The sequence below is a fragment of the Micromonospora sp. DT233 genome, assembly GCF_049841815.1.
Lineage (GTDB): Bacteria > Actinomycetota > Actinomycetes > Mycobacteriales > Micromonosporaceae > Micromonospora.
In genome coordinates this window covers 154018-266921 of record NZ_JBNCLB010000007.1, presented here as the reverse complement: position 1 = coordinate 266921, position 112904 = coordinate 154018, and the positions used below count along the sequence as shown (strand labels likewise).

At 74.4% G+C, this 112904-nt stretch carries 101 protein-coding genes and 1 pseudogene (1 of these 102 running past the window's edge); 42 read left to right on the top strand and 60 right to left on the bottom strand.

Annotated features, from left to right (window positions below):
- A protein-coding gene (locus ACLQ2V_RS18205) for an SGNH/GDSL hydrolase family protein (protein ID WP_425719690.1) crosses the window boundary here: on the top strand, window positions 1-107 show its final stretch. 592 nt of this gene lie to the left of the window's left edge; 107 of the gene's 699 nt are visible here — the last part of the coding sequence; its start codon lies beyond the left edge, outside the window; it ends in the stop codon at window positions 105-107.
- Window positions 108-120: 13 nt separating this feature from the next.
- Here the strand turns inward: ACLQ2V_RS18205 and ACLQ2V_RS18200 are convergent, their stop codons facing one another.
- Together ACLQ2V_RS18200 and ACLQ2V_RS18195 are read right to left on the bottom strand one after the other, a co-directional pair.
- Entirely contained in the window at window positions 121-864 is a 744-nt protein-coding gene (locus ACLQ2V_RS18200) for an ABC transporter permease (RefSeq protein WP_425719689.1), read from the bottom strand.
- Between the two features lie 77 nt (window positions 865-941).
- Window positions 942-1595: pseudogene (locus ACLQ2V_RS18195) on the bottom strand (ABC transporter ATP-binding protein); the annotation flags it as partial.
- A gap of 130 nt (window positions 1596-1725) precedes the next feature.
- Here ACLQ2V_RS18195 and ACLQ2V_RS18190 point away from each other — a divergent pair.
- Window positions 1726-3651 carry a sensor histidine kinase gene (locus ACLQ2V_RS18190; RefSeq protein WP_425719688.1) on the top strand — a complete coding sequence of 642 codons (1926 nt, stop codon included), beginning with the start codon at window positions 1726-1728 and terminating at the stop codon, window positions 3649-3651.
- The gene (locus ACLQ2V_RS18185; protein WP_425719687.1) at window positions 3615-4262 is read left to right on the top strand and encodes a response regulator; all 648 of its coding nucleotides are present in this window, start codon (window positions 3615-3617) and stop codon (window positions 4260-4262) included. The genes ACLQ2V_RS18190 and ACLQ2V_RS18185 overlap by 37 nt, the downstream gene beginning before the upstream one ends.
- Window positions 4263-4322: 60 nt before the next feature.
- Here ACLQ2V_RS18185 and ACLQ2V_RS18180 read toward each other — a convergent pair whose 3' ends face one another.
- The 12 genes from ACLQ2V_RS18180 to ACLQ2V_RS18125 form a co-directional block, all read right to left on the bottom strand.
- Window positions 4323-5681: a hypothetical protein gene (locus ACLQ2V_RS18180; protein ID WP_425719686.1), complete on the bottom strand. Its 1359-nt coding sequence runs from the start codon at window positions 5679-5681 to the stop codon at window positions 4323-4325.
- Entirely contained in the window at window positions 5681-6652 is a 972-nt protein-coding gene (locus tag ACLQ2V_RS18175) for an alpha-ketoacid dehydrogenase subunit beta (RefSeq protein ID WP_425719685.1), read from the bottom strand. Before ACLQ2V_RS18175 ends, ACLQ2V_RS18180 begins: the two co-directional genes overlap by 1 nt.
- Window positions 6652-7623, bottom strand: coding sequence for a thiamine pyrophosphate-dependent dehydrogenase E1 component subunit alpha (locus ACLQ2V_RS18170; protein WP_425719684.1), 972 nt, complete (start codon window positions 7621-7623; stop codon window positions 6652-6654). The genes ACLQ2V_RS18175 and ACLQ2V_RS18170 overlap by 1 nt, the downstream gene beginning before the upstream one ends.
- A complete protein-coding gene (locus ACLQ2V_RS18165) occupies window positions 7620-8417 on the bottom strand; it encodes a DUF3050 domain-containing protein (RefSeq protein WP_425719683.1) in 798 nt (265 codons plus the stop codon). Before ACLQ2V_RS18165 ends, ACLQ2V_RS18170 begins: the two co-directional genes overlap by 4 nt.
- 5 nt (window positions 8418-8422) lie before the next feature.
- Window positions 8423-9352, bottom strand: a complete 930-nt coding sequence (locus ACLQ2V_RS18160) for a phytanoyl-CoA dioxygenase family protein (RefSeq protein ID WP_425719682.1) — start codon at window positions 9350-9352, stop codon at window positions 8423-8425.
- Complete coding sequence (hppD, locus tag ACLQ2V_RS18155; RefSeq protein WP_425719681.1) at window positions 9349-10461, bottom strand: 4-hydroxyphenylpyruvate dioxygenase; 1113 nt, start codon at window positions 10459-10461, stop codon at window positions 9349-9351. The genes ACLQ2V_RS18160 and hppD overlap by 4 nt, the downstream gene beginning before the upstream one ends.
- A 65-nt stretch (window positions 10462-10526) precedes the next feature.
- Complete coding sequence (locus ACLQ2V_RS18150; protein WP_425719680.1) at window positions 10527-11786, bottom strand: beta-ketoacyl-[acyl-carrier-protein] synthase family protein; 1260 nt, start codon at window positions 11784-11786, stop codon at window positions 10527-10529.
- Entirely contained in the window at window positions 11783-13399 is a 1617-nt protein-coding gene (locus ACLQ2V_RS18145; RefSeq protein WP_425719679.1) for a class I adenylate-forming enzyme family protein, read from the bottom strand. The genes ACLQ2V_RS18150 and ACLQ2V_RS18145 overlap by 4 nt, the downstream gene beginning before the upstream one ends.
- Complete coding sequence (locus tag ACLQ2V_RS18140; RefSeq protein WP_425719678.1) at window positions 13396-13929, bottom strand: beta-ketoacyl synthase chain length factor; 534 nt, start codon at window positions 13927-13929, stop codon at window positions 13396-13398. Before ACLQ2V_RS18140 ends, ACLQ2V_RS18145 begins: the two co-directional genes overlap by 4 nt.
- Window positions 13926-15020, bottom strand: a complete 1095-nt coding sequence (locus ACLQ2V_RS18135; protein ID WP_425719677.1) for a beta-ketoacyl synthase N-terminal-like domain-containing protein — start codon at window positions 15018-15020, stop codon at window positions 13926-13928. The genes ACLQ2V_RS18140 and ACLQ2V_RS18135 overlap by 4 nt, the downstream gene beginning before the upstream one ends.
- Window positions 15013-15258 (bottom strand): acyl carrier protein, encoded by a 246-nt coding sequence (locus ACLQ2V_RS18130; protein WP_425719676.1) that lies wholly within the window; start codon window positions 15256-15258, stop codon window positions 15013-15015. Before ACLQ2V_RS18130 ends, ACLQ2V_RS18135 begins: the two co-directional genes overlap by 8 nt.
- Complete coding sequence (locus tag ACLQ2V_RS18125) at window positions 15258-15524, bottom strand: phosphopantetheine-binding protein (RefSeq protein ID WP_425719675.1); 267 nt, start codon at window positions 15522-15524, stop codon at window positions 15258-15260. Before ACLQ2V_RS18125 ends, ACLQ2V_RS18130 begins: the two co-directional genes overlap by 1 nt.
- Window positions 15525-15539: 15 nt before the next feature.
- Between ACLQ2V_RS18125 and ACLQ2V_RS18120 the strand changes: the two genes are divergently transcribed.
- The gene (locus ACLQ2V_RS18120; protein WP_425719674.1) at window positions 15540-16145 is read left to right on the top strand and encodes a 4'-phosphopantetheinyl transferase family protein; all 606 of its coding nucleotides are present in this window, start codon (window positions 15540-15542) and stop codon (window positions 16143-16145) included.
- A 50-nt stretch (window positions 16146-16195) separates the two neighbouring features.
- Here the strand turns inward: ACLQ2V_RS18120 and ACLQ2V_RS18115 are convergent, their stop codons facing one another.
- From ACLQ2V_RS18115 to ACLQ2V_RS18080, 8 genes are all read right to left on the bottom strand, one after another.
- Window positions 16196-17590, bottom strand: a complete 1395-nt coding sequence (locus ACLQ2V_RS18115) for a class I adenylate-forming enzyme family protein (protein WP_425719735.1) — start codon at window positions 17588-17590, stop codon at window positions 16196-16198.
- 314 nt (window positions 17591-17904) lie between these two features.
- Complete coding sequence (locus ACLQ2V_RS18110; protein ID WP_425719673.1) at window positions 17905-18225, bottom strand: antibiotic biosynthesis monooxygenase family protein; 321 nt, start codon at window positions 18223-18225, stop codon at window positions 17905-17907.
- A complete protein-coding gene (locus ACLQ2V_RS18105) occupies window positions 18222-19499 on the bottom strand; it encodes a beta-ketoacyl synthase N-terminal-like domain-containing protein (RefSeq protein WP_425719734.1) in 1278 nt (425 codons plus the stop codon). Before ACLQ2V_RS18105 ends, ACLQ2V_RS18110 begins: the two co-directional genes overlap by 4 nt.
- 83 nt (window positions 19500-19582) lie before the next feature.
- Complete coding sequence (locus tag ACLQ2V_RS18100; RefSeq protein ID WP_425719672.1) at window positions 19583-20857, bottom strand: beta-ketoacyl-[acyl-carrier-protein] synthase family protein; 1275 nt, start codon at window positions 20855-20857, stop codon at window positions 19583-19585.
- Window positions 20854-21288, bottom strand: coding sequence for a cupin domain-containing protein (locus tag ACLQ2V_RS18095; RefSeq protein WP_425719671.1), 435 nt, complete (start codon window positions 21286-21288; stop codon window positions 20854-20856). The genes ACLQ2V_RS18100 and ACLQ2V_RS18095 overlap by 4 nt, the downstream gene beginning before the upstream one ends.
- Window positions 21281-22006: an SRPBCC family protein gene (locus ACLQ2V_RS18090; protein WP_425719670.1), complete on the bottom strand. Its 726-nt coding sequence runs from the start codon at window positions 22004-22006 to the stop codon at window positions 21281-21283. Before ACLQ2V_RS18090 ends, ACLQ2V_RS18095 begins: the two co-directional genes overlap by 8 nt.
- On the bottom strand, window positions 22006-23946 hold the full coding sequence (gene accA, locus ACLQ2V_RS18085; RefSeq protein ID WP_425719669.1) for an acetyl-CoA carboxylase carboxyl transferase subunit alpha: 1941 nt from the start codon (window positions 23944-23946) through the stop codon (window positions 22006-22008). The genes ACLQ2V_RS18090 and accA overlap by 1 nt, the downstream gene beginning before the upstream one ends.
- Window positions 23943-24167, bottom strand: a complete 225-nt coding sequence (locus tag ACLQ2V_RS18080) for a hypothetical protein (protein ID WP_425719668.1) — start codon at window positions 24165-24167, stop codon at window positions 23943-23945. Before ACLQ2V_RS18080 ends, accA begins: the two co-directional genes overlap by 4 nt.
- A 427-nt stretch (window positions 24168-24594) precedes the next feature.
- Here ACLQ2V_RS18080 and ACLQ2V_RS18075 point away from each other — a divergent pair, with 427 nt between their 5' ends.
- The 5 genes from ACLQ2V_RS18075 to ACLQ2V_RS18055 all read left to right on the top strand — a co-directional run bounded on the left by ACLQ2V_RS18075 (window position 24595) and on the right by ACLQ2V_RS18055 (window position 29542).
- Window positions 24595-25407 carry an AfsR/SARP family transcriptional regulator gene (locus ACLQ2V_RS18075; protein ID WP_425719667.1) on the top strand — a complete coding sequence of 271 codons (813 nt, stop codon included), beginning with the start codon at window positions 24595-24597 and terminating at the stop codon, window positions 25405-25407.
- A 241-nt stretch (window positions 25408-25648) separates the two neighbouring features.
- Window positions 25649-25999 carry a TcmI family type II polyketide cyclase gene (locus tag ACLQ2V_RS18070; protein WP_425719666.1) on the top strand — a complete coding sequence of 117 codons (351 nt, stop codon included), beginning with the start codon at window positions 25649-25651 and terminating at the stop codon, window positions 25997-25999.
- 12 nt (window positions 26000-26011) lie between these two features.
- Entirely contained in the window at window positions 26012-27361 is a 1350-nt protein-coding gene (locus tag ACLQ2V_RS18065; RefSeq protein ID WP_425719665.1) for an FAD-dependent oxidoreductase, read from the top strand.
- 233 nt (window positions 27362-27594) lie between these two features.
- Complete coding sequence (locus ACLQ2V_RS18060; RefSeq protein WP_425719664.1) at window positions 27595-28845, top strand: helix-hairpin-helix domain-containing protein; 1251 nt, start codon at window positions 27595-27597, stop codon at window positions 28843-28845.
- A gap of 487 nt (window positions 28846-29332) precedes the next feature.
- Window positions 29333-29542 carry a hypothetical protein gene (locus tag ACLQ2V_RS18055; RefSeq protein WP_425719663.1) on the top strand — a complete coding sequence of 70 codons (210 nt, stop codon included), beginning with the start codon at window positions 29333-29335 and terminating at the stop codon, window positions 29540-29542.
- A gap of 199 nt (window positions 29543-29741) precedes the next feature.
- Here ACLQ2V_RS18055 and ACLQ2V_RS18050 read toward each other — a convergent pair whose 3' ends face one another.
- The 4 genes from ACLQ2V_RS18050 to ACLQ2V_RS18035 all read right to left on the bottom strand — a co-directional run bounded on the left by ACLQ2V_RS18050 (window position 29742) and on the right by ACLQ2V_RS18035 (window position 34731).
- On the bottom strand, window positions 29742-30431 hold the full coding sequence (locus ACLQ2V_RS18050) for a DUF4394 domain-containing protein (protein ID WP_425719662.1): 690 nt from the start codon (window positions 30429-30431) through the stop codon (window positions 29742-29744).
- A gap of 145 nt (window positions 30432-30576) precedes the next feature.
- Complete coding sequence (locus tag ACLQ2V_RS18045) at window positions 30577-30705, bottom strand: hypothetical protein (protein WP_425719661.1); 129 nt, start codon at window positions 30703-30705, stop codon at window positions 30577-30579.
- Between the two features lie 208 nt (window positions 30706-30913).
- Window positions 30914-31684, bottom strand: a complete 771-nt coding sequence (locus ACLQ2V_RS18040; RefSeq protein WP_425719660.1) for a DUF5995 family protein — start codon at window positions 31682-31684, stop codon at window positions 30914-30916.
- Between the two features lie 125 nt (window positions 31685-31809).
- Complete coding sequence (locus ACLQ2V_RS18035; RefSeq protein ID WP_425719659.1) at window positions 31810-34731, bottom strand: helix-turn-helix transcriptional regulator; 2922 nt, start codon at window positions 34729-34731, stop codon at window positions 31810-31812.
- 189 nt (window positions 34732-34920) lie between these two features.
- Between ACLQ2V_RS18035 and ACLQ2V_RS18030 the strand changes: the two genes are divergently transcribed.
- The gene (locus tag ACLQ2V_RS18030) at window positions 34921-37413 is read left to right on the top strand and encodes an AAA family ATPase (RefSeq protein WP_425719658.1); all 2493 of its coding nucleotides are present in this window, start codon (window positions 34921-34923) and stop codon (window positions 37411-37413) included.
- Window positions 37414-37573: 160 nt separating this feature from the next.
- Here the strand turns inward: ACLQ2V_RS18030 and ACLQ2V_RS18025 are convergent, their stop codons facing one another.
- Window positions 37574-38140, bottom strand: a complete 567-nt coding sequence (locus ACLQ2V_RS18025) for a dienelactone hydrolase family protein (RefSeq protein WP_425719657.1) — start codon at window positions 38138-38140, stop codon at window positions 37574-37576.
- A 194-nt stretch (window positions 38141-38334) separates the two neighbouring features.
- Between ACLQ2V_RS18025 and ACLQ2V_RS18020 the strand changes: the two genes are divergently transcribed.
- Window positions 38335-39501, top strand: coding sequence for a hypothetical protein (locus ACLQ2V_RS18020; protein ID WP_425719656.1), 1167 nt, complete (start codon window positions 38335-38337; stop codon window positions 39499-39501).
- Between the two features lie 80 nt (window positions 39502-39581).
- Here ACLQ2V_RS18020 and ACLQ2V_RS18015 read toward each other — a convergent pair whose 3' ends face one another.
- Both ACLQ2V_RS18015 and ACLQ2V_RS18010 read right to left on the bottom strand, forming a co-directional pair.
- Window positions 39582-40553: a zinc-binding dehydrogenase gene (locus tag ACLQ2V_RS18015; protein ID WP_425719655.1), complete on the bottom strand. Its 972-nt coding sequence runs from the start codon at window positions 40551-40553 to the stop codon at window positions 39582-39584.
- 85 nt (window positions 40554-40638) lie between these two features.
- Window positions 40639-41082 carry a DUF6766 family protein gene (locus ACLQ2V_RS18010; RefSeq protein ID WP_425719654.1) on the bottom strand — a complete coding sequence of 148 codons (444 nt, stop codon included), beginning with the start codon at window positions 41080-41082 and terminating at the stop codon, window positions 40639-40641.
- 136 nt (window positions 41083-41218) lie between these two features.
- Here ACLQ2V_RS18010 and crcB (ACLQ2V_RS18005) point away from each other — a divergent pair, with 136 nt between their 5' ends.
- Genes crcB (ACLQ2V_RS18005) through ACLQ2V_RS17995 form a run of 3 tightly spaced genes read left to right on the top strand, consistent with a single transcriptional unit; the run spans window position 41219 to window position 42911 of the window.
- On the top strand, window positions 41219-41758 hold the full coding sequence (gene crcB / locus ACLQ2V_RS18005) for a fluoride efflux transporter CrcB (RefSeq protein ID WP_425719653.1): 540 nt from the start codon (window positions 41219-41221) through the stop codon (window positions 41756-41758).
- Complete coding sequence (gene crcB, locus ACLQ2V_RS18000; RefSeq protein WP_425719652.1) at window positions 41755-42117, top strand: fluoride efflux transporter CrcB; 363 nt, start codon at window positions 41755-41757, stop codon at window positions 42115-42117. The genes crcB (ACLQ2V_RS18005) and crcB (ACLQ2V_RS18000) overlap by 4 nt, the downstream gene beginning before the upstream one ends.
- Window positions 42118-42164: 47 nt before the next feature.
- Window positions 42165-42911, top strand: coding sequence for a hypothetical protein (locus tag ACLQ2V_RS17995; protein ID WP_425719651.1), 747 nt, complete (start codon window positions 42165-42167; stop codon window positions 42909-42911).
- 43 nt (window positions 42912-42954) lie between these two features.
- Here the strand turns inward: ACLQ2V_RS17995 and ACLQ2V_RS17990 are convergent, their stop codons facing one another.
- The 5 genes from ACLQ2V_RS17990 to ACLQ2V_RS17970 all read right to left on the bottom strand — a co-directional run bounded on the left by ACLQ2V_RS17990 (window position 42955) and on the right by ACLQ2V_RS17970 (window position 47984).
- Window positions 42955-44208, bottom strand: a complete 1254-nt coding sequence (locus ACLQ2V_RS17990; RefSeq protein WP_425719650.1) for an MFS transporter — start codon at window positions 44206-44208, stop codon at window positions 42955-42957.
- Window positions 44209-44409: 201 nt separating this feature from the next.
- Window positions 44410-44844 carry an NUDIX hydrolase gene (locus ACLQ2V_RS17985; protein ID WP_425719649.1) on the bottom strand — a complete coding sequence of 145 codons (435 nt, stop codon included), beginning with the start codon at window positions 44842-44844 and terminating at the stop codon, window positions 44410-44412.
- A gap of 13 nt (window positions 44845-44857) precedes the next feature.
- Entirely contained in the window at window positions 44858-45688 is an 831-nt protein-coding gene (locus ACLQ2V_RS17980; protein WP_425719648.1) for a sugar phosphate isomerase/epimerase family protein, read from the bottom strand.
- A complete protein-coding gene (locus ACLQ2V_RS17975) occupies window positions 45685-46836 on the bottom strand; it encodes a dihydrodipicolinate synthase family protein (RefSeq protein WP_425719647.1) in 1152 nt (383 codons plus the stop codon). Before ACLQ2V_RS17975 ends, ACLQ2V_RS17980 begins: the two co-directional genes overlap by 4 nt.
- Window positions 46833-47984: a Gfo/Idh/MocA family protein gene (locus ACLQ2V_RS17970; RefSeq protein ID WP_425719646.1), complete on the bottom strand. Its 1152-nt coding sequence runs from the start codon at window positions 47982-47984 to the stop codon at window positions 46833-46835. Before ACLQ2V_RS17970 ends, ACLQ2V_RS17975 begins: the two co-directional genes overlap by 4 nt.
- Before the next feature lie 199 nt (window positions 47985-48183).
- On the opposite strand from ACLQ2V_RS17970, the gene ACLQ2V_RS17965 reads away from it, so the two are divergent.
- On the top strand, window positions 48184-49200 hold the full coding sequence (locus ACLQ2V_RS17965; RefSeq protein WP_425719645.1) for a LacI family DNA-binding transcriptional regulator: 1017 nt from the start codon (window positions 48184-48186) through the stop codon (window positions 49198-49200).
- Window positions 49201-49476: 276 nt separating this feature from the next.
- Here ACLQ2V_RS17965 and ACLQ2V_RS17960 read toward each other — a convergent pair whose 3' ends face one another.
- The 7 genes from ACLQ2V_RS17960 to ACLQ2V_RS17930 all read right to left on the bottom strand — a co-directional run bounded on the left by ACLQ2V_RS17960 (window position 49477) and on the right by ACLQ2V_RS17930 (window position 56599).
- Window positions 49477-50490, bottom strand: coding sequence for a sugar kinase (locus ACLQ2V_RS17960; protein WP_425719644.1), 1014 nt, complete (start codon window positions 50488-50490; stop codon window positions 49477-49479).
- Window positions 50487-51611, bottom strand: a complete 1125-nt coding sequence (locus tag ACLQ2V_RS17955; RefSeq protein WP_425719643.1) for a PmoA family protein — start codon at window positions 51609-51611, stop codon at window positions 50487-50489. Before ACLQ2V_RS17955 ends, ACLQ2V_RS17960 begins: the two co-directional genes overlap by 4 nt.
- On the bottom strand, window positions 51608-52216 hold the full coding sequence (locus ACLQ2V_RS17950) for a hypothetical protein (RefSeq protein ID WP_425719642.1): 609 nt from the start codon (window positions 52214-52216) through the stop codon (window positions 51608-51610). Before ACLQ2V_RS17950 ends, ACLQ2V_RS17955 begins: the two co-directional genes overlap by 4 nt.
- Before the next feature lie 4 nt (window positions 52217-52220).
- Window positions 52221-52982 (bottom strand): carbohydrate ABC transporter permease, encoded by a 762-nt coding sequence (locus ACLQ2V_RS17945; RefSeq protein ID WP_425719733.1) that lies wholly within the window; start codon window positions 52980-52982, stop codon window positions 52221-52223.
- A 119-nt stretch (window positions 52983-53101) separates the two neighbouring features.
- Window positions 53102-54085, bottom strand: a complete 984-nt coding sequence (locus ACLQ2V_RS17940) for a carbohydrate ABC transporter permease (RefSeq protein ID WP_425719641.1) — start codon at window positions 54083-54085, stop codon at window positions 53102-53104.
- Between the two features lie 32 nt (window positions 54086-54117).
- A complete protein-coding gene (locus ACLQ2V_RS17935) occupies window positions 54118-55455 on the bottom strand; it encodes an ABC transporter substrate-binding protein (protein WP_425719640.1) in 1338 nt (445 codons plus the stop codon).
- A 19-nt stretch (window positions 55456-55474) separates the two neighbouring features.
- Window positions 55475-56599: a LacI family DNA-binding transcriptional regulator gene (locus ACLQ2V_RS17930; RefSeq protein WP_425719639.1), complete on the bottom strand. Its 1125-nt coding sequence runs from the start codon at window positions 56597-56599 to the stop codon at window positions 55475-55477.
- 247 nt (window positions 56600-56846) lie between these two features.
- Between ACLQ2V_RS17930 and ACLQ2V_RS17925 the strand changes: the two genes are divergently transcribed.
- From ACLQ2V_RS17925 to ACLQ2V_RS17905, 5 genes are all read left to right on the top strand, one after another.
- Window positions 56847-58175 carry a Gfo/Idh/MocA family protein gene (locus ACLQ2V_RS17925; protein ID WP_425719638.1) on the top strand — a complete coding sequence of 443 codons (1329 nt, stop codon included), beginning with the start codon at window positions 56847-56849 and terminating at the stop codon, window positions 58173-58175.
- 80 nt (window positions 58176-58255) lie between these two features.
- Window positions 58256-59686, top strand: coding sequence for a glucuronate isomerase (gene uxaC / locus ACLQ2V_RS17920; RefSeq protein ID WP_425719637.1), 1431 nt, complete (start codon window positions 58256-58258; stop codon window positions 59684-59686).
- A 37-nt stretch (window positions 59687-59723) separates the two neighbouring features.
- Window positions 59724-61028, top strand: a complete 1305-nt coding sequence (locus ACLQ2V_RS17915; protein WP_425719636.1) for an enolase C-terminal domain-like protein — start codon at window positions 59724-59726, stop codon at window positions 61026-61028.
- Complete coding sequence (locus ACLQ2V_RS17910; RefSeq protein WP_425719635.1) at window positions 61019-62509, top strand: mannitol dehydrogenase family protein; 1491 nt, start codon at window positions 61019-61021, stop codon at window positions 62507-62509. Before ACLQ2V_RS17915 ends, ACLQ2V_RS17910 begins: the two co-directional genes overlap by 10 nt.
- A complete protein-coding gene (locus tag ACLQ2V_RS17905) occupies window positions 62506-63717 on the top strand; it encodes a Gfo/Idh/MocA family protein (protein WP_425719634.1) in 1212 nt (403 codons plus the stop codon). The genes ACLQ2V_RS17910 and ACLQ2V_RS17905 overlap by 4 nt, the downstream gene beginning before the upstream one ends.
- A gap of 21 nt (window positions 63718-63738) precedes the next feature.
- On the opposite strand, the gene coaD is transcribed toward ACLQ2V_RS17905, so the two are convergent.
- Window positions 63739-64161, bottom strand: coding sequence for a pantetheine-phosphate adenylyltransferase (gene coaD, locus ACLQ2V_RS17900; protein WP_425719633.1), 423 nt, complete (start codon window positions 64159-64161; stop codon window positions 63739-63741).
- 207 nt (window positions 64162-64368) lie between these two features.
- Between coaD and ACLQ2V_RS17895 the strand changes: the two genes are divergently transcribed.
- Window positions 64369-64830 (top strand): ricin-type beta-trefoil lectin domain protein, encoded by a 462-nt coding sequence (locus ACLQ2V_RS17895; RefSeq protein ID WP_425719632.1) that lies wholly within the window; start codon window positions 64369-64371, stop codon window positions 64828-64830.
- A 141-nt stretch (window positions 64831-64971) separates the two neighbouring features.
- On the top strand, window positions 64972-65709 hold the full coding sequence (locus ACLQ2V_RS17890; protein WP_425719631.1) for an HD domain-containing protein: 738 nt from the start codon (window positions 64972-64974) through the stop codon (window positions 65707-65709).
- Between the two features lie 55 nt (window positions 65710-65764).
- Here ACLQ2V_RS17890 and ACLQ2V_RS17885 read toward each other — a convergent pair whose 3' ends face one another.
- The 3 genes from ACLQ2V_RS17885 to ACLQ2V_RS17875 all read right to left on the bottom strand — a co-directional run bounded on the left by ACLQ2V_RS17885 (window position 65765) and on the right by ACLQ2V_RS17875 (window position 68222).
- Window positions 65765-66250 carry a barstar family protein gene (locus ACLQ2V_RS17885; protein WP_425719630.1) on the bottom strand — a complete coding sequence of 162 codons (486 nt, stop codon included), beginning with the start codon at window positions 66248-66250 and terminating at the stop codon, window positions 65765-65767.
- 68 nt (window positions 66251-66318) lie between these two features.
- Window positions 66319-66690 carry a ribonuclease domain-containing protein gene (locus ACLQ2V_RS17880; protein ID WP_425719732.1) on the bottom strand — a complete coding sequence of 124 codons (372 nt, stop codon included), beginning with the start codon at window positions 66688-66690 and terminating at the stop codon, window positions 66319-66321.
- A gap of 290 nt (window positions 66691-66980) precedes the next feature.
- Window positions 66981-68222 carry a cellulose-binding domain-containing protein gene (locus ACLQ2V_RS17875; RefSeq protein WP_425719629.1) on the bottom strand — a complete coding sequence of 414 codons (1242 nt, stop codon included), beginning with the start codon at window positions 68220-68222 and terminating at the stop codon, window positions 66981-66983.
- A gap of 246 nt (window positions 68223-68468) precedes the next feature.
- Here ACLQ2V_RS17875 and ACLQ2V_RS17870 point away from each other — a divergent pair, with 246 nt between their 5' ends.
- A complete protein-coding gene (locus tag ACLQ2V_RS17870; protein WP_425719628.1) occupies window positions 68469-69482 on the top strand; it encodes a nitronate monooxygenase in 1014 nt (337 codons plus the stop codon).
- Window positions 69483-69567: 85 nt separating this feature from the next.
- Here ACLQ2V_RS17870 and ACLQ2V_RS17865 read toward each other — a convergent pair whose 3' ends face one another.
- Together ACLQ2V_RS17865 and ACLQ2V_RS17860 are read right to left on the bottom strand one after the other, a co-directional pair.
- The gene (locus ACLQ2V_RS17865) at window positions 69568-71706 is read right to left on the bottom strand and encodes an EAL domain-containing protein (RefSeq protein WP_425719627.1); all 2139 of its coding nucleotides are present in this window, start codon (window positions 71704-71706) and stop codon (window positions 69568-69570) included.
- A 227-nt stretch (window positions 71707-71933) separates the two neighbouring features.
- Window positions 71934-73766 carry an ABC transporter ATP-binding protein gene (locus tag ACLQ2V_RS17860; RefSeq protein ID WP_425719626.1) on the bottom strand — a complete coding sequence of 611 codons (1833 nt, stop codon included), beginning with the start codon at window positions 73764-73766 and terminating at the stop codon, window positions 71934-71936.
- A 55-nt stretch (window positions 73767-73821) separates the two neighbouring features.
- Between ACLQ2V_RS17860 and ACLQ2V_RS17855 the strand changes: the two genes are divergently transcribed.
- The gene (locus ACLQ2V_RS17855; protein ID WP_425719625.1) at window positions 73822-74274 is read left to right on the top strand and encodes a MarR family winged helix-turn-helix transcriptional regulator; all 453 of its coding nucleotides are present in this window, start codon (window positions 73822-73824) and stop codon (window positions 74272-74274) included.
- Between the two features lie 105 nt (window positions 74275-74379).
- Here the strand turns inward: ACLQ2V_RS17855 and ACLQ2V_RS17850 are convergent, their stop codons facing one another.
- Window positions 74380-74961 (bottom strand): peptidoglycan-binding domain-containing protein, encoded by a 582-nt coding sequence (locus ACLQ2V_RS17850; protein ID WP_425719624.1) that lies wholly within the window; start codon window positions 74959-74961, stop codon window positions 74380-74382.
- A gap of 335 nt (window positions 74962-75296) precedes the next feature.
- Here ACLQ2V_RS17850 and ACLQ2V_RS17845 point away from each other — a divergent pair, with 335 nt between their 5' ends.
- Window positions 75297-75674 (top strand): ArsR/SmtB family transcription factor, encoded by a 378-nt coding sequence (locus tag ACLQ2V_RS17845; RefSeq protein WP_425719623.1) that lies wholly within the window; start codon window positions 75297-75299, stop codon window positions 75672-75674.
- Window positions 75671-76321 carry an SRPBCC family protein gene (locus ACLQ2V_RS17840; protein WP_425719622.1) on the top strand — a complete coding sequence of 217 codons (651 nt, stop codon included), beginning with the start codon at window positions 75671-75673 and terminating at the stop codon, window positions 76319-76321. Before ACLQ2V_RS17845 ends, ACLQ2V_RS17840 begins: the two co-directional genes overlap by 4 nt.
- Window positions 76322-76426: 105 nt before the next feature.
- Here ACLQ2V_RS17840 and ACLQ2V_RS17835 read toward each other — a convergent pair whose 3' ends face one another.
- A complete protein-coding gene (locus tag ACLQ2V_RS17835) occupies window positions 76427-77782 on the bottom strand; it encodes a hypothetical protein (RefSeq protein WP_425719621.1) in 1356 nt (451 codons plus the stop codon).
- 501 nt (window positions 77783-78283) lie between these two features.
- On the opposite strand from ACLQ2V_RS17835, the gene ACLQ2V_RS17830 reads away from it, so the two are divergent.
- From ACLQ2V_RS17830 to ACLQ2V_RS17780, 11 genes are all read left to right on the top strand, one after another.
- Window positions 78284-79309 carry a LacI family DNA-binding transcriptional regulator gene (locus tag ACLQ2V_RS17830; RefSeq protein ID WP_425719620.1) on the top strand — a complete coding sequence of 342 codons (1026 nt, stop codon included), beginning with the start codon at window positions 78284-78286 and terminating at the stop codon, window positions 79307-79309.
- Window positions 79310-79346: 37 nt separating this feature from the next.
- Complete coding sequence (locus ACLQ2V_RS17825) at window positions 79347-80945, top strand: FAD-dependent oxidoreductase (protein WP_425719731.1); 1599 nt, start codon at window positions 79347-79349, stop codon at window positions 80943-80945.
- A gap of 30 nt (window positions 80946-80975) precedes the next feature.
- The gene (locus ACLQ2V_RS17820; RefSeq protein ID WP_425719619.1) at window positions 80976-82259 is read left to right on the top strand and encodes an ABC transporter substrate-binding protein; all 1284 of its coding nucleotides are present in this window, start codon (window positions 80976-80978) and stop codon (window positions 82257-82259) included.
- 2 nt (window positions 82260-82261) lie between these two features.
- Entirely contained in the window at window positions 82262-83215 is a 954-nt protein-coding gene (locus ACLQ2V_RS17815) for a carbohydrate ABC transporter permease (RefSeq protein WP_425719618.1), read from the top strand.
- Window positions 83205-84047: a carbohydrate ABC transporter permease gene (locus ACLQ2V_RS17810; RefSeq protein ID WP_425719617.1), complete on the top strand. Its 843-nt coding sequence runs from the start codon at window positions 83205-83207 to the stop codon at window positions 84045-84047. The genes ACLQ2V_RS17815 and ACLQ2V_RS17810 overlap by 11 nt, the downstream gene beginning before the upstream one ends.
- Complete coding sequence (locus ACLQ2V_RS17805) at window positions 84044-84952, top strand: ROK family protein (RefSeq protein ID WP_425719616.1); 909 nt, start codon at window positions 84044-84046, stop codon at window positions 84950-84952. Before ACLQ2V_RS17810 ends, ACLQ2V_RS17805 begins: the two co-directional genes overlap by 4 nt.
- Before the next feature lie 3 nt (window positions 84953-84955).
- Window positions 84956-85654, top strand: a complete 699-nt coding sequence (locus ACLQ2V_RS17800) for an N-acetylmannosamine-6-phosphate 2-epimerase (RefSeq protein ID WP_425719615.1) — start codon at window positions 84956-84958, stop codon at window positions 85652-85654.
- A 10-nt stretch (window positions 85655-85664) separates the two neighbouring features.
- Complete coding sequence (locus ACLQ2V_RS17795) at window positions 85665-86171, top strand: NUDIX domain-containing protein (RefSeq protein WP_425719730.1); 507 nt, start codon at window positions 85665-85667, stop codon at window positions 86169-86171.
- Window positions 86172-86285: 114 nt separating this feature from the next.
- Entirely contained in the window at window positions 86286-87692 is a 1407-nt protein-coding gene (locus ACLQ2V_RS17790) for a selenium-binding family protein (protein ID WP_425719614.1), read from the top strand.
- Window positions 87689-88336 carry a hypothetical protein gene (locus tag ACLQ2V_RS17785; RefSeq protein WP_425719613.1) on the top strand — a complete coding sequence of 216 codons (648 nt, stop codon included), beginning with the start codon at window positions 87689-87691 and terminating at the stop codon, window positions 88334-88336. The genes ACLQ2V_RS17790 and ACLQ2V_RS17785 overlap by 4 nt, the downstream gene beginning before the upstream one ends.
- A gap of 169 nt (window positions 88337-88505) precedes the next feature.
- Window positions 88506-89807, top strand: a complete 1302-nt coding sequence (locus tag ACLQ2V_RS17780) for a sulfite oxidase (protein WP_425719612.1) — start codon at window positions 88506-88508, stop codon at window positions 89805-89807.
- A gap of 85 nt (window positions 89808-89892) precedes the next feature.
- Here ACLQ2V_RS17780 and ACLQ2V_RS17775 read toward each other — a convergent pair whose 3' ends face one another.
- The 4 genes from ACLQ2V_RS17775 to ACLQ2V_RS17760 form a co-directional block, all read right to left on the bottom strand.
- On the bottom strand, window positions 89893-91089 hold the full coding sequence (locus ACLQ2V_RS17775) for a YeiH family protein (RefSeq protein WP_425719611.1): 1197 nt from the start codon (window positions 91087-91089) through the stop codon (window positions 89893-89895).
- Window positions 91089-91232, bottom strand: a complete 144-nt coding sequence (locus ACLQ2V_RS17770; RefSeq protein WP_425719610.1) for a hypothetical protein — start codon at window positions 91230-91232, stop codon at window positions 91089-91091. Before ACLQ2V_RS17770 ends, ACLQ2V_RS17775 begins: the two co-directional genes overlap by 1 nt.
- A 266-nt stretch (window positions 91233-91498) precedes the next feature.
- Window positions 91499-93529, bottom strand: a complete 2031-nt coding sequence (locus ACLQ2V_RS17765) for an ABC transporter ATP-binding protein (protein WP_425719609.1) — start codon at window positions 93527-93529, stop codon at window positions 91499-91501.
- A gap of 368 nt (window positions 93530-93897) precedes the next feature.
- A complete protein-coding gene (locus tag ACLQ2V_RS17760) occupies window positions 93898-95205 on the bottom strand; it encodes a M28 family metallopeptidase (RefSeq protein WP_425719608.1) in 1308 nt (435 codons plus the stop codon).
- Window positions 95206-95561: 356 nt separating this feature from the next.
- On the opposite strand from ACLQ2V_RS17760, the gene ACLQ2V_RS17755 reads away from it, so the two are divergent.
- A complete protein-coding gene (locus tag ACLQ2V_RS17755; RefSeq protein WP_425719607.1) occupies window positions 95562-96845 on the top strand; it encodes an MFS transporter in 1284 nt (427 codons plus the stop codon).
- A gap of 58 nt (window positions 96846-96903) precedes the next feature.
- On the opposite strand, the gene ACLQ2V_RS17750 is transcribed toward ACLQ2V_RS17755, so the two are convergent.
- From ACLQ2V_RS17750 to ACLQ2V_RS17720, 7 genes are all read right to left on the bottom strand, one after another.
- Window positions 96904-98646: a M28 family peptidase gene (locus tag ACLQ2V_RS17750; RefSeq protein ID WP_425719606.1), complete on the bottom strand. Its 1743-nt coding sequence runs from the start codon at window positions 98644-98646 to the stop codon at window positions 96904-96906.
- 294 nt (window positions 98647-98940) lie between these two features.
- Window positions 98941-101796, bottom strand: coding sequence for a hypothetical protein (locus ACLQ2V_RS17745; protein ID WP_425719729.1), 2856 nt, complete (start codon window positions 101794-101796; stop codon window positions 98941-98943).
- Between the two features lie 125 nt (window positions 101797-101921).
- Window positions 101922-103034 (bottom strand): ATP-binding protein, encoded by a 1113-nt coding sequence (locus ACLQ2V_RS17740; RefSeq protein WP_425719605.1) that lies wholly within the window; start codon window positions 103032-103034, stop codon window positions 101922-101924.
- A gap of 12 nt (window positions 103035-103046) precedes the next feature.
- Window positions 103047-104423: a vWA domain-containing protein gene (locus ACLQ2V_RS17735; protein WP_425719604.1), complete on the bottom strand. Its 1377-nt coding sequence runs from the start codon at window positions 104421-104423 to the stop codon at window positions 103047-103049.
- Window positions 104420-105835, bottom strand: a complete 1416-nt coding sequence (locus tag ACLQ2V_RS17730) for a hypothetical protein (RefSeq protein ID WP_425719603.1) — start codon at window positions 105833-105835, stop codon at window positions 104420-104422. Before ACLQ2V_RS17730 ends, ACLQ2V_RS17735 begins: the two co-directional genes overlap by 4 nt.
- Window positions 105835-106341 carry a hypothetical protein gene (locus ACLQ2V_RS17725; protein WP_425719602.1) on the bottom strand — a complete coding sequence of 169 codons (507 nt, stop codon included), beginning with the start codon at window positions 106339-106341 and terminating at the stop codon, window positions 105835-105837. The genes ACLQ2V_RS17730 and ACLQ2V_RS17725 overlap by 1 nt, the downstream gene beginning before the upstream one ends.
- Window positions 106342-106523: 182 nt before the next feature.
- Window positions 106524-107885 (bottom strand): MFS transporter, encoded by a 1362-nt coding sequence (locus ACLQ2V_RS17720; protein WP_425719601.1) that lies wholly within the window; start codon window positions 107883-107885, stop codon window positions 106524-106526.
- A gap of 207 nt (window positions 107886-108092) precedes the next feature.
- Between ACLQ2V_RS17720 and pgi the strand changes: the two genes are divergently transcribed.
- The 4 genes from pgi to ACLQ2V_RS17700 all read left to right on the top strand — a co-directional run.
- Complete coding sequence (pgi, locus tag ACLQ2V_RS17715) at window positions 108093-109736, top strand: glucose-6-phosphate isomerase (protein WP_425719600.1); 1644 nt, start codon at window positions 108093-108095, stop codon at window positions 109734-109736.
- Between the two features lie 240 nt (window positions 109737-109976).
- Entirely contained in the window at window positions 109977-112619 is a 2643-nt protein-coding gene (gene lanKC, locus ACLQ2V_RS17710) for a class III lanthionine synthetase LanKC (RefSeq protein ID WP_425719599.1), read from the top strand.
- 5 nt (window positions 112620-112624) lie between these two features.
- Window positions 112625-112744, top strand: a complete 120-nt coding sequence (locus tag ACLQ2V_RS17705; RefSeq protein WP_425719728.1) for a SapB/AmfS family lanthipeptide — start codon at window positions 112625-112627, stop codon at window positions 112742-112744.
- A gap of 41 nt (window positions 112745-112785) precedes the next feature.
- Window positions 112786-112904 (top strand): SapB/AmfS family lanthipeptide (locus ACLQ2V_RS17700; protein ID WP_425719728.1); only part of this gene is annotated, 119 nt, incomplete at its 3' end.

The window sequence follows — 112904 nt, the reverse complement described above, 5'->3', positions numbered from 1 at the left end:
GCGACGGCCGGCACGGCAGCGCCCGCAGCGACGCCATCGCCGCCGCCGAGACGATCCGCCGGCTGGGCGCCCACCTGGCCGCTCGGGGGCGGGCGGGCACCCCCTGACCGACCCGACCGCTCATTCCCAGCGGAACCAGCGGGCCGCCAGTGCGCCCAGCACCACGGTGAACGCCACCATCACGGCCAGGTGCAGCGGCGAGGGCCAGGAGCCCGCCCAGGCGTCCTGCACGGCCAGGGACGCGGCACCCAGCGGGGTGAAGTCGGCGATGTCGCGCACCACGTCGGGCATCAGCGGCCCCGGCGTCCAGACCCCGGCGAAGAACATCATCGGGAAGTAGATCAGCTGGCCGATCCCCGACGAGGCCCGCGCGCTCGGCGCGACCGCCGCCACGAGCAGCGCGAGGGCGCACATCGCCGCCGACCCGAGGGTGAACGCCAGCACGAAGCCGACCGCGTTGCCGGGCGGCGGGACGTCGAAGACGGTCGCCGACACCAGCCAGGCCAGGGCGCAGCCCACGAGGAGTGCGCCCACGTTCACGGCCACCTGCGCCACGAGCAGCGACGCCGGGGAGACCGGGGTGGTCGAGAGCCGGCGCAGGACGCCCCGCTCGCGGTAGTTGGCCACCACGGTCAACAGCGTCACCATCGTCACGGTCGCGATGGCCAGCGCCATGGTGATCGGCACGTAGATCTCCATGGGCACCAGGCCGTCCAGTTCGTCCACCGGTTCCCGGAACCCGGGCATGGCCAGGCCGAGCACCAGGATCAGCAGGGCCGGGAACGCGATGGCGAAGAAGGCCCCGGTGGGGTCGCGGAGGAACAGCTTCGCCTCGACACGGATGATCTTGGAGAGGGCGGTCATCGGTCGCTCCCGGCGTCGGTGAGGGAGAGGATCGCGTCCTCGAGGGTGGGCCGTGCGACGCCGGGCAGCACCGCGCCGGCGATCAGGTTCTCAGGAGTGTCGACGGCGACGACCTGGCCGGCCACGACGACCGCCAACCGGTCACAGAGGCGCTCCGCCTCGTCCATGAAGTGGGTCACCAGCACGACCGTGACGCCCCGGTCCCGGACCTGCCGGATCAACTCCCAGGTGTCGCGCCGCGCCTGCGGGTCCAGCCCCGTGGTCAGCTCGTCCAGGATCGCCACCTCCGGGTTGCCGACCAGCGCCAGCGCGATCGACAGCCGCTGCTTCTGCCCCCCGGAGAGCTTCGCGAAGACCGTGTTGCGTTTGGGGGTCAGGCCCAGCTCGTCCAGCAGCGCCCGCCAGTCGGCCGGGTGCGGATAGAACGAGCTGTACAGGTCGAGCGCCTCCCACACCTTGATCCGGTCCGGCAGCTGGCTCTCCTGCAGCTGGATGCCCAGCTTCTGCCGCACCGCCGCCCGGTCCCGGCGCGGGTCCAGCCCCAGCACCCGTACCGTTCCGGAGTCCGGGATCCGGAGGCCCTCGACGCACTCCACGGTGGTGGTCTTGCCGGCACCGTTCGGGCCCACGATCCCAAAGATCTCGCCCGGGTCCACGCTGAACGACACGTCGGCGACGGCCACCTGTTCGGCGTACCGCTTGTGGAGGTTGCGCACCTCGATGACTGACATGCCGACAACGCTAGGAATTCCACCGGCGGCGGATAATGGGTCCAGCTGCACAGTGGGGTGCACCCAGCCCCACCCCTGGTCGGTACCCTGCCCCAGTACGGCGGCGGCCGGTAGAGCGGAGACTTCACCCGTGACTCGCTTCGCCCTCGCCGTGCCACGCTGCGCCGCCCTGGTGGTGCTGGGCGCGGCCGGGTTCGCCTACGGGTACGTTCTCGTCGTCGCCGCCATCCTGGTGGTCACCTACCCGCTCGCCGTCGCCGGCCAGTTCCCGCTGACCGCGCTGGGGCGACGACTCGCCCGCGCCTGGGCCGGGGCCGACGTCGGCGACCCCGTCCGGTCGCCGCCGCCGGCACCGCACCGCCGCGAGGACGGCTGGTACGCCCACGACGGCGCGCTGTTCAAGTCGTCCCGGGTGCCGGCGTTCCTGATGAAACTGGACCACCACGCGAAGGATCCGACGCTCAGCCGCGAGTGGCTGTGGCTGATCCTCACCCCGGTCACCGGCGGGCTGCCGGTCCTGGTGCCGCCCGCGCTGGTGGCGGCCGGGGTGTTCCTGCTCGTCTCGCCGCCCGGAGACCCCGCGTGGTCGGTGCCGGCGGGCGTCGGTGCGATCGTGGCCGCGGTCCTGCTGGCGCCGTGGGCGCTGCGGGCGTACGGGCTGTGGGCCGGCCTGCTGCTGGGGGCCGTGCGGGGGCCGCGGACGGCGATCGGCCGGTGGGTCGCCCGGCGGTCGGCCGCGACCTGGCGGGGGGCCGGCCTGGCCGGGCTGTCGCTGACCACGTTCGGCGGCCTGCTGCTCAACGTGCTGGCCGGCGCCCTGTCGTGGGGCGGGCTGCTGCCGCACACCCTGCCGGTCACGCGGTCGCTGGTGCAGCTCTACCGACGTCACGTCGGCCGGGCGACGGGCGTGGACCTGCCCGCGCCGTACCGGCCGTACCCGCCGTCGCCCCGCCCCGGCGAGGACGGCACCTACCGGGTCGGACGGGTCCTGTACACCGGTCTCCCGGCGGCGATCCAGGGCCAACGGCGGGGGTGGCTGCTCGGCGACCCGGCCACCTGGCGCGACCAACTCTGGTCGCTGGGCTCGGTCGTGCTGGCCCCGCTCTCGTTCGTCCCGGCGGTCCTGGTCGGCTTCGGGTTCTTCGGCCTGTTCTGCCAGCCCCTGACGTGGGTGGGCTGGGCGGTGCCCTTCGGCATCGTCACCGGCTACTGGATCACCCCGTTCTACCTCTGGTTCGGCGTCGCGCACGTGCAGCCCGCCGCGGCGGAGGTGCCCGGTTGGGCGAGCCTGCCCGTCGGGCTGGGCCTGGCGCTGCTCGGGCTCGCCCTGGCCGGGCCGCTGATGCGGCTGCGGCTGTGGTGGGACCGGCTCCTGCTCGCCCCCACGGCGGCCACCGTGCTCGCCTCGCGGGTCGCGCACCTCGCCACCACCCGGGCCGACGCCGTCGACGTGCAGGCCGCCGAGCTGCGCCGCATCGAACGCGACCTGCACGACGGCGCCCAGGCCCGACTCATCGCCGTCGGGCTCAGCCTGGCCGCCGTCGAGCGGCTCATGGAGACCGACCCGGCGCGGGCGCGGCGGCTGCTGGAGCAGGCGCGGGAGACCTCCGCCGCCGCGCTGAGCGAGCTACGCGACCTGGTACGCGGCATCCACCCGCCGGTGCTCGCCGAACGCGGGCTCGGCGACGCGATCCGGGCGCTGGCGCTGGACACCCCCCTGTCGGTGGACGTGCGCGTCGACCTGTCCGGGCGGCTCGACGCGCCGGTCGAGTCGGCCGCCTACTTCGTCGTCTGCGAGGCGCTGACCAACGCGGCCCGCTGCGCGTCGCACATCTCGGTCTCGCTGGCGCACCGCGACGGGGTGCTGCGGATGGTGGTGACCGACGACGGCCCGGGTGGGGCCGACCCGGCGGTGGGGACCGGGCTGCGGGGCATCCGGCGGCGGCTCGCTACATTCGACGGGACCCTGACCCTGCACAGTCCGCCCGGCGGACCCACCGTCGTCACCATGGAGATCCCGTGCGCGTCGTCCTCGCCGAGGACCTCCACATCCTGAGGGATGGGTTGGTAATGCTCCTGGAAAGCCACGGCTTCACCATCGCCGAGGCGGTCGGCGACGGGCCGGCGCTGCGCGCCGCCCTGGCCCGGCACCGCCCCGACGTGGCCGTCGTCGACGTGCGGCTGCCGCCGACGTTCACCGACGAGGGCCTGCAGGCCGCGTTGGCCGCCCGGCGGGAGGTGCCCGGCCTGCCGGTGCTGGTGCTCTCCCAGCACGTCGAGCAGCTCTACGCCCGGGAACTGCTGGCCGACGGGGCCGGCGCGGTCGGCTACCTGCTCAAGGACCGGGTCCTCAACGCCGACCAGTTCATCGACGCCGTCCGCCGGGTCGCGGCGGGTGGCACCGCGATGGACCCCGAGGTGATCGCGAAGCTCCTGGCGGCCGGCGGCACCGCCTCGCCGCTGGCCCGCCTCACGCCGCGCGAGCGCGACGTGCTGGAGCTCATGGCCCAGGGGCGGTCCAACGCCGCCATCTCGCAGCGGCTGTACCTCAGCGAGAGCGCCGTGGGCAAGCACACCGCGAGCATCTTCGACAAGCTGCGGTTGCCCCCGTCGGCGGACGACAACCGCCGCGTCCTGGCCGTGCTCGCCTACCTCAACGACACCTGAGTGCCGTCGACCGCGTACCCACGTTGCCTGGCGCGTGATCGACGGCGGGTGCGGTGCGGTTCAGTCGGTGAGCAGGATGCCGGTGAGCAGGACCCCTCGGGCGAGGTTGAGCACGCTCTCGCAGCCGGGGAAGCCCACCCGGGCCAGGGCGCCGGAGCCCTGCCGGCCGAACAGGTACGGGGCGAGGCTGTACGGGACGTCGTCGGTGACGGTCTCCCCCGTCTCCATCCGCACGAAGTCCATCGGCACCCGGTCGGCCTCCATGTACTCCTGGAGGATGTAGCCGCCCTCGTCGAGGGCGGCGCGCAGCCCGGCCTCCCACGCCTGCGCGGAGGTCTCCGGGCCCAGCAGCACCCCGATGCCGGCGGAGCCGCCGGCGGGCTTGGCGACCAGGTCGCGCTGGTCGGCCAGGGCCCGGGGCAGTTCGGCGGCGGTCAGCGCGACCGTACGCGGGACGTAGCGGCGGATCAGCGCCCGGTCGGCCTCGGGCAGGACGTCGAGGTCCTCCCAGAGCCAGGCAAAGTTGATCTTGTTGCCGAGCAGCCAGGCGGCGGAGCTGACGAACATCGGCAGGGTGCCGGCGGCCAGCGCCCCCGCGACGGCGTCCAGGCCGGCGCTGGGGTGCACCCGGTTGGGCACGAAGAGCCGGAACAGCCCGTCGACCGGGGCGCCGTCGACCACGAGCCGGCGCTGCTCGTCCAGCGTGGCCAGCTCGAGCTGGGCGATGACCAGGTCGATGCCGAAGTGCCGGGCCCGGTCCGCCAGCGGGGAGAGGAGCTTGATGAAGAAGGCCGGGGTCTCCAGGCCGGGGTAGTCGGCGTCGAAGTCCAGCAGCAGCGCCACCCGCGCGCCCTCGGCCAGCCCCAGCTCGTCGCGGATCGCCACGAACCGCTGGTCCAGCAGGGACGGGGCGGGTCGCACCGGCAGCCCGTCGAGGATCCCCTGCTCTTCGTAGATCTTGGTGTAGCGGTAGACCACCGTGTCGGCGTCGAAGCCGCCTCCGAGGCTGCTGTCGATGTTGTACTCGACGAACTTCGGCACCCCGCCGGAGATCAGCACGTCCGGCCGGTACGCGGCCAGCAGCGCCTCCGAGAGCTCCTCGTCCTCATCGAGCAGCTTGGTCTCCTCCACCGGCACCCCGAGCAGCCGGGTCAGCTCCCCGGCGGTGCGGGCCCGCCGCCGGCAGGACTCCAGGATGAGCTGGGCGATCCGGTCGCAGACCTCGTTGAGCTCGCGGAACGCGTCCGCCGGCATGACCGGTGGGCGGGCCAGCCGCCACGTCTGGTTGTACGTGGCGCAGCCGTAGAAGACGTTCTCCCAGTTGGCGGCCCCGGCCGCCACCATCGCCGCGCGGGTCGGCGCCGGCAGGGCCTGCCAGGCCTGGTCTGCCCCGGGCCAGGGGTAGTTCGGATCGATCATCATTCGTCCTTGAGGGTGAGTTGGATGGCGGCGGCGAGCTGCTCGCGGCCGGGCTGGACGGCCCGGTCCAGCGCCGGGGCGAAGGGCAGCACCGCGCCGTCGGGGCGGGTGACCCGCCGGGGCGGCGCGAGCAGCCGCACCCGTTCCACCACCGTCGCGATGATCTCCCCGGCGATGCCGCAGGACCGGTTGGAGTCGTCGACCACCACCAGCCGACCGGTGCGGGCCACGGAGGCGACCAGCCCGTCCCAGTCGAACGGGTAGAGCGTGCGGGGGTCGAAGACCTCCACCGACGCCTGACCGGCCAGCTCCTCGGCCACGGCCAGGGCGTCGTGCACCAGGTGCCCGACGGCGACCACGGTGACGTCGTCGCCGGCGCGGTGCACCCGCCCCCGGCCGATCGGCACCGGGGCCAGGGTGGCGAAGTCCACGTCCTCGCGCACGTCCATCGCCCCGGCCGGGGCGAAGAGCACCACCGGGTCGACGTGCCGGATCGCCGAGACCAGCAACCCGTACGCGTCGGCCGGGGTGGCCGGGACCAGGGTGGTCACCCCGACGTGGGCGAAGAGGCTGTACGGGTGGTCGGAGTGCTGCCCGGCCCACCCGGTGCGCGAGCCGGAGCCCGGCACCAGGTAGGTCACCGGCACCGCGCACTGCCCCCCGGTCATCAGCGGGAACTTGTGCGCGTGGTTGACGATCTGCTCGAAGACCAGGAAGAGCAGCGACGGGATCTGGAACTCCACCACCGGGCGCAGCCCGGCCAGGGCCGCGCCGGTGGCGAAGCTGGTGAACGCCTGCTCCGACAGCGGGGTGTCCAGCACCCGCTGCGGCCCGAACCTCTTCAGCAGCCCGGCGGTGACGTTCGAGGCGGCCACCCGGATGTCCTCCCCGAGCAGGAAGACCGACTCGTCGCGGGTCATCTCGTCGGCCAGCGCCCGGGTGAGCGCCTTGCGGTACGACAGCCGTGGCATCAGCCACCTCCCGTCCGGGCGACCAGCCCGCTGGCGTACAGGTGGTCCAGCGCGCCGGCCGGGTCGGGCTCGGGGCTGGCCAGGGCGAACTCCACCGCCGCGGCGAGGGTCGCCTCGACCTCGGCGTCCACGGCGGCCCGGTCGGCCTCGGTCAGCCGCGCGCCGGCGATCCGCACCGGGTCGCGGGACCGGCCGGCGGCCACCTCGACGGGGTCGCGGTAGTCGAGGCGTACCGCGTGTTCGAAGGTGTGGTGGGCGTCGAAGCGGTAGGTGCGGGCCTCGATCAGCTCCGGCCCACCACCGGCGCGCATCCGCGCCACGGCGGCGGCCGTGGCCGCGCGTACCGTCTCGGGGTCCTGGCCGTCGACCACGGCCGCCGGCATGCCGAACGCCTCGGCCCGGCCGGGGATGGTGCCGGCCACCGCGCCGTCGACCGGCATCGTGGTGGCGTAGCCGTTGTTCTCGCAGACGAAGAGCACCGGCACCCGCCAGAGCGCGGCCAGGTTGAACGCCTCCAGCAGCATCCCCTCGTTGACCGCGCCGTCGCCGAAGAACGTCGCGCCCACGATGTCGGCGCCGCCGCGCCGGCGGGCCCACACCGCCCCGGTGAGGATCGCCCCGCCGGCGCCGACGATCGCGTTGGCGCCGAGCACCCCGACGCCGAGGTCGGCGGCGTGCATCGACCCGCCCCGGCCCCGGTTGAGGCCGGTGACCCGGCCCAGCAGCTCGGCGAGCATGCGGGCCGGGTCGGCGCCCTTGGCGAGCACGTGGCCGTGCCCCCGGTGGGTGCCGGTGACCAGGTCGTCGGCGCGCAGCGCCGCGCAGACCCCGGCGGCGATCCCCTCCTGACCGAGGTACGGGTGGATGCCGCCGACGATCGCCCCGGCGCGGACCAGTTCCAGGGCCCGCTCCTCGAAGCGGCGGATCAGCCGCACCGTCCGGTACAGCCGGACGGGATCGCCTCCGGTCACGCCGGCTGCCCCTCCTTGATCGCGGTGAGGATGTCGTCCCAGAGCCGGGCGCGGGCGGTCAGCGCCAGGTTCACCGTGTCGGCGCACTCCTGCCACTTGACGTCGTCGTCGCCGCAGAGGTCGGCGAGCATCTGCATGGCCATCGGGGTGTGCTGCTCCCCGTCGACCTCGATGTGACGCTCCAGGTAGTCGACGAACTTGTTCAGCCGCTGGCTGCGCTCGTTGACGGCGACGACCTGGGTGAACATGTCGGGGATCAGGTCTTCGCGGCCGAAGGCGAACGCCGCCGCCTGGCAGTGCACCGGGGTGGACTCGATGATCTTCCAGGTGGTGGCGGCGAACGCCGCGGACGGGGCGGGCACCCCGGCGGCGGTCAGCGCCTCGGTCACCGGCGTGCCGGCGCGCAGCAGGTCGATCAGCGCGGTCACGGCGGTCGTGTCGGCGCCCGCCTCGACCATGCCCTGCACGTAGAGCTCGAAGTGGCTGATGTAGCCCTCGCCGAGCTCGTCGCTCTCCTCCACCATCACGATGTCGTTGATCAGCCGGCGGCTGCCGGTCGGGCCGGTGGGGATCCACGGCACCGTCACGCAGGTGAGCTGCCGCTGCAACGACTTCAGCAGGGACATGAAGTCCCACACCGCGAAGACGTGGTGCTCCATGAACGTCACCAGCGCCTGGTGGGTGTCCAGGTTGGCGTAGAGCGGGTGGGCGACCACCACCTCGCGGCGGTCGTTGACGGCCTGCTCGAGCCGCTCGATGCCCGGGTGCGTCTTGCCCCAGTCGTACCGTGACATTGGTGTCAGCCTTCCTGCTGGGCGCGCTCGCGCCAGATGACGGGGCAGTAATCGGGGTCGGCGTAGTCCGGCCGACCGTCGTCGGTGCGGCGGACCAGCACGTCGTGGTTGTACGCGGCGACGGTGCCGTCGGAGAGGGGGAACTCCCGCCAGGCGTTCGCGCCGTCCTGCAGGTGCAGCGAGATCGCCCGGCGCGGGCGGTCGCTGACGTTGGCGCCGCTGCCGTGGTAGGTGCGGCAGTGGTGGAAGCTCACGTGTCCCTTGGGGATCACCATGGGGACCTTGCGGATCTCCGCGCCGTTGTGCGCCGCGTTCTCGGCCAGCATCTCCTCGAGCTGGTCGCGGTCGCGCTCGGCGAAGTGCCGCACCACGGTGTCGTCCGCGCCGATCTCCGACCAGCGGTGCGAGCCGTCGACCATGGTGATGGTCCCCATCTCCTCGCCGCAGTCGTGGAAGGGGATGAACGCGGTGAGCATGTTCTCCGACGTCGACGACGACCAGTAGTGCTTGTCGAAGTGCCAGGGCACGATGTTCGACGGCTCGCCGGAGATCGGCGGCTTGTAGATCAGCGTCGACTGGAACACCCGGATCTCCCGCGCGCGGGCCAGCCGGGCGGCGACCGCGCCGAGCAGCGGCTTGCGCAGGATCGCGGCGATGCCGTCGTGCTCGTAGTGGACGTAGTCGTTGTGCCGCTGCACCGGGCCCTTCGACGGGTCCCAGTAGGCCAGCTTCGGCGGCCGCGCCGGCAGGGTGCGGTCGCGCTCGCCGTCGTAGTAGCGGTCGGTGGCCGCCGCCAGGGCGTCCACCTCCTCGTCGGTGAAGATCTTCTTCGACAGGTACCAGCCGTGCTCGGCGTAGAAGCGCACGTCGTCGTCGGAGGGCAGCAGCGCCTCCTCCTGCGCGGTCAGTGCCGGGTGGATCTGCGTGGTGGTCATGCCCCAACCCCCTGTGCCGTGCCGACCACGACGGCGGCGGTGGCCCCCGCCGCGGCCAGCTCCCGCTCCTTGGCCTCGTATAGGGCCTTGATGTTGCCGCTGCCGAACGTCAGCGCCCCGCGTCGCTCGATCAGCTCGAGGAAGAGGGTGCGGCGCACGTGCATCGACTCGGTGAAGATCTGCAGCAGCTGCCCGCCGTGGTCGCGGTCGACCAGGATGCTCAGCTCCCGCAGCCGCTCCAGCGGCGCGTCGACCGGGCCGACCCGCCGCTCCAGCTCGTCGTAGTACGCCCCGGGGGTGCCGCCGGCGAAGCGGACCCCGCGCTGGCGCAGCGCGCCGACGGCGGTGACGATGTCGTCGGTGCGCAGCCCCAGGTGCTGCACCCCGGCGCCGGCGTGTTCGGTGAGGAACGCGTCGATCTGCCCCGGCCGGAGGCTGGTGTCGGGCTCCAGCAGCACCAGGGTGACCCGCCCGGAGACGCTCTGCACCACGGTGGAGTTCATCGCCTGCCCGGCGACCTCCACGTGCTCGGTGAAGATCGCCGCGAAGCCGAAGACCCGCTCGTAGTGGGCCACCGTCCCGGCGAGCTGCCCCGGCGGCACGCAGATGGCCAGGTGGTCGATCTCGGCGAGCAGACCGTCGTCGGCGCCGATCGACGGCTCCATCTCGATCGCCCCGGGCAGGAACTCGCGCCGGTCGCCCCGGCGCTGCACCAACCGGTGCAGCACGTCGCCGAAGCCGCCCACCTCGGCGATCACCACCTCGGCGTCCACGCCGGTGAAGGTCGTCGGCGGTCGCACCGGCGCCGCCCCGCGCGCCACCAGCTCCGCGTACGCCTCGGCGGCGTCGTCGACCTCGAGGGCGACCACGGCGATGCCGTCGCCGTGGCGCTGCACGTACGTCGACGCGGGGTGCTGCGCGCTCAGCCCCGAGGTGAGCACCATCCGGATGTCGGCCTGGCCCAGCAGCAGCGACCGCTGCCCCGCCAGCCCGGTCTCCGGCCCACCCTGGCCGCGCAGCCGGAACCCGACGGCGGTGCCGAAGTAGAAGGCGGCCTGCCGGGCGTCACCCACGTAGAGTTCGATGTGATCAATAGATCGGATGTCCATACCAGCCCTTCCCCATGTCCCCCGTGACTGCGACCCGGGCGCACCGCCCGGGGTGGAACGAGCCTTCATGTCCCCGGCCGGGCGGCCCGCGCGGCCGAGCCGGCGGTGCGCCGCAGCAGCAGGCTGACGTTCTGCCCGCCGAAGCCGAACGAGTTCGTCAACGCGTGCTCCACGGCGGCGGCCCTCGGCTCCTTGCGCACGTGGTCGGCGGGGCAGGCCGGGTCCGGATCGTCGAGGTTCCCCGTCGGCGGCAGCAGCCCCGAGCCCAGCGTCAGCGCGGTGGCCGCCGCCTCCAGCACCCCGGACGCGCCGAGCAGGTGCCCGGTGAGCGCCTTGGTGGAGCTGACCGGCACCCCGCCGACGCCGAAGACCGCCCCCAGGGCGGTGGTCTCGGCGATGTCGCCCAGCTTGGTGGCGGTGCCGTGGGCGTTGACGTAGCCGACGTCGCCGGCGGTCACCCCCGCGTCGGCCAGGGCCCGGCGCATGCACGCCGCCGCCACGGTCCCGTCCGGTCGCGGCGCGGTCGGGTGGTACGCGTCGGTGTTCGCCCCGTACCCGGCGACCTCCGCGTACGCGGCGACGCCCCGGGCGGCGGCGTGCGCGGCGCGTTCCAGCACCAGCAGCGCCGCGCCCTCGGCGAGGACGAAGCCGTTGCGCCGGGCGTCGAAGGGCCGGCTCGCCTCGGTCGGGTCCGCCCAGCCTCGGGCGAGGGCGCGGGCGTTGCCGAAGGTGGCGGCGAAGGTGGGGAAGAGCGGGGCCTCGCTGGCCCCGCAGAGCACCACGTCGGCCTCGCCGGCCCGGATCAGCCGGACCGCGTCGGCGACCGACTGCGCGCCGGAGGCGCAGGCGGTGCCGACCGAGGAGCTGTAGCCGCGGATGTCATGGGCGATGGCGATGCGCGCCGCCGGCATGTTCGGCAGGATGCCGGTGAGCAGGTACGGGCTGACCGCCGCCCGGCCCCGCGCGGCGCGGGCCACCGCCTGCGCCTCCAGGGTGGCCAGGCCGCCGACCCCGCCGACGATCACGCCGATGCGCTCGGGGTCCACGTCGCGGCCGACCTCGATGCCGGCGTCGGTCAGCGCGTCGGCGGCGGCCAGCAGCGCCAGCACCACGGTCCGGTCCAGCACCCGGGCCTGCGGGCCGGAGGCCACGGTGCGCGGGTCGATCTCCGGCAGCAGCCCGGCGGCGTCCAGGGACTCCCGCGCGGGGTGGTCGTCGGCCGGGCGGGTCAGCCCGGAGCGGCCGTGCAGCAGCGCGTCGAGGGTCTCGCCGACGCCCCGCCCGACCGGGGTGAACAGGCCCATCCCGGTGATCACGACGGTCATGACGACGCCTGGGTCAGGTAGCGCTCGCGCAGCGCCACCTTGCGTACCTTGCCGGTGACGGTGACCGGGATGTCCGCCGAGCGCACCGGGACCACCCGGCGCAGGGTCGCCCCGAGGTCCGCGCCGAGCGCCGCGCGCACCGCCTCGGTGCGGTCGGCGGCCGGGTCCGCCCCGGCGGCCAGCTCCAGCAGCACGTCGGTGCCGACGGCGTCGTCCTCGGCGACGATCACCACGGTGCAGTCGGTGACGTCGGGGCAGGCGGCGAGGATCCGCTCCTCCGACAGCGCGGTGAAGTACCGCCTGCCGTCGCCGGTGGTGACGGAGTCGACGGCCCGGTCCAGGTGGTAGTAGCGGCCCTCGTCGTCGGCGTGGACCAGGTCGCCGGTGAGGTACCAGCCCCGCAGCCGGAACCGGTAGGTCGTCACCGAGTCGTTCCAGTAGCCCTTGAACAGCGACGGCGAGTCGATGCCGAGGAAGCCGACCTGCCCCGGGGGCAGCTCGTTGCCCTCGGCGTCGAGCACCGCGACCCGGGCGAAGCGGTAGGGGCGGCCCACGCAGCGGCCGTACCGGTCGGTCTCGGTGGTGTGGGTGATGTGGAACATCGAGTGGCCCATCTCGCTGGAGCCCAGCCCGTCGATGAAGACGGAGCCGGGCACCCGGACCCTCCCCTGCCGGGTGACGGTGTCGCGGCTGCCGACCGCGACGAGCCGGCGTACGTGCGGCTCGTGGGAGCAGTCGCCGGTGTTGAACCACAGCCGCACCGAGTCCAGGTCGTAGCCGGACAGGTCGAACCGGGCCAGCTCCGCCCAGGTCACGGAGAAGCCGAAGACCCCGTCGGGCCGCCAGCGTTGGATGGCGTCGAGCACCCGCTCGCCGCCCTGGTCGGAGAGGAGGAACATCTCCGCGCGGTTGCCCAGCGCCTGGTTGACCATGAGCACGGTCGCGGTGTGCGGGGCGGGCAGGGCGCTGAGGATCCGGCCGGTGCCCTGGGCCTGCGGCATGGTCAGCAGGTGCCGGGTGGCGGCGAAGAGGCTGCCGTGCGAGTGCAGCACCGCCTTCGGCACGCCGGTGGTGCCGGAGGTGTGGGTGATGACGATCGGGTCGTCGGGGTGGTGGCGGTAGTGGGCCGGCGCGGCGGCCGGGTCGCCGGCGCCGGCCTCGGCGGGGGTGCCGATCAGCGGCACGCCGAGGTCGTGCCCGGCGAGCAGCTCGGCGTGTTCGGCGTCGGCGAGCACCCCGACGCCGCGCAGCCGGCGGATGTACTCGGCGGCGATCTCGGGGCGCAGCCGGCCGTTCATCAGCGCGGGGATCGCGCCGAGGCGGGTCAGCGCCAGGAAGCTGAGCACCATGTCGGCGGCGGCGGTGGCCCAGACGGCGACCGGGTCGCGGGGCTTGACACCCCGGGCGTGCAGCCAGGCCGCGCGGGCGGCCACCCGCTCGTCGAGCTGCCCGAGCGTCAGCGGCTGCTCGCCCGGGTGCCCGTCGACGGGGGTGTCGAAGGTCAGCCCCGGGCCGTCCGGGTCGGCGCCGTGTGCCAGCACCCGGGCCAGCACGTTGCCGGCGCCCAGCTCGGTGTCGGCGGCCAGCGCCCCGCGCAGTCCCCTGGTCCTCATCGTTCGTCCTCTCCGGCGAGCAGCACCGCCACGGCCCGGGTCGCGGGCGCGTCGTCGGGGGCCTGCTCAATCATGATCAACAAGGTCTCGTCGGCGTCGCCGTCGTGGCACAGCAGCTCCGCCTCGGCCGTCCCCTCGACCAGCGGCTCCCCGGTCGGGGCGAGGCAGACCACCGGCCCGCCCAGCCCCCAGCGCGCGGCGACGTGCCCGGCGACGCTGTTGGGCACCGACTGGAAGAAGAACAGCGGGCCGGGCCGGCCGCCGTCGGCGACCGTGGCGTGCACGTGCGCCGCGCTGGCCCGGTCCCCGGCGGCGCTGACCAGCACCACCGCGGTGCGCAGGCCGGTCGGGGCCGGGGCCGGGCGGTCGCCGTGGCGGCGGGTCAGGCAGCGGTCGGCCACGGCCGCCACCACCGGGCTGAACGTCGAGTGCACGAAGCCGGGCAGGGTCGGCGGGGCGGCGTCGCCCGGCTCGGGCCAGCGCGCCTCGGCCAGCACCCGCAGGCCGGTCGCGCCGGTCCGCCCGGTCACGCCGCACCCACCAGCAGCGCGGTGTTCGCCCCGCCGAAGGCGGAGTTCAGGCTCAGCGCGTACGGCGTGGCGGCCGGGCGGGGCGCGTCGCGGATGACGTCCAGCGGGCACGCCTCGTCCGGGCCGAGCCAGCCGGCGTTGACCGGCAGCTTCCCGTGCCGCACCGCGAGCACCGTGATCACCAGTTCCAGCAGCCCGGAGGCCTCCAGCGCGTGCCCGTGCAGCGCCTTGGTGGAGCTGACCGGCACCCGGCCGGCGTGTTCCCCCCAGGCCAGCCGCAGGGCCGCCGCCTCGGCGGCGTCGCTGAAGCCGGTGCCGGTGGCGTTGGCGTTGACGTACCCGATCTGCTCGGCGGTGAGCCCGGCCCGGCGCAGGGCCGCGCCGAGGGCGCGGGCCAGTCCCCGGCCCTGCGGGTCGGGTTGGCAGGGGTGGTGGCCGTCGCCGGCCCGGCCCCAGCCGAGCACCGAGGCCAGGGTCGGCGCGTCGCGCCGCCGGGCCGCCGCGGCGGACTCCAGCACCACGGCGGCCACCCCGTCGCCGAGCAGCAGCCCCCGCCGGCCGGCGCTGAACGGGCGCACCGCCCCGTCGGCGGCCAGCGCCCGGCCCGCGTCGAAGAGCGCGTACTGGTCGGGTTCGACCAGGTAGCCGGCGGCGACCACGATCCGCTCGGCGTCGCCCCGGCCGATCAGCGCGGCGGCGTCGGCCACCGCGCTGGAGGCCGAGACGCAGGCGCTGGTGTAGACCCGCCGCGCCCCGGCCAGCCCGCAACGGCGGGCCAGCCCGGTGGCCAGCGCCGGCACGTCGACGCCGCCGTGCGCGGCCAGCAGCAGCGGCGCGTCGGCCCGGTCGGCCGCGTCGAGGCGGGCCGCCGCGCAGGCGGCGTCCACGGCCTCGGCCAGCTCGTCGGCCAGGCCGCCGACCTGCGCCAGGGTGGCCGCCACGGCGACCCGGCGGGCGCCGGTGTCGAAGCGGTCGACCGGCCGGAAGGCCGGCGCGCCGGCGAGCACCCCGGCCAGCTGCGCCTCGGCCCCCCGGCCGAGGGCGCTGAGCGCGTGCACGCCGGTGATCCGCACCGTGGGTCGCTCAGCCATCGGCGGGAGCGGCCAGGCAGGCGTGGAACACCGCGAGGGCGTCGTCGACGGTGCGAATGCCGGCGAGCTGGTCGTCGGTGAGGTCGAGCCGGGCGTCGTAGCGCTGCTCGACCAGGTGCACCAGCCAGGCCAGCTCCATCGAGCCCACCCGGTCGGTCACCTGCTCGACCGGCTTCCCGGTCATCTCGGCGAGCATGGTCAGCAGGTCAGCTCGCCCCAGGTCGGGCCGACCGGCCATCAGGAGTTGCCGTCGGCGCTCGCCGCGACGCGGTCGGCCACCATGGTGGTGAACTCGCCGACCGTCATCAGGGCCAGCTTCTCGGACTCGTCGTCGGCGAACTTCAGGCCGTAGTGGTCCTCGACCCGCACGGAGAGGTCGGCCAGGGCCAGCGACTCCAGGTCGACGCCGGCCGGGCCGAGCGTGGTGTCGTCGTCGATGTCGTCGACGTCGTAGTTCATGTCGGCGAGCTGGGCGATGACGAAGGCACGTACCTCGTCGCGCATGGTTAACCTCTTTCCGTGAGCCTGTCAGCGGTGCCCGGTCGGGACACCGTGTACGTCTTCTTCGGCCGTAGCACCGGCGGTCGGCCGGCGGCGGCCCGGCGGCTGCTGCGGCGCGCGGGTGGCGCGCTGCTCGGCCGGCCGGAGGCGGAGATCGGGGTGGGTCGCGACGCGGCCGGACGGCCGTTCGTGCGTGCCGGCGACGCGGCCGGGCCGGCGGTCAGCGTGAGCCACGCCGGCGACATCGTCGTGGTCGCGGCCCGCCGCGCCGGGGGCGTCGGGGTCGACGTGGAGACCCGCCGGGAGCTGCCCGCCGTGGCGTTGGCCCGCCGCTGGTACGCCCCGCAGGAGGCCGACTGGGTGGCCGAGCGCCCCGCCGAGCGGCGCGCCGAGGCGTTCCTGGCGCTCTGGACCGCCAAGGAGGCGGTCGGCAAGGTTCTCGGCCGGGGCCTGCGCGACGGCGGCCTGGCCCGGCGGATGCCGGTGCCCGACGGGCCGCTGCTGCCGGTGCCCGACGGGCCGGACGGCCTGCGGGTCGGGCATCCCCTGCTCGGCGGCGACGGGTTGGTGCTGGCGGTGGCGGTCTGCGGGACGGTCGACGGGGTCGAGCTGATCGTCGACTGATCGATCAGGCAGGGCGGCGGGCGCCGCGACGCGCGCCCGGAGCGGGCCGGTCACGGCGCGGCCGCCCGCAGCGCCTCGGTGGAGCGGACCAGCTTGCCGGTGGTGGTGCGGGGCAGCCGGTCGAGCAGGCGCAGGGTGCGGGGCCGCTTGTAGCCGGCCAGCCGCTCGGCCAGCAACCGCTCCAGCGTCTCCGCCGACAGCTCGGCCTCCGGCTGCACGTACGCGGTGATGCCGTCGTCGAAGATGACCACGGCCGCGCCGACCCCGGGCAGCCCGGCGAGGGTCGCCTCCACCTCGGTGAGGTCGACCTTCATCCCGCCCACCGACACCTGGGAGTCGAGCCGGCCGCGCACGGTGACCAGGCCGGTGTCCGGGTCCACGGTGCCCGCGTCGCGGGTGTGCAGCCACCCGTCGGCCCAGCGGTCCGGGTCGGAGAACCCGACGTAGGGCGACTCGGAGCAGCTCACCCAGAGCTCCCCGGCGGCGGACTGGCGCACCTCGATGCCGGGGGCGGGGGCGATCGACGGGCGGTGCCGCCCGTGCAGGTCGGTGCCGATGACGCCGACCTCGGTCATCCCGTACATGTTGCCCAGCGGCACGCCGAAGCGGTCGGTGAAGGCGGCCACGACGGCCGCCGGGACCAGCTCGCCGCCGGTGGTCATCCGCTTGAGCTGCGGCAGCGGGCCGGCCGCGCGGGTGCTGGCCAGCAGCCCGATGTGGAACGGCACCCCCAGCACGGTGGCGGGGCTGTCGTCGGCGGCGATCGACGCGAGCACCGCGTCGCCGCTGAGCCGGGCCGGCGGCACCAGCGTCACCCCCGCGTGCAGGCCGTAGAGCAGGCCGCCGACGAGGCCGAGCACGTGCACCATCGACGGCAGCAGGATGATCCGCTCGCCGGGCAGCGCCACCCCGTCGATGCGGGTGTAGCGGCGCACCTCGGCCACGAGCGAGGCGGCGCTGCGCCCGATCACCTTGGCCGGCCCGGTGGAGCCGGAGCTGAGCTGGATCACCGCATGCGGGCTGCCCGCCGGCCGGTCCGAGTAGGCGGTGACGCCCTCGGTCACGTCCACGAAGATCTTCAGCGCGCCGGTGCCGCGCCGCTGCGGGGCCACCACGACCTGTGGGGTGAGCCGTTCGAGCGCGCCGGCCACCTCGTGGTCGGTGAGCCGGTGGTCGAGCAGGATCGCCTGGGCACCGCTGCGCCAGGCGGCCAGCAGGTTCACCACGTACGCCACCGACGGCGGCAGGCGCAGCGCGACCGCGCCGCCGGGACGCAGCCCGGCGGCGGCGAGCCGGGCCTGGGCCTCGCCGACCAGCCGGCGCAGGGTGCCCCGGTCGAGCGGGTCGGGCAGCCGGAAACAGACGTCGGTCGCCGGGCCCGCCAGGAGGATCTCGTCGACCCAATCCAAATCGTCCGTTAAGGAGTATTGTGCCGCGAAGTCCATCGTCACTGTGGCCATTCCGTCCAACATCGACAAAGCGCGCACCGACTATTTGCGGTGCGTCTTTCTGCGTGCTGAGCGAACAGTACGACAGGCCGTTCGGCCCTCAACAGGTGCGAATGGCTAGATCAAAAAGGTCGGCCGGCCCAATTTCCGATGGGCCGATCCGCGAGGCGGGATCAGGACAACCCGCCTTCGCCTGCCCGGTTTTGTCGATCATGGACATTTGGCGAAAATAAGATCCACTGTGTTCATTGCGCGGAAAACGCCATCACTTCTAGATCGACGGGAATCGATTCGGCCAGGCAGGCGGGCGGTCAGGTCAGGGCGGGGGTCTGGGCGTAGATCAAAAAACGGAGGGAGAGCTCCTCGGCGCTGAAGCACTCGCGCAGGGGTTGGACCAGGTCGCGGTGCTGAGGGCTGCGTTCCCAGGCCTCGAACGCGGCCAGGTCGGACCACTCGCTGGTGATCAACCACTGCTCCGGGTCGGCGGCCGAGCGGCACACCTGGTCCACCAGGTGCCCCGGCGTCCCCTCGGCGACCAGGTGCCGGATCGCCTGGTACGCGCGCAGGAAGTCCCCCGTGCGCTGCTCGGGCACCCGCACCAGGAAGACCACCCGGGCCCGCTGTGACATCATCCGTCCGCTCCTTCCGTCGCGCCGGGCTCGGCCGCCCGGCGGGGCTGCTGCGGCACCGGGCGGGCCGCCGCGCCGCGCAGCACCAACGCGCTGTTGAAGCCGTCGAAGCCCCGGGCGCAGACCAGCGCCACCCGCGAGTCGGGCCGGCGCGGCGCGCGCAGGAAGTCCAGCTCGCAGCCGTCGGCGGGGCGCTGCGGGCCGGCCGAGGCGGGCAGGCTGTCGTGGGCGAACGCCAGCAACGCGGTGGCCACGTCCAGCGCCGCCCCGCCCTGGTGGGCCCGGCCGGTCAGCGGCTTCTGGGTGCTCACCGGCACCGGATGGGCCCCGAAGACCGCGCGCAGCGCGTCGGCCTCGGCCCGGTCGTGGCGTCGGGTGCCCAGCGCGTCGGGCAGCACCACGTCGACGTCGGCCGCGCCGACCCCGGCCCGCTGCAGGGCCAGCCGCATCGCGCGGGCGTACTGCACGGGGTCGCCGGCCGAGTCGGGGCCGGTGTGCGCGGCGTCGTGGGTGGCCCCCCACCCGGTGACCTCACCGTAGATGCGGGCCCCCCGGGCCAGGGCGTGCCCGAACTCCTCCACCACGAAGACCGCCCCACCCTCCGCCGGGACGTAGCCGCCCGCGTCGGCGTCGAAGGGCCGGTACGCCCGCAGCGGGTCGGTCTCCGTGCTGAGCAGCCCGGAGGCGAGCTGACACGCCAGCGCGTACGGGCTCAGTGGGCACTCGGTGGCCCCGGCGATCACCACCGGGGTGCCCCGCCGCACGGTACGCACCGCGTGCGCAAGGCTGTCCAGCCCACCGGCGGCCTCGCTGACCAACACCCCGCTGGGGCCCTTGAACTGGTGGTGGATGGAGAGCTGCCCGACGCTGGCCGCGTAGAACCAGGCGATCGACTGGTACGCCCCGACGGTGCGCGACGGGCCACCCCAGAGCCGTTGCAGCTCCCGCTGGCCGAACAGGTTGCCCCCCGACGAGCTGGCCAGGGTCACCGCGTACTCGTAGGGGTCGGTGGCCTGCTCGGGCAGGCCGGCGTCGGCCAGCGCCAGCGCGGTGGCCGCGAAGCCCAGGTGGGTCCAGCGGTCGGTCTGCACCAGCCGCCGGTTGTCCGCCCACGCCGAGGCGGCGAAGTCGGGCACCTGCCCGGCCAGGCGGGTCGGGTAGGAGGCCGGGTCGAAGAGCGTGATCGGGCCGATGCGCCGCACGCCGCCGGCCACCGTGGCCCAGTGCGCGTCGACGCCCGTGCCGCTGGGGGCGACCACCCCGATGCCGGTGACCACCGCCCGGGTGCTCGCCCGGCCACCGCCGGGGCGGCTCGCCCGGCCACCGTCGGGGCGGCTCGCCCGGCCACCGTCGGGGCGGCTCACGCGGCGCCCGCCGGGGCGAGCCGGCGGAACAGCATCGCCGACTGGAAGCCACCGAAGCCGCTGCCCACCGAGAGCGCCACGTCCACCGGCAGCTCGCGGGCCTCGTTCGGCACGTAGTCCAGGTCGCACTCCGGGTCGCGGGTGACCCAGTTGGCCGTGGGCGGCACCACGCCGAACTCCACGGCCAGGGCGCAGGCCGCCATCTCGATGGAGCCGATCGCGCCGAGCGAGTGCCCCACCATCGACTTGATGGAGCTGATCGGCACCCGTCGGGCGGCCTCGCCGAGGGCCCGCTTGAACGCCGCCGTCTCGTGCCGGTCGTTCTGCCGGGTGCCGGAGCCGTGCGCGCTGACGTAGGAGACCTGCGCGGGGTTCAGCCGGGCCTGGTGCAGGCCGGCCGTGATCGCCAGGGCCATCTCCAGCCCGTCCGGGCGCAGCCCGGTCATGTGGTAGCCGTTGCTGCGGCTGGCGTACCCGGCCACCTCGCAGTAGACGTGCGCGCCCCGGCGGCGGGCGTGCTCGTACTCCTCCAGCACCAGCACCGCCGCGCCCTCGGCGAGGACGAACCCGCGCCGGTCGGCGTCGAACGGGCGGGAGGCGTGCGCCGGGTCGTCGTTGTCCGGGCTGGTCGCCTGGATCGCGTCGAAGGAGGCGACGGTGACCGGCGAGATCGGCGAGTCCGCCGCCCCGGCCAGGACGATGTCGGCCTCGTCGTCGGCGATGAGCTGGTGGGCGTAGCCGATGGCGTCGATGCCGGAGGTGCAGCCGGTGGAGACCACCTGCGCCGGGCCGTGCAGCCCGTGCCGGCAGGCCACGTCGGCGGCCAGGCTGCTGGGGATCAGCGCCTGGTACAGGTACGGCCCACCGCGTGCGTGGTCGACCAGCCAGCGGGTGCCGGCGTCGCTGACGGTGACGTACTCCTGCTCCAGGGCCATGGTGCCGCCCACGGCGGTGCCGAGGACCACCCCGGCGCGGTCGCGCTCGGCGTCGGTCAGCGCCAGCCCGCTGTCGGCGACCGCCTCGATCGAGCAGGCCAGCGCGAACTGCACGTACCGGTCGGCGCGGCGCCGTTCGGCGTCGGTGAGCCCGGCGGCGACCGGGTCGAAGTCGCACTCGGCGGCGATGCGGGAACGAAACGGCGACGGGTCGAAGAAGGTGATCCGCCGGGTCGCCGTGCGCCCCTCGGTGATCGTCTTCCAGAACCGGTCCCGGGTCGCGCCGCCCGGGGCGACCACCCCGATGCCGGTCACCACCGTGCGGCGCGCGGTCACGACGCGCCCCGCTGCCCGGCCGCCGGTTCGGTGTCGACGTGGCCGAGTTCCGGCCGGGGCGCGAGCGGTCCCAGGTGGAAGACCACCTCGGCCGGCTCGACGCCGGTGTTGCGCAGCCGGTGCCGCACGCCGACGGGCACGAAGAGGGCCGCCCCGGCGGCCAGCGGCACCGGGTCGTCGTCCAGGTCGACGGTGATCGCCCCGCGCGCGACGTACAGGAACTCCTCGCTGTAGGGGTGGTAGTGCTCGGCGATGCGCTCCCCCGGCGCCAGGGCCGCCACCCCCAGGAACCCCGAGGTGCTGCCGACGGTCTTCGGGCCGAGCAGCACCCGCAGCTCGCCGCCGCGTCGGCGGTCGGGCGGCACGTCCCGGGCCGCGACGGTGCGCGGGCCCGCGCCGGCCGCCGGCCGCCGATCGGTCGTCTCACTCATCGTCGCCTCCGGCGGCAGCGCGGGTACGGGCGACCCGCTCGACGCGTTCCTTGATCACCGCGAGCTGGACGCGGCTGTTGGCGTTGATCCGCGCGGTCATCCCCGCGTTGTCCAGCGGCGCCTGCGGGCGCATCGCGAAGTCCTGCGTCCAGGTCATCCGGGTGCCCTCGGGCTCGGTGCCGTAACGCCAGTGGATCTTCATGTACTCGAACGGTCCGGTCTCCACCCGGTGCGCCCGCACCTGCCGGTTCTCCCAGTCGGTGGTGCGTTCACTCACCCAGCTCCACACCGTCCCGGTCTCGTCGGGGTGCATGGTCAGCCGGAACCGCACGGTGCGCCCGTCGCGTTCGAGGATCTGCACCGCCGCGTACTCGGTGAACAGCTCCGGCCAGTTCGCCACGTCGTTGGTCAGCTCCCAGACCAACCGCAGCGGCGCGGCGATGACGATGCTGTTCTCGGTGTGCCCCGGCGGGTCGCCCTGGCCGGCGACCAGGTCGGCGACGGCGGCGATGCTGAGCTGGCCCGCGTCGGAGGGGATGCGCACCCGGTAGCGGTCGGCGAGCACGGCGGAGAGTTCGAGCAGGGCCAGCGAGTCCATGCCGAGCTGCTCCAGGGACGCGTCGGGTTCTCGGGCGGCGGCCTCGGCGTCCAGGCCGCAGTGCGCCACCAGGATGTCGGTGATCTCGGCGGTCAACGGTCGGCCGTGGGTGACGGTCATCAGTTCCTCCTCTGGTCGGGGCGCGACGGCGCCGCGCCGACGGCGGTGCCGGGCCCGGGTGGGGGTGTCGTGCCGCCCACGCTCGCGCCGGGGTCACCGGCGGTGCGGGCCGCGCCGTAGCGGCGAAACCGCGCCCGGCGACGACGGACCAGGGTCGCCGGCGGCACGTCCAGCAGCGGGGTCAGGTTCGCCAGCACCGCCGCGCGCAGCAGCTCGGCGGCGGCCGGTGGGTCGGCGTGGGCCCCCGGGCTCGGCTCCGCGACGACGTCGTCGGCGATGCCGAGCGCGCAGAGGTCCACGGCGGTCAGCCGCAGCGCCCGCGCCGCCTGCGGCGCCGCGGCGCGGCCCGACCAGAGGATCGCGGCGCACCCCTCCGGGCTGATCACCGAGTAGACGGCGTGCTGGAGCATCAGCACCCGGTCGGCCACCGCCAGGGCCAACGCCCCACCACCGCCGCCCTCGCCGGTCACCACCGCCACCACCGGGACCGGCAGGCAGCTCAGAGTGAGGATGTTCTCGGCGATGGCCGCCGCCTGTCCCTGCTCCTCGGCGCGCATCCCGGGGTCGGCCCCGGGGGTGTCGACGAGCGTGACGACCGGCAGGCCCAGCCGGGCGGCGAGGCGCAGCAGCCGCAGCGCCTTGCGGTGCCCGGCCGGGCTGGCCATGCCGAAGTTGCGGGCGGCGAGCTCGGCGGCGTGGTGCCCCTTCTGGTGACCGACGACCAGCACCTGCCGGTCACCCAGGCGGGCCAGCCCACCGACCACGGCCGGGCAGTCCGCGCCGAGGCGGTCGCCGTGCAGCTCGGTGAAGCCGTCGAACGCGCTGTCGAGGTAGTCCAGGGTGGTCGGCCGGCCCGGGTGGCGGGCCAGCCGCACCGTCTCCCACGGGTCGACCGCGCCCGCCCGGCCCGCGGCGTCGCGGCCGACCGGGGTGGCGGTCGCCGCGGGGCCGGGCGGGGCCGCTGCGGCGGCGCTGCCGACCGGCGCTACGGCGGCGGGGCGGGACGGCGGCGGCCCGGTCTCCGGCCGGTGCACCCCCGGTCGGCCGGTCCATCGGTCGGCCGACCGGTCCGTCGCCCGCCGGCCCGTCGCGCGGTCCGTCGCCGGCCGGCCCGTCGCCCGGTCCCTCGCCTGCCGGCCCGAGCGGGCCGCTTCCAGCAGCGTGGTCAACCGGTCCCGCAGGTCCCGTCGCCGCACCACCAGGTCGACCAGGCCGTGTCGCAGCAGGAACTCGGCGCTGTGGAACCCGTCGGACAGGGGCCGCCCGGCGACCTGCCGGAGCACCCGGGGGCCGGCGACACCCGACCGGGCACCGCTCTCGGCCAGCAGCACGTCGGTGTCGGGGGCGAACGACGCGGCCCCTGCCCCGTACGCCGGGTCGGTCAGCACGCTCACCGTCAGCAGCCCCGCCTCGCGCAGCGCCCCGATCGCCTGGCTCACCGTGGCCAGCTGCATCAGCGCCAGGGTGCCCTCCTGGATGCGCGCCCCACCCGAGGCGGTGACCAGCACCAGCGCGACGCGGTCGGCCAGCGCCCGCTCGGCGGTGCGGGTGACCAGCTCACCGGCCACGCAGCCGAGGCTGCCGCCGAGGAACCGGAAGTCCACCACCGCCAGCGCCACCGGGTGCCCGCCGATGGTGGCCGTGCCGCAGAGCACCGCCTCCGCCAGGCCGGTGCCGGCGCGGGCGGCGACCAGCCGAAGCGGATACGGCAGCACGTCGACGAAGCCGATCGGGTCCACGTCGTCCGGGCGCTCCGGCAGGGCCACGAAGGAGGACGGGTCCACCAGCTGACGCACTCGCTCCGACGCGGCCAGCCGGGCGTGCGCCCCACACCCCGGGCAGACGTCCAGGTTGCGACGCAGCCGCCGCCGGTAGAGCAGGGCGGCGCACCCGTCGCAGCGCGACCAGAGCTGCTCGTCGCGGCCCACCGTGGCGGTCACGATCGCCGCCCGGTCGCCGGATTGCGGTGGCGGCAGGAGAACGGGTCCCGCCGGGACCGCCCGGTCGGCCTGCGGGCGGGCCCGGCGTACGGCCGGCGCCGCGACCGGTGTCGGGACGGCACCGGCGTCGCACCCGACCCGGCACCGGCGACGGCCCGCTCCCCGCCGCCGAGCACCGGGGCGGCGAGCACCGGGGCGGCGACGCTGGCTGAACGATCCATGGACGGGCCTCCCCAGGGTGCGTGGCGGTCGTGGTGCGCCCCCTCGTCAGGCGGGACGACTGCCGACACGGTGCGCGGGCGGCCGTCACGGCGGCGTCACCACCGGTCGCCCACCGGACACCACATCCGGTGACGCTGCGTTGATGCAACCTGTGAACGATCCATGCCGCGCCTGTGAATCGGGCGGCCGGACCGACAAGTTCTCGCAGATCAACCCCGGTCGCATTGGAGACAGCACGCTTGACGCGTCGAAAAACCATATTGACTCAGAGTAACCATTGTGGTTAGTCTTCGGATGGGTCAGCCCGGCGTCGCGGCGCTCGGTGCGGTGCCGCTCGGCACCACCGACGACAGTGGCGTCCCGGGTACGCCCGCGCGCCGGGACAGACGACAGTCCGGACCCCGGTCCGGTGCAGGGAGTGCCGCCGTGACCGCTGACAGGCCCACGCCGACCAGGAAGGACGGCGCGACACCGAAGGTCTCGCTGCACCTGCTCGGGGGCTTCCGCCTGCTGCACGACGACACCTCGGTGGTCGTACCCCGGGGCCTGCAACGCGTCCTCGCGGTGATCGGGCTGCGCCCCGGCGTCACCCGCAGCCACCTCGCCGGCCTGCTCTGGCCCGAGGCCCCCGAGGAACGCGCCCTGTCCTCCCTGCGGACCGCCCTGTGGCGGCTGCGCCAGGACCCGTGCTGCCCCCTGGTCACCACCGGCGACACCGCACGCCTGCACCCCAGCGTCCGGCTCGACGTCGACGAGCTGACCGCCACCGCCGGGCGGGTCCGCGACGGCGACGACCCGGGCACCACCAGCGCCGCCCTCGGCGCCGGCCGGCACGACCTGCTCCCCGGCTGGTACGACGACTGGGTGCTGCTGGACCGGGAGCGGCTGCGCCAACTGCGGCTGCACATGCTCGAACAGGTGGCCCGCAACCACATCGCGGCGGGCCGCCACGGCGAGGCGCTGGAGGCCGCGCTGGAGGCGATGGCGGCGGAGCCGCTGCGCGAGACGCCGCACCGGCTGGTGGTGCGCATCCACCTCGCCGAGGGCAACGTCTTCGAGGCCGTGCACGCCTTCTACGCCTACCGCGACATGCTCCTGCGGGAGCTGCGCCTGGAGCCCTCCCCGGCGATGTCCGCGCTGCTCCAGGACACCCTGGCACCGATCCGGCGGGCCACCCGGGCGGCCACGCCGCAACCGCGCCGCGAGCCGATCCGCCGTACCGGCCCCCGCCCGCGCTGACCCCGCCCGCGCTGACCCCGCCCGCGCCGATCCCCGCGCGCTCGGCCCGCGCCCCACGGCGATCCGGCCGCAGGGCCACCCGTGGCCGCCACCGGGCCACGTCGTGAGCCCGGCCGAACCCGTCACCAGCACCCCACGTTCGGTGACGGCGACGTGACAGAACGTCGGAGAGGGTGGGCCACAACGGTGCCCGTGGTCCTCCTCGACCACCATCCGGGGCACCACCGGCGGGAGGGGTCCCATGAGTCGTCTACTGATCGTCAGCCGGATCATCCCCGGCGCCGAGGGCCGGGTGGCACAGATCTTCGCCGAGTCCGACGCGACGGAACTGCCGGCCCTCACCGGGGTCCGGCACCGCTCCCTGTACTGCCTGCACGACCTGTGCGTACACCTGATGGAGACCGACGACGTCGATCCGGACACCTTCGCCGCAGCCCGCAGGCACCCGCTGTTCCTGCAGGTCGACGAGCGGCTCGCCGCGCACACCTCGCCCTACCTGCCGACGTGGCGCTCCCCCCGCGACGCCATGGCCGGTTGCTTCTACAGCTGGGACGTCGCGCCCTCGGTCAGCGCCACCGGCGCGGCCGGCTGAACCGGCGATCCCATGTCCGCCAAGGCCCCGCACATCCTGATCATCGGCGCCGGCACCGGCGGCCTCTGCCTGGCCCAGGGGCTACGCCGGGCCGGCCTGGACGTCTCGGTCCACGAACGCGCCACCGACCGCGCCGACGGGCTGCTCGGCTACCGGGTCGGCATCAGCCCCACCGGCAGCCGGGCGCTGCGGGAGTGCCTGCCGCCGGAGCTGTTCGACATCTTCGTCGTCACCTGCGCCCGCTCCCCCCGGTACTTCAACGTTCTCACCGAAGGGCTGCGCCAGACCGCGTCGTTCGCCCTGCGACCCGATGCCGACCCGGTCGACACCGAGCGCTCCGTCGCCCGGATGACCCTGCGCCAGGTGCTGCTGACCGGCCTGGAGGACGTCGTCCACTTCGGCCGGACCTTCATCCGGTACGACCAGCACGACGACGGCACCGTCACCGCCCACTTCGCCGACGGCAGCAGCGCCACCGGTGACCTGCTGGTCGCCGCCGACGGCACGCACTCGGCGGTGCGCCGCCAGTACCTGCCGCACGCCACCAACCGGGCGGCGGGCACCATCAACATCGCCACCCGGATCCCACTGACCGCGCACACCCGCGCGCTGCTGCCCCAGCGGCTGCAACAGGGCATCTCACTGATCTTCGGCGCCGGCGGCACGATGGGCGTGCTGCACGTGATGGAGTTCAAGTGGGACCGCCACGGCGACGTCAAACCCTGGGTCGACGACGCCGACGCCGAACTGTTGCGCCGCTGGCCGGGCCTGCGCCACGACCCCACCCGCGACAACATCAACCTCATCGTGTGGAGCACCGCCCGGCGCTTCCCCGCCGACATCATGGACCGCCGGGGCGCCGACCTGATCCGGATCGCCCTGGACCTGACCCACAACTGGCATCCCCGGCTGCGCGAGCTGCTGGCCCGCTGCGACCCCGGCAGCGCCCTGCCGGTCAAGGTCTCCACCTCCGAGCCGGTCGCGCCGTGGAAGAGCAGCACCGTCACCCTGCTCGGCGACGCGATCCACAGCATGACCCCGGGTCGCGGCGTCGGCGCGAACACCGCGTTGCGCGACGCCGCGCTGCTGTGTCGCCAGATCAGGCTCGCCGCCGCCGGCGACAAGACCCTGGTGCAGGCCGTCGCCGACTACGAGGCGGAGATGATCCCGTACGGCTTCGCCCGCGTCGCCGACTCGTTGCGCAGCAGCGGCACCAGCGGCGGGGACGCCCTGTACCGGCCGGTGCTCGGCCGGCTGGCGCTGCTCGGCGCGCGGACGCACTTCGGCGTCACCAGCCGGGTCCCCGCGCTGCGCCGCAGGTTCGTCGAGGACTTCTACCGCTATCGCGGCGAATCCGACTGAACCGTCCACGCGGGCCCGGCACCTCGAACCGGTGCCGGGCCGGGTGCTGTCCACTGCGCCGACCACCGCGCTGTCGGCACGATCGGTCATCTCACCACCACGAGGAGTGCGAAGCGTCCCACCCGCACCGAGAGCCCCCGGACCTGCCTGTCGTCGACCTGGCGTGTGTGCGAAGCTGCGACGGATTTTTCTCGCGACTATTCACCAACACGCTGACAAGAGGGAGGTTTGCCGTGCCGTCGACTTTCGGGCAATGGCTGATCGTGATCCTGGCTCTACTGCTGGGTGCGGCGGCCGGATGGGCGCTGCGTGGCCGGCAGGACGCGTCGGCCGCCGCCGCGCCCATCGTGGAGGGCGACCCCGTCGCCGGGGTGGCCGTGGCCTCCGGCCAGGACGCATCGGCGACCGTCGACCCGGCCCGCCCGGAGGCCACCGTCGACCCGGCGGTCGTCCCGGCCGCCGTCGTCGACCGCCCCGCCCCGGAGACCGCCGAGGCGACCCCGCCGGGCGCGGTCCTGGGCGACAGCGACCCGCAGGTCTTTCCCAGCACCGACCCCGTCACCCTCGCTGCCCCGACCGGCGAGCCCTCCGCCACCGTCTCGACCTCGGCCGAGGCCACCACGCCCGGCGGCGCGGCGCGCGATGCCGGCGGGTCGATCCCCGAGGGCGACACCGCCGACGCCGGCCCGACCCGGGCGGCGGACCGGGAGCTGACCGACCCCACCGACGACGCACCGCCGGTCGTGCACCTGCCGCAGCAGCCGGCGGCCGACGCGCCCGAATCCGCCCCCGTGCACCTCCCCGCCGACGGGCCGACGACCGCGTCCCAGCCCGAGGCCGCGTCCCAGCCCGAGGCCGCGTCCCAGCCCGAGGCCGCGTCCCAGCCCGAGGCCGCGTCCCAGCCCGAGGCCGTTCCCGCCCAGGCCGGCCCGGCGCGGGACGTTCCCGTCGACGATGGCGCCGACGCGACCGCTGCGGGCGGGGACACTCCTGTCCCGGCCCCGGCAGTCCCCGCACCCGTCGTCCCCGCTCCCCGTGCCGCCGCCGACGACGCCGAGCCCAGCGCAGCCGACGCGCCGGCCACCGACGCCGAGCCGGCCGGCCTGGGCGAGCCTGCCACCGAGGCCGAGCCGGCCGCCCCCGCCGAGCCGGCCACCGAGGCCGCGTCGATCGTCGGCGTTGGAACCGAGGCCGGGGCTGGGACCGAGGCCGGGGCAGAGACCGGGGCAACGGTCACCGACGACTTCCGGCGAATTCAGGGCATCGGGCCGAAGATGGCCACCGCACTTCAGGAGTCCGGGATCCGCACCTACCGGCAGCTGGCCGACATGGCCGTGGCCGACCTGCGCGACGCCATCCGCGCCGCCGGCCTCCGGGCCACGCCGAGCCTGCCCACCTGGCCCCAGCAGGCGAGCGTGCTCGCCGGGGCTCCGGCCGAGGCCGACCGCGCCCTTCCGGCCCCGGCCGGCGACGACCGGTCCTGACCGGTCGACACGGCGTCGCGCGGTTGCGCCGCCCGGCCGGTTGCCCCAGTCTGGGGTCGCCGGCCGGGCGCGGCCTCCCCGAGGGGTGGACGACGCGCCGACCAGCAACAAGATCGACACGAGATCAGTGACGATGCGCCCTCCACGTCCACGACCACCGCATCGTCAGTGACACTGCGATCCAGCAGGCGCTCCAGCAGGGCGCTCCAGCAGGCCCCTAACCGAGCCCGGCGGGCGCCGGACGCTTCCCCGGTCCGGTCGGCCGGCGGCCCGGAGTCGCGTACGTCGAGGGCGCAGGCCATGATCCAGCTCGGACGACGGGCCGCAGCTCGCCGCCGGCGCAGCTCGGCAGGCCAGTCTCCCGGATCACCGCACTGACCGAACTCGGACAACCCGCGTGCCGACTCGCCCGCCGGCGCCGTTTAACCCATCGGCGCGTCTGGGTACAACGGGCTCAGCTCAACCCACCACAACCTCGGAGGAAGCCATGCGGCGCGGCCCGTCGATTTTGGGAATCATCCTTGTCATCTGGCTGGTCATCGGCGCCATCGCCGCAGGCCAGCGCGGCTACTACAAAGGCGAGGACGCCAACTGCGCCGAGGCGGGCACGATCCTGGTGACCATCGTGGCCGGGCCCCTGAACTACATCGGCGCCAACCCGAAGATCGACTGCGAGCTTCCCGAGCCGTCCAAGTAGGTCTGTCCGGCCTGCGGCCCGCGTCCCCGTGTGGGGGACGCGGGCCGCTGCATGTGCGCCGCCTACGGCAACGGTGCCGCACCTCGGCGTTCGATGGGGGTGGCGAGTTCCGGAGGGCCGTCGCCGTGGGGGTCGTCACCGCCCGCAGGGCATCCTAGGAGCCTGGGTGGCCGGCTTGTCGTCGATCGGTGATCGGCGATCAGAGCTGGTTCAGGGGCAACGCCAGGTCCACGACCGTGCGGCCGGAGAAGGTGCCCTGAGCGCCCACCGCGCCGGTCAGCACGTCGACCGCGTAGACGGTGCTGCCGCCACCGACCTGTAGGACGGCGAAGCCCTTCACCTGCGTCGTACGGCCGTCCCGGACCACGCTGTAGATGTCGAAGCCGGCCTGGCTCGCGGCGTCGACGCCGAGCTTGCCGGTGGCGGCCAACTGTCCGCTGTTGGCCGGCGACTGCACCGCGACCTGGTCCAGCGTGGTGTCGATGTCGAACAGGGTCGTCGCGGTCTCGGCGGAGAGATCGTTGTTGGTGTAGGCCGCGCCGGTGACGCCCAGGGCCACGGCGGTCGCCGGCGGGTAGGTGAGGTTGCCGTCCGCGACCGTGGCACCGTCGTTGAGGTTGTGGCGCAGGTTCTGCCCCCGGTCGCTGACGACGCGCAGCCGGTCCGCGGCGGGGTTGAAGTCGACGCCGAAGGACTGGCCGTTGAGGGCGACGCTGAGCTGGCTCACCTTGGAGGCGGAGGCATTGGTCGTGGAGAGAACGTAGACCCCTCCCGCAGCGCCGACTCCGTAGAGCTTGCCGTCCTGCACCCGGTAGTCGATGCCCACCAGCTTCTCGGCGCCGCCGAGCGCGACGGTGCCGATCGTGCAGGCGTCGGTCGGCTTGGTCACGTCGAACTTGACCAGCTTTTGGTCGTCGGTGAGGCCGATGGCGACGAGCTCCCGGTTCCGCCCACCCGGCTGCTGATCGGAGGTGTACTGGCACGGCCGCCCCGTGGGCTGCGGTGGGGCCGACGAGGGGCCGCTCGTCGTGCCACTACGGCCTGGGCTGTGGCGGCGGCCCGTCGTCGGCCGTCGCCGTGTGGGTGACCACGCCGATCATGCCGGCCCCGAGAACGACGGACAGACCAGCGAACAGCAGGCCCTTGTTGAGTGGTTTCTTCATCGTGTGCGCCTTTCGACCGGGGCGGCCCCGCTGGGCAGCCAAGAACAGAAAAGCACCTAATTTCGCGGCAATGGCGTGAATTGCACCATCTACCCGATAACCGCCTGATCGAGGGATCCGGGAGGCTGCCGCCCGGCCGGGCGGCACACAGCCTGGACAGGGGATGTCCCCGCGCTCCCCCCGGTAGCGCGGGGACCCCCCGTTCCGGCTACTGCAGGAACGCCCCGAGGGGCGACAGCAGCAGCCGGCCGAGCGCGGCGGCGTTGTCGTCCAACCGCTCACGCTCACACTCGCGGGCCTCCGGATCGTGCCGGCAGCGCCAGATCTTCTGCGCGTTGCGCCAGGCCACGTTCCGGGTGTACTCCACCAACTCGCCCTGGTACCAGTCGTCGATGTCGCCGTTGAGCATGTCGATCATGAGCTGCCAGTTGTCCAGGTAACCCCGGCGCAGTTCCGGGATCCGCTCGGCGAAGATCTGGTTGATCTCCAGATAGTCGTGGTGCTGATCGCTGCCGTCGACCGGCTCGGACTCCAGGCTCTCCAGCGTCGTCACCAGCGCGAACGGCAGGTCGTAGTTGATGTGCGCGTTCACCCCCGCCGCGGCCGACGGCAGCGGCCGGGCGTCCGGGCCGCGCATCCGCTTGAACAGGCACTTCCAGGCCTGCGGCGTGCTCGGGCTCGACTCGGTCCAGTACCGCAGCGCGTCGAAGTAGCGGGCGGCGAACTCCACGTCGAGCCGGGCCAGGAAGACCGGATCGGCGAAGCGGTCACCGTAGAGGCCGTCGAGCACGGTGCTGGTGATGATCAGGTACAGCTCGTTGAAGTCGGCCAGGGGACAGCTGCGCTCCAGCGGCGGCAGCCGGACCAGCAGGTCCTGGAGCTTGGTGAGATGGTCCACCACCGCCGGCACGTCCGCCGGGTGGTCGGCCAGCAACCCGACGATGTCCTGGTGCACCGGGCCCCAGACCGGCTCGCCCATGTTTCCTCCACTGTGCTCTGCGAGGCACCCCCGTGCCATCGACGTCGGAGCACAGCCTGTCAGCCGCGTCCGGTGCGACGGATCAGTAGAACGACGTATAAACAGTCGACCGACGTACGTCGTGACTACTCAGGACGGTTGCGGAGGAAGATCGCGCTGGCCTGCACCCGGGTGCGGACCTGGAGCTTGTCGAAGATGTGTGACACGTGCACGCCGATGGTCCGCTCGCTGATGAACAGCCGCTGGCCGATCTCCTTGTTGGTCAACCCCTCGGCCACCGCGACGAGCACCTCACGCTCCCGGGCGGTGAGCATCGCCAGCTCGTCACTGGTCGGCTCGGCCCCGGCCACGGAGCTCCCCCGCGACGACGTGCCGGGCTCCTCCAGCCGCACCCGGGCCCGGCCGGCGAGGGTGCGGATCTCGGTGCTCAGCGGCACCGCGCCGAGGCTCTGCGCCACCTGGTACGCCTGGCGCAGCAGCTTGCCGGCGGTCGCGGTGCGACGGCGCCGGGCCAGCAGCGCCTCGGCCTGCCGCAGCCGGGAGTACGCCGCCGGGTAGGGGTGGTGCCGCCGGTCCCACTGCGCCACCGAGCGCGCCCAGAGCGCCGGGTCGCTGCCGTCGAGGCGGCTGACCTCGGCCTCGCAGAGCGCCAGGAAGCCGTCGACGCCGTCACGCACGGGGCGGGCGGCGTGCTCGCTCTTGCGGGCCACCCGTTCGGCCACCTCGCGCAGCCGGCGTACGGCCGTGGCGTCGACCGGCACCGCGCGGGAGGCGTGGGCCTCGGCCTCGGCGCGCAACCCGTGCCAGACCAGGGCGGCGAGGATGCCCATGTCGTCGGAGCGACTCTCGGTCAGGCCGCGCTGCACCGCCTGCCGGGCCAGGTCGTGGCGCCCCTGCCACATCGCCAGCCCGGCGCGCAGGGTAAGCAGCGGGATGACGTGCCGGGCGCCGCCGCCGGCCAGCACCGTGGCGACCGCCTCCAGGTCCCGGTCGGCGGCCTCGATGTCGCCGTAGCCGACGGAGAGTCGACAGCGGGCCAGCAGCAGCTCCACGGCGTCCGCCCCCGACGGCCGGTGCCGCAGCGCCGCCGCGACCACCTTCTCCGCCTCGGCCCACTGCCCCACCCGGAACAGGCCGTTCGTGGCGATCGCCAACAACCGGGTCTCGTACGTGCGCCCCAGCCCCAGCTCGGCGACCCGCTCGGCGCCCCGGCGGGCGACCACCACGCCCTCCTCGAGGATGTTCAGCGGCCCGGTGAGCAGCTCCGCCAGGTGCAGGTACGCGCAGGCCACGTCCTCGGGGCGGCCGGAGCGCTCGGCGGTGTCCAGGGCGTCGCGCAGCACCGCCAGCCCGGCGTCCGGGTCCTCCAGGTACGCCTCGCTGAAGCCCAGCGCCATGCTGGCCAGCACCACCTCGGTGACCGACCCGGGCACCTGCGCGGCCAGCGCCAGGGCCTCCCGGGCCCGGTCCCCGGCGTCGGCGTAGCGGCCCATGTGCAGCAGCAGCTCGGCCAGGTGCGCGGCGGCGCTCGCCCGCTCCGCGGACGTGCAGTCGGCCAGGGCGAGGGCCCGCCGGTACTCCGCCTCCGCCGGGGCGGAGCGGCCGGCGGCGGCCAGGTACCGGGCCCGCCGAATGTGCAGCGCGCAGGCGGCGGTGGTGCCCGTGTCGGCCAGCTCCTCCAGCAGGGCCAGGGCGCGGGCGTGCTCGCCGCAGTGGTGGGCCGCCTCGGCGGCGCGGCCGAGCAGCTCCGCGCGGTCGGCGTCGACCTGCTCGCCGGCCGACGCCGCCCCGGTCACCGGGGCGTCGGCGAGTTGCAGGGCCACCGACCAGTGCCGGTGTGCCTCGGCGTAGCCGTGCAGCCGCTCGGCTTCCCGAGCGGCGGCCACCGCCGCCGGCAGGGCGCGGGCCGGCTCGCCGGCCAACCGCCAGTGGTGCGCCAGCCGGGCCTGGTGCAGCTCCGCCGGGGCAGCCGTCAGCGCCTCGGCGTACCGGCGGTGCAGCACCGACCGCTCGGCGGGCAGCAACTCCCGGGCCACGACCTCCGCGACCAGCCTGTGCCGCAGCCGGTAGCCGTCTTCGTCGCCGACGAGCAGCCGGTGCGCCACGGCCGCACGGACCGCGTCGATCAGCGCTTCCTCCGGCAACCGGGTCGCCTCGGCCAGCAGCCAGTGCGCCACCGGCTCCACCCCGACCGCCACCGCGTGCACGACCGCGTGCGCGGGCTCCGGCAGCGCGTCCACCCGGGCCAGGAACACCTCCCGCAGCGTGTCCGACAGCCCCTCCCGGCCGTCGCGCAGGGCCCGCGCCAGCTCCTCCACCACGAACGGGTTGCCCCCGCTGCGCTGCCAGACCGACTCCGCCGCCTCCGCGCCCAACGGCCGGCCCACGATCTCCGCCGCCAACCGCTCGGTCTCCGCCCGGCCCAGCGGCGCCAGGTCCACCACCCGCACCGACCGCAGCCGCCGCAACTCCGTCAGCACCCGGCGCAACGGGTGCGCGCCCTGCAACGACTCCGCCCGGACCGCCGCCAGCACCGACAGCTGCAGATCACCCAGGCCGGCCAGCAGGTAGAGCAGCAGCTGCCGGGTGCTGCGGTCCACCCACTGCAGATCGTCGAGCACCAGCACCAGCGGGCGCCCCTGCGCCACCAGGTGCAGGCCCCGGGAGACCCGTTCCAGCAGGGTGCCCGCGCCGCCCGGGTCGCCGGCCTCCTCGGTGAACGCCTTGAGCAGCCCGCGCACCGCCGACGAGGTGCCGGCCTGCGAGGCCGTCAGGCCGGTGTCGAGGCGACGCAGCGCCTGCAACAGGGGGTGCAGCGGGGAGGCGTCGCCGATGTCGAGGCAGGCACCGGTGAGCACCAACGCGCCCGCCGTGCGCAGCCGGTTGCCCACCTCGCGCAGCAGCCGGGTCTTACCCACCCCGCTCTCGCCGGTGAGGAAGACCGCTGCGGTCTGCCCCGGCCCGACGTCGTCGAGCAGCGCGGCCCGTAGCGTCGCCACCTGGTCGGCACGGCCGACGAGCGGTGCGGTGTCCACATCGCTGGCCATGGTTCGCAGCCTAGTCACAGGGTCCGGCCCCGTTCTACGGGTTCACGCCGCCATTGGTACCCCTCGCGTCAACAATGCGACTAAATGGTTGCAGTGGGTAGACATACGTCGTTCTGCCGATCCCCCGACCTGCCCCCGGTGGGAGTCTCCTGGAGTCCTCAGGGATCAACCGGGGGGAAGGGCGGTGCGATGCCAATGTCCACGATCGTCAACGAAGCGCTGGGCCGGGCATCGGCGCAATGGCCGGTGCCGGAGGAGCGACGGACCGTCTCCGTGCTCTTCGCCGACATCGTCGGCTCGACCGCACTGGTCGACCGGCTCGACCCGGAGGAGGTGCGGGCCCTGCAACGCGCCTACTTCGACACCGTCGCCGGGGTGCTCGGCCGGTGGGGCGGCATCGTCGAGAAGTACGTCGGCGACGCCGTGATGGCCCTGTTCGGGGCCCGGGACTCCGACGGCTTCGACGCGTACCGGGCGGTGCGGGCCGGGTTGGAGATCCAGCGCGTGCTGGACGGACGGGCGCTGCCCGGGGTCGCGGCCCTGCGTACCCGCGTCGGCGTCGCCACCGGTGAGGCGCTGGTGGACGTCGCCGCGATGCGCGACGGCGCGCACGGCACCGCCAGCGGCGCGATCATCACCGCCGCCGCCCGCCTGCAGGAGCACGCCCCGCCCGGCGCCGTCGTGCTCTGCGCGGCCACCCGCCGGGCCACCGCCGGCCTGATCGACCACCGCGCGCTGGCCCCACTGACCGTCGCGGGCAAGCCGCGGCCGGTGGACGTCTCGGTCGCCGTCGGCGTGGCCCGCCGCGAGCCGGCCGCACACCACGGCCGGCTGGTCGGCCGCCGCCGCCAGTTGGCCTGCGCGCGCGAGCAGGTGCTGCGCGCGGTACGCGAGCGCAGCCCCCGCTGGGTGGCACTGGTCGGGCCCACCGGCAGCGGGCGCAGCCGGATGCTGCACGAGCTGCGCCGCGCCGTCGACGCCGCCACCGACACCCCGACGCCCTGGTACGTGGCGGCCTGCCCGCCCTACCCGGAGCGGCCACTCGGGCCGGTGGCCGACCTGCTGCGCGCCTTCGCCGGGGTGCGCGCCGAGGACCCCCCGGCCGTCGTGCGACGGCGGCTGCTGGCGGAGTTGGGTGCGCTGGTGGCACCGGTACGGGCGCTGTCGGAGGCGGTGGCCCTGGAGGGACTGCTCGACGGTTCGTTCCCGGGCGGGGCGGCGGTCTGGCAGCGGGTGCTGCTGCGCCGGGCCGCCGCGCAGCCCGTGGTGGTGGCGGTGGACGATCTGGACCGGGCCGCCCCCGCGGTGCACCGGTTCCTGCGGACGCTCTTCTCGGCGGCCGTCAGCCGGGGGCTGCCCCTGGCCGTGGTGAGCACCCACGGCACCGGTCGGGCCGACGCCGGCCCCGTCGACCGGCGCACCGAGGTGCCGCTGCCGCCGCTGTCCGCGGTGGAGACCGGGCGGCTGCTGCGCCGGCTGCTGGCCCGCACCGGCCGCCCGGCGGCGTCGGCCGCCCGGCTGCTGCCCCTCGTGGGTGGCCTGCCCGGACATGCCGAGGCGTACGTGCGGCGCGGCGCCGACGGCGCGGACCCGGCGGCCGAGCTGCCGGAGCGGGTGCGCGCGGACGCCGGTGCCCGGCTGGACACCTGCGACGGCCCGGAGCGGGCGGTGACGATGGTGGTCGCCACGCTGGGGCCGGCGGTCGGCGCGGCGCGGGTGGAGCGGGCGCTGGGCTGGGCGCCGGGTCGGGCCGGGCCGCTCCTGCACCGGCTGGCCGATCGCGGCCTGCTGCGTCGCGCCGCCTCGGGCGGGTACGCCGTCGAGGACCCGGCGCTGCGCCGGGTCGCCCACGACCGGCTGCCGCGGTCGGTACGGGCCGACGTCACCCGCCTGGCCGGGCCGGCGACCGTCACCGGGCTGCGCGCCGCCGCCCGAGCGCGCCCGCCGGCCCGGAACAACGTGGACGTCGGCTCGACCGTCGAATCGGCCAGCGCAGCGACCGCCGAGTGGCCCGTCACCTCGACCGCTGCGCGGGCCGTCACCCCGGCCGCCGGCCCGCGCTTCGGCGCGACGCGCGAGACGGCCGCCGGCCCGCGCTTCGGCGCGACCCGCGAGGCGGCCGCCGGGCCACCCGTCGGTGCGACCCGCGAGGCTGCCGTCAGCGCGACCGCCGGCCTGGCCGTCGCGCCCCACCCGGCCATGGATCCGGATGCCGCGCCCAGGTCTGCGCTGCGGCCACGGTCTGCGGGCGACGCGCCGGGCGGGCCGGCCCGGCGGCTCCGTCTCGTGGACGCCGGCTCGGGCGCCACCTCGACGGCCCCACCGCCCCGGGCCGGCTCGTCCGTGTCCTTCCGCCGGGCGACGCCGACCGGCCGGCCGGCGTGGCGTGACCGCGAAGCGGCTGCCCCTGGCCCGGCGTGGCGTGACCGCCCCGGCGGCGACTCGCCCCGGTTTCGGCGCGGCCAGTTGCGGCTCGACGCCCCGCCGCCGCTGGCACTCGTCGACCCCGGTCACGCCCGCGTCGGGATCGAGGCCGGGCCGGGTGACCGGGGGGATCCCGTCCCGCGCGGCGGCGGCGCGCCCCCGGGCGCACGCGGCGGCGGCGCGCCCCCGGGCGCACGCGGCGGCGGACCGGTGGGTGGCACCGGGCCGGTGACCGGCTCCCTGCCCAGGGCGGCCTGAGGGGCACCGGGAACCGCCCGTCACCCCGCCCCGGGCAGAGCATGGGCGAAACCTTGGACGCCTGCTGTCGCCGGGCGACACCAGGCGTCCAAGGTCTGCCGGCCCCCTCCCCGCCACCACCCGCGCCGACGAACGAGGATGCCGACCAGCGAGACGGACCCTAGCGGCCGTCGAGGAAGGCGAGCACGCGCTGCCAGGTCAGCTCGGCGGCGGTCGCGTCGTAGTCGGGCAGGCCCGCGTCGGTGAAGAGGTGGCCGGGGCCGGGATAGCGGTGCACCGACAGGTCGGCCCCGGCGGCGGTCATCGCCCGCTGCCACGCCTCGACCTCGTCCTGCGGCTCGTACTCGTCGGGGTCGGCGAGGTGCACCTGCACCGGCAGGCCCGGCCGGACCACCTCCGGCGCACCGGCGATGCCGTGCAGCAGGAGCAGCGCCGCGGCGTGCGGCCGCTCGGCCAGCAACTCGGCGGCCACCCCCGCGCCGTAGGAGAGACCGGCCAGCACCGTCTCGGGCGGCAGGTCGGCCACGGCGACCCGGGCCCGCTCCAGCGCGGTCTGCCGGCCGACCTTGTCGAGCAGGGCGAACCCCTCGTCGACGGCGTCGACGGCGGGCTCCCCGTACAGGTCGGGGGTGACGACCTGGTGCCCGGCGGCGCGCAGCCGGTCGGTGGCGGCCCGCACGGCCGGGCGTAGCCCGTAGACGGAGTGGAACAGTGCGACATGACTCATTCCGGCAAGCTAGCCCACGGGTCCGACACCGAGGCGCGGCGCGACCGGACGACCACTGCGCTCGCCGTACCCCTTACCGGATTTCGGGCGGGCGGACGCCGCTGAAATCCCTGCCCGGCGGCTCCTGGCCTCCCCCCAACCGGGCACGGGTTGTTGCACAATGACGCTCAGTCACCAGCCGAGGAGAGGCGCCGATGACGAACAGCGCAGTCCGCCCCGCAGCGCCCCCGTCCGGCCCCCGGGTGCCCCCGGCGAGCCGCCGGGAAGACCTGGTCACCGTCCTTCTCGGCGCGTGCCTGGTGGCCGGGGGGATGTCCGACGGTTGGGCGCACAACACCATCGCCGACACGATCGAGGGCTTCTTCACCCCGTGGCACGGCCTGCTCTATGCCGGCTTCGCCGGCACCCTGGCGTGGACCTTCTGGCTGGCCTACCGGCGGCGCGGGGTGGCCCCCCGGTGGTGGCGCGACGGCTGGCCGGCCGGCTACCGGGTCGGGGCGATCGCCTCGCTGGGTTTCCTGGTGGCGGGCCTGGCCGACATGTCCTGGCACGAGATCCTGGGCGTGGAGGTCGGCCTGGACGCGGAGTTCAGCCCGAGTCACCTGCTGCTGGACGTCTCGGCGGTGCTGCTGTTGACCAGCCCGCTGCGCTCCTGGTGGGCCAGCGGGGAGGGCGGCGCGCGGGCGGCGACGGGAGTCGCGTCGCTGGCGCTGGGGGTGATGGCGCCGGCGCTCCTGCTCACCTACGCGTCGTCGTTCCTCACCCTCTCGCCGACCCGCGCCGTCGGCGTGCCGGGGATGCAGCAGTCGGCGGTCGTCGGTGTGGACGCGTACCTGATCAGCACCGTGGTGCTGGTCGCCCCGTTCCTGCTCGTGCACCGGCGACGCGCCGTCGCCGGGACGGCCACCGCCCTGGTCGGCGGGGTGGCGCTGTTCGACATGGTGATGTACGAGTTCCCGACCCCGCTGGTGTGGGGCGCCCTCGGGGCGCTCTGCGCCGCCGGCCTCGCCGACGCGCTGCTGCTGCGGCTGGACGCGACCCGGGGCCGGGACGCCGCGCTGCGGCTGCCGGTGGCCGGCGCGCTGCTGGCCGGCCTGATCGTGGCCGGGCACCTGACGGGCCTCGCCCTGGGCCACGGGCTCCGCTGGTCCCCGGAGGTGACCAGCGGCATCGTGGTCCTCGCGGCGCTCCTCGGCGCCCTGCTCGGCGCGCTGGCCGCCCGCCCCGCCGGGGCACCGGACCCGGCCGTCGCGACCCGGGCCTCGACCCCGGCCGCCCCGACCCAGGCCTCGGCACCGGCCGGCACCGCCCCGGTGGTCGCCGGCTCCGCCCCGTCGACCCCGGCCGGCCCGGTCGGCTGACCGCCGGCCCCGGCCGCCGACCGGGGCCGGCTGGGGACGGGGCCCGGGGCAGAACCGGTCCGGGCCGACGCGGGGTCGGTTCAGACGGCCAGGAGGGTCTTGCCGACCGCCGCCCGCTCCTCGATGGCCCGGTGCGCGTCGGCGGCGCGGGCCAGCGGGAACGTCTGCCCCACCAGCGGGGTCACCCGGCCGGCCGCGACGGCGTCCAGCGCCGTCAGCAGCCGCCGCTGTCCGGCCCGCGCCGTGTCGGCCCGCAGCTCTCCGATGCCGCTCACCGCCACACCCCGGTCCCGGGCCGAGGCCGGGTCCGGGGCGGCGAAGCCGCCGGCCGGCGCGCCGTACGCGCACACCCGTCCGCCGGGTACGACCAGGTCGAACGCGGCCCGGCCGTACGCGCCGCCGGCACCGTCGAGCAGCACGTCGACGCCGCCGAGGACGGCGCGTACCCGCTCGGTCCAGTCCGGGGTCGAGTAGTCCACGGTCTCCTCGATACCGAGCCGGCGCAGGGCGTCCCGCTTGGCCGCGCCGCGCGCCGCCCCGACCACGGTGGCCCCGGCGGCGCGGGCCGCCTGCGCCAGGATCGCGCCCGTGCCCCCGGCGGCTGCGGTGACCAGCACCCGGTCGCCGGGGCGGACGCCGTCGACCAGGTCGAGCACGGTGAACGCGGTGCGCCCGTCGGTGACCAGGGCGGCGGCGTCGCGCATCGGCACCGTCGGAGGCACGGCGACGAGGTCGTCGACGGGCAGCCGGGCCCGGTCCAGGTAGCCGCCGTCCGGCCCGGTCCGGCCGACCACCCGCCGGCCGACCCACCCGGGGTCGAGGCCGTCGCCCACCGAGGTGATCGTCCCGGCCACCCCCGAACCGGGCCGGTACGGGAGCCGCTGCGGGAACCACTGCCCGGCCTGGCCCGCCCGGATCGCCGTGTCGATCCAGAGCACGTTCGCGTACGCCACGTCGATGATCGCCTCACCCGGGCCCGGCGTCGGGTCCGGGGCCTCGGTCAGCGTCAGCACCTCCGGTCCACCGAACCGGGTCACCTCTATCGCCTGCATGCCTACCTCCGTGTCACTCGCCGTCGTCGTTCAGGCTCGGACATGAAGCGGCGTTGAAGTCAATCGGTCGCGGGCACGATCCGGGTCACGGGTTCTCCGGGTCGAGCCCGCGCTCGCGCAGCAGCGCGTCGAGCTTGGCCTCGATCCGCTGGTCGGACTCCCGGGACTGGGACGAGCCCCAGTAGTAGAACAGGGCCAGCCCGGCGGTCTGCCAGACGAGTTGGAGGAACTCCGACTGCCAGTTCTCCATGGTGCTGGCGAGGAACTGCGCCAGGAAGTCGGCCCAGGCGAACGACTGGCCGTGCTGGCTCGCCTCGTTGCGTTGCACCATCAGTTGGAAGAGGAACTGGCCGGCCCAGGAGACAAGGAAGAGCGCGCCGGTGACCAGGGCGAAGGCGTACGCCTTGGGCCAGCGGGGCTTGCGGAACGGCGGGCCGGGCGCGCGGAGACTACGGGGGTCGGAGTCCGCGGCGCCGGGCGCCGCCCCCGACGAGCCGATGTCGGTCGACGACGTGGTGGTGTCCGCCATCTCGATCCTCTTTCGGGAAGAATCCTGGCTCGGGTGGTGCCGGAACGCAGGTTAACAGTAACCAGTCGAAACCCCGACGAAACAGGCCGGCGGCGGGCGGTCTCGGCCGACGCCGACCGGGTGGGAGGAGGGCGAGGTGACAGGTCCGCACCCGCGCCGGGTCGATCCCGACGTCGACGTGGGCGTGCCCGCGGACCGGGGCGAGTTGCGGGCGCGCCCCGCGACGGTGCTCGGGGTGATCGCGGTCGGGGGTGCGCTCGGGGCGCTGGCCCGCGCCGGCCTGCAGGCCGCGTTCCCGCACTCGCCGACCGGGTTCCCGTGGGCGACGTTCGCCGTCAACGTGACCGGCTGCCTGCTGATCGGGGCGCTGATGGCGGTGGTCACCGCCGGCCGGGCCCGGCCGCTGACCCGGCCGTTCCTGGGCGTCGGCGTCCTCGGCGGGTTCACCACCTTCTCCACGTACACGGTCGACGTGCGCCTGGCGCTGGACAGTGGGGCGTTCGGGACGGCGCTGTCGTACCTGTTCGGCACCCTGGTGGGGGCGCTGGTGGCGGTGTGGCTCGGCGACGCCGCCGCCGGCCGGCTCCTGGCCCGCGCCCCGCGCGCGGTGCCGGTGGCCGACGCCCACCCGGGGCCGGCGGCCCCGACCGACCGCGACGTCGGGGAGGCCCGGTGACGGTCCTGCTGATCGTCCTCGGCGCGGCCGTCGGCGCGCCGCTGCGCTACCTCACCGACCGGGCGGTGCAGGCCCGACACGCCTCGCCCCTGCCCTGGGGCACGCTGACCGTCAACGTGTCCGGGTCGCTGTTGCTCGGCGCGCTGGTCGCCGCGCCGGTCGGGCCGACGCTCGGCGCGCTGCTCGGCACCGGATTCTGCGGCGCGCTCACCACCTACTCGACCTTCGGGTACGAGACGCTGCGGCTGGCCCGCGACGGCACCCGGTGGTACGCCCTGGCCAACGCGCTGGTCAGCGTGGCCGCCGGGCTGGCCGCGGCGGCGCTGGGCTACGCGGCGGTCCACGCCGTGTCGGGCTGAGCCGCCGGAGGACGCGCCCCGGCGGGTGGTGGCCGTACGCTCAACCGGTGACAGCGTGGCGGGAGGCGGCGGCGCGGGACAACGCCGCCTGGTGTGATTTGCTGTGCCGGACCCACGGTCTGCCGGGGACGGTCGACGCCGACGCCTGGTCGGTGCCGCGTCGGTCCCCGCCGTGGTACCCGGACGCGGTCACGCTCCGGCCCGGGGTGGACGCCGAGGCGCTGCTGGCCCGAATCGACGCCGGCCCCGGGGCGTCGGTGAAGGACAGCTTCGCCGATCTCGACCTCGCCCCGTACGGCTTCCGGGTTCTCTTCGCCGCCGCCTGGATCCTCCGCCCTGCCGTCCCCGGCAGCCCTCCGCCGCCGCCCGCCCCAGCGGATGCGACCGGGGCGGGGCCGCCGGCCGACGGCCCGGTGTCGACCCCGGTCACGCCGGCCGACGACCCGCTGTTGATCCCGGTCACGGCGGCCGAGGGGTTGGCCGCCTGGGCCGCCGCGCACGGCGGCGGTGACCTGTTCCGCCCCGCGCTGCTCGACGATTCCCGGATCACCGTCCTGGCCCGGCTCGACGCGGCCGGGGCGGTGGTCGGGGGCGCGGTGCTCAGCCGCACGGGGGCGGCGGTCGGGGTGTCCAACGTCTTCGCCCGACCCGCAGCCGTCGCCCAGGTGTGGCACGGCGTCGCCGCCGCCCGCCCCGACCTGCCCCTGGTCGGCTACGAGTCGGGTGACGACCTGCCGCCGGCCGAACGGGCCGGCTTCCGGCGCATCGGGCCGCTGCGGGTCTGGCTACGTTGAACCGCCACCGGACGGGACCGGGGCGTGCCGGGCCCGGCGGCGTTCACCCGGTCGGGCGGGTGCCGGCCGGCGGGCGGGTCACCCCGATCAGGGCGAGCGCGGGCAGCAGCAGCAGCGGCACGACGATCAGGGCGCGCAGCGTGCCGACGTGGTCGCCGAGCAGGCCGAGCAGCGGCGGGCCGCCGAGGAACGCGGTGTAGCCGATCACCCCCACGACGCTGACCCGCGAGGGCGCGTGCTCCTCGTCGTCGGCGGCGGCGCTCATCCCCACCGGGAAGCCGAGCGACGCGCCGATGCCCCAGAGGGCGACGCCGACGACCGCGACCGGCCCGGAGCCGGCGAAGATCGCGAGGGTCGCGCCCACCCCGGCGAGCACGATGGTGGCGAACAGCACCGGCACCCGACCCCAGCGGTCGAGCGCCAGCGTCCCGGCGGTCCGGCCGAGGGTCATGCCGACGACGAAGACGCCGAAGACCGCCGCGCCGGCGGCCTCGCTGAGCCCGTACCCGTCGATGAACGCCACCGCCACCCAGTCGTTGGCGGTCCCCTCGGTGAACGCCATGATCAGCACCAGCAGGCCGATGAGCAGGGTGCGCGGCTCCCGCCAGGCGGCCAGCAGCGACCCGCGCCGGGCGGCCGCGCCATCGCTTGCGGAGACTCCGTCGGCGGCGCGGCCGGCCGGCAGGAAGGACCGGACCGCCACCAGCGTGCCGACACCCACCACCACCGCCAGCACGATCAGGTGTACGGAGGCCGGCACACCGAACCGCGCGGCCCCCGCGCCGAGCCCCGCGCCCGCCACCGAGCCGAGGCTCCAGGCGGCGTGGAACCGGGGCAGGATGGTCCGCCCGAGGCGCCGCTCGACCGTCGTACCCTCGATGTTCATCGCCACGTCGCAGGTGCCGGAGCCGTAGCCGAGGGCGACCAGCCCCACGGCGACGCCGGGCAGGAAGCCGGCCAGCCCGGCCGAGAGCCCGATCACCGTCATCCCGACCGCGACCAGCACCGCGGAGCCGCCGACCGTGCGGGCCGTGCCGAAGCGCTGGGCGACCAGCCCGGCGGTCGGCATCGCCAGCACCGCGCCGAGGGACATGGCCAGCAGCAGCAGCCCGAGCCGCCCGGCGCTGAGGTCCAGCGCCTCGCGGACCGCCGGCACCCGGGAGAACCAGGACGCCACGGCGAGGCCGTTGAGGGTGAACACGACCGCGACGCCGTTGCGGGCGGCCAGCACGGCGCGTGGTACGCCGGCCGGGGCGGCGCCCCGATCGATGGTCGGGGTGTCAGCGGTCCTGCGCACAGGTTGTTTCCTTTCCGGTCGGGCGAGGTGGTTCCCCCATTGGACACCGGAGGCGACAGCACCGCTCGCCGGCCCCGCCCCTTACCCAGGGCGGGGCCAACGGTACGCGGGCCGGTGGGCCCACCGGCCGGTCAGGGGTGGCCCCGGTCGAGCTTGACCCGCACGATCAGGACGGCACCGCGCGGGCGCTGACCCGCACGATCAGGACGGCACGGTGGCCGCCCGGCGCGCCTCGACGTACTCGTCGGCGGCGAGGAAGCGGGCCAGCACCTCGGCGGTGCCCGGGGTGTACGGCCGGCCGTCGAAGACCTCGTCGGGCGGGACGAAGACCATCGCGGCCCCCTCGCCGAGCACCACGTCCTCCTGGGTGGCGCGGGTGCCGCCCCAGTAGTAGTGCAGGATCCGCTCGATCTCCGGCACCGGCTGGGTGAGGAAGTGCCGCAGGTCTTCGTCGGGCGTCAGCCCGGTCTCCTCCCGCAGCTCCCGCAGGGCGGTCTGGTAGATCGTCTCCCCCGGCTCCCGGTGCCCGCCCGGCACCCCCCAGACGTTCGGGTGGTACGGCGCGTGCGGGTCGCGCAGTTGCAGCAGGATCCGGCCGGTCCGGTCGACGAAGAGCACGCAGGCGATCTCCAGCACCCGGCCATCCTAGTCAGGCGACGTGCGTGAGGTAGGCGGTGACGGTGTCGGCGAGGACGGCCGCGCCGGGCCGCGACCAGAGCTCGGCGTCGAAGACCTCCACCTCGATCGGCCCCCGGTAGCCGGCGGCGTCAACCGCGTCGCGCAACCTGCGCAGGTCGACGCAGCCCCGCCCCGGCAGGGCCCGCCCGAGCAGCACGCCCGCCGGCAGCGGGGTGACCCAGTCGGCCACCTGGAAGGCGGCGATCCGGTCGCCCGCGCGGGCGATCTGCCGGTACACGGTGTCGTCCCACCAGAGGTGGTAGGTGTCGACGACCACCCCGACGGTGGCCGGGTCGAAGCGCTCGGCGAGGTCGAGGGCCTGGCCCAGGGTGGAGATGACGCACCGGTCGGAGCAGAACATGGGGTGCAGCGGCTCGACGGCCAGCCGCACCCCGGCCGCCGCCGCGTGCGGGGCCAGCTCGGCGAGGGCGTCGGCGACCCGCTCGCGGGCCCCGTCGAGGTCGCGGCTGCCGGCCGGGAGCCCGCCGGAGACCAGCACCAGCTCGCCGGTGGCGAGGGTGGCGGCCTCCTCGATGGCGCGCAGGTTGGCCTCGCGCCAGCCGTTCGTGGTGAAGAAGCCGCCCCGGCAGAGCGAGGTGACGGTGAGCCCGGCGTCGCGGACCAGTCGGGCCGCCCGGTCCAGGCCGTACTCCTGCACCGGCTCGCGCCACAGCCCGACGCCGGGGACCCCGGCGGCGACGCAGGCGGCGACCAGCTCCTCCAGCGGCCAGCCGGTGGCGGTGGCCTGGTTGAAGGAGAACCGGGCGAGCCGGCCGGCGGCCGGGGACCGCGCGGCGGTCACTGGGCCACCCCGGCGACGGTGAGGTACGCGCGGGCCCGCGCGGCGGCCAGCTCGGCGTCGGGCAGCAGCCCGGCGGCGTCGGCGAGGGTGAGCAGCCGGGCCAGGTGCGTCGGGGAGCGGCCGGCCTGCTGGCCGGCGACCATGGTGAAGTGCTCCTGGTGGCCGGTCAGCCAGGCGAGGAAGACGATGCCGGTCTTGTAGTGCCAGGTCGGAGCCGCGAAGAGGTGCCGGGCCAGCGGCACCGTGGGGGCCAGGATCTCGTCGTACGTGCCGAGGTCGCCGGCGTCGAGGGCGCTCAGCGCGGCGGCGGCGGCCGGGGCGATGGCGGCGAAGACCCCGAGCAGGGCGTCGGAGTGCCCGGCGGCGTCGCCCCGGATCAGCTGCGGGTAGTGGAAGTCGTCGCCGGTGTAGAGGCGCACCCCGGCGGGGAGCCGGCGGCGCAGGGCGACCTCCCGGTCGGCGTCGAGCAGCGACACCTTGATCCCGTCGACCTTGTCGGCGTGATCGGTGATCAGGTCCAGCACCGCGTCGGCGGCGAGGTCCAGGTCGGCCGATCCCCAGTAGCCGCGCAGCGCCGGGTCGAACATGTCGCCGAGCCAGTGCAGCACCACCGGCTCGTCGGTGGCGGCCAGCAGGTGCGCGTACACCCGCTGGTAGTCCTCGGGGCCGCGGGCGGCGGCGGCGAGGTGCCGGCTGCACATCAGCACCGGCCGGGCCCCGGCGGCGCGGACCTCGGCGAGCTGCTCGGCGTACGCGTCGCGGATGCGGGTGAGGTCGGCGGGCCCGGCGGGGAGCTGGTCGGTGCCGACCCCGGCGACGATCCGCCCGCCGATCGCCCGGGCCTCGGCGGCGCTGCGTCGGATCAGCTCGCGGGTGGCCGCATGGTCCAGGCCCATGCCGCGCTGCGCGGTGTCCATCGCCTCGGCGACCCCCAGCCCGTACGACCAGAGGTGGTGCCGGAAGGCCAGCGTGCGCTCCCAGTCCACGGCGGCCGGCGCGCCGGGGACGTTCTCGGCGCCCGGGTCGGCCACGACGTGCGCGGCGGCGTACGCCACCCGGGAGGTGGCCGGGCCGGCGGGGCGGGCGAAGCCGCCGACGCCGCAGAGCCGGTGGCGGGTGCCGTCGGGGAGGGTGACCAGCGTGCTCACCGGCCCAGCTCCGGGACCTCGACGCGGCGGTGCTCGCGGGCGGAGCGCAGCCCCAGCTCGGCGAGCTGCACGCCCCGGGCGCCGGCCAGGAAGTCCCACGGGAAGGCATCCCCGGCCACCACGTGCCGCAGGAACGCCTCCCACTGGACCTTGAAGCCGTTGTCGAACTCGTCATTGTCCGGCACCTCGGCCCACTGGGCGCGGAAGCTCTCGGTGGCGGGCAGGTCCGGGTTCCAGACCGGCTTCGGGGTGACCGACCGGTGCTGGACGCGGCAGCCGCGCAGCCCGGCGACCGCGCTGCCCTCGGTGCCGTCGACCTGGAACTCCACCAGCTCGTCGCGGTTGACCCGCACCGCCCAGGAGGAGTTGAGCTGGGCGACGATGCCCCCGTCGAGCTCGAAGATGCCGTACGCGGCGTCGTCGGCGGTGGCCGGGTAGGGGCGGCCGGCCTCGTCGACGCGGCGCGGGATGTGCGTGGCGGCGACGCAGGTAACCGCGCGGACCGGGGCGAAGATCTCCGCCAGCACGTAGTGCCAGTGCGGGAACATGTCCATCACGATGCCGCCGCCGTCGGAGGCGCGGTAGTTCCAGGACGGGCGCTGGGCGGGCTGCCAGTCGCCCTCGAAGACCCAGTAGCCGAACTCGCCGCGCACCGAGAGGATCCGGCCGAAGAAGCCGCCGTCGACGAGCCGCTTGAGCTTGCGCAGGCCGGGCAGGAAGAGCTTGTCCTGCACCACCCCGCTGCGGACGCCGGCGGCGTCGGCGGCGCGGGCCAGCTCCAGCGCGGCGGCGCTGGACTCGGCCAGCGGCTTCTCGGTGTAGATGTGCTTGCCGGCGTCGATGGCCTGCCGGACGGCCTTCTCCCGCTGCTGGGTCAGCTGCGCGTCGAAGTAGACCTCGACGTCGTCGCGGGTCAGGGCGGCGGAGAGGTCGGTGGTCCAGTCGGTCAGCCCGTGCCGCTCGGCGATGTCGCGCAGCCGCTGCTCGTTGCGCCCGACCAGGGTCAGCTCCGGCCAGATCCGGGTGCCGTCGGCGAGCGGCACCCCGCCCTGCTCGCGGATGGCCAGCAGCGAGCGGACCAGGTGCTGACGGTAGCCCATCCGGCCGGTGACGCCGTTGACGATGATGCCGATCGGCCTGCGGGTCATGTGCTGCTCCTCCCTCTCCTCGGCGCCGGGCGTCGTCCGTCCGCCCGGTGGGCAGGGACGATCGAGCGCGAGGCAAGCGCTTTCCTGGGAGCCTAAGGGGCACCCGCCGCGCGGGGCAAGGGCTTTCCGCGACGACTGCGGTAACGTGTGCCCGACCGCGCGGTGCCGGCCGCGCGGGCGGAGCACCGGGGGGCGGCGGATGGCGACGCTGGCCGATGTCGCACGGCGGGCGGGCGTCTCCCCCGCCACCGCGTCGCGCGTGATCAACGGCAGCAGCAAACCCGTCGCCGAGGAGCTGCGCGAGCGGGTGCTGCGCGCCGTCGCCGACCTGCGGTACGTCCCCAACGCCCACGCCCAGCTGCTGGCCCGCCCGCAGCGCAGCGTGGTCGGCGTGGTGGTGCACGACGTCTCCGACCCGTACTTCGCCGAGGTCACCCGAGGGCTGCAACGGGTCGCCACCGAGCGGGGCCGGCTGCTGATCATCTGCAACAGCTACCGCGACCCGGTCCGGGAGCTGGAGTACGTGGAGCTGCTGCGCGCCCAGCAGGTCGCCGCGATCGTGCTGGCCGGCTCCGGCTACCACGACGCCGAGTTCACCGCCCGGCTCAACGAGAAGCTCGCCGCGTACGAGGCGACCGGCGGGCGGGTCGCGGTCATCGGCCGGCACGACCACTTCGGCGACGCGGTGATGCCCGCCAACGCCACCGGCGGCGAGCTGATCGGCCGGGAGCTGCTGCGCCTGGGCCACCGCGAGATCGGGGTGGTGGCCGGGCCGCGCGTGCTCACCACCATCACCGACCGGCTGACCGGGCTGCGCCGGGCGCTGGCCGGGGGCGGCCTGACGCTGCCCGAGGAGCGGATCCGCTACGCCGACTTCGACCGCGACGGCGGCGCGCGGGCCACGGCCGACCTGCTGACCGCCGTCCCCGGCCTCACCGCGATCGTGGCGCTGAACGACTCGATGGCCGTCGGCGCGCTGGCCCTGCTGCGCTCGCGCGGCGTCCGGGTGCCCGGGGAGGTGTCGGTCGTCGGCTTCGACGACATGCCGATCGCCGCCGACGTCACCCCGGCGCTGACCACGGTGCGCCTGCCCCTGGTCGAGCTGGGGGTCCGGGCGATGAGCCTGGCCCTCGACCCGGCCGGCGGGCGTCCCCGCGTCGAGACGCTGCCGGCGGAGCTGGTCCGCCGGGGCAGCACCGGCCCGGCCCCCTGCTGACCCCCGCGCCCCTGTTCCCGCCCACTCGGCCCACTCGGCCACGCACGGCCCGCACGGCCCGCACGGCTGAAGATCAACTCAATGTGCGGCATGTCGGCCGTTCATCAAATCCGAAACCAGCAATGTGCCGCACACGAAGTTGACCGAGAGGCCAACCAGCCCTGAACACCTCGCTTCAGCCGGGCCGAGTCAGGCCAGGACGGGCGGGTCGGGCCAGGACGGGCGGGTCGGGACGGGTCGGAGTCGTGCGGCGTCACCGGCCCTTGCCTCTCGCGCTCAGGGCAGGTCGCGCCGGCTCACGGATTCCAGCAGGCCCGCCGCGACCGGGTCGAGTGTCGCCCAGCGGTCGTCCGGCAGCGCAAGCACTTCGTCGAGGTCGCGCCGCCGGGGTGGCGGTGCACAGTCGCCGGGCACCGCGAGGGCCCGTACCGCGACGAGGTGCCCGCAGCGCAGCGCGGCGGCGGCGTCGAGGCCGCGCAGCACGGCGCTCAGGTAGCCGGCGGCGAACGCGTCGCCCGCGCCCACCGGGTCGAGCACGGCCGCCCGCAGCGCGGGCACGAAGACCGCCGACCCGGTACGCCCCAGCGCGGTCGCCCCGACCGCGCCCTCCTTGACCACCACCGTCGCCGGGTGGGGCAGCAGACGGCGCACGGTCTGCGCATCGACGGTCCCCCAGAGCCGCTGCGCCTCGTCCAGCCCGACGAGGACCACATCGGCGCGGTCGGCGACGTGGCGCAGCACCTCGGCGGCGTCGCCGGCCGGCCACAGCCGGGGCCGGTGGTTGACGTCGAAGCTGACCAGCGCGTCGGAAAGCGGCCGGTCGGTGACGGCGTGCTCGACCAGCGCCCGGCAGGACGCCGAGAGCGCCGGGGTGATCCCGGACAGGTGCAGCAGCCGCGCCCCGGCCAGGCGCGGGTCGTCCAGCGCCGGCGGGCCGAGCAGGGACGCGGCGGAGCCGGCCCGGTAGTAGTGCACCCCGGCCGCCTCCGGGTGGGGGTCCTTGAAGTACACGCCGGTGGGGGCGTGCGGGTCGACGGCGACACCGGCGACATCGACCCCGGCCGAGGCGACCTCGGCTGTCACCCGCCGGCCGAACGGGTCGTCGCCGACCCGACTCACCCAGGCGACCCGGTGCCCGAGCCCGGCCATGCCGATCGCCACGTTGGACTCCGCCCCGCCGACGCCGAGCCGGGCCGAGTCGGCGCGTTCCAGCGGCGCGCCGTCGCCCGGCGAGAGCACCACCATCGTCTCGCCGACGGTGACCACCTCCGGCCCACCCGAGACGCTCACGGCACCCCGCCCGGACCGCCCGCGCCCGCCGGACCGCCCTCGCCTGCCAGACCGCCCAGGCCCGCCGGGAAACCGGGGCCCGCCGGAGAACCGGGGTCCGCCGGGAAACCGGGGTCCGCCGGAGAACCGGGGTCCGCCGGAGAACCGGGGTCCGCCGGGAGACCGGGGTCCCGCTCGGCGGCGGCGTCCGCCTCCGCGGCCAGGGCAGCGGCGGCGGCGCGGTCGAGGATCCCGTCGGCGACCGTGACGGTGTGCCGGCCGTGCCGGCTGCCGCCGGCCGGGACCACGGCCGGGGTGTCGAAGGCGAAGGCCACGCAGACCCCCGGGTACATCGCCGTCCGGACGAACCACCGGTCGCCCGGCCCGAGCCCGGTGAAGACCAGGGTGTACGCCCCACCGCCCGGCCCGGTGCCGGTCAGCGCCACCCACGGCGCGTCCGAGCCGTTCACGGACTCCTCGCCGTCGGCGTACGCGGTGAAGACCTGCGGCGGGTCGGCCGCGACGGCCCGCCAGAAGAACCCGCCGTACCCGGCGCCGCCGGGGCGGCCGTTGGTGGCCGGGCTGCCGAGGGGAACGTCCCGGTCGACGGGGGCGGTCAGCGCGTACCGCAGCTCCAGCCGCCACGCCCCGGGCGCGACGGGAAGGGGCGCAGCGGAAACGGGGGCGACGGGAACGGGCGCGGCGGTGATCCGGCGGTGCTCGGTGAGCAGCACCCCGCCGGCCGGGTCGCGCCACTGGAGCCGGTGCGCCAGCACGTCGTCGGCGCGCTCGGTCCAGCCGGTGTGGACGATGCGGCCGTGGTCGTCGCGCCAGGTGTAGCCGGCGTCGCGGACGTAGGTGCGTCCGCCCCACAGGTTGCTGCCGGCGACGTCCTGCACGGCCAGCGACGCGCCGAGGTGCCACACGTGGTCCTCGGGCAGCGCGTCGGTGACGACCGTGCCGGCTAGGGTACGCACCGGGTGCAGGTAGGGGCGGGGGCCGTGCCGGGGGGCGAGCTCCGGGGCCAGCACGTAGCGGGCCACCTCGGCCCCGTCGACCAGCAGCCGGGCGTCGTCGGAGCCCGCCGGGCGGGGGACGGCGGACGCAGGTGCGCCCGCCCGGCGGGGGGCGTCGGCGGTCACGACGGCTCCACCGCGACGGCCCGGCGGCGGGCGACCGCGTGCAGGGCGGCGAGGGTGTAGCCGGCGAGGATCGGCAGCGCGACCGGGATGACCAGCGCGGTCAGCACGGCGGCCACGCCGCAGATCCCGCTGGCCGCCGCCCAGCCGCCCGGCCGGGCGGCGCAGGCGCGGGCGGCGCTGCGGGCGGCGACCCGCCAGCCCCGCCCGCCGGCCCGGCCGATCTCGACGACGACCAGCGCGGCGTACCCGACCAGGGCCGCCGTGACCCCGGCCGTGACCAGCAGGGCTGGTGCCCCGCCGGGGACCCGGCCGGTGGCCAGCGCGGCCAGGTCGGCACCGAGCAGGAGCGCGCCGGCCAGCGCGATCAGGGTGACCGGCACGCCGGCCGGCAGCCCCCGGACGTAGCGCCGGCCGGTGGTCCGGGCCGGTGGCCAGCCGCCGTCGGTGATCCGGTCGTGCACGGCGGCGCTGGCGGCGGCGAGCGCGGCGCCGGCGGTCAGCACCGGCAGCGCGCCCACCACCAGGGCGAATCCGACCAGCGCCAGGTCGGTGGCGTCGGCGACCACGTCGCGCCAGTCGCGGCGGGGTGGCTGCTGCGGCGTCACGGCGTCACCCCTTCAGTCCGCTGGTGTTGATGCCCTCGACGAGCATCCGCTGGAAGGCGAGGAAGAACAAGAACACCGGCAGCAGCGACAGCACCGACATGGCGAACATCGGGCCGACCGCGCTCTGGCTGGTCGAGTCGATGAAGAGGGTCAGCGCCACCGGCACGGTGTAGTCCTCCAGGCTGGAGAGGAAGACCAGTTGCCGGAAGAAGTCGTTCCAGGTCCAGATGAACGAGAAGATCGCGGTGGTGACCAGCGCGGGACGGCTCAGCGGCAGGATCACGTACCGGAAGATGCCGAAGGCGCTGGCCCCGTCGATCTTCGCCGCCTCGTCCAGCTCGCGGGGGATGCCCCGCATGAACTGCACCATCAGGAAGACGAAGAACGCCTCGGTGGCCAGGAACTGCGGGATCAGCAGCGGCAGGTAGGGCCACTCGCCGCCGACCAGGCCGAGGGTGCGGAACAGGATGTACTGCGGCACGATCAGCACGTGCCCCGGCAGCAGCAGGGTGCCGATCATGACGGCGAACCACACCCCCCGCAGCCGGAACTTCAGCCGGGCGAAGGCGTACGCGGCCAGCAGGCAGGAGAGTCCGTTGCCGAGCACGGTCAGCAGGCTGACCATGGCGCTGTTGAGGAAGAACCGGCCGAAGGCGATGTCGAAGTTGGCCCACCCGTCGGCGTAGTTGCCGGGGGTGAACTGCCTGGGCAGCAGGCCGATGTTGTTGACGATCTCCTGCTGGCTCTTGACCGAGGTGCCGATCATCCAGAGCAGCGGGTAGAGCACGACCGCCACGAGGACGATCAGCACGAGCAGGCGTACGGCCTGCCCGCCGCCGACGCGGGGGCGTCGGGTGCCGCGCGCGTGCGGTCCTGCGGTCGCCGTCACCGGTCCTCCCCGTCGGAGTAGTGCACCCAGAAGCGCCCGGTGCTGAAGAAGATCGCCGTGATGATGCCGATGGCCAGCAGGAAGACCCAGGCCATCGCCGAGGCGTAGCCCATCTCCAGGTCGGTGAAGCCCTTGATGTAGAGGTTCAGCGTGTACATCAGGGTGGAGTCGACCGGGCCGCCGGTGCCGTTGCTGAGCACGAAGGCGGCGGTGAAGCCCTGGAAGCCGTTGATGGTCTCCAGCACCAGGTTGAAGAAGATGACCGGGGAGAGCATCGGCAGGGTGATGGCGCGGAACTGCCGCCACGGGCCGGCCCCGTCGACCGAGGCGGCCTCGTAGAGCTCCGTGGGCACCTGCTTGAGCCCGGCCAGGAAGATCACCATGGGGGCGCCGAATTGCCAGATGGCCAGCACCATCAGGGTCTGTAGCGCCCAGTCCGGGTCGTTGACCCAGGGCTTGCCCTCGATGCCGAAGACGGCCAGCAGCGAGTTGAACGCGCCGCCGCGGTTGAACATGTTCACCCAGACGATCGCCAGGGCGACGCTGCCGCCGAGCAGCGACGGCAGGTAGAAGAGGCTGCGGAACAGCCCGACCCCCCGCCAGGCCCGGTTGAGCAGCAGCGCCACCCCGAGCGCGGCGGCGAGCTTCAGCGGCACGGCCACCAGGGCGAAGGTGAGGGTCACCCGCACCGAGTGCCAGTACGAGGCGTCGGCGGTGAACATCCGCTCGTAGTTGGCCAGGCCCACCCACTGCACCTCGGACAGGGGGGTGAGGATGTCGTAGTCGGTGAAGCTGAGGTAGAGCGACAGGAGCATGGGAATCGCCGTGACGGCCATCAGTCCGATGAGCCAGGGCGAGAGGAAGACGTACCCCGCCAGACCTTCGCTGTTCCGGAGCCGCCCGACCACGCCGGTGGGGGCGTGGTCGGGGGCGGGTCCGGTGCCGCGTCGGGTCGGGTCGGGCGCCGTGGTCAGGGCCACGAGCCGGCTCCTTTCCGATCGTGTGCGGCGGCTCAGGCGATGGCGGACGTGCAGGCGGCCAGGAACTGCGCCGCGGCCTCGGCCGGGGTGACCCGGCCGTACTGGGCGTTCTCCCCCGCCTTGATCATTTCGGCACGGATCTTGTTGTGGCCCTTGATCGGCACCTGCGGAGCCTCGCCGAACGTCTTGGCCAGCTCGTTCTCCACCTCGATGGACTGCTTCATCGCCGGGTCGGTGATGTCGTCGCTGACCACCCGGCGCAGGTCCAGGTTGGACGGCAGGCCCCGGTCGGTGCCGAGGATCTTGGTCGCCTCCGGGTCGTTGACCAGGAAGTTGAGCACGTCGACGGCGGCGTCGCGGCGCTTGCTGCCCTTGAACACCGACCAGTACATCGAGGCGCGGGCCCACTGGGCGCTCGGGTCGCCCGGGTACGCCACGACGCCGAGGTCGTCCTTGGTGTTCTTCTTCAGCTCCGGCATCTGGTTGACCCAGACCCAGGAGGTGGCGGCCTTGCCGGTGACCACCAACTGCTTGGTGATGTCGGTGGCGTTGCCCTCGTGGATCACATCCGGGGTGGGGGTCGCGCCCCGGTCCCGGGCGCCCTTCCACAGCTCGAACCAGCGGGTGACGTCCTCGACGGTGAAGCCGAGCTCCTTGCCCCGGTAGAGGTCCTTGCCCTGCTGGCGCAGCCAGACCCAGAACGCCTTGTAGTCGGCGCTGGGGTCCATCGTGCCGGGGAGCTTGGTCTTCCTGCTGACCTGCTCGGCCCAGGCGATGTGCTCCTCCCAGGTCATGCCGGTCCTCGGCTCCGGCAGGCCGTTCTTCGTCAACAAGGTCTTGTTGTAGACCAGGCCCTGGGTGTTCTCCCCGGCGGCCAGCCCGACGAGCTTGCCGTCGACCACGCCGTACTGCCACAGGCTCTTGGGGAACTTCGACACGTCGAGCTTGCCCGAGTCGGTGTACGAGGTCAGGTCCAGGGTGGTGTTACGGGCGGCGTACTCGGCGAGGGCGTTGTCGTCGATCTGGAAGATGTCGGGCGGGTTGCCCCCGGCGGTGAGGGTGGCCAGCTTGTCGAAGTAGCCCTGGTTGGCCTGCCAGGTCGTCTCGAAGGTGACGTTGGGGTGCTTGCGGGTGTAGGCGGCGAGGGCGGCCTCGGTCAGGTCGCCCCGGGCGTCGCCGCCCCACCAGAAGACGGTGAGCTTGATCGGGCCGTTCGGGTCGCTGGCGTCGTCGCCGCCGCAGGCCGCGGCGCCCAGGGCCAGCGGGGCCGCGACGGCGAGGGCGACGAGCCCGCGCAGCAGCGAACGGCGGGGGGTACGGGGTCGGCGCCCGGCGGGTGTGCCGGTGGTGGGGGACGTTGCGGGGTGCATGTGCGCTCACTCCTTGGCGTTAGGGAGCGACGACGCCGCCGGTGGCCGCGGCCGGGCAGCCGGGGTCCGCAAGGCGATGCGGGCCCGGGCCGACCCGGGCGGCACCGGGGCTGCCGGACGAGGGAACTCCTCCGGTGGAGTCGCGGATGACCAACTCGGTCTGGAGCATTACCTGTGCGGTGGCGCGACGGACGCCGGCTGCCGCGTCCCGACCGGCGCCCCGCGGTCCCCGCGGCACGTCGGTCTCCTGTTGCAGCAGCATGTCGACGGCCGTCCGGCCGGCGGCCGCGGTAGGCGTGGCCACCGTCGTCAACTTGGGCCGGGTGAGGCGGCTCAGGGCGATGTCGTCGATGCCGACGACGCTGACGTCCTGCGGCACCCGGATGCCGAGGGCGTCGAGCCCCTCGATCAGCCCGATCGCCATCAGGTCGTTGTAGGCGAGCACGGCGGTGACGCCGACGCGCTGGACCTGCTCGGCCAGCGCCCGGCCGCCGTGCTCGGTGGGCGGGTTGGGGCCGAGCACGGTGAGCCCGGCTGCGGTCGTACGGGCCGCCGAGGCGGCGGCGCGGCGGATCTCCCGGCTGGTCCAGGAGCCGCGCGGCCCGCCGAGCAGGGCGATCCTGGTGTGGCCGAGGCCGGCCAGGTGCTCGATCGCGGCGCGCGCGCCCTGCCCGACGTCCATCGTCACGCAGGGCAGCCCGGTCACCTGACGGTTGATCACCACCAGCGGGACCTCGCGGCTGAGCTGCTCGATGAGGCCGTTGCCCATCCGGGGGCTGCACAGCAGCACCCCGTCGACCTGCTTGGCCAGCGCGTGGACCAGCTCCTCCTCCGCCAACGGATCCTCGTTGGTGTCGGCGACGAAGACGTGGTAGTCGCGCTGCCGGGCCTGCCCCTCCGCCGCCTTGATCAGCGGCGGGAAGAACGGGTTGGCGATGTCGGCGATGATCAGCCCGATGTTGTGGGTGCGCCCGGTGATCAGGGCGCGGGCGGCGCGGTTGGGGCGGTAGCCCAGCTCCTCGGCGCAGGCCAGCACCCGCCCCCGGGTCTCGGGGTTGACCAGGTGCGGCGCGGAGAAGGTGCGGGAGACCGTGGAGATGTGCACACCGCAGGCCCGTGCGACGTCCCTGATGGTGACTGGCACGGCGGCCCTCTCGTCGTCGTCGGTGTGGCATCGGTCACGGTGGGTGTCGACAATTAATGCAAGCGGTTGCTCCGATGTCAACGCTCATGGATGGATTTCGAGGACAGGAAAACGCTTCCCTGGTGCCCGTACGCCCACCAATGGGGGCAAAGCGCGCGGCTTTGGTCGACACCGTTGACTCATCGACGCCGGTCATGGTTTGTTCACTGCAAACCTTTGCAGGGGCAGCCCGGGGAGGGCGAACGCGATGTCTTCGAGAACCGGCGGACGGACCCGCTACGCCCTGGTCGGCACCGGCGCGCGGGCCGAGATGTTCGTCCGGGCCCTGGTCACCGACCACCCCGACACCGCCGAGCTGGTCGCGTTCGCCGACCTCAACCAGGCCCGAATGGACGCGCACAACCGCTGGCTGGCCGAGCTGGGCCACCGGCCGGTGCCGACGTACCGGGCCGAGGAGTTCGCCGCCATGCTCGACCGGGAGCGCGTCGACACCGTGCTGGTCACCACCGTCGACGCCACCCACGACCAGTACATCGTGGCCGCGCTGCGGGCCGGCTGCGACGTGGTCTCGGAGAAGCCGATGACCGTCGACGCGCCGCGCTGCCGGCGGATCCTCGACGCCGTCGCCGAGACCGGCCGCAGCGTCACCGTCGCCTTCAACTACCGCTACAACCCGCTGCACGAGCGGCTGCGCCGGCTGCTGGCCGGCGGGGCGGTGGGCGAGATCGGGTCGGTGCACTTCGAGTGGCTGCTCGACGTGCGCCACGGCGCGGACTACTTCCGCCGCTGGCACCGGGAGAAGGCCCACTCCGGCGGGCTGATGGTGCACAAGGCCAGCCACCACTTCGACCTGGTCAACTGGTGGCTCGACGCCACCCCCGTCGAGGTCTACGCCGCCGGGCGGCTCTTCTTCTACGGCGACGCCGGCCGCCGGCACGGCTACGCCCGCGACTACGACCGGGCCCACGGCGCCCCGGCAGCCGCCGACGACCCGTTCGCGCTGCGGATGGCCGAGCACCCCCGGCTGCGCGAGCTCTACCTCGACGCCGAGTCCGTCGACGGCTACCACCGCGACCGCAACGTCTTCGCCCCCGGCGTCACCATCGAGGACGACATGGCGGTGCTGGCCCGCTACTCCACGGGCGCGACGATGACGTACCACCTCACCGCGTACGCCCCCTGGGAGGGCTACCGGGTGATGGTCAACGGCAGCAAGGGCCGCCTCGAACTGGAGGTGGTGGAGAGCGACTTCGTCAGCCCGCAGGCGGCCGGGGCGCTCAAGGGCGCGGCGCTGCACGGCGACGAGGCCGCCGCCGAGGGCGGCTGGACCACCCTCACCCTGCGCCCGTTCTGGTCCCCGCCCCGGCGCATCGAGGTCGAGGGTTACACCCGCCACGGCCACGGCGGCGCGGACGCCCGGATGACCAACGTGCTCTTCGGCGGCGCGGCGGACCCGCTGCACCGGGCGGCCACCGCCCACGACGGGGCGCTGGCCCTGCTCACCGGCCTGGCCGCCAACCGGTCCTTCACCACCGGCCAGGCCGTCCGGGTCGCCGACCTGCTCGCCCTGCCCTGACCGGCCCGCCGCCGACGCACCGCCGCCCCGACCGGCCCAGCCCCCGCTCGACGCGACCGCACCCCGAGGAGCCCGCCGACGTGCCGACCACCTCCCGACCCGACCTGCTGTTCCCCGCCGACCCGGGCCTGCGCGCGCTGGCCCGGCAGCTCTACGCGCTCGCGGCCGGGCAGCCGATCATCTCCCCGCACGGGCACGTCGACCCGGTGCTGCTGGCCGAGGACCAGCCCTTCGGCGACCCGGCCCGGCTGCTCGTCGTCCCCGACCACTACCTGACCCGGATGCTGCTCAGCCAGGGCGTGCCCCCGGCCCAACTGGGCGTGCCCACCGTGGACGGCAGCCCGACCGAGACCGACGGGCGGACGATCTGGCGGCGCTTCGTCGACGGCTGGCACCTGTTCCGGGGCACCCCGTCGCGGCTGTGGCTGGAGCAGACCCTCACCGGGGTCTTCGGGGTCGACGCCCCGCTCTCCCCCGCCACCGCCGACGCCGTCTACGACCAGCTCGCCGCCCGGCTCGCCGAGCCCGCGTACCGGCCCCGGGCGCTCTTCGAACGCTTCCACATCGAGGTGCTGGCCACCACCGAGTCGCCCCTGGACGACCTGGCCCGGCACGCCAAGCTCGCCGCCGACGGCTGGGGCGGCCCCGGCGGGCGGGTGATCACCACCTTCCGCCCGGACAACGTGGTCGACATGGAGTTCGACGGCTGGGCCGAGAACGTCGCCCGCCTCGGCGAGGTCGCCGGGGAGGACACCGGCACGTACGCCGGGTTCCTGGCCGCCCTGCGGCGGCGGCGGGAGGCGTTCATCGCCGCCGGCGCCACCAGCTCCGACCACGGCCACCCGACCGCCCGCACCCTGCACCTGTCCGAGTCGGAGGCGGCGGCGCTCTACGAGCGGGGCCGCTGCGGCACCGCCGACGCCGCCGACGCGGAGGCGTTCCGGGCCCACATGCTGCTGGAGTTCGCCCGGATGTCGCTCGACGACGGCCTGGTCATGCAGCTGCACCCCGGCGCGGTGCGCAACCACAACCGCCGGTTGTACGCCCGGCACGGCCGCGACGTGGGCGGGGACGTCCCGCAGGCCACCGAGTACCTGCACGCGCTGACCCCGCTGCTGGACGCGTACGGCAACGACCCCCGGCTGCGGGTGGTCGTCTACACCCTCGACGAGTACACCTTCACCCGGGAGCTGGCCCCCCTGGCCGGCGGCTACCCGGCCCTCTACCTCGGCGCGCCCTGGTGGTTCCTGGACTCCCCCGAGGTGCTGCGCCGGTTCCGGGAGTCGGTCACCGAGACCGCCGGGTTCTACAACACCGCCGGGTTCGTCGACGACACCCGGGCGTTCTGCTCCATCCCGGTACGCCACGACGTGGCCCGCCGGGTCGACGCCGGCTTCCTCGCCCGGCTGGTCGCCGAGCACCGGCTGACCGAGGACGAGGCCGCCGAGACCATCGTCGACCTCGCCTACCACCTGCCCAGGAAGGTCTTCAGGATCGGGGAACAGCGGTGAGTCGGTGTCCCGCAGGCGCGAACGAAAGGCTGGCCCCGTGACGGTCACCATCACCTCCGTTGACGTGCACGACGTGCGCTTCCCGACCGCGGCGGCCGGCGACGGCTCCGACGCGATCAACCGGGGCGACTACTCGGCGACCTACGTCGAGCTGGGCACCGACGCCGGCGCCGTGGGCGCCGGGTTCACCTTCACCAACGGCCGGGGCAACGAGATCACCTGCGCGGCCGTGCGCGCCCTGGCCCACCACGTGCGGGGCCGCACGGTCGAGGAGATCGTCGCCGAGCCGGTGACGTTCTGGCGCTCGCTCAGCGCCGACGTGCAGCTGCGCTGGCTGGGCCCGGAGAAGGGCGTCATCCACATGGCCACCGGCGCGCTGGTCAACGCCGTGTGGGACCTGCGGGCCAAGCTCGCCGACCGGCCGATGTGGCGGTTCCTGGCCGAACTGCCCACCGAGGAGCTCGTCGCCAGCATCGACTTCCACCACATCACCGACGCGCTCACCCCGGACGAGGCCGCCGCCGTGCTGGACCAGGGCCGCGACGGCATGGCCGACCGGCTCGCCGGGCTGGCACGCGACGGTTTCCCCTCGTACACCACCTCGGTGGGGTGGCTGGGCTACCCCGACGAGAAGGTCCGGGCGCTGACCCGCGCCGCGTACGCGCAGGGGTGGCGGGCGATGAAGATGAAGGTCGGCGGCCCGCCCGCCGACGACCTGCGTCGGGCCCGGATCATCCGCGCCGAGATCGGCCCCGACGCGCTGCTGATGATGGACGCCAACCAGGTCTGGGACGTCGACGAGGCGATCGGCAACATGACCGCGCTGGCGGAGGTCGACCCGTACTGGATCGAGGAGCCGACGCACGCCGACGACATCCTCGGCCACGCCCGGATCGCCCGGGCGGTGACCGAGCTGACCGGCGGGCGGTGCCGGGTCGCCACCGGCGAGGTCGCCGCCAACCGGGTGATCTTCAAGCAGTTGTTGCAGGCCGAGGCGATCGGCGTGATGCAGATCGACGCCTGCCGGGTCGGCGGGGTCAACGAGGTGCTGGCCGAGATGGTGATGGCGGCGAAGTTCGGGGTGCCGGTCTGCCCGCACGCCGGCGGCGTCGGCCTCTGCGAGTACGTGCAACACCTGGCGATCTTCGACTACCTGCGGGTGGGCACCAGCCTCGACGGCCGGATGATCGAGTACGTCGACCACCTGCACGAACACTTCGTCGACCCGGTGCGCACCCGCGACGGACGGTACCTGCTGCCCACCGCGCCCGGCTACAGCGCCACCATGCGCCCCGAGTCGATCACCGAGTTCCGCTTCCCGGACGGCCCGGCATGGCGCTGACGTCGACGCCGCCCCGGCTCGGGCTGGCCGCCCTGGGCCGGCTCCCCGCGGCCAGCCGGCCGCTGCTGCGCCCCGGCGACGTGCCGGCCGGGATCGTGCACCTGGGCCTCGGCGCGTTCCACCGCGCCCACCAGGCCGTCTTCACCGAGGCCGCGATCGACGCGGCGGGCGGCGACTGGGGCATCGTCGGGGTCGCCCCGCGCAGCACCGAGCTGGTCGGGGCGCTGGCCGCGCAGGACAACCTGTTCAGCGTGACCACCCGCGCCGCCACCGGCGCGCAGACCCGGGTGATCGGGTCGCTGGCCGGGGTGCGACACGCCGCGAGCGACCCGGGCGCGATCGTGGCGCTGCTGGCCGACCCGGCGATCCGGGTGGTCACGCTGACCGTGACGGAGAAGGCGTACCAGCTCGACCCGGTCACCGGCGTGCTGCGCCCGGACGCGGCGCTCGCCGCCGACCTGGCCGGCGACGGCCCGCCGGGCACCGTGCCCGGCCTGCTGGTCCGCGGGCTGGCCGCCCGCGCGACGGCCGACGCCGGGCCGATCGCGCTGGTCAGCTGCGACAACCTGCCGTCGAACGGTCGTCGGCTGCGCGGCCTGGTCGAGCAGGCGCTGGTCCGCTCCGGGGCGACGGAGCGGGTGCGCGGCTGGGTGGCCGCGCACGTCACCTTCCCCGGCACCATGGTGGACCGGATCGTGCCCGCCAGCACCGCCGACACCCTCGCCGTGGCCCGCCGCGCCCTAAGCTGCGCCGACCTGGCGGCGGTGGACGCCGAGCCGTACGCCCAGTGGGTGATCGAGGACGCCTTCCCCGGCGGGCGGCCGGCGTGGGAGCGGGCCGGCGCGGTGCTCACCGACGACGCCGGGCCGTGGGAGCGGCTGAAGCTGCGCGGCCTCAACGGGCTGCACTCGGCCACCGCCTACCTCGGGGCGCTCGCCGGCCGGGAGACCGTCGCCGACGCGCTGGCCATCCCCGGCCTGACCGGGGTGCTGCGCCGGCTGGTCGCCGACGAGGTGGCGGTCAGCTTCACCCCGCCGGCCGGGGTGTCGGTGGTCGACTACGGCGAGGAGGTGCTGGGCCGCTTCGCCAACCCGGCGATCCGGTACCGCACCCTGCAGGTCGCCACGGACGGCTCGCAGAAGCTGCCCCAGCGGATCCTGCACACCGTCGCCGACCTGCGCGCGGCCGGCCGGTCGGCGCGCTGGTCGGCGCTGGTGGTGGCCGCCTGGGCGCGGTTCGCCTGCGGGCACGCCGACGACGGGAGCGCGCTGCCGCTGGCCGACCCCCTCGCCGGGCGGATCCGGGGCGCGCTGGCCACCGCCGGCGGCGCCCCGGCCGGGATCGTCGACGCGCTGCTCGGGCTGCGCGAGGTCTTCCCCGCCGAGGTGGCCGACGACGACGCCGTCCGCGCCGACGTCACCGACTGGCTGACCGCCCTGCACCGGCACGGGGTGGCCGCGACGCTAGCCGGTGCGGCGTGAGCGGGCACCGGGCGGACGCCCCGCCCCGGGTGGCGGTGATCGGCGCGAACGGGCACGGCCGCTGGCACCGCCGGGCCATCGCGCCGCTGCACGCCGCCGGCCGGCTGCGGCTGGTCGCCCTGGTCGACGTACGGCCGATCGAGGAGGAGCCGGACGCGCCGCTGCCGGCGGGCGCGGCGGTCTTCACCGACCACGCCGCGATGCTGGCGCGGGCACGGCCGGACGTGGTGGTGGTCTGCACCCCGCCGCACACCCACCTGCCGATCGCGCTGGACGTGCTGGCCGCCGGGGCGGACCTGCTGCTGGAGAAGCCCCCGGTGCTCTGCACCGCCGAGCACCGCACGCTCGCCGCCGCGCTGGCCGAGACGGGCCGGGCCGCCCAGGTCGGCTTCCAGGCGCTCGGCTCGGCGGCGCTGGCCGAGCTGACGGCGGCGGTGACCGGCGGGCGGCTCGGCACGGTCACCGGCATCGCCACGGTCGCGTCCTGGCAGCGCTCGGACGGCTACTACGCCCGGTCGCCGTGGGCCGGGCGGCGCACCCTGCACGGCCGGCCGGTGCTCGACGGGGCGCTGGCCAACCCGCTGGCCCACGCGGTGATGCAGTGCCTGGCCGTCGCGGAGGCGGTCGCTGGCACCCCGGTGCGGCCGGCGGCGATCGAGCTGGAGCGCTACCGGGTCCGCCCGATCGAGGTCGACGACACCGCCGCCCTGCGGATCGTCACGCCCGGCGGACCGCCCATCGTCGCCGCCGTGACCCTGGCCGGCGAGGACTTCGTCGCCGGCGAGGTGATCGTGACCGGCACCGCCGGCCGGGCGGTGCTGGAGTACCCCACCGACCGGCTGCTGCTGCCCGGCGACGACGCGCCCCGCCCGGTGCCGGGGCGACACGGGCTGCTGGAGAACCTGCTGGATCACCGCGCCGACCCGACCGGCACCCCGCTGATCGCCCCGCTGGCCCGCACCGCACCGTTCACGGCCGTGCTGGAGGCGGTCCACGCCGCCCCGGAGCCGACGCTGCTCGGCGGCGACCTGGTGGCCGTGACGGGGGTTGGGGCGGATCGGGTGCTGACCGTCCGGGGGGTCAACGGGGTGCTGCGGCGCTGCGCCGAGTCGGGGTCGCTGCCGGCGGAGTCGGCGGTGCCGTGGGCGGTGCCACCGGCGCGGGTGGCACTGACCGGCGCGCGGGACGCACGCCCCCGACCGGCCTGACCTGCGCCGGTGCGCGCGGGCTCACGTCCCCCGCGTGCGCGCCGCGGTCGAGGAGACCGCGACCAGGTCGGGCCGCGCGGGCAGGAACACCGTGGGTACGCCCAGCGACTGATTCATCGCGGCGAGCCGGCACTCGGCCTGGAGGTCGGTGGTGTTACGCACCCCGCGCACGATCACCTTCGCGCCGTGGCGATGGCAGTAGGCGGCGGTCAACCCCCGCCAGGCCGCGACGGTGACGGAGCTCCACTCGAGCGGCAGGACGGCCCGGACGGCGGCCGCCCGTTGCTCTTCGTCGACGCCCGGCTGCTTGCCGCCGTTGACCGCGACGAGCACGACCACCTCGTCGAAGAGGTCGCGGGCCCGGCTCAGCACATTCAGGTGCCCGAGGGTGAAGGGATCGAAGCTGCCGGGGTAGACGGCTCGCACGCCTGCGCGGGTGCTCATGGCCCGACTGTAGGTATCGGCCGCCGGATCCGTGGCCCCTGGGGCGTGGACGACGTGGCCACCAACGGGCAATGGCGGGCCCGAGTCCGCCGGTCATGCGCGACGCCACCCTTGCAGGGCCTCCCCGAATTAGTTTAGCCTTTGACTATATACATCGATCAACGTCGAGGTCGCAAGGCGGCGCTCGGCGACCGACGAAGGAGCCCCATGACCATCCGCAAGATCATCTCTACCCTGACGGCGTCCGCAGCGCTCGCCCTGAGCCTGCTCGGCGCGGCACAGCCGGCGCAGGCCGCCGCGGCCGGCGGGGAACTGCGCAACAAGGACACCGGGCTCTGCGTCGACCGCCGGGAAGTCGCCGACCTGCCGGTGATCGCCTTCACCACGACGTGCAACGGCTCGGCCAAGCAGCGCTGGGTCTACTCCCCGTCGGACCACACCATCCGCACCACGGACGGCCGCTGCCTGAGCACCGCCAGCAGCACCGGGGTCTTCGTCGACCCCTGCGACAGCGGCCTGCTGGTGCGCTGGGGGCCCACCGCTGACGGCCGCATCCACCAGCTCGACTGGGGCATCGGCTGCCTGGAGGACTACCGCACGGAGTGGCTCACCTGGGGCGCCTGCGACAACCACACCAACGAGATCTGGACCTCACTGCCGACCGCCTGACCCGGAAAGATCGCGGTTCTTGGACAGTCGACGTCCGCGCCGGACGTCGGCTGTCCAAGATTCGAGGCGGGGGGTGCGGGTTTTCGGCATCGCGGCGATCAGGGGCCTCGGCGAAGCACGATGGTCAGCTATAAGTAAGGCATGAGTTTCCCGCCGTATCTGGCCTCCATGCCGATGCACGCGATCACCGAGATCCACGGCGAGCCCGGCCTGCGGGAACGGTTCCGGTTGGAGATCGCCGCGTTCGACCCCGCCGCGCGGGCCCGGCTCACCGCCGCCCTCGACCTCGCCGCCGAGCTGCACCGCGACGACCGGCGGGTGCGCGAGCCGTACCTGAACCATCTGCTGCGGGTCGCGATCCGGTTGATGCACCACTACCGGGTGCGCGACGTGGACGTGATCGTCGCCGGCGTGCTGCACGACGCGGTGGAGGACCACCCGGCGGAGCTGGCGGGCCCGACCGGGGCGGCGACCGGCGGCGACCTGACGGCGGCGGCGCTGGCGACGCTCGCCGCCCGGTTCGGCCCGCGCGTCGCGCACCTGGTCGCCGCCGTCACCAACCCGGCGTACGACCCGGACCGCGACCGCAACACGCAGTACCGCGAGCACGTGGCGGCCAGCCTGGAGCGGGAGCCGTGGGCGCGGGTCGTGAAGGTCTCCGACTTCACCGACAACGGCGTCGGGGTGATCCACACCGTCGGCCCGAAGGTCTACTCGTCGGCCACGAAGTACCGCCCGCTGGTGCCGGTCCTGCGCGAGCTGGTCGCCCGGCCGGACACCCCGCTCGCGCCGGAGGTGAAGGAGCACATCTTCGGCCAGCTCGACCTGGCCGAGGAACGCTTCAGCGCGATCCTCGACCAGCCGGCGAACGCCACCTGAGCACGCACCCCGGCTCCCGCTCCCCCGCTTGCCCCGCCGCCCCGGCGGCGCCAGCTCAACGGCGGGGCAGCGCGGCGGTGGTGCGGCGGCGCAGGGCCGCCACCCGGTCGGGGGCCGCCCGGAGCACGACCCGCAGCGGGTGCGGGGCGTCCCGCGCCGCGTCGCCGAGCAGCGTCAGCAGCAGCCCGAGGTGGCCGACGGGCTCGTCGGCCAGCAACTGCGTGGCATCGTCGACCACCAGAATCAGTGGGCCCGCGTCGAGCCGGTCACGCAGGCTCTCGGCGAGCGCGTCCCAGTTGCGCCCGACGTACCCGGGCAGGTCGAGCAGGCGCACCAGCGCCCCGAACAGCGTGACCCGGGTGCGGGCCGCGCCCGCCGCGAGCACCACCGCGCGCGCACCTTCGAGCCGGGCTGCGCCCGGCCGCGCGACCGTGACGGTCGGCGGCACGGCGGTGGTGGTCGGCGGCGCTGCGGTGGTGGTCGGCGGCGCGGCCGTGACGGTCAGCCACGGCGGCAACTGCAACGGGTGCCCGTGATCCATCATGCCCCTCCCCACTGCGCCGGGCCGGATCGCCCGGCCCGGCGGGACCGACTGCGCGAGGCGTCGCGTCAGAGGCGATAGAAGTCAGCGTAGTGATTCGGCGAGAACCAGGTCACGCCCGTGCTCTTGTTCACCACGATCCGATACGCGTCGCGGGCCGCGCCGGAGGCGCGCGGGTAGACGTCGTACTCGTGGTAGGTGGCGCCGGCGGGAAGCTGGCCCTCGTAGTTGTAGAACCGGCCGCCGGCGAAGTTGGCCAGCCCGCCGCTCCAGGAGTACCAACCCCGGCTGGTCGGGAAGCCCTTGGCGGACCAGCCGGACCGGGCGGTGCGCGCGTCCGCGCAGCGGCTCACGGTGCAGGAGCCGTGCACGGCGGCCTGGGCGGGCTCCGCCAGCCGGGGCGTCGCCACGGACGGCCCGACCAGGGCCGCGGCCACCATGGCGGTGAGCAGGGCGAGCGCGCCGAGCGCGCGGCGTGCCGCAGCACCGCTCCGAGCGCCCGGCCTCGTCGTGTCGGTCACGGGTCCTCCCCATCGCGACGGCATCGACGCATCGATGCACATGGAAGTGCGCTAGGGACAGTGTCGGCGCGACGGCCCGTTCTGGCCAGGGGTGGCGGCGGATTTGCTCGCTGGGTCCCGGTGGAGCTCCCGCCGGCGCGGGCCGGGCACCCCCGTCCAGGGGGAACCCGGCCCGCGTCGTCAGCGGCCGCGCGGTCTTCGCCGCGTCGTCAGCAGCCGATTCGGCTCGACCCGACCGCGACGTCGTCGAACCAGAGGGTGTCCGAGCCGCTGCCGTAGCTCTCCCAGCCCAGGCGCAGGTCGGTCAGGCGCGGACGCCAGGTGCGGTTGAGCCACTGCCCGTCCACGTCGTGGGTCGGCGTCCCGTCCACGGTCAGGCCGGTCACCGCCGTGCCGTCGACCCACGTTTGGAGCAGGCCCTGCGCCCCGTCGACCATGAACTCCAGGCAGGACCAGCGCCCGGTGGCCAGCGGCACGCTCAGTGCCACCCCGGCCGGGCTCTGCTCCGGCAGGGTCGCGTCGTCGGAGGCCCGGTTCCATTGCAGGGCCCCGTTCTGCCCGCCCATCCGCAGGTCCCGGTTGCCGTCTGCGCTGTCCGACATGGCCAGGAACGTGACGTGCGCGGCGGGCAGGGCGGTGGTGTGCCGCACCCAGAGCCGGCCGTACCGGACCGTCCCGGCGGCGCTGAGGTCCCGGTTGGCGCGGACGAAGACGTGGTTGCAGTAGCCGGCCGTGCCGTCGATGCGGATCGACCGGCTGCCGCCGTGCGCCACGGCGGTGTCGACCGCGGCCGCGCCGGTGCCGGAGCAGTCCGGGTGCACCACGCTCCAGTCCCCCGACGGCACCGAGCCGGTCTGGCCCTCGAAGCCGTCGCAGAGCACCGCCGTCCCACAGCCACCACCCGGCGGCGGCGTGGTCGGCGGGGGCGTCGTGGGCGGCGGCGTGGTCGGCGGGGGCGTCGTCGGCGGCGGGGTCGTGGGGGGCGGGGTGGTCGGCGGGGGCGTCGTCGGCGGCGGGGTGGTCGGGGGCGGGGTCGCGCCGTTGCACGGCATGCCGTTGAGCGCGAAGCCGGTGGGCGCGGCGGTGTTCGCCCCGACGGTGCCCTGGATGCCGAACTCGGTCGAGCCGCCGGCCGGCACGGAGCCGTTCCAGGCGACGTTGCGGGCGGTCACCGCCGTCCCGGACTGGCTGACCTCGGCGCTCCAGCCGTTGGTGATCCGCTGGTCGCCACCCCAGGTCCAGGTGACGGTCCAGGCGGTGACGGCGGTGTCACCGGGGCTGACCCGGACGGTGGCGGTGAAGCCGCCGGGCCACTGGTTGGGCACGTAGTCGATGCGGCAGCCGGCGGCGGCAGCGGCCGGTTCGGTGGGCAGGCCGAGGCCGGCCAGGGCGGTGGCCAGGACCGCCGCCGCGGCGGCGATCGGGGTGAGACGGGCGCGGGACATCCTCATCCGGGTTCCTTCGAGAAGGGCGCCGCCGGCGCCGGCGCCGGGGCGCGGGCGACGGCAGGGCACGCTAGGGAAACGCTCGCGTGGCGACGACGCGTACGCGTCTCGGGCCCGGCTCGGGCGGACGATCAGCCGCCGGGTCGACCCAGGGATCGACGCGCGGCGGCACCCGCACCCAATCTAGTGACGCCCGCCTATGCCTGGCAAGGGTTGCTTGCTGTCGGGGCGAGCACCCGCGAGGATGCCCGGATGGCGCTGTGTCTGGAACATCCGGTGGTGGTGGCCCCGATGGCCGGCGGGCCGTCCACGGTCGGGCTGGTGGCTGCGGCGGGCGCGGCGGGCGCCGTCGGGTTCCTCGCCGCCGGCTACCGGCCGCCGTCGACCGTCGCCGGCGAGGTCGCCGAGGTCCGGGCCCTGGGCCGGCCGTACGGGCTGAACATCTTCGTCCCGTCGTCGACCCGTCCCGACGTCGCCGAGCTGGCCCGCTACCGCAGCGCCCTGGCACCGGAGGCGCGCCGGTACGGCGTGGACCTGCCGCCGCTGCGGCTCGACGACACCGACCACTTCGCCGAGAAGGTCGAGTTGGCGGCGGCGGCAGCGGTGCCCCTGGTCAGCTTCACGTTCGGCGTGCCCGACGCGGCGACGATCGCCACGCTGCGCGGCGCGGGCTGCACGGTCATCGTCACGGTCACCGACGTCGCCGAGGCCCGGCGGGCGGCGGCTGCGGGGGCCGACGCGCTGATCGCCCAGGCCGGCACGGCGGGAGGGCACTCGGCGACGACCACGCCGGCCGGATACGACCCGTCGTCCACGGCACCCGAGCTGGTCGCCGCGATCGTCGCGGCGGTGCGGCCGCCGGTGATCGCCGCCGGGGGAACCGGGACCGCGCAGCACGTGCGGCGGGCCCTCGCCGCCGGCGCGGTCGCGGTGCAGGCGGGAACGGCGTTCCTGCTGGCGGACGAGGCGGGGACGCGACCCGTGCACCGGGCGGCGGTGTCGGACGCACGGTCGGGCCCCACCGTGGTGACCCGGGCGTTCACCGGGCAGCCGGCGCGGGCGTTGCCGAACAGGTTCACCAGGACCTACTCCGCCGCCGCCCCCGTCGGCTATCCCGCGATCCACCACCTGACCGCGCCGATCCGGGCGCAGGCCGCGGCGCGCGGCGACCGGGAAGCGGTGAACCTTTGGGCGGGAACCGCGTACGCCGACGCCGTCGCCGAGCCGGCGGCCGCGATCCTGGCCCGTCTCGGCGGGCGCCGCTGACGACGCAGCTGACGACGCCGGGGGTGGCGCAGCGCCCACAGCAGCTTTCCCGCCGAGCTGACCGACCCGACGCCCCGGACGGTGCTCATCCGTCGCCTCTCACCAGGCCGGCGATCCGGGCCCGGGCGGCTTGATCCAGCGGGTGCAACGACGTCGACGCGACCGCGCCGCTGAAGAATCCCTGCACGTAGTGGATTCCCAGCTCGTAGAGCTGCTTGAGGGTCACCGGGGCGTCGTCGTCGAAGCCCTCGACGATGACGGTGCGCGGGGTGGGGGCGTGCCCCAGGTCGCTGGCGTGCCGCGACACCCGCGCCACCAACGCGAGCTCCTCCAACGCCATCGGGTGGTGCAGCACCGCCCGGTCGACCTTGATCTGGGTCAGCGGCAGCTCCGCCATCCGGGCCAGCGAGGCGTACCCGACACCGAAGTCGTCGACGGCGAAGCTGATCCGGAGCTTTCGGGACAGCTCGGTGAGCCGCCGGTGGAAGTAGAGCAGCGGTTCCTGCGGCCACCGCTCCCCCGGGCCGGGCTGGATCGCGTCCTGTTCGGAGATCTCCAGCATGAGCGTGCGTGGATGCATGGCGGCCTCGGTCAGCGCCCTGCTCACCTGCTGCAGGTACGAGTCGCTGAGCAGCGAGCGGACCGCGACGTTCACCGACAGCGGCTTGGTGCCGTGCCAGGGGGCCTCCGCGTCCGCACCCGCGTACGAGTGGATCGACTTGGCGACCAGCAGCGAGTCACGCTCGACGATGAAGCGGTCGCCCCAGACGTACGCCATCTGCAGCGCGGCGATCGGCGCGCGCAGCTCCTGGTCGCTGCGGCGGGCCAGCGCCTCGAAGCTGTGGATGCTCACCCCGGCCGCCCGCTGGTCCAGCTCCACGACGGGCTGGAACACCATGATCATGGAGTCGACGAGCTTCTGGTAGAGGCTGAAGGCGTACTCGTAGAGGTTGAGCGGCAGCCGACCGAACGCGACGCGCAGCGCCGTCATCACCTGCATCTCGGCCTGCAGCGGGTCGCCGAGCAGATCGGAGTCCCACAGGGCACGGAGCATGACGGCGAGCGGCTCGCCCATGTCGAGCAGCGCGACGGCGGGGTCGACGACGGTCAACGTGAGGATGCGCTCGTCCTCGTGGGAGATCGGGACGCAGAGCATCCGGGTGCCGGCGTCGTTGGAGACGATGTGCCCGGGCATCGACGTGCGGTACCGGATCGCGTCGGCGGAGCTCAGCTCCAGCAGGGGCCGCAGTTCCTCCTTGTCGAACCGGGCCGTGCAGTCGACCACCCGGACGGGGGTCGCCGAGTCGGAGAACTCCACCACGGCCACCGAACTGGCGGCCAACGCGTGCTGGACGATCTCCACCCGCTCGGCGCGCCTACGCTGCGGGGAATCCCGCACGGGGTGGCTCGCGGAGCGGAAGATGCGGCCGAGCAACTGCACGATGGAGCTCGACTGCTCCTCCAGGGGGCTCTTGCAGGGTCGGGTGGTGCCGGGGTTGGCGGGGGCACCCTGCAGCCGACGCTCGTGCCGTGAGGTGGGTGGCTGGACCAGCACGGTGGTCGGGCCCCATCGGTGGACGAGCTGCACCGGTGCCGGTTCGAGCCCCTGCTCGGCCACGAAGGCGGCCATCTGGCCGAACGACACCCGGCCCCGGCCGTCGGCGGCGCCACCGCGAAGGGCGGTGAGCAGGTGGTGGGTCAGCACGCCGTGCCCGTACCACTCGTCCTCCCGCGCCGCCACGCCGTTGCGGCAGGCCAGCAGCGCGCTGTGCCGGTCGACCCGGGTGCGGTAGGTCTGCATCGTCTCGGTGTGACGCAGGTCGGCGTCCAGGTAGTCGCCGGTGTGGCAGCAGTCGAGCACGAGGAAGGAGGTGCCGGCGAAGGCCTCGAAGACGTCGCGCTTGAGGAAGCTCATCCGTAGGCCGTTGTCCGGCTCCCGGCGCAGGCCGTCCTGGTCGAGGTCGGCCGTGACGAGGTACGCGTCGAGCTGGGTGCTCCACTCGGGCACCAGCGCGTGGCCGGCGAAGTAGACCAGCAGCACGTCGGAGGGGCCGGAGTCCAACACCATGTCGCGCAGCTCGGCCTTGATCTCCCGCCAGGTCGCCTGCGCGCCGACGTACGTCCTGATGTCGGCGTCGTCGAAGGTGCCGATCTCCTCGTCGAGCAGCACCCCCCGCACCGCCTCGACATCGTCTTCGGCGTACCGCAGGGCGGGCACGCGCACGTCGCGGCCCCCCTGGTTGACTCCGATCAGAACCGCCCGCCGTCGGCTCGGCGCCATCGACAACCCCCATACGACGATCCGCCCGACCACCCCACGAGATCAGAGCAGCGCTCGGGCCAGGCTATCGACTCCCCGCCCGTCCCCGGTCCGACGACCGGGTCAGATACCCGTCATTGGTGGCCTCGGCCCGACCGGCGCTCGGCTCGGCCGACGCTCCCGGCCGACGCTCAGGCGGCCAGGGCGGCGTAGCGGCCGGCGTGGTCGAGCAGGCTCGCGTGGGTGCCGTGCTCGACGACGCGGCCGTGGTCGAGCACGGCGATCTGGTCGGCGTCGCGCACCGTGGAGAGCCGGTGGGCGATGGTGATGGTGGTACGCCCCCGGGCCAGCTCGTCGAACGCCCGCTGCACCGCCCGCTCGGTCTCGGTGTCCAGTGCGCTGGTGGCCTCGTCGAGCACGAGCACCCGGGGGTCGCGCAGCAGGGTGCGGGCGATGGCGAGGCGCTGCTTCTCCCCGCCGGAGAAGCGGTGCCCCCGCGAGCCGACCACCGTGTCGTACCCGTCGGGCAGGGCGGCGATGTGGTCGTGGATCTGGGCGGCGCGGGTCGCGCCCTCGATCTCGGCGTCGGTGGCGTCCGGCCGGGCGTGGCGCAGGTTCTCCCGGACGGTGGTGTGCAGCAGGTAGGTCTCCTGGCTGACCACGCCGACGACGGCGGCCAGGTCGGTCAGGCGCAGGTCGCGCAGGTCGACGCCGTCGATGGTGACCCGCCCGGCGATCGGGTCGTGCAGGCGGCTGATCAGGCCGGCGAGGGTGCTCTTGCCGGAGCCGGTGGGCCCGACGACGGCCAGGGCGGTGCCGGCGGGCACGTCCAGGGTGATCCCGGCCAGGGCGGCGGTGTCGCTGCCCGGGTAGGTGAAGGTGACTCCCTCGACGCGGACGTGGCCCCGGACCCGGCGCGGGTCGAACTCGACCGGGTGTTGCGGGTCGTCGATCTCGACGGGGAGGTCGAGGTATTCGAAGATCCGGGCGAAGAGCGCCAGCGAGGCGGTGACCGAGACGCCCACGTCGAGCAGGCCCATCAGCGGCCGGAACAGCCCGCCCTGCAGGGCGGTGAAGGCGACCAGGGTGCCGATGCTCAGCGTGCCGGCGGCCCCGGGCAGGCCGGCACCGAGGTAGATGAGCGCGGGGATGGCGGCGAAGATGACGCTCATCGAGGCCATCCGCCAGCGGCCGGCCAGGTCGGAGCGGAGCTCCAGGTCGACCAGGCGGGCCGACGAGGCGGCGAAGCGGCCGATCAGCGCGTCGCCCACGCCGAGGGTCTTGCTCAGCTGCACGCCGCTGATCGACAGCCCCTCCTCGATGGTGACGTTGAGGTCGGCCAGTTCGCGCTGCCGCTGCGCGGTGATCTCCCGCCGCATCCGGGCCACCCGGCGGGTGAGCCAGATCGCCGGGGGCAGCACGATCAGGGAGATCAGCGACAGCCGCCACGACAGCGCCACCATGGCCACGACGGTGGCGACGACGGTGGTGAGGTTCGCCGCGATCGAGGTGGCGGTGGAGGTGACCACCGTCTGCATGCCGCCGATGTCGTTGGTGATCCGCGACTGCACCTCGCCGGTGCGGGTGCGGGTGAAGAACGCGATCGACTGGCGGTGCAGGTGGGCGAAGACGTCGGTGCGCAGCCGGTGCATGACCTGCTGGCCGACGCGGGTGGAGATCCAGGTCTGGACCACGCCGAGGGCGGCGGTCACGGCGGCGACGGCGACCATGGCCAGGACGAGCCGGACCAGCAGGGTCAGGTCGCGCTCCGGCAGGGCCCGGTCGATGACCGCGCGCAGCAGGAACGGCGATGCCATGGCGACGATCGAGGAGGCCACGATGATCGCGGTGACCGTGGCGAGCGCGGCGCCGTGGCCGGCGAAGAGGCGGCCGACGCGGCGCAGCGACACCTGACGGGCCTCGGCGGACTCGGCGGCGCTGACGGTGCGGGGCCCGCCCCGGCCCTCGCGGCGGTTGGGGGGTGCGTCCAAGGGGGTGCCCCTTCCGGTGGGGATCGGCGACATTGCTGAGGTTACCTCAACATGAGGGAGCAACACCAATTCCTGGTACGGTATTCCGGTGACCGCAGACGACCACGCCCCCGGCCCGCCGCAGCAGGTCGGGGCGGACGAGGAGAGCCTGGCCGAGAGCTTCTGGGCCGTCACCCGCCGGCTGCGCCACCTCTCCCGGCAGACCCTCGAACCGTGGGAGATCAACCCCGGGCAGGCCCGCGCGCTGGGGGTGCTCGTCCGGCACGGCGCGATGCGGCTCAGCGCGCTCGCCGAGCACCTGCGCATCGCCCCGCGCTCCGCCACCGAGGTCGTCGACGGGCTGGCCGAACGCGGCCTCGTCGCCCGCCACCCCGACCCGGTCGACCGCCGGGCCACCCTGGTCGCCCCGACCGACGAGGGGCTACGCGTCGGCGCGGCGATCCGCGCCGCCCGGCACGCCGAGGCGGAGCGCCTCTTCGGCGGGCTCGACCCGACCGACCGGGTCCACCTGGCCCGCATCCTGCGGACCCTGCGCGACTGACCCGCCGCCGGGCTCAACGATTCCGTGCCGCCGAGCCCCCGGCGGGTGGCACGACGAGAGCCGGCCGCGCCCGCAGGGGGTCACGGCCGGCTGCCCTTCGGGGGATCAGGAGCAGATGCTGGCGGACGTGTACGAGAGAAGTCGCGTCTCCCCGGACGGCAGGCTCATGTCCCACTTGCCGTCCGCATGGCGGCCGAAGTAGATGAAGTTGCTCCCGGCACCGTCGTACCAGTACCAGCCCTCCTGCTCGTAGACGTCGAGCTTGGTCGCCGCCTTGGCGAGGGTCTGCGCGCCGACGACACCGTCGCTGACGAGACCTCGGTCGCTCTGCCACTCCTTCGTGGCGGCGGTCGTCGCCGAACCGAATCGGCAGTCGACGTCGGCCTGCGTGAGATATCCGTCGGCCCAGAGAATCGTCTGCCAAGCCCCGACGACGTTGTTGTGCGAGCGCGTCGACGCGGAGACGGGGCCCTCGTCTCCCCAGTCGTCCCTCCAGTCGCCCGAGCCCGTGATGTATCCCTGGCTCACAGAGGCCACCGCCGGAGCGGCCGAGACGGCGAGAGCGCCGCCGGTCACGGCGACGGCGACGGCCGCCACCGCCCTGATTCGCAGAAGCATGTGAATCGCCTTTCGGTCGAGGAAAACCCTGATTCGTACATTGAACATTGCCTTGGTGCCGGGCGCCACTCGATGATACGGAAATGCGCTGGGAACATTTGTCGCATAACCGCCAGAGGGCAGGGGTGACCGGGTGCGGGCGCGACCGAGGCGATGAACGGCCGGAAACGGAATGGGATTCGGTAATTGCGGAATTCCCAAGCGGGTCGTCGGAAAGCAGGGCGCATGGGCGGACTGGGCCACCATGGCGCGTCGGGGGGACTCGGCGAGCGCGGGCGACGGCCTCGCGGCCCCGGCAGGGGCGGCGGGGCAGGGCCTGGCGGCGGACCCCGGCCCGTGGACCCGCTCGGACGTAAGACGATTTAACCTTTGCTTATATAAGCCACACCTGATACAAAGTTCCCGTGCATGCCTTCGACGTGCTGGGCGACCCCGTGCGCCGACGGATCCTCGAGGTGCTCGCCGAGGGCGAGCGGAGCGCCGGGGCCGTCTGCGAGGTGATCCGGGCGGAGTTCGGCATCTCCCAACCAGCCGTGTCCCAACACCTCAAGGTGCTGCGGGACAGCGGCTTCGCCACCGTGCGTGCGCAGGGGTCCCGCCGGCTCTACGCCGTCTCCCCCGAGCCGCTGCGCGAGGTGGACGAGTGGCTCGGCCACTTCCGCCGGTTCTGGACCCCACCCCTGCACGCCCTGGCCACCGAGCTCGCCCGGGGCCGCCGGGAGCGCCGGCTCGCCGCCGAGGCCGAGGAACCCGAAAAGATCGAGAAGAGGAAACCGCGATGATCGACACCACGCACCAGATCAACCACGTGGAGCGGCGGGTGGGCAGCCGGGTGCTGCCGGCCGGCGAGGCCCGCGTGCTGACCATCAGCCAGACGTACGACGCACCCGTCGCCGACGTCTGGGACGCCTGCACCAACCCGGCCCGCATCGCCCGCTGGTTCCTGGCGATCAGTGGCGACCTGCGGTTGCACGGCCGGTACCAGTTCGCGGGCAACGCGGGCGGGGTGGTGCAGCGCTGCGACCCGCCGGAGAGCTTCGCCGCCACCTGGGAGATGGGTGAGCAGATCAGCTGGATCGAGGTGCGGCTCACCCCGGAGTCCGAGGAGCGGACCCGCTTCACGCTGGAGCACGTGGCGCACGTCGACGACACGGTCTGGGCGCAGTTCGGGCCGGGCGCGGTCGGCATCGGCTGGGACATGGGGCTGGTCGGGCTGGCCACCTACCTGCGCGGCGGCGACGGGGGCGACGACGTACGACAGGAGGGGGCCGCCTGGGCGACGTCGGAGGCGGGCCGGGACTTCCTGGTGGCCAGCGGTCGGCTCTGGGGCGAGGCCGACGTGGCCGCCGGCGCGGACCCGGCCCGGGCGGCCGAGGCGGCGGCGCGCACCCTGGCGGCCTACACGGGCGAGCCCACCCCCACCCCGTAACCCCACCCGCCCCGCGCCCACCCGGGGGGCGATCATGGACGCTCTCCGTCGCGTCGGAACGGGAACCGTCCATGATCGCTCCCACGGTGGGCGGGGGACGTGCGGTCAGCGGCGGGGGGCGTGGGGGACGGTGACGGTCACCGAGCAGCCGGCCGGGCGGCCGATCTCGTCGTGGCCGGCGTACCGCAGGGTGTAGACCCGGTCTGCGCCGTTGCCGGCGCGCTCGGCGCGCAGCCGGCCGGCGGTGTCCGGCGTGCCCGCGACGAACCCGGCCACGTCGGCGGCGGCGCCGCCGGTCACACCGGTGAGGGCGAAGGCGCGCGGGCCGAGCACCCCGTCGGGCAGGTCGACGGTGACGGCGACGTCGACGAGCTTGTGGTTCGGCGGCCAGAGCACCGGCTTGTCCACCGTGCAGTCCAGTTCCCGGGTCGGCACGGGCGCCGGCAGGGTGGCCACGGCGTGCCCGATCGTGGCGGTCAGCCGGCCGCCGGCCTCGTAGTACATGTGCGCGCTGCGGCCGTCGAAGTAGAACGTCGGGGCGGCCGAGCGGCCCAGGTCCGGGGCCTCGGCCAGGGAGTCGTGCACGACACCCAGGTGCGTCTCGCGGTCGAAGTCGGCCCCGACGTCGACGGCGTGCATGTTGCCGTCGGCGGCGTGGAAGATCACCAGGTTGCGGCCCTGCCAGCGCAGGAAGAACGGGCCGGAGGCGTTCGGCCCCTCGGCGCCCTGCGGGGTGACCAGGGGCTCCGGCTGGATCGTCCAGGTGCGCGCGTCGTTCGACACGGCCCACCGGATGCGCCGGGAGACCGGGCCGGTGGGGCCGGGCAGGGCGGCGGTCGGGTTGTCCATGAACACCATCAGGTACCGGGTGCCCAGGCGCGCCACCGACTGCTCGAAGACCCGGGCGTACGAGGTCTCGCCGCCGGTGCTGGCGTCCCGGCTGACGGCGGTGCCGCCGTAGTCGAAGTGGACGCCGTCGGTGGAGGTGGCGTACCGGGTGATCGAGTTCTCGCCGTGGAAGTACAGGAAGAGCTTGCCCTCGCCCTCGACCCAGATCGCGTGCGGGGAGGAGACGTGGCTGACCGTCGAGTAGTGCGGCAGCCAGGTGTTGCCGATGAGGGGGTTGGCCGCGTACTCGGTCCACGGGCCGTCGATCGAGTCCGAATAGGCCAGTGCGATGCCGCCGGGGCGCTCGTGCGGGGCGTAGTACAGGTAGTACGCGCCCAGCGGGTCGGCGAAGTAGTCGGCGGCCCGGATGACGCTCGGGAAGATGAACTCGCCGGTCGGGTTGTAGGAGAGTTGGCTCTTGTCGAAGGCGGTCCCCGCCTGGCTGAAGCGCGGGAAGTCGGGCGTCGCCTGGCTGGCGGCGGCGGGGGCGGTGGTGGCCGTGGCGGCGATCAGCAGGCCGACGCCGGCCAGCGCCAGGGCGGCGCGGCGGGGCGACACGGACGGGTGCGACATGTCGTCGGTCCTCATTTCTTCGGGGGCGGGGTCCGGTCGGTGGTGGGGCCGTGTCGGCGCTCGGTGGAGTCGTCGCCGGGTCGGACGGCGACACCGCACGGCGGACGGCGGCGGGGCGGGGGCGGCGGCGGGGCGGGGCGGGGCGGGGAAAGTAACGCAGCGCAACCGACCGGGGTCGCCAAGGGAATGTTCGGCGCCCACTTCGGAGGCTGCTAATACGTATTAGCAGCCTTGCTTCCCCGATGTTCGCCGGACGGACGGTCCACTGTCAAGAGGTGCGCCGACATCGACGACCCGGGCCGGGCGGGACCACCGACGCCGCCCGCCGCCCGCCGGAGCCGGCGAGCTAATGCGCATTAGTCCAGGGGGTTTACCGCGCTGAAATCTTTCGGGAACCTCTTGACAGCCTCCGGGGTTGCGGGTGAGAGTCCTCCGCAACGCCACTCGCTAATACGCATTAGCACGACCGGAGGACCCCCCGTGCCCGCTTCGCCGCGCCGCGTGACGCAGCGTGACATCGCCCGCCTGGCCGGCGTCAGCCAGGCGACCGTCTCCCTGGTGCTCAACAACCGCTCCGACGCCGACGTGCGGATCGCCCCGGAGACCCGCGACCGGGTCCTGCGGGCCATCCGGGAGACCGGCTACGCCGCCGACCCGGTGGCCCGCCGGCTGGCCGCGCGGTTCAACCGGATCATCGGCGTGTTCACCTACGAGCCGGCGTTCCCCAGCGGCAGCCGGGACTTCTTCCACCCGTTCCTGCTCGGCATCGAGGAGTACGCCGAGCGGATCGGCTGCGACCTGCTGCTGTTCACCAGCGCCCCGGTCATCGACGGGCGGCGGCGGATCTTCCACCAGGACAACCGGCTACGGCTGGCCGACGGATGCCTGCTGCTCGGCCGCGAGATCGACGCCGACGAGCTGCACCGGCTCAACCGCGACGGCTTCCCGTACGTGGCGATCGGCCGGCGCGACGACGCCGGCGGCCCGGTGCCGTACGTCGGTGCGGACTACGCCACCGCGGTCGCCGCGCTGGTCGAGCGGGCCCTCGGCCACGGCCACCGGCGGCTGACGTACCTCTCCCTGGGCACCGACGCGGAGTCGTCGGAGGACCGCCGCCGCGGCTACACCGCCCGCGGCGGCGCGGCGGCCAGCGCCCGGGTGCTGACCGGCACCGGGCGCGACGCCGAGGCGATCCTCGACGACCTGCGCGTCGACGCGAGCACCGTGGTCTTCGTGGAGGACTTCGCCACGGCGGTCGCCCTCGAGGTGGCCGCCCGCCGGCGCGGGCTGACCGTGCCCGGGGACCTGTCGGTGGTCACCCTCGGCGACCCGACCGTGGCGGTGCCCACCGCGCTGACCTTCACCGGCTTCCACATCCCCCGCGAGGAGATGGGACGCCAGGCGGTCGAGGTGCTGACCTCGGTCATCGACGGCAGCGCCGACGGCGCGGGGCAGCGCCTGCTGCCGTGCCAACTGGTCGAGGGAGACACCCTCGGCGCCCCCGATCCGGCGGTCGACCGCGCCTGAACGGCGATCGCGCAATGGAAGGAACCACGTGGTATCGATGCATGCGGACGTCCTCGTCGTCGGCGGCGGGCTGGGCGGGGTGGCGGCGGCGCTCGCCGCCTGCCGGGCCGGCCGGACCGTCGTCCTGACCGAGGAGTTCGACTGGCTCGGCGGGCAGCTCACCAGTCAGGCGGTCCCGCCGGACGAGCACTCCTGGGTCGAGCAGTTCGGCGTCACCGCCAGCTACCGTGAGCTGCGCAGCGGCATCCGGGACTACTACCGGCGGCACTACCCGCTGACCGAGCGGTCCCGGGCCTGGACGGACCTCAACCCGGGGGCCGGCTGGGTGAGCCGGCTGTGCCACGAGCCCCGGGTCGCGGTGGCGGTGCTGGAGCAGATGCTGGCGCCGTACCGGGGATCGGGGCGGCTGCGGGTGCTGCAGCCGTACCGGCCGGTGGGGGCGGCGAGCGACGACGACCGGGTCACCGGGGTGACCGTCGCGCATCGCGACCGGCCCGACGAACTGGTCGAGCTGAGCGCCCCGTACGTGCTGGACGCCACCGAGACCGGCGAGCTGCTGCCGCTGGCCGGCGTCGAGTACGTGACCGGTTTCGAGTCGCGGGAGGTCACCGGCGAGCCGAGCGCGCCGGCGCAGGCGCAGCCGATGAACATGCAGGCCGTCTCGGTCTGCTTCGCCCTCGACCACGTCGACGGCGACCACACCATCGACCGGCCCGCCGGGTACGACTTCTGGCGCGACTACAAGCCGGACTTCTGGGGCGACCGGCTGCTGTCCTGGCGCTCCCCGCACCCCCGGACGTTGGAGATCGTCGAGCGCAGCTTCACCCCGAACCCGGACGACGACCCGCTCGCGGTCAACGCCGACCAGCGGCTCAACCCCGGCGACGGCAACCTCTGGACGTTCCGGCGCATCGCCGCCCGACGCAACTTCGTCGACGGGGCATACGGCAGCGACATCACGCTGGTGAACTGGCCGATGATCGACTACTTCGAGAGCCCGGTCATCGACGTGCCGAACGCGTCCTGGCACCTGTCGCAGGCGCGGGAGCTGTCGTACTCGGTGTTGTACTGGATGCAGACCGAGGCCCCCCGGCCCGACGGCGGCACCGGCTTCCCCGGGCTGCGGCTGCGCGGCGACGTCACCGGCAGCGCCGACGGCCTGGCCCAGGCCCCCTACATCCGGGAGTCGCGCCGGATCCGGGCCGAGTACACGGTCGTCGAGCAGGACCTCTCCCTGGCGGTGCGCGGCGCGCACGGCGCGGTCAGCTACCCGGACTCGGTCGGCGTGGGCATGTACCGCATCGACCTGCACCCGTCGACCGGCGGCGACAACTACATCGACGTCGGCTCCTGCCCCTTCGAGATCCCGCTCGGCGCGCTGATCCCGCAGCGGGTGGAGAACCTGCTGCCGGCCGGCAAGAACATCGGCACCACGCACGTCACCAACGGCAGCTACCGGCTGCACCCGGTCGAGTGGAACGTCGGCGAGGTCGCCGGCCTGCTCGCCGACTTCTGCCTGGAGCGGGGCGAGTCCCCCCGCGCGGTCCGCGACACCCCCCGCCTGCTGACCGATTTCCAGGACCGCCTGACGGCGGCCGGCGTGGAACTGCGCTGGCCCCAGGTCGCGGGCTACTGACACCCACCCCCCTGTGCTGAGGAGAACACTGTGAAGACTGGTAAGGCCCTGCGCGGCGTCGCCGTGGCGCTGACCGGCGCGCTCGCCCTGACCGCCTGCGGCGGCGGGGACGACGCCGCCGACAGCGGCCCCGCGAAGCTGCGGATGACGGTCTGGTCCGCCAACGAGGCGCACCTGAAGCTGTTCAACGAGATCGCCGACGAGTACAGGAAGTCGCACCCGAACGTGGAGTCGATCACCTTCGACCCGCTGCCGTTCGACAACTACACCACCACGCTGACCACCCAGATCGCCGGCGGCAACTCCCCCGACCTGGCCTGGGTGTTCGAGAACTCGGCCCCGGACTTCGTGGCCTCGGGCGCGCTGCTCCCGCTGGACGAGAAGCTCAAGTCCACCGACGGGTACGCCTACGACGACCTCTCCCCCGCCACCACGAAGCTGTGGCAGGACGGCGGCAAGCTCTACGCGTACCCGTTCTCGAACTCGCCGTTCGGGGTCTTCGTCAACACCGACATGGTCAAGAAGGCCGGGCAGAAGACCCCGGCGGAGCTGATCGCCGCCGGGCAGTGGAACTGGGACAACGCGTTCTCCACCGCCGCGGCCTCGGCGGCGAAGTCCGGCAAGGCCGGCCTGGTGTTCCGGGACTTCGACTACAAGGGCTGGGACAACCTCTCCACCTTCTTCACCGGCTGGGGCGCGCAGGCGTGGAGCGAGGACGGCAAGTCCTGCGGCTTCGGCTCCCCGGAGATGGTGGCGGCGATGACCACCCTGCACAAGGCGATCTTCACCGACAAGGCGCTGCCCGGCCCGGGCACCACGGCGGACTTCTTCGCCGGCGACGCGGCCATGACGGTCACCCAGATCTCCCGGGCGTCGCTGCTCACCGACGACGGTTTCGGCTGGGACCTGGTGCCGTTGCCGGCCGGCCCGAAGGGCAACTACTCGGTGCTCGGCCAGGCCGGCATCGGGGTGATGAAGAAGAGCCCGCACGCCGACGCGGCGGCCGACTTCCTGGCCTACTTCACCAACCCCACCAACTCGGCGAAGCTGGCCCAGTTCTTCCCGCCGCCGCGGCAGTCGCTGCTGACCGCCGAGACGCTGGGCAAGACCAACCCGAAGCTCAAGCCCGAGCAGCTGCAGCAGGTCGTCGTCGACGGCATCACCGGCGGCGTGGTCAAGCCCAGCCACTCCGGGCAGGCCGAGCTGAGCCAGCAGGTCCGCGCCGGCCTCGACCCGCTCTGGCAGGCCGACGCCGACGTCAAGGCGGTCCTGGACGGCGTGTGCGCCAAGATCCAGCCGCTGCTGGCGAAGTGACCATGTCCTCGACGGACACCACGCCGGGCCCGGTCACCACGACCGGGCCCGGCGCCCCGCGCCCCAAGCCCCCGTGGTGGACCATCCGGCGACGCGACCAGCTCGCCGGGTACCTCTTCATCGCCCCGCAGCTGGCCGGCAGCCTCGTCTTCGTGATCCTGCCCCTGGTGCTGGTGGTCTGGTACAGCCTGCACGAGTGGAACGTCCTCGCCGGCACCTTCGACTACGTCGGCGGGGAGAACTACGCCCAACTCGCCGAGGACGGCAACCTGGGCGGGGTGCTGCGGGCCACCGGGCTCTTCTCGGTCGGGCTGGTGGTGTTCAACCTCTCCCTGGCGCTGCTGCTGGCGGTGCTGCTCAACCAGAAGCTGCGCGGCACCGTCGTCTTCCGCACCCTGTTCTTCTCTCCCGTGGTGGTCTCCCTGGTCGCCTGGACGATCGTCTGGGGCTTCCTGCTGCAGGACAACGGCGGGATCAACGGCCTGCTCGACACCGTCGGCGTGGACGGGCCGAACTGGCTGCGCGGCGAGGGCACCTCGATGCTCGCGGTGATCGTGGTGCAGGTGTTCAAGAACGTCGGCCTGAACATGGTGCTCTTCCTGGCCGCCCTGCAGGGCGTCCCCGGGGAGCTGTACGAGGCCGCCGAGGTCGACGGGGCGAGCCGGGGCCGGCAGTTCTGGCGGATCACCGTCCCGCTGATCAGCCCGACGATCATGTTGACCTCGATCATCACGGTGGTCGGGTCGTTGCAGGTCTTCGCGCAGATCGCGGTGCTCACCCAGGGCGGCCCGGGGACCTCCACCACCGTGCTCGTCTACTACCTCTACCAGCAGGCCTTCCAGTTCCACCACTTCGGCTACGGGGCGACCCTGTCGATCGTGCTCTTCGCGATCGTGCTCGCGCTGACCGTGCTGCAGTGGCAGATGCGCAAGAGATGGGTCTTCCATGAGTCGTGACCTGTCGACCAGGACGAAGCTGGTGCTCTACGGGGTGCTGATGGTCCTGGCGATCCCCTTCGTCTTCCCCACCTGGTGGATGGTCACCTCGTCGCTGAAGCCGGTGGCCGACATCTTCGCCTTCCCGCCGCAGCTCTGGCCGAGCAGCCCGCGGGTCGAGGCGTACCAGCGGGTGTTCGAGCTGCAGCCGTTCGGGCAGCAGTACCTCAACAGCGTCTACATCTCCGTCCTGGTGACCGCCGGCACCCTCGTGGTGGCGGCGCTGGCCGGCTACGCCTTCGCCCGGATCAGGTTCCGGGGGCAGAACCTGCTCTTCCTGGTGGTGCTCGCCGGCCTGCTCATCCCGAGCGAGGTGACGATCGTCCCGCTGTTCCAGATGTTCTTCAAGCTGGGGCTGGTCGACACCCACTGGCCGCTGATCCTGGTGCCGATCTTCGGGGCGCCGAGCGTGATGGCGACGTTCATCATGCGGCAGTTCTTCATCGCCCTGCCCGGGGAGTTGGAGGAGGCTGCCCGGGTCGACGGGTTGGGCCGGTTCGCCACCTTCTGGAAGATCGCCCTGCCGTTGTCGCGCCCCGCGCTGGGCGCGGTGGCCATCTTCACCTTCCTGCACAGCTGGAACCTCTACCTCGAGCCGATCGTGTTCCTCTCCTCGCCGGAGAAGTTCACCCTGCCGCAGGCGCTGACCCAGTTCGTCGACGCGTACGGCGGGCCGATGTGGGACGTGCAGCTGGCGGCGGCGTCGATGACCGCGCTGCCGGTCCTGGTGGTCTTCGTGATCGCGCAGAAGCAGTTCGTCGAGGGGCTGGCGCACACCGGCCTGAAGGGATGACCGGCGCGGCGGGGGTCGGCGTCGGCATCGACATCGGCGGCACCAAGACGGTGGCGGCCCTGGTCGCCGCCGACGGGACCGTGCTGCGCCGGCGGCGGGCGCCGACCCCGGCCGGGGCGGGCCCGGCGGCGGTGCTGGACACCGCCGCCGGGCTCGCCGCGCAGCTGCTGGACACCGCCGCCGGGCCGATCGGGGTGGGCACCGCCGGCACCGTCGACCCGGCGACCGGGGGCATCCGGTACGCCACGGAGAGCCTGCCCGGCTGGGCGGGCACCCCGGTCGCGGCGGAGCTGGCCGAGCGACTGGGCCGGCCCGCGCGGGTGGTCAACGACGTGCACGCCGCCGCCCTCGGCGAGAGCTGGGTGGGCGCCGGACGCGACCGCGCCCACCTGCTGCTCGTCGCCGTCGGCACGGGCCTCGGCGGGGCGCTGGTCCGGCACGGCCGCCTCGACCCCGGGGCCCGGGGCGCGGCCGGCGCGGTCGCCCACCTGCCGGCACCGGGCGCGGGGCGGCTGCGCTGCGGCTGCGGCCGCTACGGGCACCTGGAGGCGGTCGCCTCCGGCACCGGGCTGGCCGCCGGGTACGCCCACGCCACCGGCGAACGGGTCACCGGGCGGGAGGTGGCGGCCCGGGCCACGGCCGGCGACGCCGCCGCCCGGGAGGTGCTCGACCGCGCCGGGGCCAGCCTCGGCGCGGCCCTGGCGGGGCTGGTCTGCGTGCTCGACCCCGAGGTGGTGCTGGTGGCCGGCGGCGCGGCCGGGGCGCTGCTGCCGGCGGCCACCACCGCGTACGCCGCCGAGCTGCCGTCGGGCTGGGCCGGCGTGCCGCTGCTGCCGGCCGCGCTGGGCGTCGACGCGGTGGTCGTCGGCGCCGCCCGGCTCGCCATCACACCTGAGGAGGACTGAACGGTGACCATTCTCGACGCGCTCGCCGGTGGGCTGGTGGTCTCCTGCCAGCCGCTGCCCGACGAGCCCGACGACCCGATGCGGGACCCGTACGTCCAGGCCCGGGTGGCCGCCGCGGCCGTGCGGGGCGGGGCCGTGGCGATCCGGGCCAACGGGCCGGCGGACGTGACCGCCATCCGCGCCGCGGTGGGCGTGCCGGTGATCGGCCTGTACAAGCACGGCACGGCCGGCGTCTTCATCACCCCCACGGCGGAGCTGGCCGTCGAGGTGGCCGCCGCCGGGGCGCACGTCGTCGCGGTCGACGGCACCGACCGGCCGCGCCCGGACGGGCGCGACTTCGCCGACACGGTCGCGGCGGTCCACGCCGTCGGCGCGCTGCTCCTCGCCGACATCTCGACCGTCGCCGAGGGGGTGGCGGCCGTGCGGGCCGGCGCGGACGCGGTGGCCACCACTCTCTCCGGGTACACGGCGGCCAGTCCGCGCACCGACGGGCCCGACCTGGAGCTGGTGGCGCGGCTCGCGGCGGCGGTGCCGGTGCCGGTGCTGGCCGAGGGGCGGTACCGCAGCACCGAGCAGATCGGCCGGGCGTTCGCGGCGGGCGCGCACGCGGTGGTGATGGGCAACGCCGTCACCTCGCCGCTCTGGATCACCCGCCGGCTGGTGCCGGCCACCCCCGCCGGGGCCGCCGCGGCGAGGAGGTAACGTGCCCGCCGTGACCGGCGCACCGTACTCCCACTGTTCCTTCTGCGGCGCCGGTTATCCGGCGGACGCCGGCTGGCCCCGGGTCTGCGCGGCCTGCGGCCGGTCGGTGTGGCGCAACCCGTTGCCGGTGGCGGTCGCGGTGCAGCCGGTGCGCACCGACGCGGGCCTCGGCGTGGTGGTCATCCGCCGCGACATCGAGCCCGCGCGCGGCCTGCTCGCCCTCCCCGGCGGCTTCATCGAGTACGGCGAGCAGTGGCAGGACGGCCTGGTCCGGGAGCTGCGCGAGGAGACCGGACTGCGCGCCGACGCCGCCGACGCGGAGCTCTTCGCGGTGCACAGCGCACCGGCCGGCGGCACCATGATGGTCTTCGGGACGCTGCCCGAGCGGGCGGCGCAGGAGTTGCCGCCGACCGCGCCCACCGCGGAGGCCACGGAGTGGCTGGTGGTCACCGAGCCGGTCGAGCTGGCCTTCTCCACCCACACCCGGGTGCTGGCCGACTTCCTCGCCGGCTCCTGAGAGGTGGGACGACCACCCGGAGAGGCTATCCACAAATCCTAGTGTTTCCGTAGGCTAGCGGTCACTCACTGGTGACCGTCGGTGCGGCCGGTCCGACACCACCCCGGAGGCGCGATGAGCCGCTGGACCCCCGACCCCTCCTTCTATCCCTCCCCCCGCGAGGCCGCCCAGGCCCCGGCCGAGAAGCTGGCCTACGTGGCCGCGTTCGACCGCTCGGCGACCCGCCCCGACGCCCTCGCGGTCGTCGACACCGACCCCGACTCCCCCGACTACGGGCGGGTCGTCGGCTGGACCGACCTGCCGCACACCGGCGACGAGGTGCACCACTTCGGGTGGAACGCGTGCAGCAGCGCGCTCTGCCCCAGCGCCCCGCATCCGCACGTGGAGCGGCGCTACCTGATCGTCCCCGGGCTGCGCTCCTCGCGGGTGCACGTGTACGACACCCAGCCCGACCCGCGCGCCCCGAAGCTGGTCAAGGTGATCGGCCCGGAGGAGCTGGCGAAGCGGGCCGGATACTCTCGCCCGCACACCGTGCACTGCGGGCCCGACGGCATCTACCTCTCCGCCCTGGGCGCAGCCGACGGGGCCGAGGGCCCCGGCGGCATCGCGATCCTCGACCACACCAGCTTCGACGTGCGCGGGGCGTGGGAGGCCGACCGGGGCCCGCAGTTCCTCGCGTACGACTTCTGGTGGCACTACAACCACGATGTGCTGGTGACCAGCGAGTGGGGCACCCCGTCGATGATCGAGGACGGGATCGTCGGCGAGCTGCTGCTGGGCCGCCGGTACGGCCACGCCATCCACTTCTGGGACCTGGCCAAGCGCCGGCACGTGCAGCGGGTCGACCTCGGCGACGCGTACCAGATGCCCCTGGAGCTGCGCCCCGCGCACGACCCGAGGCAGACGTACGGCTTCGTCGGGGTGGTCATCAGCGTCGAGGACCTCTCCGCCTCGGTCTGGCTGTGGCACCGCGACGGCGACGCCTGGGCCGTGACCAAGGTGATCGACATTCCCGCCGAGCCGGCCGATCCGGCCGACCTGCCGGAGCTGCTCAAGCCGTTCGGGGCGGTCCCGCCGCTGGTCACCGACATCGACCTCTCGGTCGACGACAGGTTCCTCTACGTCTCCTGCTGGGGCACCGGCGAGCTGCGCCAGTACGACGTCAGCGACCCGTTCCACCCCGTGCAGACCGGCTCGGTGCGCCTCGGCGGCATCGTGGCCCGCACCGCCCACCCGGGCTTCCCCGACGAGCCGCTCTCCGGCGGCCCGCAGATGGTCGAGGTCAGCCGCGACGGCCGCCGGGTCTACGTCTCCAACTCCCTGTACGGGTCGTGGGACGACCAGTTCTACCCGGACGGGGTGGGTGCCTGGCTGGCCAAGCTGGACGTCGACCCCGACGCCGGCGGGCTCACCCCGGACCCGCGGTTCTTCCCCCGAGGGGAGGAGTTCCGCGGCCTGCGGGTGCACCAGACCCGGTTGCAGGGCGGCGACGCGTCATCCGACTCGTACTGCTTCCCGTGACCGGGGCGACCTGGCTGGCGCTGGCCGGGCTCGGCGCGTTCCACGGGCTGAACCCGGCGATGGGCTGGCTCTTCGCGGTGGGCCGGGGGTTGCAGGAACGCAGCCGGCGGGTGCTGTTGCTGGCCCTGCCGCCGATCGCCCTGGGTCACCTCGCCTCGGTGGGCGTGGTGGCCGCCCTGGTCACCGCGACCCGGTCGGTGGTGGCGAGCACCGCCGTGGCGGTCGTCGGCGGGGTGCTGCTGGTCGGCTTCGGGCTGTGGCGGCTGCTGTCGCGGCGGCACTTCCGCTGGGCCGGGATGCGCCCGTCCGACCTCCAGCTCGTCGGGTGGTCGTTCCTGATGTCCTCGGCCCACGGCGCCGGGCTGATGCTGCTGCCGGTGCTGCTCACCGAGCCGGTCCCGGCGGGCGGCCACGCCGGGCACGCCGGGCAGTTGTCGGCCGCACCGGCCGGCGCGCTGCCGGGGCTGGCCGCCGCCGGGGTGCACACGGTGGCGATGTTCGCCGTGGCGCTGGCCGCCGCCCTGGCGGTGTACGAGGTGCTCGGCGTCGGAATGCTGCGGCGGGCGTGGCTCAACGTGGACCGGCTCTGGGCCTGGGTGCTGGTGGCCGCCGGGATGATCACCGTGGCCGGCGCGGTGAGCTGAGGGCGGCACGGCGGGCTGAGGGCGGCGGGCCGGCTCCCGGGCGGGTGCCTCCCGGGCGGGTGCCTCCCGGGCGGGTGCCTCCCGGGCGGGTGCCTCCCGGGCGGGTGCCTCCCGGGCGGAAACTCCTACTGGTTCAATAGGAGTTTCCGCCGAACCGGAGGGACCTTCGATGCCGCACTCCCTGTCGTACGACGAGGCTGACCACGACTCCCGGCGGGCCCGGCAGTGGCTCGCCGGCCGGGCGCGGGGCGCGGGGGTGTCCCGCCCGCACCTGCTGGAGCTGGGGGCGGCGATGACCGCCCTCGCCGCCGCGGCGGCCGAACGCGACCCGGTCGCCGTCGCGCCCGCCCCGGTCGGTGCCGACCCCGGCCCGGCGGCCGGCGGCTCGGGCGTGGTCAAGCCGCTGCCGGGCGGGCTCTTCACCCGGCACCAGACCAACGCCGAGATGCGCTGGGAGGCGATGGCCGGGCACGGGTACGTCGTGCCGACCGACCGCTTCTTCGTCCGCAACCACACCCACACCCCGATCGTCGACGCCGACACCTGGCGGCTGAGCCTCTTCGGTGACGGCCTGGCCGGCGGGCCCACCCGGGATCGGCCGGTCGAGTTCGGCTACGACGACCTGCGCCGGCTGCCCGCCGAGCGGGTCACCGCGCTGATCGAGTGCGCCGGCAACGGCCGTCGGTTCTTCGCCGGCCAGCAGGACCGCCCCGCCCCCGGGGTGGCGTGGGGCCTGGGCGGCGTCGGGGTGGCGCACTGGCGCGGGGTGCGCCTGTCGGAGGTGCTGCGGCGGGCCGGGCTGACTCCGGCGGCGGTCGACGTGATGCCGCAGGGGCTGGACCCGGAGTACGTCACCGGCGGGGTGAACCTCGGCCGGGTCCGCCGGCCGCTGCCGATCGGCAAGGCCCTCGACGACGTGCTGCTGGCGTACGAGATGAACGGCGAGGCCCTGCCGGCGGACCACGGCTTCCCGGTGCGGCTGGTGGTGCCGGGCTGGATCGGCATCTCCTCGATCAAGTGGGTCGGCCCGGTGGAGGTCTCGACCACCCCGCTCTTCTCGCCCTGGAACACCCAGCTCTACCGGATGTTCGGCCCCGACCGGCCGGCGGGTGGCGCGGAGCTGGGCCCCCAGTCGGTGAAGAGCGCCTTCGAGCTGCCCTGGGCCGCCCGGGTGCCGGCCGGCGCGGAGGTGCTGCTGCGCGGCCGGTCCTGGTCGGGCGCGGGCCCGATCCGGTCGGTGCAGGTCAGTACCGGCGACGACGACTGGCGGCCGGCCGACCTGGTCGCCGCCGACGCCGGCGGGGTGTGGCAGCGGTGGACGGCGCGCTGGCGGCCGACGGCCTCCGGCCCGGTGACCCTGCGGGCGCGGGCCACCGACGTCACCGGTGCGGGGCAGCCGGACCGGGCCCGCCCGAACGACCTGGGGTACCTCTTCGACGGCGTCGTCCGGCACCCGGTCACGGTCTGCTGAGCGCCGGCGGCGGGTCGGGGCGGCGTCTGGTCCGGGCCGGGCCGGCGTCGGCGGGGACCGGTTGCCGACCCCCGCCGACGACGCGTCACACCGACACGCCCCGGAACAGCAGCGCGGCGAGGCCCAGCGCCAGCAGCAGGTTGAACACGGTGGCGCTGGCGAAGACCGCGACGGGCCGCCAGCCCGCCTCGCGCAGCGCCGTCACCCGCACCTCAAGGCCGATGCTGACGAACGCCAGGATCAGGAACCACACCCTCAGGTCGTTGACGATCGCGATGGTCGCCTTGCCGTCGGCGCCCGCCGCGTCGAGGTACCAGGTGGCGATCACCGAGGCGGCGACGAAGCCGAGGACGAACTTCGGGAAGCGACGCCACAGCTCCCCCAGCCCCGGCCGGGCCGCGCCGGGCCGCCGCTCCACCCGCAGGGTGAAGTACGCGGTGAGGGCGACCGCCACGACGCCCATCAGGGCGTTCTGGGTGACCTTGACGATGCTGGCGATCTGCAGCGCCTCCTCGCCGGCGAGCGCCCCGGCGGCGGTGACCGCCGCGGTGGTGTCGATGTTGCCGCCGATCCACGCGCCGGCCACCTCGTCGGAGAGACCCAGCACGCCGGCCAGCCAGGGCAGCAGGAAGATCGACGGCAGGGCGAAGACGATGACCAGGCTGGCCGTGTAGGCCAACTGCTCCCGGCGGGCGCGTACCGCCCCGGCGGCGGCGATCGCCGCGCTGACCCCGCAGATCGACACGGCGGACGCCAGCAGGGCGCGCAGCTTGTCGTCCAGGCCGAACCGGCCGGCCAGCCACCAGGTGAACAGGAAGACGCCGCTGATCAGCAGGATCGCCTGGGCGATCGCCGGGCCGGCGGCGCTGGCGATGACGGCCAGGTTGATCGAGGCGCCCAGCAGGACCAGGCCCGTCTTGATGAAGAACTCGGTGCGGAACGCGGCGGAGAGCCGGTCCCGCCAGCCCAGCAGGGTGACCAGGGCGTTGCCGAGCAGGCCCAGCAGGATGGCGTAGACGGGGTACTCGATCGCCTTCGCGACGTCGTCGAGCGCGGTGCCCTCGGCGAGGACCGGCACCTGCTGTTCGAGGTAGCGGGTCAGCCCGGCCAACGCCAGGAGCAGCAGCAGCCCGACGGCGATCCAGCCCGGCCGGGCCGGCGCGGGGGCGACGGCGGGACGGGCCGGGGTGGCCGTGGTGTCGGTGCTGGTCGCCGTGTCGGTGCTGGCCACCGTGTCGGCCGGGTCCGTCGTGTCCGTCGTCCGGACGGCGTCGGCGCTCATCAGGGCACCAGCCAGGCGGGGATCGCGCCGACCAGGACCAGGCCGAGCAGGAGCAGGCCCAGCACGGTGGCCGCCCAGTCCTCGTTGAACGCGAACCGGGACTCCGGCGCGGTGGGCGGCGGCGGCTGCGGGGTGTCGCTCATGGGGGTTTCCTTCGAGTGCGCGCAGATGCGGGAGGCGGGGAGGACGGCGGGACCGGGGCGCAACGGGGCCGGCTCACGGTCAGCCGCCGACGCGCCCCGGCCCAATACAGAGCCCGGAGGCGACCCGCATCAGGTCGACGACCCGGCGGGTGACGAGCCGGAGAATGATCCGCACGTATCGAGTTTCCTACTTTCCCGGTAGGAATACAAGGTCCGGGCCGGCATTCGTCGCGGCGGTCGGCCTCCACCCGGAGGCGCACCCGCGGTCAGCGGGGAGCCGGCGGCCGGCGGTCGGCGGCGTCGCCGAGATAGCCGCTGGCCTGCAGATCGAACAGCTCCCGGTAGAGCCCGTCGGCGGCGACCAACTCGTCGTGGGTGCCGCACTGGACCAGCCGGCCCCGCTCCATCACGAAGATCTGGTCGGCGTGCCGAACGTTGGCCAACCGATGGGTGATCAACACGACCGCCCGTTCGGGGCGGCGGCGCAGGTGTTGGAAGAGGGCGTGCTCGGCCCGCGCGTCGAGCGCCGCCGAGGGCTCGTCGCAGATCAGCAGGGCGGCGTCGCGGTAGAGGCCACGGGCGGCGACGAGGCGCTGCCACTGGCCGCCGGAAAGGTCGTGGCCGTCCTTGAACTCGCGATCGAGCAAAGTGTCGTACCCGAAGGGCAGGCCCGCGATCATGTCGTGGGCGGCGGCGGCCCGCGCGGCGTCCTCGATGCTGGGCCCCCGGTGCCCGGCGGCCCGGTCGTGCCGGCCGATGCGGATGTTCTGGCCGGCGGTGAAGGGGAACTTCCACCAGTCCTGGGTGAGCACCGCGACATGCCCGGCCACCTGGCGGGGGTCGAGCTCGGCGGTGTCCACCCCGTCCCAGCGGATCACCCCGCCCGTGGGCCGGTACAAACCGGCGATCAGCTTGGCCAGGGTGGTCTTGCCCGAGCCGTTCTCGCCGACCAGGGCGACCACCTGTCCCCGGTGGATGGTCAGGCTGACCGCGTCGACGGCCGGGGTGTCGGTGTCCGGGTAGCGGAGGCTGACCGCGTCCAGCTCGATGGCGTCGAAGCCGTCGGTCGGCCGATCCCCGCGCACGGCGCTGCGGCCGTGGACCCGGTCGAGGAAGTCGCGGTAGTCCTGGTAGTAGAGCGCGTCCTCGTAGAGGGAGTTGGTGGCGAAGACCGCCATGCCGAGGCTGGACCTGGCGGGCTGGAGGGCGATCAGCGCGGTCGCGGCGGCGGCGAGCGCCACCATGCCGTTCAGCAGCAGGGCGGCGAGGACGGCGTACACGCCGAAGGTGGCGAGGCCCGCGGCGGAGGTGCCGAGCACGCGCGTACGGGTCTGGGAGCGGACCAGTCGCAGATGGGCGGCCGTCTCTGCGGCCATCATCCGCCGGTACTCACCGAGCAGGAAGCCCCGCATCTGGTACGCCCGGATCTCGGCGGCGGTGTGCCGGTTGGCCATCAGGTTGGCCAGCATCCACATCCGGCGACGCCGGTTGATCCGGGCCAGCATGTCCAGGTACCGCCGGCGGGCGATCTTCACTGCGGTCGCCGCCTCGGGCACCGCAGCGAGCAGCAGGCACGGCAGCAACAGCGGCTGGATCACGGTCACGGCCGCGGCGGTGGCCAGCACCCCGACCACGCCGGTGATCAGGTTGACGGTGTCGTCGACGATCGAGGCCGCCTCGGCCACCCCCCGGTCCCGGGCCCGGTCCATCTCCTCGGCGAACCCGGCGTCGTCGAACGCGGCCAGCTCCACGGCCGTGGTGGCCTCGAAGAGCCGCAGCTCGACCTGGTAGTTGATCTGCGGGGTGAGGCGGGCCTGGGCCCAACCGGCGGCGATGGTCAGCCCACCCTTGGCCAGCACGGCCGCGGCGGTCAGCGCCAGGGCCGGCAGGGCCGCCCGGATCCGCCCCGGCGTGGGGCCGGCCGCGAAGAGCTCGCGCAGCACGCCCGTGGTGGCCAGCAGGCCGAGGGTGGTCATCACCCCGGCGGCGACGTTGAGCCCGATGGACGCGGCGGTGTCGCGGCGGCTGGTCGCCCAGGCCAGCGCGACCGCCTCGCGGACCAGCCGGGGCAGCCTGCGGGCCACCGACCAGAAGGTGGTGTGGGCGACGTGCTCGGCGTGGTGCATCCACGCCCGGGCCTCCAACTCCGGCAGCACCGACGCCTCGGCGTCGTGCCCGCCGGGGGCCGGAGAGGCATCGACGGGGGCCGTCGAGGCGTCCGACGACGTCCCGGTGGTTTCGGCATCGGCGGGCGGTGCGGCGTCAGGTGATCGGCGTTGACGGACGGCTCCATCCACGGCCCCTCCAAGCGGAAAGCGCCGCCGCGACCAGCGGCGGACCGGTCAGCAGAGGGAGCCTACTGTGCGCTACGGTGCGATGTCTGCGCGTCAACGGCGTGTCGAACACGTGTCGCAGGGCCCGCCGGGTCGACCGGCACCGGCGGCACGGCCATGCCCGTGGGAAGGAGAGGCGACGGATGCCGCTGGCCACCTGGCGCGGCGTTCGGGCTCTGGTCGGCGCGGCGCTGGCCGAGGTGTCGCCGGCGACCGTGCTGGGTGAGCGGCTGGTGCCCGGAGTGCCTCGGCCGGTCGTCGCGGCGGGGAGGCCACGACGGCCGACCGAGGCGTCAGGGAGGGTGCCGCCGGCGGATCGTTCGCCGCCGCCGTTACGAGGTGTAGAGCCAGAACTTGGTGGTCGCGGTCGTCGTCGAACTGGTGCCGGTGATCGTGATGGGGTAGCCGCCGACGCGTTCCGCCGTCGGGGAGGCGGTGATCGTCATGGTGGACGAGCCGCCGGAGGTGACCGACGACGGGCTGAACGACACGCTCACGCCGCTGGGAGCGGCGGAGGCGGACAGGGCGATGGTCTGGCCGGCGGGCCAGTACTGGGGCCAGACTTGGACGGCGAGGGAGGTCCCTCGGTTGACGATGGCGTAGATCGGGCTTGTCGCGAGGGCGGGTTCGTCGGCCATGGCGGCGACGCCGCCGACCGGGGCGACGGCGGTGCCCACGGCGACGTTCCAGATCGCGTACGCGATGCCGTCGGCGCTGCGGTTGAGCCCGGTGGCGTTGACGTTGCTGGTGGTGTCGCAGGAGCGGTGGTAGCAGGGGTCGTACGAAGCGCCGGCCGTTCCGCCCCACTTCGCGGCCTGGGCGCTGGTCTTGCGGGCGCTGGCGCCCATCGCGTACCCGGAGGTGGGGATGCCGGCCTGCTGGAACGAGTAGTCGTCGGAGCGGCCCTGACCCTCGACGTTCTCCTCCGGCGACAACCCGAGGGAGTCCCAGTACGCCTTCAACGGGGCGCTGGTGGTGGAGGTGAGCCGGTTGATGAAGTAGCCGCCGTTGGTGGAGGAGACCATGTCGAAGTTGTAGTACCCCTTGATGTAGCCCTTCTGGGTGCTGCTCAGGGAGTTGACGTAGAACTTCGAGCCCTGCAGGCCCTGCTCCTCGCCGTTCCACCAGGCGAACCGGACCCGCTTGGTCATGGTCGGCTTCTGCCGGGCGAGCACCAGGGCGTTCTCCAGCAGCACCGAGGAGCCGGAGGCGTTGTCGTTGATGCCGGGGCCGGCGGAGACGCCGTCGAGGTGCGCGCCGAACATGACCACCTGGTTGCTCGGGCCGCCCGGCCACTCGGCGATCACGTTGCTGCCGGGGTAGGTGCAGCTCGTGCAGGTCTGCTCGGTGACCGTGTAGCCGGCGGCCTGAAGCTTGCTCTTGACGTAGCTGACCGACGCCCGGTAACCGGCGGAGCCGGCGCGGCGATGGCCGCCGTTGCTGCTGGCGATGCTCTGGAACTGGGTCAGGTGGGCCTGGACGGCTGCCACGGAGACGTCCGGGGCGGCCAGCGCGGCGGCGGCCGGGGCGGGGACGGCAGGGGCGGGGACGGCGGCGGCGGCGGGCAGCGTCGCCGTCGAGGCCGTCAGCGCGACGGCGGCGGCGAGCGCGAGGCCCGCGGTCAACGTGGTGCGTCTCATGGATGCTCCTCGGTGCAGGTCGGTGGGTCGTGCACCTGGGCGTGACCGGTTCCCGTCTGCCGGGCGCGGCGACGGGGCCCGGCGGCGCCGGGGGACGCGCACGTTCACCCCAGAGCAACAAACACTTACACACGTCAATCTCTTGGTCAATATCCATCCTGGTCATACCGTCGAGGCGGGGTTCAGCGGTCCGTCCCGCCGACACACCGGCAGACTCGACGCGCGGGGAGTCGATCGCGGGGAACGTCACGCAGGTCGTCGTTCCGATGCGGGTCCGACCCGGACGAACCGCACTCCGACCAATGACCGACCCTCGGCTCAGGGCGCCCGGGCGCCCCGGAAGGAACGGCTGACCAATGTCCTCCAGCACCTGGCGGCGCGTGATCGTGCTGCTGGCCCTCGCGCTGTCCGCGTTCACCTTCAACACCACGGAGAACCTGCCGATCGGCCTGCTCTCGCTGATCTCCACCGACCTCGACGTGTCGCTGTCCTCGGTCGGCTACCTCGTCACCTGGTACGGCCTCACCGTGGCGGTGATCTCGCTGCCGTTCGCGCACGTGAGCCGCGGCTGGCCCCGGCGGTACGTGCTCAGCGGCGTACTGGCCGTCATGGTGGTGGCGACCCTGGTGTCGGTGCTGACCGACTCGTACTGGGTCCTGCTCACCGCCCGGGTGGCCACGGCGCTGGCCCAGGCGCTGTTCTGGGCGGTGCTGGCCCCGGTGGCGGTGGGGTTGTTCTCCCCCGCCGTGCGGGGTCGGGTGATCGCGGTGATGTCGGTGGGCGGCTCGCTGGCCACCGTGCTGGGCGTGCCGGCCGGCACCTGGCTCGGCCAGCAGGGCGGTTGGCGTGCGCCGTTCCTGGCGCTGACCGCCCTGGGGGTGGTCGCGCTGGTGGTGATCGCGGTGCTGCTGCCGACGACCCGGCCGGAGGACAGCCACGGCGCGTACGGCTCCGACCCACACACCGGCCGCTTCGTCATCGTGCTGGCCACCACCGCCGTCTCGGTGACCGGCGTGTTCGCCGGGTTCACCTATGTGGAGCGGTTCCTCACCACCGTGACCGGCTTCGCCCCGCAGACGGTGAGCGTGATGCTGTTCGTCTTCGGCCTGGCCGGCATCATCGGGGTGAGCGGGGTCGGTCCGCTTCTCGACCGGTTCCCGCACGGTTCGCTCGTGCTGACGGTGGGGTTGCAGGCGGTCGCGCTGACCGGGCTGTACCTGTTCTCCGACGTCAAGGCCGCCGTGACCGGTCTGCTGGCCCTGCTCGGCGCCGCCGCGGCACCCGTGTTCATGGCCACCCAGGCGCGCATCCTCCAGGTCGCCCCGGGGCGGACCGAGCTGGGCTTCGCGGCGAACTCGGCGGCGTTCAACGTGGGCATCGCGGGCGGCGCGCTGATCGGCGGCGTCGCGCTCTCCGCCGTGGAGACCCGGGGTACGTTCCTGGTCGGCGCGGTGCTGACCTTCGTGTCGCTGGTGATCGTGCTCGCCGAGCGACTGCTCCCGGGCGGGACGACCCCGGCCGAGACCAGCCCAGGCGGGACGCCCCCAGCCGGGACCAGCCCAGGCGAGACGACCCCAGCCGGGACCAGCCCGGCGCCGGCCGGCGCGGCGGGCAGCCACGACGGCCGGCGAAGGGCGTGAGCCGGTGGGAAGGGAACCCCGCCGTGGCGCAGGCGCCGGCGGGCCCCCTCCGCTCCGGTCAGCTGGCGGTCAGGGTCACGTCGTCGACGACGAAGCTGGTCTGCAGCGAGAAGTCCTCGACGCCGGTGAACTTCAGGGTCACGGTCTGCCCGGCGTACGCGGCGGCGTTGAAGGTGCGCTGCACGTAGCCGGAGGCCTTGTTCAGGTTCGAGTACGTCGCCAGCGTGGTGCTGCCGACCTGGACGGTGAGCTTGTCGTACGCCGTGGAGCTGGTGGTCTCCGCGGTGTCGATGTGCAGCCAGAACGACAGCGTGTAGGTGCTGCAGCCGGCCGGCACGGTCAGCGACTGGGACAGCGTCTCGGTGCTGGTGCTGCCGTTGCCGCCCAGCCACGCCTTGTAGGAGCCGGTGCGGGCGGCCTGGCTGCTGGAGTTGGTGATCACCCCGGAGGTGCCCGTCCAGACGGTGGCACCGCTCTCGAAGCTGGAGTTGCCGACCACCTGGCCGCCGGCGCAGCCGCCGGTGCCGGTCACGGTGATGCTGTACGTGGCGGTGCGGGTGACCGCGCCGGTGCCGGTGACCGTGATGGTGTACGTGCCGGTGGCCGCCGTCGAGGAGGCGGCGACGGTCATGGTGGACGAGCCGCCGGAGGTGACCGACGACGGGCTGAACGACACGCTCACCCCGCTGGGCGCGCCGGAGGCCGACAGGGCGACGGTCTGGGCGCTGCCGGAGGTGGTGGCGGTGGAGACGGTGGCGGTCCGCGACGCGCCCCGGGCGACGCTTCCGGAGGTCGGGCTGACCGCGACGGAGAAGTCGTTGGCCGGGGTGCCGCCGCCGACGGCCTGGTCCCAGATCGCGTACGCGACGCCGTCCGCGCTGCGGTTGAGCCCGGTGGCGTTGACGTTGCTGGTGGTGTCGCAGGACGAGTGGTAGCAGGGGTCGTAGGAGGCATTGGCGGTGCCGCCCCACTTGGCCGCCTGGGCGCTGGTCTTGCGGGCGCTGGCGCCCATCGCGTACCCGGAGGTGGGGATGCCGGCCTGCTGGAACGAGTAGTCGTCGGAGCGGCCCTGGCCCTCGACGTTCTCCTCCGGCGACAACCCGAGGGAGTCCCAGTACGCCTTCAACGGGGCGCTGGTGGTGGAGGTGAGCCGGTTGATGAAGTAGCCGCCGTTGGTGGAGGAGACCATGTCGAAGTTGTAGTACCCCTTGATGTAGCCCTTCTGGGTGCTGCTCAGGGAGTTGACGTAGAACTTCGAGCCCTGCAGGCCCTGCTCCTCGCCGTTCCACCAGGCGAACCGGACCCGCTTGGTCATGGTCGGGTTCTGCTGGGCCAGCACGAGGGCGTTCTCCAGCAGCACCGAGGAGCCGGAGGCGTTGTCGTTGATGCCGGGGCCGGCGGAGACGCCGTCGAGGTGGGCGCCGAACATGACCACCTGGTCGGCCGGCGCGCTGCCCGCCCACTCGGCGATGACGTTGTTGCCCTGGTACGTGCAGCTCGTGCAGGTCTGCTCGGTGACCGTGTAGCCGGCGGCCTGAAGCTTGCTCTTGACGTAGCTGACGGAGGCGGTGTAACCGGCGGAGCCGGCGCGGCGGTGGCCGCCGTTGCTGCTGGCGATGCTCTGGAACTGGGTCAGGTGGGCCTGGACGTTGGCCACGGAGATGTCCGGGGCGGCCAGCGCGGCGAACGCGGGCGAGGCGGGCGGGGCGGACGCGGCGACGGCCGGCAGCGTCGCCGTCGACGCCGCCAGGGCGACGGCGGCGGCGAGCGCGAGGCCCGCGGTCAACGTGGTGCGTCTCATGGATGCTCCTCGGTGCAGGTCGGGGGATCGTGCACCTGGGCGTGACCGGATTCCGTCCGCCGGGGGTGGACGGGCGGGACCCGACGGTGTCCGGGGGGACGCCGCGACGTTCGTTCCAGGGAAGCAAACACTTACATGCGTCGATCATCTGGTCAACATCCATTAGGGTCGAACTCCTGCTCGGATGCCCCCGCCGTCGGCGACCGCCCCCTCCCCGCGCCCCGTGGGTGTACTTCTTGTCGCCAGGGCGACAAGAAGTACACCCGCTGCGGTCGGGCCCCGCCCGAAGGGGGGTCAGTCGGGCGGGGCGAGGAGGGTGTCGACCGCCGCGGCGGTCGCCGGGTGGGCGACGAGCAGTGCGGCCACCTCGGGCGCGGTCGCCGGGCCGGAGCCGGCCGCCGAGCCGCGCCCCATGCTCGCCGCGTCGGTGCGCCACTGCCCGGCGCAGCCGAGCAGGTCGGCCACGGCGTCGCAGGTGGCCCGGTGGCCGGCCAGCAACTCGACCACCGGCCCGGCCGGGACGGCTTCCGAGGCCGGGTCGGCCGTGCTCGGCGGCGCCGGTCGGGCCGCCCACGGCGGCACCCAGGCGTCCAGGGCGGGCAGGGCGGCGGGAAACGTCCGGCCGGCCTCGCGGACCAGCAGCGGCACCAACTCGCCCGCCTGCTGGCGCAGGGTGGTGATCAACGTCGGCAGCCAGGGCAGCAGCACCGGGTCGGGCAGCCGGGCGAACGCCGTGGAGATCACCTCCACCACGAACGGCGTCAGCCCGGGCACCGGCTCCAGCGCCTGCACGAACCCGCTGAGGTACTGCGGGAACGCCGGCACCACCAGCGGGTTGGCCAACAGCTCCACGGTGCGGGCCCGCAGCTCGGCCAGGGGCAGCAGGCCGAGTTGGTGCTGGGCGGCCCAGTGCAGCGCCACCCGGGCCGGCGATTCCGGCCGGGACTGCCGCACGGCCAGTTCGAGCTGCGCCCGGTCGCAGCCGAGCGCCAACGCCAGGCTCTCCATGCCGAACAGGAAGCCGAGCATCGCCCCCACCTGCCGCACGTTCGCCTCCGGGTCGACGAAGGCGGTGGGCAGCAGGGTGCAGTAGTGGGCGTACCCGGTGGTGACGAACGTCGCGCACCAGGGCGGCAGGGTCGGCTCGGTGGCCCGGTAGTGGGCCAGCAGCCGGCGGATGCGGCGCAGCACCTCGGGGGCGTCGTCGACGGTCCGCTCCGCGGCCAGCAGCTCCACCGCCCGCGCGCCCAACTCGTCGACGAGCCGGCGGCCGTCGAGCAGCCCGATCGCGTCCTCGACCGCCTCCAGCGCGACCGCCGCCGTGGCCCGGGGCCCCCAGGCCAGCCGGCGCAGCCGCTGCTCGAGGACCTGCTCGACGGTGACGCCCTCGTAGCCCAGCTCGATCAGCGAACGCTGGTGGCGGCCCAGCGCCAGGTCCCAGCTCTCCTGCGCCGAGCGCTCCCCCAGCCGGCGCTCGCCCATGATCGGGCGGACCGCGTCGTGGGGCAGCAGGTGGCGCAGCCGCCACAGCAGGTCGGAGCAGCCGACCAGGGCCGGCTGGGCGGACAGGTCCAGCAGGGCCCGCTGGATGGTCCGCTTCTCCAGGTCCAGCCCGAGCGGCTCGAGCCGGTCGAGCACGTCGCGGGCCAGCGGCGGCAGCGCCTCGTAGCCGACCTGGCCGATCCGGTCGCCGCCGAGCAGGATCTCGCAGAGCCGCCGCACGTCGCGGCGGCCCGGCACCACGTCCTTCTCGATGCAGGTCACCGCCGCGTCGGCGAAGTCGTACGGGGTGGGTCGGGCCCGGTTGCGCAGCCCGGCCAGCAGGATCGACGTCTCGAAGACGGCGATCGCGTCGGCGGTGCTGGCCAGGTAGCCGTTGCGCCGGGCCAGCCGGACGATGTCCACGCACCAGCCGCGCAGCTCCGCCTCGTCGAGGCCGTCGAGGACCGGCGGCCGGGCCAGGAACCCCGACAGCCGGTCGGTGACCGGCTCCGGCGCGACCCCCACCGGGGCGGTGGCCTTGCCGCCCCGCCCCTTGGCGGCCGTGCCGGCCCTGGCCGACCTGCCGCCGGGCTGGCCGGCGAGCCGGAACGGGGTCACCCCGGAGCGGGACACCGCCTTGGCCCAGGTGGCGGCGGCGATGGAGACCGAGCCGGGCGCGAGCCCGAACTGCGCCTCGATCGCCGAGTGGCTCGACGGGATCAGCCCGTAGAGCCAGCGGGTGCCGGTGCGCGGGGTGATCTCGTAGGGCGCGGCAGCGGGGCCGGTGCCGAACTGCTCCACCGGGCTGGCGGCGTGGAACGCGCCGCAGACGTAGAGGCAGTCGGCCGGGTCGACGCCGGTGGCGGCGAGGTGCTGGCGCATCCGGGTCCACATGTAGCGCTCGCGCTCGACGTCGGAGTCTCCCCGGGGGTGGTCGGCCGGGCGCAGCCGCCGGAACAGGCTGCCGATCAGCACCATGACCTGCCGGTACGTCTCGTGGTCGGCCCCGACGAGGGGCTGCTCGACGTACTGGTCCCACCACTCCGACCAGTGCCGCACCTTGCCGTGGTGCAGCAGGTACGCCTCCAGCTCCGCGAAGCGGGGCCGCAGGTCGCCGATCTCCACGCCGACGGCGTCGCCGTGCAGCGCCGCCTCCTCCTCGTGGGCCGCCGCCGGCTCGGCGGGGCCGTCCGCCCCGTCGCGGTCGGCGGCCGGGTCGCGCGGCGACCACTGGAAGACGTGGTCGACCGAGCGGTCCACCAGCACCAGCTCCACGCCGGGGGTCTCCATCGCGTACGCGATGGCCTGGTATTCCGCCGACGCCTCGGTGATCGGCGCGACGACGCTCAGCGGGGCCCAGTCGGCGGGGAAGCCGTCCAGCTTGGAGGCGAACGCCTGCACCGCCACCGGCAGCCGGCAGTTGCGCAGCTCCCCCAGCAGGGGTTGCAGGTCCTCGCAGAGCTCCAGGTAGACCACCTTCGGCCGCTTGGCGCGCAGCCGGCGGGCCATGGCCAGCGCGGAGGCCGGCGAGTGGTGGCAGACCGGGAAGATCTCCAGCCGCTCGCCGAGCGCCCGGTCGACGTCGTCGACCAGCCCGGTGAGGATCTCGGCCAGCGCGCCCGGACTGCCGGCGAAGGTTTCGGCGGCGTCGGTGAGCTGCTCGCGCAGCCCCCGGAACGCCCCGTCGCCGGCACCGGCCGGACGGGCGGGCGCGCCGGTGCCCGCAGGTGCGCCGGTGCCCGCGCCGGGCGGCGGGGCGGCGGCCCCGGTGGGCGGGGCGGTCGTCGGGCCGGTCACGACAGGTTGGCGATCGCCTGGCGGCCCCCGTCGAGGAAGCCCTCCCACTCGCCGCCGTCGGCCTTGGCCCGGGGCTCCACGACGCCGTGCAGGTACTTGTTGAGGATCGCCAGGTCCTCCGGGCTGCGCCGGGCCAGCGAGCCGACCAGCGAGCCGGCGAGGGTCTGCGCCCGCAGGGTGCGGTCGCCGAAGAACTGGCTGTGCAGGATCGCGTCCTCGAGCACACCGATCTGCTCGGCCGTGGAGAGCGCCGACTCCAGCTTCTCGTCGTCGCTGGTCGCCGACGCGGCGGCGGCCCGCAGGTCGGCGAAGCTCTGCAACAGGATGTCCAGCAGGGTCGGCGGGACGTCCAGCTCGATGCGGTGGCGGCGCAGCAGCTCCTCGGTGCGGAACCGGACGATCTCCGCCTCGCTGCGCTTGTTGGTGACCACCGGGATGCGGACGAAGTTGAACCGCCGCTTCAGCGCCGAGGAGAGGTCGTTGACGCCCCGGTCCCGGCTGTTGGCGGTGGCGATGATGGAGAAGCCGGGCTTGGCGAAGACGATGTTGTCCTCGTCCAGCTCGGGGATGGAGACGTACTTCTCCGAGAGAATGGAGATCAGCGCGTCCTGCACGTCGCTGGTGGAGCGGGTCAGCTCCTCGAAGCGGCCGATCACGCCCTGCTCCATCGCCGTCATGATCGGCGAGGGGATCATCGACTGCCGGGACTGCCCCTTGGCGATGACCATGGAGACGTTCCAGGAGTACTTGATGTGGTCCTCGGTGGTGCCGGCGGTGCCCTGCACCACCAGGGTGGAGTTGCCGCAGATCGCGGCGGCCAGCAGCTCGGCCAGCCAGCTCTTGCCGGTGCCCGGGTCGCCGATGAGCAGCAGGCCCCGGTCGGAGGCGAGGGTGACGATGGCGCGTTCGACGAAGCTGCGGTCGCCGAACCACTTCTGGGCGACCTCCCGCTCCAGGCCGTCGGCCCGCTCGGAGCCGAGCACGAAGAGCCGCACCATCCGGGGGCTCAGCCGCCAGGAGAACGGCTTCGGGTCGGTGTCGACCGACTCCAGCCAGGCCAGCTCCTCGGCGAACTTGACCTCGACGGGGGCGCGCAACATCTCGGACATGTCAGGGGTCTCCTAGGTGAGGAAGTTCTTGAGCTCGAAGACGAGTTTGCGGATGTGGCCGGAGATGACCGGGGTGCCCAGGTCCTTGAAGCGCTGCCGGAACCAGGGGTTGACGATCTGGGTGCCGGAGCTGTTGACCGAGCCGACCGGGATGAACTTCACCCCGGAGCGGTGCACCGCCTCGATGCCGTCGAAGAGCGGCTGCGAGCGGTCGAACTCGTAGAAGTCCGAGATCCAGACCATGACGGTGTTGCGCGGCTCACTGATCTTGGGCCGGGCCAGGGCCATCGCCACCGGCCCGTCGTTGCCGCCGCCGAGCTTGGTGCGCAGCAGCACCTCGAACGGGTCGTGCACCCACGGGGTGAGGTCCAGCGCCCGGGTGTCGTACGCGATGAGGTGCACGTCGACCTTGGGCAGCCCGGCGAAGATCGACGCCAGGATGGTGCAGTTGACCATCGAGTCGACCATCGACCCGGACTGGTCGACCACCACGATCAGCCGTGCCGGGGTGGTGCGCCGGGCGGTCTGCCGGTAGAAGAGCCGGTCGACGTAGAGGCGCTGGTCCTCCGGGCTCCAGTTGGTGAGGTTCTTCCAGATCGTGCGGTCCAGGTCGAGGTTGCGGAACACCCGCTTCGGCGGCACCGACCGGTCGATGCTGCCGACGCTGGTCTGCTCGACCTGGGTGCGCAGCACCTCGGCGACCTCGTCGACGTACCGGCGGATCAGCGCCTTGGCGTTGGCCAGCGCCACCCCGGAGAGGTTGGACTTGTCCCGCAGCAACTGCTCGATCAGCGACATGCTCGGGGTGAGCTTCGCGGCCAGCCTCGGGTCGGCCAGCACCTCGCGCAGGTGCATCCGGCGCACCAGGTCGCCCTCCAGGCCGGTCAGCACACCGCCCAGGCCGCCGGCCGCGCCGGCCTGTCGGCGCAGCTCGCCGGGCTCGCAGCCGAGCGCCCGCTCGAACCAGCCGGCGTCGGACTGCCACCGGGCGAGCTGCGTGGCGCTGACGCTGCCCGCGCCGGTGGCGAAGACGTTGAGCAGCAGCTTGGAGACCAGCGCGGCCCGCCGCACCTCCGCCTCCCCGGCCGGGGCAGGCGCATCGGACGACGGCGCATCGGACGACGGCGCATCGGACGACGGCGCGTCGGCGGTGAGCAGGCCGTCCAGCTCGGCGGCGAGGCCGGGGAAGCGCTGCACGACGGTGTCGACGGAGACCGACGGGTCCAGCAGGGCGGCCGGCAGGCCGAGATCGTCGACGACCGCCACGCTGGCCGCCTCCAGCGCCGGCTGCTCCTCGGGGTCGAAGAGCTGGGCCAGCAGCCGCCAGTAGAGCACCTGCCGGCGGTTGGCGTCGGCGCTCGGCGTCGGGTTCTCGGGGATCGTGGTCATCGGCGCAGCAACCGTCCCGCGCGTTCCCGCAGCACGGCGACGGAGTCGCCGGCCTTCGCCTCGGCCTTGGCGACCTTCGGGTCGGTGGGGCCCTGCGCCCAGTCGCCGGTGTGCGTGGCGACCGGAGCCCGCTTGACCGTCGCCTGCACGCCCAGCGGCTGCACCGACCACCGGCCGGCGTCCCAGCGCAGCAGCGCCAGGCAGGCCGTCGACCCGGCGACCAGCTTCGGGGTGAGCGGGCCGCAGGTCGGCAGGCGGTCGACGGCGACGGCGACGCTCGCCCCGTCGACGGTGAACCGGAGCTCGCCGTCGACGGTCTTGGCGGCGTACCCCTCCAGCAGCACCGGCTCGGCGACGGCGACCGGGTGCCGGTCCAGCGGCGGCACCGGCGCGGCGACGGCGGCGGGCAGCAGCACCCGGGCGGTGGCGAACGGGTCGGCCGGCTCCCCGGCGCGGGCCTGCCCGTCGCGCCACCACAGGTCACCGCCGGTCAGCGGCAGGTCGGTGACCTCCAGGGCGCGGCGCTCGGCGAGCGCGGCGAGCAGCACCGGGTGGTCGGCCAGCAACCGCCACAGCGCCGGGCCGACGATCGTGTCGACCTTGGTGGCGGAGACGGCGGTGCGGACCAGCCGCGCCGGGCCGCCGTCGGACGGCTCAAGGACGCCGTGCGCCTGGACCTGCACGGCGGTGGCGTGCTCGTGCACGTCGACGCCGAGCAGCAGCAGCCGGCCGGAGACCCGCTCGACGCCCCCGGCGGAGGGGTCGCCGCCCCCGGCCGGCTCCTGGGCCAGCAGCACGGCGCGGGCCCACAGGTCTGCCCAGCGCCGCGCCGGCACCGCCGCCATGGTCGCCACCGGGCAGGACGCGGCCAGCTCACCGGCGAGGCCGTCGAGGAGGACGGCCAGCCGGCGCAGCTCCGGCACGGCCAGGGCCGCCTCCACGGGTCGGGCGCCGGCCGCCACCAGGTCGTGGTCGACGCCGCGCCAGCCGGCGATGGCCAGCTCCGCCAGCCAGGAGCGGGCCGCGGCGAGCGGGGCGGCTGCCCCGGCCGGCAGCGCCCCGGCCGGTGTGGTCGGCTCGTCGGCGCGGTCCCGTCCGGTGGCGGCGTCGGCCGCCGCCAGCAGGGCGTCGTGGGTCGCGCCGAGCAGGGCGGTGCGCGCCCCGGCCAGGGCGGCCAGGTGTTCGTCGGCCGGCGTCCCGGCGGTGACCTTCGCGACCGCCTCGGCGACCCGGTCACCCAGCGGGGTGGCCGCCAGCGCGGCGGCGAGGTCGGCGAGCGCCGCGAGCTGCGCCTCACCGGGCCGGGCCAGGCCGGCGACCAGCGCGTCGTCGAGGCCGGCGAGCACGTCGAGAGCCGCGTCGACGCCGGCCGGGGTGGCGTCGACCAGCGCGGCGAGCTGGGCCCCGCGCATCAGCGGCCCGCCCCGGTCGCCGGGAACCAGTGCAGCTCGGGCAGGGGCCCGTCGGCCGCCGGGAGCTCCAGGTAGCTCAGGTGACGCAGGAACCGGCTGAACACCACCGCCGCCGGGGCCGGCTCGTGGTGGCCGGAGAGGGCACGGACCACGTCGTCGCCGGTCTGCGCACCCTCGGGGAGGGCGACGCGCAGGTAGCGGACGACGCGCTCGACGCCGTACTGCAGGATCGCCTCGTCGAGCAGGGCGTGCAGGTGCTTGCAGGGCGCGCCGCGCAGCCCGCCGCAGGGCCGGTTGTTGTTGGTGGAGCAGTTGAAGCCGTGGCTGCCGGCGGCGATCGATGAGACGTACACCCGCTCGATGTCGGAGCCGCTGGAGACCACCCCCTGCAGCCGGCCGTCCGCCAGCTCGACGAAGGGAACCTTCGCCAGCTTGCGGGGACGCACCGCGGGCAGCACCGGCGCAAGGCTGCGCCGCTCCCACGGGACGTGCTCCGTCTCCGTCACCCGAACCTCCGCACCCGGTGCGCCCGTGGGCACGCCGACTCCGCGCCGGCCTGACCGGCGCACGACAAGGGGATGGCGGGCGCGCGGGCCCACCCGGAACCGGACCCCTCCGGGGCGCCCGTCCGGATTCCGATCTTGCCCCAGGGGTACGACAGAACGAAACGGCCTCGCGTCGGCCCAGCTCAGGCCCGAGCGCCGCGGACCGTGGCCGCGCCGCGAGCGCCGTCGGATCTGTCGGGCGGGCCGGGCGAAACCGTCCCACCGCCGGCGGGGCCGTCCTCCTCGGTCGTGCCGTAGTCCGCGTGCCGGGGGGTGATCCGGCCGAGGCGCAGCGCCAACCCTCCGGTCAGCAGGCAGGCGGCGGCGAGCCCGAACAGGTACGGCTCGGCGTGCCCGAAGCCGATGGCCGCGCCCGCGATGGCCGGTGCCGCCACCGGCCCGATCTGGTAGGAGAGGCTGAACACGGCGTTGTACCGCCCCCGGAGGTGGTCCGGGGCCAGGTCGTTGATCACGGCGGGGAGGGTCGGGGAGAGCAGCGCCTCGCCGACGGCGAAGACGCCCATGGCGGCGACGATCAGGGCGTCGCGCCCCGGGCCGCGCAGGCCCAGGGCGGTGGGCGTCACGATCAGCAGCCAGGTCAGCGCGAAGAAGACGGTGGCCAGCGCCGCCACCCGGGTGCGCCGCCGGCCCCGGACGAACCTGATGCCGAAGAGCTGGATCGCGACGAGGACCGCGATGTTGAGCGCGAACGCCAGCCCGACGACCCGGGTGGACGCGCCGGCCTCGCCGGTGACGAAGGCCGGCAGGGCCGAGTTCGTCGACGACAGCGCGACGACCATGATCAGGCTGTTGACCGCCAGCGCGCCGAGCAGCGCCCGGTCCCCGAGCACCTGCCGGTAGCCGATGCGCTCCCGCGTCGCGGGCGGGGCCCCGGCCGCGCCCGCCTGCGAGGTGAGCAGTCGCCGCCCCACCACGGTCAGGGCCGCGGCGAAGAGCAGGTACGACAGCGCGTCGCCGAGCAGGATCACCGCGAACGGCCCCGGCGTCTTGCTGACGGTAACCAGGCCGCTGACCAGCGCACCGGCGCCGAAGGCCACGTTGGCGGTCATGTACCGCAGCGCGAAGACCGCGCCGCGTTCCGCCGGGGGGACCAGCTCGACCAGTAGGGAGGCGAAGCCGTTCCACATCAGCCCGCTGGCCGAGCCGTAGACGATCGCGCAGCCGAGCGCCGTCGCCGGGGAGGTGGCCAGGGCGAAGGCCCCGATGCCGAGACCGCCGACGACCAGACCGATGACGAACGCGCGCAGCGCACCGACCCGGTCGACGAGCGGACCGCTCAGCGGGGTGGCCACGATGCCGGCCACCCCGATCACGCCCAGGACGGCCCCGGCCGTCGGCAGTGGGATGTGCCGCACCTCGTGCAGGTAGATGATCAGAAACGGCATGGTGAGGCCACTGCCGAGGCAGGACAGGGAGTTCATCCCGAGGGCCAGCCAGGCCCGTCGTCCGATGCGCGGCACCAGCTCAGCCCGTCGTCCGTTCATCGCGCCGTCCCCCTCGGCTCGGAATCGACCATCCCCCATCCAACCGGGGTCCGGCGGTGCCCGCATCCCGGTGCCGCCGAGCGGGTGGTCCGCGCGCGCCGGGGTGCGACGCGTCCCGGCGGGTGGCAGGCTGGCCCGGGCGACCGGTCCGAGGCAGTACGGTGACGGGTCGCGCAACGGGTTGAGCAGTGCAAAGGAGAGCCGGGAATGGCCGAGGAGATCACCACCACCGACGAGTGGCGGGCGCTGGCGGCGCACGCGGAGAAGGTGCGCCAGGCGCACCTGCGTGAGCTGTTCGACGCCGACCCCGACCGGGGTGAACGCCTCGCCGGCGAGGTGGCGGACCTGCACGTCGACTGGAGCAAGAACCTCGTCACCGACGAGACGTTGACCCTGCTGGCCGCCCTGGCCCGGCGGGCCCGGCTGGGCGACCGGATCGCCGCGATGTTCGCCGGGGAGCGGATCAACACCACCGAGGACCGGGCGGTGCTGCACACCGCGCTGCGCCGGCCGGCGGGCGCGGCGCTGAGCGTGGACGGCCGCGACGTGGTGGCCGACGTGCACGCGGTGCTGGGCCGGATGGCGGCGTTCGCCGACCGGGTCCGCTCCGGCGAGTGGGTGGGGCAGACCGGCGAGCGGATCCGCACGGTGGTCAACATCGGCATCGGCGGCTCCGACCTGGGGCCGGTGATGGCGTACGAGGCGCTGAAGGCGTACCGGGACGCGGGCATCTCCTGCCGGTTCGTCTCCAACATCGATCCCACGGACATCGCCGAGGCCACCGCCGACCTGGACCCGGCGAGCACCCTGTTCGTGGTGGTGTCGAAGACGTTCTCCACCCAGGAGACGCTGGCGAACGCCCGGCAGGCCCGGGACTGGCTGCTGGCCGGCCTGGGCGGCGACGACGCCGCCGTGGCCCGGCACTTCGTCGCGGTCAGCACCAACGCCGACCGGGTCCGCGACTTCGGCATCGACCCGGAGAACATGTTCGGCTTCTGGGACTGGGTGGGCGGCCGGTACTCGCTGCCCTCGGCGGTCGGGCTGTCGGTGATGCTGGCCGTGGGGCCGGAGCGCTTCGGTGAGCTGCTGGCCGGGTACCACGCCGTCGACGAGCACTTCCGCACCGCGCCGGTGGAGCGCAACGTGCCGGCGCTGCTCGGCCTGCTCAACGTCTGGTACACGAACTTCCTCGGCGCGCAGACCCACGCGGTGCTGCCGTACTCGCAGTACCTGCACCGCTTCCCGGCGTACCTTCAGCAGCTCACCATGGAGAGCAACGGCAAGTCGGTGACCCTGGACGGCACCCGGGTGTCGTACGACACCGGGGAGATCTACTGGGGCGAGCCGGGCACCAACGGTCAGCACGCCTTCTACCAGCTCATCCACCAGGGCACCCGGCTGGTGCCGGCGGACTTCATCGGCTTCAGCCGGCCCCGGCACGACCTGGGCGACATGCACGACCTGTTCATGTCGAACTTCTTCGCCCAGACCGCCGCGCTGGCCTTCGGTCGGACCCGGGAGCAGGTGGAGGCGGAGGGCACCCCGGCGGAGCTGGCGGCGCACAAGGTGATGCCGGGCAACCACCCGACCACCTCGATCACCGCCGCCGAGCTGACCCCGGCGGTGCTGGGTCAGCTCATCGCGCTCTACGAGCACATCGTCTTCACCGAGGGCGCGATCTGGGACATCAACCCGTTCGACCAGTGGGGGGTGGAGCTGGGCAAGGTGCTGGCCAACCAGCTCGCGCCGCTGCTCACCGCCGGTGACGCCGAGGCCGACCTCTCCGGGCTGGACTCGTCGACCCGGGCCCTGATCAGCCGCTACCGGGCCCAGCGGCGCGCCGCCGGCTGACCGTACGCCCGAGCCGCCACCGAGCCGGCCGACGCCCCGAGGGCGTCGGCCGGTTCTTTTTTTGTCTCCGTACGGGGGTTGTCCCAGCGCACACGATCTGCTGCTGACTTTTGTCAGCACGACCCGTGTAACACGCATTGCAGTTCGTGACTTAGTGCACTGGGGTGGGTGGGTCTTGTCCACGAGACTCGAACACGTCGCCGGGGAACAGCACCGGCCGAGAACGCGGAGGGGGTCACGGTGGACGAGCGCTACGACAACTACTGCGCCGCTGACCGGCTCTTCTACGACTCCCTCGGCAGCGCCACCGCGCAGGCCGCCTTCGGTGCCGCCGAGCGGGAGCTGCCGACCGGCTGGCGCCGCGAGCCGCTCGACGACTGGCTCATCCACTCCCCGGCGGGCGACTCGCTGCCGCAGCAGGGCTGGAAGATCCACGTCTCGGCCACCCTGGACAACGCCGAGCGGGTGCTCGACGCGGTGTGGGAGTACTGCGTGCCGCGCGGGCTGCCGTTCAAGTTCCTGCGCGGCCCGCGCACCCTGCTGATGCGCAACTCCAAGTACGCCTCCCGCTCGGCCAGCGGCAAGTTCGTCACCATCTACCCGCACGACGAGGCCGAGCTGGAACTGGCCTGCAAGGAACTCGACGCGCTGCTGGCCGGCGAGGCGGGGCCGTACATCCTCAGCGACCTGCGCTACGGCGCGGGCCCGGTGTACGTGCGCTACGGCGGCTTCGCCCGCCGCTACTGCCTCTCCCCCGACGGGCAGGTGGTCCCGGCCATCGCCGACGCCGCCGGCACGCTGGTCCCCGACCGCCGCGACCCGGTGTTCCACCTGCCGCAGTGGGTCACCCTGCCGGACTTCCTGGCCCCGCACCTGGCCGCTCGCGGCGCCACCAGCACCAACGAGGTCCCGTACCAGATCGAGAAGGTCATCCACTTCTCCAACGGTGGCGGCCTCTACGTGGGGCGGGACCTGCGCACCGACGCGCAGGTGGTGCTCAAGGAGGCCCGCCCGCACGCCGGCCTCGACGCCGACGGCACCGACGCGGTGGCCCGGCTGGAGCGGGAGGCCGAAAACCTGCGCCGCCTCGCCGACCTGCCCCAGGTGCCCACCGTGCACGACGAGTTCACCCTCGGCGAGCACCGCTTCCTGGCCCTGGAGTTCATCGAGGGCCGGTCGCTGAACAAGGTCGTCGTCGACCGGTACCCGCTGATCGACGCCGACGCCACCGAGGCCGACCGGGCGGCGTACGCCGAATGGGCGCGCGACGTGCTGACCCAGGTCGACGAGATCGTCACCGCGATCCACGAGCGCGGCCTGGTCTACGGCGACCTGCACCTGTTCAACATCATGGTCCGCCCGGACGACCGGGTGGCGCTGGTCGACTTCGAGGTCACCGCCCCGATCGAGGGGCACCGCCGGCCGGGGCTGCGCAACCAGGGGTTCGCCGCGCCGAACGACCGCACCGGCCCGGCCGTGGACCGGTACGCCCTGGCCTGCCTGCGCCTGGCGCTGTTCCTCCCGCTGACCCAGCTCGTCCGGCTCTCCCCGGGCAAGGCCGCCCACCTGGCCGACGTGATCGCCGAGAGCTTCCCCGTCCCCCGCGAGTGGCTGGCCGAGGCGGTCGCCGAGATCACCGGCACCGCCGCGCCCACCGCGCCCGACACCAAGACCACCGCGCCCGCGACCACCGCCGGTTCCACCTTCCGGTACGACCTGGACGGCGACTGGCCCGAGGTGCGCGAGCGGCTCAGCACGGCGATCCTCGCCAGCGCCACCCCGCACCGCGACGACCGGCTCTTCCCCGGTGACATCGCGCAGTTCCACAGCGGCGGGCTCAACCTCGCCCACGGCGCCGCCGGGGTCCTGCACGCCCTGGCCGTCAGCGGCGCCGACCGCCGGCCGGAGCACGAGGACTGGCTGGTGCGGCGGGCCACCTCCCCCGCCTCCGGCACCGGGCTCGGTTTCTACGACGGCCTGCACGGGGTGGCGTACGCGCTGGAGCACCTGGGCCGCCGCTCCGACGCCCTGGACGTGCTCGACATCTGCCTGGGCCAGCCCTGGGCCGAACTAGACCTGAGCCTGGCCAGCGGGTTGTCCGGGGTCGCCCTGAACCTCACCGAACTGGCCGAACGCACCGGGGAGACCCGGCTGCGCGACGCCGCCCGGGAGATCACCGAGGCCGTCGTCGACCGGCTCGCCGACGACCCCGGCCCGGACATCAGCGGCGGCCGCAACCCGTACGCGGGGCTGCTGCGCGGTCACACCGGCGCGGCGCTGCTGCTGCTGCGACGCTACGAGCTGACCGGCGACGCGGCCCTGCTGGAACACGCCGCCACCGCCCTGCGGCAGGACCTGCGCCGATGCGTGGTCCGCCCGAACGGGGCGCTGGAGGTCAACGAGGGCTGGCGGACCATGCCCTACCTGGGGCAGGGCAGCGTCGGCATCGGCCTGGTGCTCGACCAGTACCTGCGCCACCGCGCCGACGAGGGCTTCGCCGAGGCCAGCGCCGGGGTGCGGCGGGCCGCCCGGTCTCCGTTCTACGCCCAGTCCGGCCTCTTCGCCGGCCGGGCCGGGATCATCGCGTACCTGGCGACCCGGCGCGACGATCCCGAGGCGCGCGACGAGTTGGCCGCGCAGCTGCGCCGGCTCGCCTGGCACGCCCTGCCGTACGGCGGCGGGACCGCCTTCCCCGGCGAGCAGCTCCTGCGGCTCTCCATGGATCTGGGCACCGGCACCGCCGGGGTGCTGCTGGCGCTGGCCGCGGTGCGGCACGACGAGCCGGTGGCGCTGCCCTTCCTCGCGCCGCTGACCGGCGCAACCAGACTTCCTCGCCACGGCGAGGGGGAACACCGACACCATCACCAGAACGAAGGGAAGTGAGCATCATGAACCTGCTCGACCTCCAGGGCCTCGAGATGACCACGGCCGACCGCACCGGCGGCGGCTCCAGCGCCAGCCTGCTGCTCTGCGGCGACAGCTCGCTCTCCGTCACCACCTGCAACTGACCATCCCCACCCGAGCACAACCCAACCCGAAGGAGAACACCATGAACCTGCTCGACCTCCAGGGCCTCGAGATGACCACCGCGGACCGCACCGGCGGCGGCTCCAGCGCCAGCCTGCTGCTCTGCGGCGACAGCTCGCTCTCCGTCACCACCTGCAACTG

Bases quoted from the DNA above. Each gene is read 5' to 3' on its own strand.
- ACLQ2V_RS17925 (WP_425719638.1), top strand. From the start codon at position 56,847: ATGTCTTCGAGAACCGGCGGACGGACCCGCTACGCCCTGGTCGGCACC.
- ACLQ2V_RS17895 (WP_425719632.1), top strand. From the start codon at position 64,369: ATGACCATCCGCAAGATCATCTCTACCCTGACGGCGTCCGCAGCGCTC.
- ACLQ2V_RS18115 (WP_425719735.1), bottom strand. From the start codon at position 17,590: ATGGACTTCGCGGCACAATACTCCTTAACGGACGATTTGGATTGGGTC.
- ACLQ2V_RS18095 (WP_425719671.1), bottom strand. From the start codon at position 21,288: ATGAGTGAGACGACCGATCGGCGGCCGGCGGCCGGCGCGGGCCCGCGC.
- ACLQ2V_RS18150 (WP_425719680.1), bottom strand. From the start codon at position 11,786: ATGACCGTCGTGATCACCGGGATGGGCCTGTTCACCCCGGTCGGGCGG.
- ACLQ2V_RS18020 (WP_425719656.1), top strand. From the start codon at position 38,335: ATGACGAACAGCGCAGTCCGCCCCGCAGCGCCCCCGTCCGGCCCCCGG.
- ACLQ2V_RS18135 (WP_425719677.1), bottom strand. From the start codon at position 15,020: ATGGCTGAGCGACCCACGGTGCGGATCACCGGCGTGCACGCGCTCAGC.
- ACLQ2V_RS17970 (WP_425719646.1), bottom strand. From the start codon at position 47,984: ATGACCCGCAGGCCGATCGGCATCATCGTCAACGGCGTCACCGGCCGG.
- ACLQ2V_RS18070 (WP_425719666.1), top strand. From the start codon at position 25,649: ATGAGTCGTCTACTGATCGTCAGCCGGATCATCCCCGGCGCCGAGGGC.
- ACLQ2V_RS17945 (WP_425719733.1), bottom strand. From the start codon at position 52,982: ATGATCGGCACCTCGGTCAAGAGCCAGCAGGAGATCGTCAACAACATC.
- ACLQ2V_RS18080 (WP_425719668.1), bottom strand. From the start codon at position 24,167: ATGGATCGTTCAGCCAGCGTCGCCGCCCCGGTGCTCGCCGCCCCGGTG.
- ACLQ2V_RS17825 (WP_425719731.1), top strand. From the start codon at position 79,347: ATGCATGCGGACGTCCTCGTCGTCGGCGGCGGGCTGGGCGGGGTGGCG.
- ACLQ2V_RS17735 (WP_425719604.1), bottom strand. From the start codon at position 104,423: ATGACCACGATCCCCGAGAACCCGACGCCGAGCGCCGACGCCAACCGC.
- ACLQ2V_RS17810 (WP_425719617.1), top strand. From the start codon at position 83,205: ATGAGTCGTGACCTGTCGACCAGGACGAAGCTGGTGCTCTACGGGGTG.
- ACLQ2V_RS18125 (WP_425719675.1), bottom strand. From the start codon at position 15,524: ATGCGCGACGAGGTACGTGCCTTCGTCATCGCCCAGCTCGCCGACATG.
- ACLQ2V_RS17875 (WP_425719629.1), bottom strand. From the start codon at position 68,222: ATGAGGATGTCCCGCGCCCGTCTCACCCCGATCGCCGCCGCGGCGGCG.
- ACLQ2V_RS17815 (WP_425719618.1), top strand. From the start codon at position 82,262: ATGTCCTCGACGGACACCACGCCGGGCCCGGTCACCACGACCGGGCCC.
- ACLQ2V_RS17760 (WP_425719608.1), bottom strand. From the start codon at position 95,205: ATGAGACGCACCACGTTGACCGCGGGCCTCGCGCTCGCCGCCGCCGTC.
- ACLQ2V_RS17775 (WP_425719611.1), bottom strand. From the start codon at position 91,089: ATGAGCGCCGACGCCGTCCGGACGACGGACACGACGGACCCGGCCGAC.
- ACLQ2V_RS18010 (WP_425719654.1), bottom strand. From the start codon at position 41,082: ATGGCGGACACCACCACGTCGTCGACCGACATCGGCTCGTCGGGGGCG.
- ACLQ2V_RS18110 (WP_425719673.1), bottom strand. From the start codon at position 18,225: ATGATGTCACAGCGGGCCCGGGTGGTCTTCCTGGTGCGGGTGCCCGAG.
- ACLQ2V_RS17805 (WP_425719616.1), top strand. From the start codon at position 84,044: ATGACCGGCGCGGCGGGGGTCGGCGTCGGCATCGACATCGGCGGCACC.
- hppD (WP_425719681.1), bottom strand. From the start codon at position 10,461: ATGGACATCCGATCTATTGATCACATCGAACTCTACGTGGGTGACGCC.
- coaD (WP_425719633.1), bottom strand. From the start codon at position 64,161: ATGAGCACCCGCGCAGGCGTGCGAGCCGTCTACCCCGGCAGCTTCGAT.
- ACLQ2V_RS17870 (WP_425719628.1), top strand. From the start codon at position 68,469: ATGGCGCTGTGTCTGGAACATCCGGTGGTGGTGGCCCCGATGGCCGGC.
- ACLQ2V_RS17740 (WP_425719605.1), bottom strand. From the start codon at position 103,034: ATGTCCGAGATGTTGCGCGCCCCCGTCGAGGTCAAGTTCGCCGAGGAG.
- pgi (WP_425719600.1), top strand. From the start codon at position 108,093: ATGGCCGAGGAGATCACCACCACCGACGAGTGGCGGGCGCTGGCGGCG.
- ACLQ2V_RS18175 (WP_425719685.1), bottom strand. From the start codon at position 6,652: ATGCCACGGCTGTCGTACCGCAAGGCGCTCACCCGGGCGCTGGCCGAC.
- ACLQ2V_RS17705 (WP_425719728.1), top strand. From the start codon at position 112,625: ATGAACCTGCTCGACCTCCAGGGCCTCGAGATGACCACGGCCGACCGC.
- ACLQ2V_RS17935 (WP_425719640.1), bottom strand. From the start codon at position 55,455: ATGCACCCCGCAACGTCCCCCACCACCGGCACACCCGCCGGGCGCCGA.
- ACLQ2V_RS17720 (WP_425719601.1), bottom strand. From the start codon at position 107,885: ATGAACGGACGACGGGCTGAGCTGGTGCCGCGCATCGGACGACGGGCC.
- ACLQ2V_RS17755 (WP_425719607.1), top strand. From the start codon at position 95,562: ATGTCCTCCAGCACCTGGCGGCGCGTGATCGTGCTGCTGGCCCTCGCG.
- ACLQ2V_RS18145 (WP_425719679.1), bottom strand. From the start codon at position 13,399: ATGAGGACCAGGGGACTGCGCGGGGCGCTGGCCGCCGACACCGAGCTG.
- ACLQ2V_RS18200 (WP_425719689.1), bottom strand. From the start codon at position 864: ATGACCGCCCTCTCCAAGATCATCCGTGTCGAGGCGAAGCTGTTCCTC.
- ACLQ2V_RS18090 (WP_425719670.1), bottom strand. From the start codon at position 22,006: ATGACCGTCACCCACGGCCGACCGTTGACCGCCGAGATCACCGACATC.
- ACLQ2V_RS17860 (WP_425719626.1), bottom strand. From the start codon at position 73,766: ATGTCGCCGATCCCCACCGGAAGGGGCACCCCCTTGGACGCACCCCCC.
- ACLQ2V_RS18015 (WP_425719655.1), bottom strand. From the start codon at position 40,553: ATGCAGGCGATAGAGGTGACCCGGTTCGGTGGACCGGAGGTGCTGACG.
- ACLQ2V_RS17880 (WP_425719732.1), bottom strand. From the start codon at position 66,690: ATGGTGGCCGCGGCCCTGGTCGGGCCGTCCGTGGCGACGCCCCGGCTG.
- ACLQ2V_RS18180 (WP_425719686.1), bottom strand. From the start codon at position 5,681: ATGATCGATCCGAACTACCCCTGGCCCGGGGCAGACCAGGCCTGGCAG.
- ACLQ2V_RS18130 (WP_425719676.1), bottom strand. From the start codon at position 15,258: ATGGCCGGTCGGCCCGACCTGGGGCGAGCTGACCTGCTGACCATGCTC.
- ACLQ2V_RS17965 (WP_425719645.1), top strand. From the start codon at position 48,184: ATGGCGACGCTGGCCGATGTCGCACGGCGGGCGGGCGTCTCCCCCGCC.
- ACLQ2V_RS17885 (WP_425719630.1), bottom strand. From the start codon at position 66,250: ATGGATCACGGGCACCCGTTGCAGTTGCCGCCGTGGCTGACCGTCACG.
- ACLQ2V_RS18030 (WP_425719658.1), top strand. From the start codon at position 34,921: ATGCCAATGTCCACGATCGTCAACGAAGCGCTGGGCCGGGCATCGGCG.
- ACLQ2V_RS17780 (WP_425719612.1), top strand. From the start codon at position 88,506: ATGCCGCACTCCCTGTCGTACGACGAGGCTGACCACGACTCCCGGCGG.
- ACLQ2V_RS18025 (WP_425719657.1), bottom strand. From the start codon at position 38,140: ATGAGTCATGTCGCACTGTTCCACTCCGTCTACGGGCTACGCCCGGCC.
- ACLQ2V_RS17750 (WP_425719606.1), bottom strand. From the start codon at position 98,646: ATGAGACGCACCACGTTGACCGCGGGCCTCGCGCTCGCCGCCGCCGTC.
- ACLQ2V_RS17730 (WP_425719603.1), bottom strand. From the start codon at position 105,835: ATGCGCGGGGCCCAGCTCGCCGCGCTGGTCGACGCCACCCCGGCCGGC.
- ACLQ2V_RS17790 (WP_425719614.1), top strand. From the start codon at position 86,286: ATGAGCCGCTGGACCCCCGACCCCTCCTTCTATCCCTCCCCCCGCGAG.
- ACLQ2V_RS18165 (WP_425719683.1), bottom strand. From the start codon at position 8,417: ATGTCACGGTACGACTGGGGCAAGACGCACCCGGGCATCGAGCGGCTC.
- ACLQ2V_RS17835 (WP_425719621.1), bottom strand. From the start codon at position 77,782: ATGTCGCACCCGTCCGTGTCGCCCCGCCGCGCCGCCCTGGCGCTGGCC.
- ACLQ2V_RS18045 (WP_425719661.1), bottom strand. From the start codon at position 30,705: ATGAAGAAACCACTCAACAAGGGCCTGCTGTTCGCTGGTCTGTCCGTC.
- ACLQ2V_RS17890 (WP_425719631.1), top strand. From the start codon at position 64,972: ATGAGTTTCCCGCCGTATCTGGCCTCCATGCCGATGCACGCGATCACC.
- ACLQ2V_RS17910 (WP_425719635.1), top strand. From the start codon at position 61,019: ATGGCGCTGACGTCGACGCCGCCCCGGCTCGGGCTGGCCGCCCTGGGC.
- ACLQ2V_RS17770 (WP_425719610.1), bottom strand. From the start codon at position 91,232: ATGAGCGACACCCCGCAGCCGCCGCCGCCCACCGCGCCGGAGTCCCGG.
- ACLQ2V_RS18065 (WP_425719665.1), top strand. From the start codon at position 26,012: ATGTCCGCCAAGGCCCCGCACATCCTGATCATCGGCGCCGGCACCGGC.
- ACLQ2V_RS17840 (WP_425719622.1), top strand. From the start codon at position 75,671: ATGATCGACACCACGCACCAGATCAACCACGTGGAGCGGCGGGTGGGC.
- ACLQ2V_RS18040 (WP_425719660.1), bottom strand. From the start codon at position 31,684: ATGGGCGAGCCGGTCTGGGGCCCGGTGCACCAGGACATCGTCGGGTTG.
- ACLQ2V_RS18055 (WP_425719663.1), top strand. From the start codon at position 29,333: ATGCGGCGCGGCCCGTCGATTTTGGGAATCATCCTTGTCATCTGGCTG.
- ACLQ2V_RS18160 (WP_425719682.1), bottom strand. From the start codon at position 9,352: ATGACCACCACGCAGATCCACCCGGCACTGACCGCGCAGGAGGAGGCG.
- ACLQ2V_RS18035 (WP_425719659.1), bottom strand. From the start codon at position 34,731: ATGGCCAGCGATGTGGACACCGCACCGCTCGTCGGCCGTGCCGACCAG.